Genomic DNA, 115,343 nt, shown 5'->3' with positions numbered 1-115,343 from the left:
CCAAACCATTGATCAAGTGTTTTTGTAATCTTTTGATTAAATACTTAATAGGGAGGATTTGACGTGGATGTAAAGTTTGCCCATACGAATATCGTTGCAAAAGATTGGCAAAAGCTAGCTCAGTTTTATATTAATGTTTTTGGGTGTGAACCCGTATATCCAGAACGGGATTTTGGCGGGGCATGGTTCGATCAGATTACAAACTTAAAAAGTGCCCGCGTAAGGGGTGTGCATTTACGCTTACCTGGATATGTGGATGGTCCGACTTTGGAAATATTTACCTATAACAAGCAAATTGAAAGAAATGAGGCAACTTCTATTAATAAACCAGGGTTTGCCCATATAGCTTTCCTGGTCGAGGATATCAGGTTGATCTGCGATAAACTATTAAAAAACGGTGGCAGCATGTTAGGTGAGATTGCTAAAATAAAAATATCGGGTGTCGGTGTTTTGACTATTGCTTATGCAAGGGATCCCGAAGGGAACATTGTAGAAGTGCAAAATTGGAATTAATTTAATAATTTTATTATTGGGTACAGCTACTCAGTGTGGAAATGCTGATGAATGCCATTAAATACCAAGGTCATCTAGGATGCGTTCTACTGGTCTGCAATCGTTGTTTTGTGTTTCGCTTGATGTTGCTGCAGCAATTGCATCTGGGGGACTTGTTTAATAAAAGATCTTTTTGAAATCAACAACCAGAGTACTCCGCAAGTCAGCCCGACAATGAGATTCAAGATACCCAGGGCTAAAATGATGTTGCTCCAGTCATAAGAAATCAGAAGCATCCCGACACTGCCCATCAAAAGGCTGACGCAGCTCATCAGGGCTGAAGCTGAACCGGTATCTTCCTGCTGCTGCTCCAGCATCAGGTTGGTGCCGGGAGGACGCACGCAATTGGAAGCTATGGTTGAAGGTATCAGGGTGACAGCAAATAGCCAGGGACCGAGATTACCCAGGCTGCCAATTAGTGCTCCGCTCATGGCTACCACTGCAAAACAGGTTATAATGATAGAACCGCGGTTGAATCGCCTGGACAAAATCAGGTATAGCATCGGACTAAGCAGTAAAAACACTGCATTCAGGGCAAAAAAGTAGCTGTATGTCTGTTCACTCAGACCAAATCCATCAATATAGATGTAGGATGATGAGGCCAAGTAAGCAAATGTGGGTATACCGGCCAAAGCAAACACACTGAGCAGGGAAGAAAAGCCAGGATTCTTGAGCACAACTCCCAGCCGGCCCATAGTCTGTCCTATCGTTCCGGTGTAACGCTTCCCTATAGTTTCCTCCAGAGCAAGGGCGCCCGCCAGGGCCAAAATGCCGATACCGGTAAGAGTCCAGAATATACCCCGCCATGAAATGAATTTCAATAGAATCGCTCCTAGAACCGGGGCGGTTATTGGACATATCATGGTCATTGACTGAACCAAGGCCAGAATGGATTCCCGCTTTTTACCATCATAAGTATCCTTAACCATAGCCATTGCAACAGAAGCGGCAGCTCCACCGCCAATTGCTTGAAATACCCGGAATATTATCAGTTGGTATACGTTTACAACACATGCGCTAAATAAGCTTGCCAATATATATACAGTCAAACCGGTGAGCAAAACAGGCTTACGCCCGTACTTATCACTTAACGGTCCCCAGAATAACATTCCGGCGCTGAAAAAGATAAAAAATAGTATTAAAGTGAGGTTGACCAGGTTTATAGGGGCTTTAAAATACACCGCCATACCAGGTAAGGCGGGAAGATAAAGGTCCGTAGACAGTGGTATAAAGGCGCTTAAGAATGTTATAAGCGCTATCAGGCCCTTTTGCCCGAGGTATTTTTGTCTTTTGTTCATATCAACTTCAGCGCTTGTTTTTTGCATTTTTATCTCCACCTTAGAATAGTTAGCAATTATATATATTAGGCTACTCTAATATATAGTTGTTTTTATTTAATTTCAAGCACTCAGTCGGTAAATATTGCACATTAAGAAGAAAAGGCGTCCGTAAATTGCCGGGATGAATACCTTTAGGGAATAGGAACAAATTAATTTACACTTGTTATTGGATGGCACTTTAAAGCGAAAATGATGGGGGTCGCTTTATAATTAAGAAGGAGAACCGGCCCCTGCCTCAATTAACCGACAGGGCAAGTTTTTGCGTTTGTGTCGTGTCTGCGCTGGTAGCCGTATGGGGCGCCCTGTATCTGCCCGGCAAATGGTACATTATTCTTGCCTGCCTGGCGGCCGCTGTTGTAGGCGGAATGATGGGAGGAGAGAGTGAACATGCGCAGTGAGATTTTTTTGATTATTGCCGGCATGGCCATAGCCACCCTTTTCACCCGGTTTGCTTGTTTGGCCCTTTTTCGGCGGAACGGGGTGCCGGTGTGGCTGGAGAAATGGTTAAAGCATGTTCCCACGGCCATGTTGACGTCACTGATTATACCAGTCCTGTTGTTACCCGGAGGAAAGCTGGATTTGAGCTTGAACAACCATTACTTACTGGCTGGTTGTGCCGCTGCTCTGGCAGCCTATAAAACCCGCAACGTGCTGGCCACCATGAGTCTGGGCCTGGCTGTTATGTTATCCCTGCATTATGTGAGTCGATAACGGTTCATTCGAACGCATCTCATTTAAAACGCTTTCACCCTGTGGGTCAAGCAGAAGCTTTTGGCCGCTACAACCTATTCACTCCCACCCTCTGAAGCGGCTGTTTTGAATGGAGTATTTTCGGCAGCCAGGAGATGATAGATCAGGAAACACGACAGGCTTTTACCGAAACAGGAGATGCGCACAACCTTATCGTGTCTGTCCTGCAGGTGCAACTGTTGCTGGCGGTCTAATCGGATTTCATTGGTTGAGATTTTCCGGAATACTTTTTACTGCAAAGGTAATACAATTGTCAAAGAGGGGAGACGAAAGTCTATTTTTTTTGTCTGCTTTGAAAAACGACCTGCTATGCAGGTTGTGGTATATAAATAAACAATGCCTGACTGACTTAGATGGACGGCAGTTGTTGTTATTTGGACCAGGTGATGGAACTGTATTTCAAGAAGGCGTTATACATAGGAAGAAATAATATTAAGGCGAGTTCTTGCTTGCTCTTCACAGACAACGAGCATTATTGTAACATGGTCTTAGAAAAATTTATGGTTTGAGATTTGGGGAGTAGATTAACAAACGGAATGAGTCTCACCACATATCACAAGATGTAAGTGTAAAAGTTACAAGAAAAAAATATAAAGGAGTGATGAAATGATTTGGCAAGAATACTCCAGACAGCTTCAAGAGGTTTTAGCCTTGGATGGTAGTCCTGTAGGAGTATCGTTTAGTGATGTTCCTGCGAGTAACGGTAAAGAAAATCGGATCATGCCCTGTACTGCGATTTACCAAGCAGCCCGAAAAGGTTTCACGTTTAACATTTGTGCTGAAAATTGTACTTGCCCCGGGGGGCTTACATCATTGGGTTTATCTATTCCTACTCCTGAAAAGGCTGCGTTAACGAAAAAATTTCTTATTGAAGGAGAAAAATTTATTTCCTGCAATGCGTCGTTTTTTCGGATGCGGTCCCTGAGTCAAGGACAACCCCCGTTTGGTGTATCAAAATATGTTGTCATTGGTCCATTGGAGACATTCGAGTTGAAACCTGATTTAGTACTGTTTTTATGTAACCCTGGTCAGGCTAGCCGTCTTGTCTTATTATCAACTTATGAAACTGGGATTCCTTTGAAGGCACAATTATCCGGCTCTACTTGTTCAGGAGCAATTACCCAACCTCTTTCTAAAGGTCGCGTTAATGTTACTTTTATTGACCCTTCCAGCCGGCATCTGGTTAAAGGATTTAAAGACTCAGATCTTATTTTTAGTGTTCCATTTTTCAATGTGCGCAGTATTATTGAAAGCATTCCTTTAAGTACAGCAGGTACAGCCCAACCAGGAATGGGCTATAAGGAAATAATTAAAGATTAATAAATTCACCTCTCTTTAACGATAGGATTTCTCATAGATAGCGGCGCAGTCCTTGTTGCTTAACTCAGCAGGGTCGGCTGCAAACAACCCGCCCATCGTGGCACGTGCGTTTTTCGCCAAAGTCATGAATTCGTCCGGCTGGATACCGTATTCGGACATTTTTAGATCGGCAACGCCACAGTCCTCCTGCAATTTAGTAAGCGCCCTGATGAAATCCATTGGCTCTTTTGCCTCCTCGAGTCCTAACGCTTTCGCCATGCGGATGAATTATGTAAAGCTTTACATAATTCGTCAATTTGAGTCTAATTATTTAATAGTTAATATCTGATAATGTACATTTATATTCTTTGACCTCATCCGGCATCTTTTCAATAGGCATATTTTTCGGCACCGTTTCCGTACCGGCTTCCAAAGCAGTATCGTAATACCAGCATTTAAATTTGATCATGATCAGAGCCCTCTCTATTTCTGCCAACTGCTTTTCAGCAGCAGCTTTGCGTTCGTAAAACATATCTCTGCGCTGTTGCAAGGTTGTATCACCCTCTTTGCACCAATCCAGAAACTGTTTGACATCCTTAATCTGCATCCCGGTTGTTTTCAGACATTCAATGATTTTCAGCGTTTCGATTTCTGTATCAGTGAACACGCGAATGCCTCCGCTGCTGCGTCCAACATCGGGAAAAAGTCCTTCACGGTCATAGTAGCGCAGTGTCGATGCTGCGATTCCCATTTTATTGGCAACTTCACCAATAGAGTAGTACATCTATATTGTCCTCCACATTTTTTGAAAACTTCCATGATACCTCTTGACTTAAACCTAACTTTAAGTTTTATTATACAACTTAAAGTGGGGCTGCCAAAGAAAATTTTTCTGTAAGTCGAGGTGAGATTATGAAAAATGCAGCGGCTTTGGCTCTGGCGTTTTTGATGGTTCTTACTCTTTCAGTCTGTACAACAGAACCGTCCGGTTCGGAACAGGCATCCAATATAGAATCACAAAATGTACCATCTACGGGTGAATCCGTAAGGACGCAGGAACCTATCGTTTCTTCTACAGGAGAAACAAAGAATACCGAGATAGTATCGAAAGATACTAAAACAAATGAAACTATGGCTATACCTGATCAAGAGGCTATGTTGACAATTACAGTTAACAATAAGGATTTCACAGCAGCGATTGAGGACAACGATACTGCAAAAGCGTTTCTTGCCAAATTACCGTTAACGCTTGATATGTCGGAACTGAACGGAAACGAAAAATACTGTTACTTATCGGACAGCATCCGTAAGGATACATCGTCCTGCCCCGGTACAATTGAAGCCGGCGATATCATGCTGTACGGCGGTAACTGTGTCGTGGTGTTTTATGAATTCGTCAACACCACGTACAATTATGTGAAGATCGGACACATAAGCGATTCCGGCGAACTTGCCTCCGCACTGGGCAGCGGAGATGTCACAGTTACATTTTCATCAAGGTCTATTAATTAATCATTATCAGGGAGGAATTTCACATGAGTAACTTCAATATGTATGTACCCACAAGAATCGTTTTCGGCCGCGGCAGACTGAATGAACTGCACAAACAAAATATGCCGGGCAAAAAGGCCCTTCTTGTCATCACCAACGGCAAATCCGCAAAGGAGAGCGGTGCGCTTGCCAGAACGGAAGAGGAACTGCATATAGCCGGAGTGGAAACGATCCTGTTTGACCGGATTCAGGCAAATCCCACAAAAACAGTCGTTATGGACGGAGCGGCGGCTGCAAAAGAAAACTGCTGCGATTTTGTTGTGGCGCTCGGCGGCGGCAGCGTTATGGACGCAAGCAAGGCCATCGCTTTTATGGCAACCAACCCCGGCGACGTATGGGATTATATCAATGGCGGCACGGGCAAGAAAATGCCCATGCAGAACCAACCGCTGCCTGTTATCTGCATCACGACCACTGCAGGAACAGGAAGCGAAGTCGACCAGTGGGGAGTTATTACCAATGAGGAGACAAACGAGAAAATCGGATTCGGCGGATATGATTCCCTGTTTCCCGTATTGGCTGTTGTTGATCCAGAGCTGATGAAATCCGTTCCGCCGGCATTCACGGCATATCAGGGCTTTGACGCGCTGTTTCATTCCACCGAAAGCTACATTTCCACCTACGCAAGTCTGATGAGCGATATGTATGCGCTGACTGCTATTGAAAACGTGGGCAAATATCTTGTCCGTGCCTATAAGGATGGCAGCGATATGGAAGCAAGGGAGCACATGGCTTTTGCCAACACGCTGTCCGGTGCAGTTATGACGATCAGTGTAACGACAGCAGAGCATTCCATTGAACACGCTATGTCTGCCTACCACCCGAATCTGCCGCACGGCGCGGGGCTGATCATGATCTCCAAGGCATTCTACGAGTTCTTTATTGAACGTCATGCCTGTGATGATAAGTTTATTAATATGGCGAGAGCTATGGGCATGAAGGACGCTTCCAGGCCGGAGGATTTCATTACCATGCTGGTGCAGATGCAGAAAGACTGCGGCGTTGACAATCTGAAAATGTCCGATTATGGCATCAAACCGGATGAATTCAACAAGATTGCCCGCAACGCAAGAGAAACGATGGGCGGTCTGTTTACGGCCAATCCCTGTGAGATGAAGCACGAGGATGTTGTAGAAGTATTAAGAAAATCTTTTAAATAAGGAAAATTATATAAGCAACTTGTTTGGGGCAATAGCGTAGAATTGCTGTAGGAATTTCCTTTGGGGAAATGCTGTGCAAGAAAGTTAGCAAACAAAAGCACCTATAAGGGTGCTTTTGTGTTTTATGGAGGTCCTTAACATTGATTTTTTCTAGCTTCAGTGGGTACGGTGAGTCCCAGTTTTTTGGCCGCCTCGTCGATCGTATATGCTTGATTTCACTCCTCAAAAAAATATCAATAAGCTCTTGACTTAAAGTTAACTTTAAGGTGTACGATTATCTACCACAGGCATAAGTCAGCGTCAACATAAAAAATCGGAGGAGTAAACTTCGGAATATTCCTTCCGCTTTGAAAGAAGCCTACGAAATGGGCAATCAATTTGACAAACAGGGGTGTATATAAATGGAAAAAGCAAAAGTCTATTTTACAGATTTTCACACAGTAGCGTATGGCGACGGTTTACCCGCCAAGCTGAAAAAGTTGATCAAGGCGGCGGGCATCGGTCAAATCGACATGGACGGGAAATTTGTTGCCATTAAGATGCACTTTGGTGAGCTTGGCAACGTGGGTTATCTGCGTCCGAACTACGCCAAAGCAGTAGCCGATGTGGTGAAGGAGCTGGGCGGTCAGCCGTTCCTGACAGACTGTAATACCTTGTATCCTGGCAGCCGGAAAAATGCGCTGGAGCATCTTCGATGCGCCTGGGAAAATGGGTTTACTCCGCTGACTGTTGGGTGTCCCGTCCTGATCGGAGACGGGCTGAAAGGTACTGATGATATTGCGGTACCGGTGGTGGGCGGTGAGTATGTAAAAGAGGCCAGGATCGGACATGCCATCATGGATGCAGATGTCTTTATCAGCCTGACTCATTTCAAGGGACATGAAGTGGCAGGCTTCGGCGGCGCCATTAAAAATATCGGTATGGGGTGCGGCTCCCGCGCTGGCAAGTTAGAGCAGCACTGCAACGGCAAGCCGCATGTCGAGACGAAACTGTGCCGTGGCTGCAGAAGATGCCAGCGGGAGTGTGCCAACGGCGGATTGGAATTTGACAGTGAAAGTAAAAAGATGCATTTAAACCAGGATAATTGTGTAGGCTGCGGCCGCTGTCTGGGCGCATGCAATTTCGACGCGATCGTAGTTGATTATAGCGCTGCCAGTAAATTGCTGAACTGCCGTATGGCGGAGTATGCGAAAGCTGTTGTATTTGACCGCCCCAATTTTCATATTTCACTGGTGATGGATGTTTCACCGAACTGCGATTGCCATGGGGAAAATGATGTGCCTATCCTTCCGAATATCGGCATGTTTGCCTCGTTTGATCCGCTGGCTTTGGATCAGGCATGCGTGGATGCCTGCCTGTCGGCTACGCCCATATCGGGAAGCCAGTTGGCCAATAACATGGCAAAACCGGATTTTGTGGATCATCACGACCCCTTTACCAATTCTACTCCGGAATCGGAATGGCGGAGCTGTCTGGAACATGCCGAGAAGATTGGCTTAGGAACCAAGGAGTATGAGCTAATTGTTGTCAAGATGTTCTAACCGGTCCTGTGTAAATCTGACTGAAAAAGTTGTGCCGCCAGGTCCGGTTTCCACTTTCATGTATGCGTTATGACGGTTGGCGATGCTGTAACAAACCGCCAGTCCCAGGCCGGTACCACTATCTTTTGTGGAGAAGAAGGGTGTGCCCAACTTTTCAAGTACATCAGGTTTTATGCCATTGCCCTGGTCCTGTATAGACAGGACAACCTGATCGCCGTCCTGAAGCGTTTTAATTGTCAATTTCCCACCAGGGGACATCGCCTCAATTCCGTTACGTACAAGGTTTAGGATTAACTGGCGGATCTCTTTTTCATCAATTGCGAGGTCTGGAATATCCCCCAGTTCTATTTCAATGTACTTATCTGCAAGCATACTGTCAGCTGAAATTAATGGAAATAAAGCGTCAACGATACGGTTAAGGTTTTGTGGTTTCAATTCCACCTTCTTGTTTTTAGCCAGAGAGAGGAATTCCGTTATGATTGAATTGGCTCTGTCCAGTTCAGATATCATTAAATTATAGAAATCTTGATAATGACTGCAGTCCTGTTTTCTTGCAAGTATTTGTAAGAACCCGCGTACGGTGGTCATCGGATTCCTGATTTCATGGCCGATACCTGCGGCCATTTTCCCCACAAGCTCCATCCGGTCCAGGCGGGCCATTTCTTTTTCAAACTGTTTCCGTTCGGTAATGTCACGAATGATCATGCTTGATTTATCAAGACCGTCTTTGTCTTTAAATACAGCACTGGATAATTCGCCGGTAAATTTAGAACCGTCTTTACGTATAAAAGTAAGTTCTCCTCTAAATTTCCCGGTTCGGATCCGCTCTTGTAAAGCAGCGGTATGTCTGGGATCAGCTGTATCAATAATGGCGTCTATACCGGCTTGGCAAAGTTCATCTTCTGTTCTCCTAAAAATACGGCAGGCTTCGGGGTTGGTTGCATAGATCACTCCATCAGGATCGGCAAGAAGGACTGCATCGATACTGTTGTTAAATAACAAACAATAGCGTTCTTCGCTTTCCCGCAATGCTGCCTCTGACTGCTTTCGTTCAGTTATATCGGTGTGTGTACCGACCATACGTAGTGGCCTGCCGTGTTTGTCCCTCGCTACAACCTCACCGCGAGCCAGTATCCATTTCCACTCGCCAGAACTGGCCAACAGGCGTTGTTCGACTTCATATCGCGTCGTTTGTCTTTCTAAATGCTCGTTGAGCACCTTCATTACATTAGGCTTATCATCGGGGTGAAGCAATTCTTCCCATGTACGTCTGTGCGGTTCAATTTCTTCCGGCGAATAACCAAGCATCTTAATCCAGCCCGGGCTGTAGTAAACCTCCCCAGTCTCAACGTTATAGTCCCAAAAGCCGTCGTTACTCTCCTCTAAAACCAGCCTCAAACGTTCTTCCCGTTCTTTTAAGACCTTATCCGCCGCTTCCAATTGATGTTTACGCTCCAGCCCTATCACACCCAGAAGCTGGGCAAGCTGTGAGTAAAATATCATAACGAATTCTACCCGTTCTTTAGAGATGATTGGAACCCGGCGAAGTGCCTCAATGTAGGCTGTTTCGTCAAAGCCGTACTCTTTCGCCTGACGGCGGAAAAACTCTTCATCGGGATGTTCGTGCAACAACTGCCCGGTAAAGAGTGTAGCCATATGCCGGCCTTCCACGATAATAGGAGTGCTATAATCCATGAGTCCGTTCAAGCACCTATACCCAATGAAAGGTCCCTCGTGCAAATGGTCAGATATGAAGCTGTCGCTTTGCTTACATTTGTACTCGCTCTGCGGGCAGATGCGATGAAACTTGGTGCAGATATCCTGCCAACCTTCTGCGCTTAAGATATTGCCATCGATATCAACGATGGCAGAGAGAATCCCGGTCGCTTCATAAAATGAACTCATCAATTTATGGAGATGATGCATGTCTATAAGATCTGAAAATCGGTAATCCATAATTAAAATATCTTCTCCCATTTGACTTAATTTTTGGGTTTCCTAATATTTGAGTTTTTAATAGTGGCTTTTCTGTTGTAAGAAGTGGAGGTTGTATATTTAGTTGCCGCTCGACATATATCCTTTAGATATGTTGTCGAGTAATGTCATTTTGTAAAAAATTTCCCTTCCAAATGGGGGTACCCGATGAGGTTAACCTGAAAAAAGAAATAGCGTCTCTGGAAAAAATCCATAGCCGAGTGCCAGGACCTGGGTGAAAAAGAGGTTCTTACAAGGAAATTAAGGGACACCAGTATCCAATACCATATTATTATGGGAAAAAGGGCAAGAAGGTAACGGAAATAAGGGCAAGATAAAAGGCAAGGAGCCTGCGCCAACGCGATAACTCTTTGCCTTTTATTTATTTGCAGTGTTATCTAATTCTGAAAATGTAGGTGCGAATTCATTCGCACAAATGCAGCATTGGCTGCCACAAGTCCGGCGCTGGCGCGCCGTGTGCGATTGAAATCGCGCCTACATCGCCGGTGTTTTCATGACGCGTGGCCCCGCGATAGCGGCGTGGGCAACTACTCGCGAGAACACAAAGTTCTCAACCACATTGCTTAGTTTTGTCCTCTACCGGCCAGTGATAAGCGTGAGAAACTAATTTGTATGTTTTGCGCCTGTATCTACTTTATGAGGTCACCTGGGCGTTTGCCTTCCTGCTGAGCCTCTGGCTTATTTTTTTGCCCCAATCATCAAAAATAGTATACACAACGGGCACAAAAACCAGGGTGATAAGCGTCGACAGGGTTAGACCAAAGGCCACCACCACGGCCATCGGCGCCTGTCCTTCGGAGCCTTCACCAGTACCGAAAGCCAGAGGCAGGAGCGCCAGGATGGTGGTAAGCGCGGTCATCAGGATGGGGCGCAGCCTGACCGGTCCGGCTTCCAGAATAGCCTCCCTGAGATCGTAACCCTTTTTGCGCAGGGTGTTAATGTAATCAACCAGCACAATGGAGTTGTTTAGAACAATGCCAACCAGCATAATAGCGCCGATCAAAGCCGGCACGCTCAGGTGGTGTCCGGTCAAGCCCAATCCCAGGACCACCCCGACAAAGGTGGGGGGTAGGGCAAACATAATGATAAAGGGTTGGAACAAAGATTCAAACTGGGCAACCATGAACATATATACCAGCACAATAGCCAGCAGCAAGGCCAGCCCCAGGGAGCCGAACGATTCCGCCATATCCTCGGCCTGGCCGCCAAACTCAACCAGGTAACCTTCAGGGACAGCAAGGTTGTCCAGCTTTGCCTGGATTTCCGCATTAATACTGCCCAGGTCCCGGCCGGCAATGTCAGCGGTAATACTGACCTCCCGGTTTTGGGTGTACCTGGAAATTTGCTGCGGGGCCTTGTCGGTTACGATCTGCGCCACTGAGGTTACCGGCACCCTGGCGCCGGTGGGAGATACAATGGTCAGGTTGGCCAGGGTATCTGATGTGGCGGTTAAACTGTCGGTGGTTTCCAGCCTGATATCCACCTCGTTATCGCCGGTGCGCATCCGGCTGACAACCTGTCCGTCAAAAGAATTGCGGACCGCGGACAGCACCTGGCTGGCGGAAAGGCCATAGCGGGCGGCTTGCTCCCGGTCTACAACCACCTGCAGTTCATAACTGGCATCGGCCAGGGAGTTTACGGCATTTCTAGTCCCGGCGGTTTCTTTAACGATATTGAGCACCTGGTCGCCCAGCTCTTCTAATACCTCCAGGTCATCGCCGCGTATGGAAATATCAATCGCGCTGCCGGTTGACATTGCCGACCCGGTAGTTACATTTATCTCAGCTCCCGGCACCTTGGCCAGAATCCGGCGTAATTGTTCCGCGGCCTCAGTGGTTGTAATCCGGCGTTCGTCCAAGGGCTTCAGTTTTACCTGCAAAGAAGCCTCCCGGGAGCCTCCGCTGCTCATGGAATAGGCGCCGCCGCCGCCGACTGTGGCAAAGATATGGTCGACATCACTGATTTCATGCCTGATCAGGTCTTCAATGTTTTCAGCGAATTGTTTTGTTTCTTCCAGCTTGGTCCCGGCCGGCAGTTTGACGTCTACGGTCAGTTCGCCCTGGTCCATATTGGGTATGAACTCGGTCCCGATTAATGGCGTGGCGGCCAGGCTCAAGGCCAGTGCCAAAACAACTAACCCGACGACTCTCTTTCTGTGGTCCAAAGCCCACCGCAGAAGTTTTCCGTAACGTTCGTTCAGCCTGTGCAAGAGACGTCCAAAATGGACGGCAGGGTTTTTGCTTTTTCCTTCAAAAACCGCTTCAGGCGGGGGGACACTTTGCAATAGCTTTGAAGAAAGCATTGGCACCAGCGTTAAAGCGGCAAATAAAGCGGCGATATGGGAAAAACTCACGGTTAAAGCCAGGGGTTTAAACAATATGCCGGCCAGCCCTTCCACAAAGACGATGGGCATAAAGACAAGTACCTGGCACATGGCTGACGCCGTCACGGCGCTTCCCACTTCAGCCGAGCCCAGCTTGGCTGCTTCAATAATCCCGAAACCGTTTTGCCGGTAGCGATAGATACTTTCCAGCACTACCACGGAAAAGTCCACCAGGGAGCCCAGTCCCAGCATCAGACCGCCCAGGGACATCATATTGATGGTCTGCTTGCCGAAATACAACATGGCAAACGTGGCTATGATGGAAATGGGTATTACGATCATCACGACCAGAGTGCTGCGAATATTACGCAAGAAGAAGTAAAGTACGATCATCGCAAATATGCCGCCCAAAAGACCGTGATGGGTGACACCGTCGATGGAACTTTGGATGAATGTGGACTGGTCCATTACGGTTTCTATCTTCATGCCTGCCGGCAGCACCTTGTTGAGTTCGTTAACTTCCTCGTGTACTTTCCTGGCCACCTGCACGGTGTTGCCGTCCGACGCTTTCATGACGTCAATACCCAGGGACGGTTCGCCGTTGGTGGAAGTGTAGGTGGTCTCGTCCTTAAACGAGTCCTCAATAGTGGCAATATCACCCAGGGCAATGGTGTTTCCTGTACCTGAAAGACTAATCCTGATATTTTTTAAGGATTCGGGAGTATTGTACTCACCTAAAACTCTAATGGTCATCTCGCTGGAACCGCTGTCAACAGTTCCCGCTGAACCTGCAATATTATCCCCGGCAATATTTTGTACCACTTGAGAGACACTCAAGCCATAGGACTCCATTTTGGCCCGGTCCAGTTGGATCTTTATTTCCCGCTCCTTGCCCCCGTTAATTGTAGCCGAGGCGACCCCGCTGATTCTTTCCAGGCGGGGTTTAATAGTATCTTCAGCAACTGTCTTAAGGCGCACCAAATCTTTCCCCTCAACGGAGAGCATGATAATCGGCATATTATTGGGGTCCATTTTCAGGGTCATGGGTGAGCCGGCATCTGATGGCAGCGAGCCTTTAATCATTTCGACCTTATCACGCAAATCATTAACGGAGTTGTCCACACTGGTGCCCCAGTCGAATATTACGATTACCATCGAACGCCCGAACTGGGATATTGACCTGAGTTCCGTAACGTTGCTGACAGTCGCCACCGACGACTCAATTGGTTTGGTGATCAGTTTCTCTACTTCAGCCGGGGCGGCGCCTTCGTAGGAGGTAACAATTGCCGCCACCGGCAGCTCCATATTGGGGAAAAGGTCGACAGCCAGGCGGGGCAGAGAAAACAGCCCCAAAACAACCAGGGCCAAAATCAACATGGTTATGGCAAGAGGGCGTTCGACAGATACATCAGTTATTTTCAATTCGTGTTTACCCCCTTTCAGAATTGACCACTTCAACTGCCTGGCCGTCAGTCACCAGGTGATTGCCCTTGACAATGATCTCCTGTCCTTCCTGAATACCTTCGGTTATTTCAACCAGATCCCCGGTCGAGACCCCCTTCTTGACCGTTATTTCTTTGGCTTTACCGTCTTCTACCGCATAGACATAAAATTGCCCGTTGCGTTCCAACACGGCGTCTACCGGCAGTGTTATCGCTCCCTTGGATATGCCGGTTTCAAGGTCTAATTGGGCCACCATGCCGGCTTTAAGATCACCTTGATCATTGTTTACTTGAATTTCCACGGGGAAAGCCCGGGTGGAAGAGTCAGCTTGAGGCGCTACCGAGACTACGGTACCGGTCACGGTTTTATTCAAAGAGTTAATGATTACTGGAACCTCGACCCCCGGTTTAATGGAAACGACAACATTTTCTGATAGTGGTACTTTAACTTTAACTGTATCCAACTGCACTATTGTTAGCGCGGTAGCCTGAGGGCCGGCCATTTCACCATTTTCTATACTTACCGATGCTATCAATCCTGTTAATGGCGAAGCCACTGTGAAGTTGTTGCAATTTTCCAGTGCGTTTTGATAGGTAGCCTGTGATTGTATAAGTTGCTCCTCCGCCAGTTGCTTGCCGATGAGGGCATTATTGAGCTTGCTTTCCGCCTGCTCAAATTGTGTTTTAGACACTGTTTGCGCCTCATAAAGCGCTTTGATGCGGTCATAGTTCAACTGGGCGTCAGTGACTTCCTGTTCAGCTTTATGTAGACCGGCTCTTGCTACACCCACCCCGGCCTCTGACAGGGTTTTTGCATTGAGGGCTTCTGTGGCGTCTAGCTCGAATAAAACTTGCCCCTTGCTAACTCTATCTCCCACCTTAACATGCACTGCCGTTACCCGGCCGGAAACCTTCGGGGCTACAGCCGCCTCGGCGCCGGGCATAATTTCCCCGCTGGTATTTAATGTGTGGGCCAGATCTGCAACTTGAGCTTTGGTGATCTCAACCGGGAGCAGTACTTCTTCTTCAGGCGTGGTTTTCTTGCCGCAGCCCCCTAGTACCAGCGCAATTAACAATAATATGGCCAGGACTGTTAAACGTTTCAATTTGATATCTTCTCCTTTATAAGCTATTCAATCAATACTAAAAAGCATATTAACTAATTATTTATTTGAAATACCTTCCAAAAAGATATCTAAAGCGGTTTTAGCGGTGTGCTCCAAGACTTTTTTATCATTGTGCTGCTTGAGCCACTGAACGCCGATACCTTCGAAAGTGCCGATAAAGATATTTGCAGCTGTTTCAGGGCCTAATGCTTTAAACTCTCCTTTAGTTATACCGTCCCGTATAACATTCTTGATGATATTGTTTCTATTTGAGTTATTGATATGGGACAAAGCTCTGTTCAATATTTCTTTATCCTTGATATGCAGTAAAAATTCATGGGTTAATGCCAAAAAAGGCGCCGCTATTACTTCAAGGTAGAGATCTACAAATTTGCCAAGAGCCTCCTTCGCTGAATCGTCACTTTTTAACCGGGCCGTGAATTCCCTGTTCCATTCACTCAGGCGTTTTTCAATTATATACAAAAAAATTTCATCTTTGCTTTTGAAATGCCAGTAAATTCCCCCCTTACTGATTCCCGATGCCTTTACAATCTCATCCATAGTAGTACAATTATAACCGGAGGACAAAAAACAAGCTAAGGCAGCATCTGCGATTAAGTCCTTTTTTAATGCTTTATCCACAATTATCAGCCCCCCTAACAAACCGACTGGTCGGTCTGGAACAATTTTACGGCGAATTTTTACTTTAGTCAAGAGCTGGTTACTTTACCTTGACATTAAAAACAATGTCAAACTTCCTATGTGAACGCCCAATAAGGGTGAGGCGGGGGACGGTTCTCTGTCTCACCCTTTTGGATAGTTTGAAATTTTTATTAGTTGGCTTTTTGAGTGGCTCTTAATTGAAATCGATGTTAAGCTAATGCAGGGAGGTATGGGTTGCATGATCAGGCAGGCAGTTGAAAAGGATTTGTGTGAGATTATGGAAATTTATAATGACGCTATATTAAATACTACGGCAGTATACACCTATAAGGTCCAGACAATAGAGGAAAGAAAGCTGTGGTTTCAAAAGAAGAATGAGGACAATTTTCCGGTCATCGTTTTCGAAGAAGACAATACGGTCATGGGTTTTGCCACTTTTGGACCTTTTAGAGCCTGGCCGGCTTATAAATACACGATAGAACATTCGGTTTATGTACATAGGGACTATCGGAAACGCGGCATTGGAACTGCGCTGGTAAAACAAATAATCAAGCTTGCTAATGAAAGAGAGTATGCGACATTGGTTGCCGGCATTGATGCTTTCAATGAAAAAAGTATTGTAATGCATGAAAAAATGGGTTTTCAATATTCCGGCGCAATAAAGAGGGCCGGCTTTAAGTTCGGCAAGTGGCTTGACCTGGTATTTTATCAATTGGATCTGACCGGTCCGGAAGATCCAATTGATGGGTAAGTGTAAATGATTCGGATACCTGGCCGGTGATAAGCAGTTGCGATGAATCAGGTAGTATCGGGATAATTGTTTGTTGACAAAATTATATCTTAACGGGTAATATTAATAAATCTAATTGGTGTACTATATATTAATATCATAGCGAAATACTTGTAGTATTAATAGGCTGGTTAATGAGAATATTTGGAGCCCGGTCTTTTTTTTCAGAAAAGCAGGAATAAGTCAACAAAAAGAAAATTATACCTCAGTGGAGGTATTAGAAATGATCGAGATCAAGAACCTCAGCAAAATCTATGCAACAACGGGTCAACAAGTCCTGGCGCTGGATGATGTCAGTCTCACTGTGAAAAAGGGTGAGATATTCGGAATTATCGGCTTGAGCGGAGCAGGCAAAAGCACTCTGATCCGGTGTATAAACATGCTGGAAAAGCCCACCCGGGGGTCTATTGCGGTCGATGGACGCGAGATTACCTCGCTCGGCATGGGGGAGCTGCGTTTAGCCCGGCAAAAGATCGGCATGATCTTTCAGCAATTCAACCTGCTGTCTTCCAGAACCGTCTTTGACAACGTCATGTTCCCGCTGGAGATAGCAAAAGTGCCGCGCGCGGAAGCAACAAAGCGGGTACAAGAACTCCTGGAACTGGTGGGCCTTACCGACAAGGCCGGGATGCACCCGGGCCAGTTGAGCGGAGGCCAAAAGCAGAGGGTGGGTATCGCCCGGGCACTGGCCAACGGCCCCAAGCTGCTTTTATCCGACGAGGCCACTTCAGCTTTAGACCCGCAGACGACCCGTTCGATCTTAAAACTATTAAAAGATATCAACCGGCAGCTCAATTTGACGATTTTGTTGATCACCCACGATATGAACGTGATTAAAGAGGTTTGCGACCGGGTTGCGGTCATCAGCAATTCCCGGATTGTAGAGACCGGTGATGTTCTGGATGTTTTCTCAAGCCCGCAGACACCTACCTCACACAGTTTTGTCAATGCGGTTATCAGCCATGAGGTACCCGCTGAGTTGCTGCACAGTTCCACGGAGCGAAACGGCGAAACCGCTACCAGGCTTATCAGAGTGTCATTTATCGGCGCTTCAGCGGGCAAGCCCCTGATCTCCTCAATGGTCCGGCGCTATAACGTTGATGTCAACATCATCTACGGTAACATCGACCGGATTAAAGATACCCCGTTTGGCAACCTGACCCTGGAAATAATCGGGCATCCCGGGTTATTGCAAGAGGCGCTTGATTATCTGCGCGGACAGGGCCTGGAAATAGAGGTGTTAACAAATGCTTGAGCTTTTAGGGGATAATTCCTGGATTGTCGGCAAAGTACTGGTGGCTACCTGGGAAACCATCTATATGGTCCTGATATCCACTGTTTTGAGCTACCTGTTTGGCCTGCCGCTGGGCATCATACTGGTAACCACCGCTAAAAACCATATCATGGAAAACAAGGGCTTAAACCGGGTCCTCGGGTCGATAGTCAATACCACGCGTTCCGTCCCATTCATTATTTTCCTGATTTTGCTCATACCGCTTACCCGCTTTGTGGTCGGCACACCTATCGGCACTGTGGCGTCAATAGTGCCGCTTACTCTTGCGGCCATACCCTTTGTTGCCCGGATGGTGGAGACTTCATTAAAAGAAATTGAGTGGGGGCTTGTTGAGGCTGCTGTTTCGATGGGAGCCAGCAATTCTCAGGTTGTATCCAAAGTTTTGGTGCCCGAGGCAATGCCTTCTTTATTGCTGGGGTTTGCCATAACTGCCATTAACCTGGTTGGTTATTCAGCTATGGCGGGAATCGTGGGAGGAGGTGGACTGGGTACCCTGGCCTATTATTACGGCTACCAGCGTTATGAGGACACTGTGATGTGGATTACTGTAATAGTCCTCATCATACTTGTCCAGGGGGTCCAAATGTTAGGCGACAATCTCGCCGGCAAGATAGCGAACAAAAGGAGGTAAAAAGCGTGAAAAGGTTTTTGGTACTCGTAGGTTGTCTAATATTTGCTGCAGGTGTTTTAGCGGGCTGCGGCAGCAAGCCGGCCCAGGAAAACGCCGGGAGTTCAAATACTCCCGCCAAGTTGGTGGTTGGCGCTACCGCCAAACCGCACGCCGAAATATTGGAGATAGTAAAGCCCATCCTGCAAAAGGAAAATGTGGACTTAGAAATCACGGTGTTTACCGATTATGTGCTCTTAAACCCTGCCTTGAAGGACAAGCAGATTGACGCCAACTTCTTCCAGCACACGCCATATCTGGAGGATTACAACGCCAAGAATAACGCTGACCTGACCTATACAGTCAAGGTACATACCGAACCTATGGGCGTGTACTCCAAAAAGGTTGAAAAGCTTGACGCGCTGTCCGACGGCGCCAGTGTAGGCATCCCCAATGATGCGACCAACGGTGGGCGGGCCTTAGCGGTCCTCCAGGAGGCCGGACTGCTCAAACTCAAGGATGGCGCCGGCGTAACCGCCACTGATAGGGATATCGTTGAGAACCCGAAAAAATTAAAGATCCAGATGATGGACGCCGCAATGCTGCCAAGAGCGCTGGAGGATCTGGATCTCTGCGTCATTAACAGCAATTACGCGCTGGAAGCGAACCTCAATCCTGTAAAGGACTCCATCTTCATGGAAGCAAAGGATTCTCCTTTCGCCAACATCCTGGCGGTCAGGCCCGAGGATAAAGACAAGGACAGCATCAAAAAGCTGGGCCAGGCCCTGCAGTCGCCCGAAGTCAAGAAATTCATTGAAGACAATTACAAGGGCAGTGTAGTTCCTGCCTTTTAGATGAGTATGGTTGTTCTGTCAAAAACCGTTGCCGGACATAAAGTCCTGCAACGGTTTTTACAAAGGACAGAGCTCTTTCAATATTCGTACATGCTCTATAAAGCCAAAAGTCTTGGAAGCCCTGACTGTCCTTACCCAGCCGTTTATTTGAATTTTTTTATTTAGGTAGTTTTCCTTCTGTGCGTAGAGTTCTTTTACCGTGGCTATTTCCACTTTGTATCCCCTCCCTTTCCCCTTGATTTGCTACTATTCTTTCACCAACCCGGCATAATCAAACAGAAATGGTCAACTGTAGGAGGCAGGTTTTATAATATATTTTTTAGAGGTCATAAAAAAGATATCAATTTATTATCTTATTCTTGTAACAGTTGAAGTATTCCTGGTGGAAGGTTGGAAAATATAAATTCTGGCACAAAAAGTTTATCTGGTGATGAACTGGTTGAAATTATGCCGGGTATCAATACGGACGATCTTGTGGCGCTTCCTTCAATGACAGGGATGAATGAAATATTTATCAATAAATTATGATATGCAGACGGGAATTGTTTGTAGATTTATTGTGTCAACATCCTGACATCTGTCAGTTAATTAGAATGCGTAAAATTAAACCGTTTTCTTTTTCCTAACAGAGAATGTTACTAATTCCTTTAAACAATAAGAAACCTTCATGTGTCAGTTATCTGACACTTGAAGGTTTCTTATGACAAAATTCGCAAGTCATAAATTTACTTTATGACTTCGTTAAGCCGTATTCAGGTTTGATTAAACGTAAAAGTGGTGTAATTGTTTGTGATGTTTGGCACAAAGTTTGCACTAATAATATTAAAGAAATGCCGGCTTTGTCAAGTTTACTGAAAAACTATAGTAATCTCTTTTGATATAATAAGCATAATAGGCGGCAGTTAGCCAAAATTATTTAATTGAATGTTTTCACAAGAGGAATCATAGCCGCAAATGCTCAAGTATTTCAACAAGCGGCCGGAATATATTCAAGCGAAGCGCTAGGCATCCCTCTGCTTACTGAACCGGAGTACCGGGATATGCGACAAGTGAGGAAGGGTGTTATATGATGAAAGCGGATGAGGCCACTAAAAAAATTGCTGCAGAAAACTTGATTCAGATACGGATGGGGATATCTTTTGAGAAAATCCTGGAAAATGTTAACGAGGCTATCTGCGTAGTAGACGAACATGGCGTCGTTACTTATTGGAATAACCGCTCAGAGAAGCTTTACGGCGTTGACCGTATGGAGATTGTCGGCACCGATGTTGCACAATTTTTCCCCAACGCCTTGTGTCTGGAAGTTTTGCGTAATGGCGATCCCGTTGAATATGTCGAACACAGGCCCCGGGAAGGAAATATGGTTATAATAAGTTCTATCCCGATTTGCGATGGCGACCATGTCATCGGGGCAGTTTCTATTGACCAGGATATTACGGAAATCCAACGAATGAGTTTTGAACTGCAGGAAGCCAAAAACCGGATAAAATATTTGGAGCGTGCCGAAGAGGTCATAAAACAAATTCATGGCAATTGCGGTTTTGAGAGGATTGTATATAAAAGCAAGCAGATGTATGACCTGATTATGATTGCAAAAAAAGTGGCTGAGAGTGACGTGTCGGTTATGATTGTCGGGGAAAGCGGTACCGGCAAAGATCTGTTTGCTTACGCCATTCATGAAGAAAGCATGCGCCGCGACCAACCTTTTGTGGTAGTCGACTGTAGTGCAATTCCATCAAGCCTGATCGAAAGCGAACTATTCGGCTATGAGTCTGGCGCGTTTACCGGCGCGCAAAAGAAGGGAAAGCCCGGCAAGTTTGAAATTGCCGACGGCGGGACTGTTTTCCTGGATGAGATTGGCGAATTACCGCTGGAGATGCAGTCCAAACTGCTCAGAGTTTTGGAAAGCCATGAATTTTACCGGGTGGGCGGAGTCAAGCCTATTAAAGTGGATATTCGAGTTATTGCGGCAACCAATCGTGAGATGGCAACAATGTTAAAAAACGGTACTTTCCGCCAGGATTTATTTTATCGTTTAAATGTATTTTCGCTAAAGCTGCCTGCTCTCAGAGAGCGGCCTGAAGATATACCTATTTTGATTGATTATTACTTAAAAAAACATTCTGTGGTCAATCACAAATTGATTGACAAAATTGCTCCTGAAGTCATGGCTATGCTGCTGCATTATCATTGGCCGGGAAATGTCCGGGAACTTAAAAACGTGGTGGAACGGTTGGTGGTTTTGGCAGATGACAATATGATTACGGCGCAGTATTTGCCATTAGTGATTAAGAATTCTAATCAAAAGCAAGGTGATAATAAAATCACGGCTAATTTTGAAACCTTGACACGGCTGGAAGAAGCCGTCATTGAAGCTGAACGGCGGACAATTATCAATGTTCTGACGCTTACCGGAAACAATAAGGCCAAAGCCGCCAAAATGCTCAGAATACCGCGCAGCACTCTTTATTATAAATTGCAGAAACTAAACATTGCCTATGATGGGCAAATTCATATTGATGATTTAACTACTTAATTAAATAAAAGGAAGGTGAAAATGACTATGTTCGCAGAACAGAAGATTAGAATTGAAGTTCTACAATCACAGTGTAAATTATACCAACCGGGAGATTGCATCACCATTGATGGTCCCATGATCGATTTTGACCGGACCGACCGTGTTTGTGTCACTGCCCTGCATGCGATATATCCTTTTATTTTTGCCATGCGCAAAGGAGTCAGCCCTGAAGCCATGGGGTTTGACGGAAAGGTTACAGTTCAGTGCCCGGATTATTGCGCACCGGTGATTTTCACTGTAAGTCCTTTTACGGAGTAGTGCTCTTAAGAGGGTTAGCATAGCTAAAAAGGTGTTACGATAATACCTCCTAGCGCGATTTGGGGGATGCATATAAGTATAAGGAGGGAAAGTCAATGTCGCATAGTTTTGGCATTATTGCTGCTTCCATATTATACTTAACCGGGATGTTATGGATTGGGGTGAACTTTTCTAACAGAACTGAAAATGTTTCTGATTATATACTTGGCAGTCGTGGTCTGAATAAGTGGGTTACATCTCTTAGCGCTGAGGCATCTGATATGAGTGGCTGGTTGCTGCTTGGATTGCCGGGTTATGCGTATCTGTCAGGGATGGAGGCATCGTGGATTGCCTTGGGTCTTGCTCTCGGTACTTATGCAAACTGGAAATTTGTTGCCAAACGCCTGCGGAACTACACCCAAATTGCCAATGACTCCCTGACTTTGCCTGATTACCTGGAGAACCGGTTCAGGGATAGCTTAAAAATATTACGTAGTGTTGCTGCAGTTTTTATATTAATCTTCTTTCTGATTTATACATCTTCCGGGTTTGTTGCCGGAGGCAAATTGTTTAACACTGTTTTTGGTTTGCCTTATATCTGGTCAATGTTAATTGGAGCTGCAGTGGTTGTCACCTATACATTTTTGGGGGGCTTTATGGCTGTTTGCTGGACTGATTTTGTTCAGGGAATACTCATGTTTTTTGCTATCCTGATTGTTCCTATTACCGGTATGTTTCTGAGTGGTGGGCCGGCTGATACACTGGCTGCTTTGAAGAATATTAATCCTGAGCTTCTTAACCCTTTTACAAGCGTTGACGGAACCGCTCTTTCTCTCATCGCTGTTGTGTCCCTGATGGCCTGGGGCCTTGGTTACTTTGGTCAACCCCACATCCTGGTTCGTTTTATGGCCATTCATTCGGCAGATGAGATCAAGCCGGCACGCCATATAGCAATGGTTTGGGTTATTCTGTCCCTAGCTGCCGCTGTTCTGGTTGGGATGGTTGGACGAGTCTATCTTCCTCAGACACTCGAGGGAGCAGCCAGTGAAACCGTGTTTATGGTTATGACGAATGATATTTTTGCATCTTTTATCGCCGGGATTATCTTATCAGCAATTCTGGCTGCTATTATGAGTACGGCATCTTCTCAATTGTTGGTTACTGCTTCAGCTATCGGTCAGGATTTTTATAAATCCTTGATTCGTAAAGAGGCAGGGGAGAAAGAGTTGGTCTCGATCAGTCGTTGGACGGTGATTGGCGTTGCGATTGTTGCTGGGCTCTTAGCCATTAAACCTGATAATCTGGTGCTGGATCTTGTAGCCTATGCCTGGGCTGGATTTGGGGCAACCTTTGGTCCAACCCTGGTGATGTCTTTGTTCTGGAAGAGAATGACTAAATCCGGAGCTCTTGCTGGAATTATTGCAGGGGGTATTACGGTATTGGTTTGGAAACAATTAGCCCATTTTGGCGGCATCTTTGCATTATATGAAATAGTTCCCGGTTTTATAATGTCCGTTTTTGCCATTATTGTTGTTAGCATGATGAGTAAACAACCGTCTAAGGAAATTATGGATGAATTTGAGCGGGTTAATCGGGCAGAGCTTCGGTAGTCGAGAGAAATTCCTGGAAGAACAAATAAATCAAGGGGGAGACAAGGTGAGACTTTCCAAGATGTTTTTGCCTACATTACGTGAAATACCGACGGAAGCTGAAACCATCAGTCACAAACTAATGTTGCGTGCCGGTTTAGTCAGAAGGACAGCTGCCGGGGTTTACTCCTATTTGCCCATGGGTTACCGTGTTATCAGAAAGATTGAGCAGATCATGCGGGAAGAAATGAACCGTCAGGGTGGTCAAGAATTCCTGCTGCCGGTCTTGAATCCGGCGGAATTATGGCAGCAGACCGGCCGCTGGGATGTCTACGGTGACGAACTTTTTAGGTTGTGTGACCGGCAGGGAAGGAATTATTGCCTTGGTCCGACGCATGAAGAAATTATCACCACGATTGCCCATAACGAGATTAACTCATACCGCCAACTACCGCAACTTTGGTATCAGATTCAAACGAAGTTTCGGGATGAAATTCGTCCACGTTTCGGCTTGATGCGGGCCCGTGAATTTATCATGAAAGACCTGTATTCCTTTGACCGGGATGAGGCCGGCTTACATGAAAGTTATATGAAAATGCATGAGGGATATACGAGAGCTTTCACGCGAGCCGGCTTGACCTTTCGTGTGGTTGAGGCTGACCCCGGTGCAATTGGCGGCAAGGGTGGTTCCCACGAATTCATGGTTATGGCGGATAACGGCGAAGCGGAAATTCTCTACTGTGATGGATGTGAATACGGCGCCAATGTCGAAAAAGCGGTGATTTTACCGACAAAGCATGAGGATATTGATTTCAGGCAATTGGCGGAAAGAGAACTGGTCTATACACCGAATTGCCGGACGATTGAAGATGTTGGACTGTATCTCCATCATACCGCGGATAAGGCTGTAAAATCGGTTATTTATGAAACGGAAAAAGAGGAATATCCTGTAGTCCTCGTTTTGGTGCGCGGTGACCATCAGGTTAACGAAATTAAAGTCAAGAACCTGCTTGACTGCCTCTACCTTAGTTTAGCCAGAGAGGAAGTTGTCAACCAGGTAACCGGAGCCGATGTGGGTTATGCCGGCCCAATCGGCCTCAAGGAAAAAATCAAGATTATCGCCGACCCTTGGGTGTATGAAATCATAGACGGTGAATGCGGAGGCAATAAAACTGACCATCACTGGATACATATTACCCCACTTCGTGATTTTAAGAATCTTGATATTGAGGTGGCTGACGTCCGAATGGCGGCAAAGGGCGAACCGTGTCCGCGCTGTGGGAAAACACTGAATTCGGCGCGCGGCATTGAAGTCGGCCACATCTTTAAGCTGGGGACCAAATACAGTGAATCGCTGCATGCGATCTACACAGACGAGGACGGTAAGGAAAAGACGATTGCCATGGGTTGTTACGGGATTGGAATCGGCCGTACGATGGCAGCTGCCATTGAGCAAAATTATGATCAAAATGGGATTATCTGGCCGGCGCCGATCGCGCCCTATCACGTCATTATTACTCCGATCAGTATTAAAGAGCCCGAACAAAAGCAAATAGCCGGGGAAATCTATACCCGCTTAGGGAAAGCCGGCGTAGAAGTCATACTTGATGACCGTGATGAGCGACCGGGAGTCAAGTTCAAAGACGCAGATTTAATTGGAATTCCGCTCCGGATTACGGTTAGTCCGAAGTATCTGGTGGTAAACAAGGTGGAATTCAAAGTACGCAAGACCGGGGAAGCTTGCCTGGTCGATATTGACCGGGTGGTTGATGAAATTAATGCTTTCATTGAAGCCAACATGATTAAAATCTAAGTTAGAATCCTATAAATATTGGAAAAGCCCTTACAGGAGGGCTTTTCCAATATTGCAGAAATTGATGGGGTCTTCTTTTTGAAATAATGCGTAACAACAGTCAGCCAGAATTATCTGGTTAATTGTCGCTATAATTAGGAGGGAATCATGCATAATTGTCGAATATTGTCGATAGATTGTGAACGTACAATAGCCGCAAGTGCTCAAGCATTTCAACAAGCGGCCGGAATATATTCAAGCGAAGCGCTAGGCATCCCTCTGCTTACTGAACCGGAGTACCGGGATATGCGACAAGTGAGGAAGGGTGTTATATGATGAAAGCGGATGAGGCCACTAAAAAAATTGCTGCAGAAAACTTGATTCAGATACGGATGGGGATATCTTTTGAGAAAATCCTGGAAAATGTTAACGAGGCTATCTGCGTAATAGACGAACATGGCGTCGTTACTTATTGGAATAACCGCTCAGAGAAGCTTTACGGCGTTGACCGTATGGAGATTGTCGGCGCCGATATTGCACAATTTTTCCCCAACGCCTTGTGTCTGGACGTTTTGCGTAATGGCAATCCCGTTGAATATGTTGAACACCGGCCTCGGGAGGGCAATGTGGTTATAATAAGTTGTATCCCGATTCGTGATGGCGATCATGTCATCGGGGTAGTTTCTATTGACCATGATGTTACGGAAATCCAACGAATGAGTTTTGAACTGCAGGAAGCCAAAAACCGGATAAAATATTTGGAGCGTGCCGAAGAGGTCATAAAACAAATTCATGGCAATTGCGGTTTTGAGAGGATTGTATATAAAAGCAAGCAGATGTATGACCTGATTATGATTGCAAAAAAAGTGGCTGAGAGTGACGTGTCGGTTATGATTGTCGGGGAAAGCGGTACCGGCAAAGATCTGTTTGCTTACGCCATTCATGAAGAAAGCATGCGCCGCGACCAACCTTTTGTGGTAGTCGACTGTAGTGCAATTCCATCAAGCCTGATCGAAAGCGAACTATTCGGCTATGAGTCTGGCGCGTTTACCGGCGCGCAAAAGAAGGGAAAGCCCGGCAAGTTTGAAATTGCCGACGGCGGGACTGTTTTCCTGGATGAGATTGGCGAATTACCGCTGGAGATGCAGTCCAAACTGCTCAGAGTTTTGGAAAGCCATGAATTTTACCGGGTGGGCGGAGTCAAGCCTATTAAAGTGGATATTCGAGTTATTGCGGCAACCAATCGTGAGATGGCAACAATGTTAAAAAACGGTACTTTCCGCCAGGATTTATTTTATCGTTTAAATGTATTTTCGCTAAAGCTGCCTGCTCTCAGAGAGCGGCCTGAAGATATACCTATTTTGATTGATTATTACTTAAAAAAACATTCTGTGGTCAATCACAAATTGATTGACAAAATTGCTCCTGAAGTCATGGCTATGCTGCTGCATTATCATTGGCCGGGAAATGTCCGGGAACTTAAAAACGTGGTGGAACGGTTGGTGGTTTTGGCAGATGACAATATGATTACGGCGCAGTATTTGCCATTAGTGATTAAGAATTCTAATCAAAAGCAAGGTGATAATAAAATCACGGCTAATTTTGAAACCTTGATACGGCTGGAAGAAGCCATCATTGAAGCTGAACGGCGGACAATTATCAATGTTCTGACGCTTACCGGAAACAATAAGGCCAAAGCCGCCAAAATGCTCAGAATACCGCGCAGCACTCTTTATTATAAATTGCAGAAACTAAACATTGTCTATGATGCAAATTCATATTGATGATATAGCTGCTTGATAAAATAATTTGTACGACCATATAAGATAGAACCATCATATATAGTTATTTGTATAGTTATTTGCAAATCATTGTGTCCAACATCTTGACCTATGTCAGTTTGTTGGACATGTCATTAGTACCAATAAAAACTATTAAATATGCTTTCCCTCAAATATTATAAAACCTCCATGTGTCAGTAGTTTTGACACATGGAGGTTTTTTGTAATAAAAAGGCCGTAAATCCTCAAATCTAATTCGGAGACAGCATTAGTGTTGTTATTGCTGTATTTGTTTGGTTTTAAGACGGTTAAATGCTAGATAATAGAACGTAATATTAATTGTTAGAAAGAGTTTGTATTCTTTGGCACAATGTTTGCACTAATTATGTTAAGAAAATCGCAAAGGGGGTGAAGGCATGAAAAAGCTTTATAAAATTTTGCTTCAGCAACACTTGGGCGCGCCGGACAGTCCGTTGGTCAAAATTGGTGACAGAGTGGAAAGAGGGGCACTTATCGCCGAACCGGTACGATTGGGAGCTAATATTCACGCCAGTGTATCCGGTACGGTTATTGATGTGAATGAAAAAGAAATCGTGGTTGAGGCTGATGAGGTTCAACCGGATACCTTCCAGCCAATACCCGCAAGTGACAGCATTGTGGAGATGATTAAAGCGGCAGGGATTGTCGGAATGGGCGGCGCCGGTTTCCCAACCCACGTCAAAATGGATATTGACATTAAAGGGGGTGTGGTTATCGCCAACGGCGCTGAGTGCGAGCCGTTGTTGGCACACAACATCAAACAAATACAAGAAAACCCGGCGGTAGTCTATAGGGGGCTGATTTACGCCATGCGGGCCACTAATGCCGCCAGGGGAATTATTGCCATAAAAAGTAAAAACACAAAAGCCATTGCCAGTATGAAGTCAGTAATAGACGACGCACGGATTGAGGTCGCGACTCTGCCTGACCTCTATCCGATGGGTGAGGAACGCGCGATTATTCGTGAGGTGCTGGGACAGCTGTTAAAGCCTGAGCAACTGCCATCGGCGGCCAATGCCGTAGTCTGTAATGTGGAAACCCTCGCGGCTGTTTGTGAGGCGGTTGAATTAAAGAAACCGGTAATGACCAAGAATCTGACCGTAATCGGCAGGTTGAAAAGCGGGCGTGAGGCCAACATTTTTATGAATGTTCCCATCGGCACGCCAATTAAGGATCTCATTGCAGAAGCCGGAGGTATCGAAGGCGACTACGGCGAGATCATAATGGGCGGTCCCTTTACCGGTAAAAGCGTTGATATTGACAGTGTGGTTGAAAAGACGACGGGTGGCGTTTTAGTGACTTTGCCGCTGCCTAAAGAAAAACGCAAAATGGGGCTCTTGGTTTGCGCATGCGGCGCCGGCGAGGTCCGCTTACGGGAACTGGCGCAAAAAATGGGCGCCGAAGTTGTGAGTGTTGAAAGATGCAAACAAGTCGTGGATGTAAAAAACAGCATTAAATGCGAAAATCCCGGTAACTGCCCCGGTCAGGCTGAGAAGGTATTAAAACTGAAAAAAAATGGCGCTGAAGTGCTGCTTATAAGTAACTGCAGCGACTGTTCCAATACTGTTATGGGTGTCGCTCCCAAATTGAAGTTGCCGGTTTATCACCATACCGACCATATCATGCGGGCCGTGGGACATCGTCTGGTGCGCCGGCTGAAGATTGAATAATGTTAAATCTCAAATTTAAGGTTGATAAATGTCATAAGGAGGGTAAGCAAACATGTCTATAACTCCGGAAACAGCAGCTCGCCATAAAGACGATCCGGCGGTGGTATGCTGTCTGGCCAAGGTGGGAATGGTGATTGCGCCGGCCGATCTGGAAGATCCTGATTTATTGCCTGATCTAGAGGACTCGGGCCTTCTGACGGTACCTGGCAATGTGGTTAAAATCGGTCAGGCATTAGGCGCAAAACTAATTAAAACGGTGGACGCGCTGACCCCGCTGACCCCTGATATGTTGGAAGGGATGCAGACAGTGGAAAGTGAGGTTGTCGCACCGGAAACCGCGACAGAGGAGATGGCTCCGCCAGATACTGTACCGGCAGGCGGCGAACAACCGGCCGTTACAGGCGGTGTGGTACGTATTCGCATCGAAGAGTCAAAAGGCATCAATCTGGAATTTCCGACGGTTGTCGTGTATGGTGGCGCTCCGTCCGTGGCCCAAGCGCCTGTCCCGGTGGTTCCGCCGGCAGCGGTTCCGGATGCGCCGGCGATAGCGGCTGAGGATAAAATCCGCCGCACCCTGAAAAGGCGCGCATACGCAGTGACAAAGGTAGCACTGGGCGAGCAAACAAGTTTTGAAAACGGTGTGCTGACCATTCGCAAAGCGCTGTGTGAAGAAGCTCTGAAAGCCGACCCGCTGGTCAAGAAAATTGAAATGGACATCGTTACGCCGGACAACAAACATGTTTACACCAACACCATTATGGACGTTATTCCTGTGGCTGCAAAAGTTGAAGGCCGGCTGGGCGAAGGGGTAACCAACGTCCTTAGGGGTATGGTCGTAATGCTGACCGGTATGGACGAAAGCGGCCTGCAAGTACATGAATTCGGCTCTTGCGAAGGATATCTTGATGAAAAAATCCGTTACGGACGTCCCGGCTGCCCGGATGAAAACGATATTCTGCTTCGCATCATGACTACCATCGAAGCAGGTAAGGGTATGGAGCGCCGCGGACCCTACGCTTCCCATACAGTGTGCGACGTTATTATCCAGGAAATCCGCGAGGTTCTGAAAAAAGCGCCTGCTGAGGCGGCAGTTTCAGAAGTGGAGTATCAGGATATCAGCCGTATTGGACGGCCTCGCGTAGTCCTGGTGAAAGAAATCATGGGTCAGGGGGCAATGCACGACAACGTCATCCTGCCCAATGAGCCTGCCGGCGTATTCGGCGGCCGTCCTAACGTTGACCTGGGCAATGTGCCGGTTGTCCTTTCAGCGAACGAAGTGCGTGACGGCGGTATCCATGCGTTGACCTGCATCGGGCCTGCTTCCAAAGAAAACACCCGCCACTATTTCCGGGAGCCGTTGGTGAACCTGATGGCAAGCGATGAGGAGGTTGACCTGGTGGGTGTGGTGTTCGTCGGAAGCCCGCAAATCAATAATGAGAAAAACTATGTTTCGGGCCGCGTCGGGGCAATGGTAGAAGCTCTCGGCGTGGAAGGCGCTATTGTCACTACCGAAGGTTTCGGCAACAACCACATCGATTTTGCCAGCCACATCGAGCAAATTGGTAAACGCGGCGTGCCTGTTGTCGGGGTGACTTACTCCGCATACCAGGGCGCATTGGTAGTGGGCAACAAGTACATGGACGCGATGATCGAACTGAACAAGGATGCCAATGGCTTTGAATCTGAGATTTTAGGCGATAACACACTGTGCGAATGGGATGCCAGACGGGCTTTGACTATGCTGAAAAACAAGATGGCCGGCGTGGAACTCAAAGCGCCCGGCCGCAAGTGGGATCAATCGGTCATTCAACACAACCAAAAAGTGCTTGATGACCAGATCGGGTAGGTTGTTCAGCCATGAATATTGATATGACACCCCGGTTGATAAGGGGGAAAATTCTTGAGGTAACAGATGTCGGCGTCAAGATTGCCTTTTCCGGCCGGCTTGGAATTTTGAGTGTTCCCCTTAGAATGGTTTTTACCGATAAGCCTCTGGCTGTTGACGACGAAGTTGAATTGTATTTCAGCTATATTCAAGTTGTGTCCCCCAGTGATAAATAACCCGATTGAAGGAGGTAATTTTATGAAACTCACGGTTGTAGAGGGCCTGCAATCAGAGATTTATGTTCCGATTACACCGCCTGCGGTATTTACCCCGGTTACCAAACCGGTTAAGGACAGTGTGATTGCATTTTTGACTGCCGGCGGCGTGCATTTAAAGACACAAACACCCTTCAACCTGGCCGGCGACTTTAGCTTTCGGGAAATACCCAGCGATACCGCTGCCGAGCAGTTGATGGTTACCCATGGCGGCTACGATAACAGCGATGTGAATAAAGACATTAATTCCATGTTTCCCATTGACCGTCTGCGTGAACTCGCCCAGGAAGGATTTATTGGTCAAATTGCGCCAAGGTTTATCGGTTTTATGGGCGGTGGCGGGAATGTTAAAAAATTTGAAGAGGAAACTGGTCCGAACATCACCAGGATTCTGAAAGAGGACGGCGTCGACATGGCTATTTTAACCGCCGGGTGAGGCACCTGCCACCGCTCTGCCGTGATTGTGCAGAGAGCGATTGAGGCTGCAGGAATTCCAACCATCATCATTGCTGCACTCCCTCCGGTTGCCAAACAGCAAGGATCGCCCCGGGTTGCCGCTCCGCTGGTGCCGATGGGCGCCAATGTCGGCGAACCCCACAATATTGCTATGCAAACGGGCGTGTTGAAAGACGCCTTGAAAGCATTGGAAGAAATCGATTCATTTGGTAAAGTCGTACCGCTGCCTTATGAATACAGGGCAAAAGTGTAATCTGTAACGCGAAGGTGCTGCCCGCAGCCTTAGGCTTTGAAGCAGTGATAATTTCAAATATTAATGGAAAGGGGGGTGAACTTTTTGTTTAAACTGGCCGTGTCCCAGGCCAAAGGGGTCGTGATAGAGGCCCCGGAAAAATTTCTGAAAGCCACACAAGTTCGGGCTATTAAGCAAGCGGCGCCGTCAATTACGGAGGAGCAGGAGCTTCGAACGTTGGAAATCCGGGAGTTTTGCATTAACAAAATTATCCTTGGAGAACGGACGGAAATTAATGGTACTACATTGACCGTTGATATGGCGCTGGCCGAAAAAGCTTTGTCGGTTAGTCCGCTGGTCAAAAAAGTTGCCATGGATCTGATTGAGCCACACCAGCGAAATGTTCCAACACACTCCATGATGGACATACTGCCGGTTGCGGCCAAGGTCAAAGGTACGCTCGGTGAAGGAATAACCAACTGTTTAAGCGGAGTCGTAGTCGTTTTAACCGGTACGGACGAACAGGGCAAACAGATATCTGAATTCGGGTCGTCCCACGGGATACTGGCTGAAAAGGTAAAGTTTGGTATGCCGGGCACACCAGGTGCCCGGGATATCATTCTTCGTATTGATGTTGTTCTTGAAGCGGGTACTGGGATGGAGCGCAGGGGTCCGCTTGCTGCACACCAAGTTTGTGATTTTATTCTCGAAGATATTCGCAGATTGTTGTCTAAACTATCAGCACGGCAGGCTGCGCGGGTTGACACTTTCCGGGACGTTAGAAGGCCTGGTAAACCACGTATTCTGATCGTAAAAGAAGTGGGCGGCCAGGGCGCCATGCATGAAAAATTGCTGCTGCCGGCTGAACCGGGCGGAGTACGAGGGGCTAAATCGATTATCGACTTGGGCAATATGCCGGTTGTTTTGTCGCCAAATGAGGTGAAAGACGGCGCAATTCATTCCATGACCTAGGAGTTGAAAGCATGGGTGTAGGTCCATCAACCAAGGAAACAACCCTGCATCATTTCCGTGATCCGCTGGTGGAAATGATACGGGACGATCCTGAGTTTGATCTCGTGGGTGTGGCGGTAGTAGGAAGCCCCCAGGATAACAGCCAAAAATTTTATGTTGCCGGCCGGCTTGGCATGCTGGCTGAGGCGCTCGGTGTGGATGGGGTATTGATTTATGCCGAGGGATTTGGCAATCAGCATATCGATTTTGCCGCACACATGGAAGAGCTTGGGGAAAGAAGGATTCCGGCAGTTGGTCTTACTTTTACCGCGAACGGTATGGTACTGGAAAATGAATATATGAAAGATGTAATCGATTTGGATAAATCCGGTCAGGGGATGGAAACTGAAATTGTTGAACAGAACGCAGTCAATGCTGCCGACGTGATAAAAGCATTAAAGACACTTAAAAAACGGATTTCTCTAAAACGGAGGGGGTCGTCATGAGATTTACGCGTTCAATTCTGGCCGTTGATTCACATACCATGGGTGAACCTACACGGGTTGTTGTTGGTGGCTTTCCTAATATTCCAGGTAAGAATATGGCTGCAAAAAAGGCTTATCTGGAAGAGAATTTTGACTATGTCCGTACCGCGCTGATGCATGAGCCGCGCGGGCACAGGGATATGTTCGGGTCGATTATGACCAGCCCCGTTAAAGAGGATGCGGATTTTGGCATCGTGTTTATGGATGGCGGCGGATATCTAAACATGTGCGGGCATGGTTCAATTGGAGCTGTTACCGTAGCAATAGAGACCGGTATGGTTACGGCGGTTGAACCTGTAACCCACGTGAAATTTGAGGCTCCGGCCGGTTTGATTGAGGCGTGGGCGAATGTCAAGGAAAAAACGGTTCAGTCGGTAACAATCCGTAATGTCCCGGCATTTCTGTATAAATCCGATATCAAATTAGATGTCCCTGGAATTGGTAGGGTTATGCTGGATATAGCCTTTGGCGGCAGTTTCTTCGCCATCGTGAATGCCAAAGACTTATCCCTGAAAGTTGCAACCTCCAATACTAACCAACTTATAAAAGTTGGGATGGCAATTAAAAAGGCGGCGAACGAACAGATTAAAGTACAGCATCCGGAATTGGAGCATATCAGGACCATTGATCTGGTCGAAATTTTTGATGAGCCAACCCATCCTGAGGCAAACTTCAAAAACACCGTTGTCTTCGGTGACGGCCAGTTGGACCGTTCACCTTGCGGTACCGGCACCAGCGCTAAGATGGCTACGCTTTATGCCAAAGGGAAATTATCTCTTAACCAGGAGTTTGTCTATGAGAGCATTATTGGCACCATTTTCAGAGGCAGACTGGTCGAAGCAACCAGGGTAGGCGAATTTTCAGCAGTTATACCGGAGATTACAGGCAGCGCGTACATTACCGGGTTTAATGAATATGTAATTGACCCCAATGATCCGGTGAAATATGGGTTTATGGTTGGTTAATTAAAACATTAGCTGCCATTATACAAGGAGGAATAAAGATGAGTATAATTAACGCTGTTCAGGGCGCTCTCGGGCTTGTAGCCGTATGGTTTTCATATGTTTTTTTCTCAAATGCCGTCAAGAACAAAGACAAATTTTCAGAAGCCAGCCTGGCAAAGTTATCCGGAACAGGTTTTATCTGCAATTTTTTTGATACCCTCGGCATCGGCAGTTTTGCGACTTCTACAGCGTTATTTAGATTTTTTAAATTGGTTCCTGATCGTCTCATCCCCGGCACCTTGAATGTCAGCATGACGATTTGCGTAATTGTGGAAGCATTAATCTTTATTACCGTTATTAAAGTAGGTATCGTAACTTTGATTGCTATGGTGGCCGCCTCCGTTATCGGTGCTGTCGTTGGCGCCGGTATAGTAGCACATTTACCTGAGAAAAAAATTCAGATGGGTATGGGCATTGCTTTGCTGGTTGTTGATTTTGTGTTTATAGCAGGTCTTTTGAAGTGGATGCCGGTTGGCGGCGAGGCGATCGCTCTTGAAGGTACAAAGCTGATTATCGGCGTAGTCGCCAACCTTATTTTAGGCGCGCTGATGACCATCGGTATCGGCCTGTACGCTCCTTGCATGGCGCTTGTTTACGCTTTAGGCATGAGCCCGAAAGTTGCCTTCCCAATTATGATGGCGTCCTGCGCGTTTTTGATGCCGGCAGCCGGCGTCAAGTTTATCAAGGAAGCTGCTTATGACATCAAGGCCTCTATAACCATCACTATTGCCGGTACGGTTGGTGTTTTGATTGCAGCGTATATCGTTAAAGAGATGCCGCTTGAAATTTTAAAATGGCTTGTAGTGTGTGTAATTCTTTACACCGCTGTCAGCATGCTGCGTTCGGCATTTAAAAATAAGGAATCTGAAGAGAAAACAGTAGAAATAGCTGGTGCTGGAACTTTAAATCCCAGGTAAACCCCATTGGTCAAGACAGGTAATAAAAAATTCGAGGCGATAGAATAGCATGGCCGATTTCTGAAGTAATCAGTAAATAACAAGGAAAATTTTGTTGCTGGATATTATGATCCGGGACAACCAGAATAAGAGGTTGTCCCGGACTCGCGTTTATATCTTCATTTTGCCCAACCACTTAACCCTCTTGCTGATAGGGGGGTTTTGATTCGCCGGACCCCATGCCGAAAATAGCCCCCCACTGGATAATGTTTGCAAGCATGGTTATCGCTCCGGCGAAAGCGGCGGCAATGGTTCCGAACAGCACATTCGGTTTCTTATATGAGCCAGTACTCCTTCCACAACTTTGCTTCTTCCATTATTCGCTTTTTGTCTTTTTATATTTTAGTTTGTGCATAGCGCTTGAGAGGCTTTTTTTATATAATCAAGACAAAAATGGGGTGGTATAGTTACATGGGGGAAAATAAGTATACCTGTCCGGGTTGTGGTTCAAAAAATGTCCGGCAAATGAGTAAATTTAACGTAATATGCACACTGCTGATCATTGCAGGACTGTTTTTCTTGGTGGGTTATCTGTACCTGAAATTTCTATGGATAGGTACGGCGCTATTTCTTTTGTTTGCTTTCGTAAGCCTTTTTAATAGAGGGATGCTGCGATGTACGGATTGTGATCGTGCGTGGAAAATGGAATAACTCCATTGACACCAAACAGGTGTTCTGGTTAGAATATCAGTAAACTAATCCGCCTAATAGAATGGTCCTGAAGAATTTTAACGTTTGTTTTTTCATCTTTTCTAAAACTCCCTTCGATAATTTTTTGTTGGTCTATGGTTAGAATTATAGGCGGCTATTGTGAACATGGTGTGAACAGATAGTGAAGTCTTCACGAAAAATAAATATGATTTCGGGTGTCTCGTTAAGTTCCACCAACATTTTCCAGAAACATTTCGGTGTGCATTTGTCATATCTCTTGATTACATAAATCCACTAAACCGTTGACAATAATTTGTTTCAAATTTATCCTAAAGTTACTACCGTTTCAAACAATGTTATAAACATGGCTTGGATTAGGAGGGAACGGGGTGAAGGATATACTGCGTATGGGCTTGGACGTGGGATCAACTACGGTCAAGTTAGTCATTCTGGATGACAAAGGAACCATAATTTACAAAAACTACCGGCGGCATTATGCGGAAACAAAAAGGTTCACTGCTGAACTCATAATCAATGCATTTGAGCAGGTAGGCAGCAGGCCGCTTACGGTTATGGTAACCGGTTCAGCAGGGCTCGCGCTCTCCTCCTGGTTGGGAATCAAACATATCCAGGAAGTAATTGCCTGTAACAACACCGTGGATAAATTAATTCCCCAAACCGACGTAGCTATCGAACTGGGAGGAGAAGACGCCAAGATAACTTTTTTCCAGGGCGGACTGGACCAAAGGATGAACGGGATCTGCGCCGGCGGAACCGGGGCCTTTATAGATCAAATGGCTGCCCTGCTGGGGACAGACGCCCACGGCTTAAACGAACTGGCCAAACAGTATTCCACCATATATCCCGTGGCAGCTCGCTGTGGGGTTTTTGCTAAAACCGATATCCAGGTACTTTTAAATGAGGGCGCGCGGAAGGAAGATATCGCGGCTTCTGTGTTTCAAGCGGTTGTCAACCAGACTATCAGCGGCTTGGCCTGCGGAAAATCGATTCAGGGCAATGTCGCCTTTCTGGGTGGACCACTATCGTTCCTGTCTGAACTAAGGCAAAGGTTTAAAGCTACCCTGAAACTTAATGATAATCAGGCAATATTTCCTGAACAGGGTCAGTTCTTTGTCGCTATAGGCGCCGCTTTAGCATCCGGCTCCGAAAATGCAATTGATTTACCCGGCTTAATTAACCGGTTAAAAGATTTGGATATAACCGGCTTTCACGAGGTTTCCCGGCTGCAGCCGCTATTTAAGGATGCAGGTGATCTTAATAATTTCCGGAAGAGACATGACGCTCATCAAACAAATAAAAGAGCTTTGGAGTCTTTTGCCGGAGAATGCTATTTGGGCATTGACGCCGGTTCAACCACTACCAAGGCAGCTCTGATAGATGAAAACGGATGCCTCCTGTATTCTTCCTATCATAATAATACCGGCAGTTCCTTGAATTCGGCCGTAAATATATTGAAAGAGCTATACAGCCGTATGCCTGCCGCAGCAAAAATCGCCAATGTGGCTGTAACAGGGTATGGTGAAGGGCTCTTAAAAGCCGCCCTGCATGTTGATGTGGGGGAAGTGGAAACAGTGGCGCACTATACGGCCGCGCAGTTTTTTGATCCCGCAGTAGATTTAATATTGGATATCGGCGGCCAGGACATGAAGTGCCTCAAGATTAAGGATGGAAGCATTGAGAATATAATGCTGAATGAGGCCTGCTCTTCCGGGTGTGGTTCCTTTATTGAGAGTTTTGCTCATTCATTGAATATTCCGGTACAGGATTTTGCCGGGCTGGCCTTGACCGCGGCTGCTCCGGTAGATTTAGGTTCCCGGTGTACCGTCTTCATGAACTCTATGGTGAAACAGGCACAGAAGGAAGGCGCCACAATAGGAGATATCTCAGCCGGGCTTTCTTACTCGGTGATCAAAAATGCCTTGTTCAAGGTTATCAAGATGAGAAACCCGGGGGAACTGGGTGAAAGAATTGTGGTTCAGGGCGGGACCTTCCAAAACGATGCCGTGCTGAGAAGCTTGGAGATCATCACTGGAAAAGATGTGGTTAGACCGGATATCGCTCCCCTGATGGGGGCTTTCGGAGCAGCACTCATAGCCCGTAATCGCAGGCAAAAAGGGCGACATAGTTCCCTTCTGTCAAAAGACCAGTTAAACCAGTTTTCCATTGCGACCAAATTAAACCGCTGTGGCGGGTGCGGCAACAATTGTTTGCTCACCATCAATAAGTTTCAGGACGGCAGCAGATTTGTATCCGGCAACCGCTGTGAAAAAACCACAGGGAAAGACAATAACCATGATTCTCTCCCTAATCTGTATGAGTATAAATATAAACGCCTCCTCAGCTATGAACCTTTGCCGGAAAAAGAGGCCGGGAGGGGTACCATCGGCATCCCTATGGTCCTTAACATGTATGAAAATTATCCTTTTTGGTTTACCTTTTTCACCGGTTTGGGTTTCAGGGTGGCGCTTTCCCCTCGTTCATCAAGGGCTGTTTATGAACTGGGCAGTGAGACCATCCCTTCCGATACGGCCTGTTTCCCCGCCAAACTGGTGCACGGGCATATTGCTTCCCTGATCAAACAAGGAGTCAAGTATATTTTTTATCCCTCAATTATTCATGAGCGTCTGGAACAAAAAGAGGCTAACCACCATTTTAATTGTCCCATGGTCATTTCCTATCCCGACGTAATTAAAAACAACATGGATATGCTCCGGGAGCATGATGTGCAATTGATTAACCCATTCCTCCCCTACGACAATAAGAAGCAGCTTGCCGTGCGGCTGTATCAGGAGTTCAGCGCTTGGGGAATTCCCAAAAAGGAAATTGTTAGCGCCGTCGACAGCGCCTGGCGGGAAGACCGGCGCTTCAAAGAAGATATTAGACAAAAAGGAGAGGAAGTACTGGCTTATCTTGCGGAAACGGGGAAAAAAGGAATTGTGCTGGCCGGCCGGCCTTATCACCTGGACCCGGAAATTAACCACGGGCTGCCCGAGATTATTAATTCCCTTGGAATGGCCGTCCTTACGGAAGACTCGGTTGCCCACCTGGGAAAAGTCGAAAGGCCGATCAGGGTAGTTGACCAGTGGATGTATCATTCGCGGCTGTACGCGGCGGCCAGCTTCGTAACCACCCAAGCCCATCTGGAACTGGTGCAGCTTAATTCCTTTGGCTGTGGCCTGGACGCCATCACCAGCGACCAGGTACAGGAGATCCTTAGCTCCAAGGGCAAGATTTATACCATCCTGAAAATAGATGAGGGTACCAATCTCGGAGCTGCAAAAATCAGACTCCGCTCCCTTATGGCAGTAATGGGTGATAATGGAAAAAATGGGGTGGCAAAAGAGGAGCCTCCTTGCTCTCCGAAGAGAATTGTGTTTACTAAAGAAATGAAGAACAACCATACAATACTGTGCCCTCAGATGTCTCCTATGCATTTTGAATTTCTGCAAGAAGTATTTAAAACAGATGGCTATAATATCGAATTACTGCCCACAGTAGAAAAGCACGCGGTGGATGAAGGGGTCAAATATGTTAACAACGACGCGTGCTATCCCGCCATCATCGTAATTGGACAACTGCTGGAGGCCCTGCAGTCAGGCAAATATGACCTTAACCATACCTCGGTAGTTATCAGTCAGACCGGTGGCGGGTGTCGCGCAACCAACTACATTGGTCTCTTAAGAAAAGCCTTAAATGAGGCCGGGTTTGAAAACATACCGGTGTTATCGGCCAACCTTTATGGCACAGAAAAAAATCCCGGCTTTAAAATTACTGTCGGCCTCATCAAAAAAGCGATTAAAGCGGTTGTTTATGGTGATTTACTGATGCGGGTATTGCACCGGGTCAGGCCGTATGAAAGAGTTTCAGGTGCGGCCGACTTGCTCTATGAAAAATGGGTTAAGCGCTGTAAAGCGCAAATTATCACTGGCAACAAACAGGATTATAAAGACAACTTGCGTGGAATTGTTGAAGAGTTTGACCAGCTCGAAATAACACCGGCGCGAAAACCACGGGTGGGTGTGGTGGGGGAAATACTGGTCAAATATCATCCTGCCGCCAATAACAATATTGTGAGGATCTTAGAAAATGAAGGGGCAGAAGTGCTTTTGCCGGACTTGCTCGATTTCTTCCTTTATTGCGCTTATGATTTAATTTACAAATATCAGTATCTAACCGGGAAAACCAGCCATTTGTTCCTCGGGAAGTTCTTTATTCATTATCTGGAAAACAGTCGCAAGGTAATGAATTCGCTGTTGGCTAAAAGTCACAGGTTTAATACTCCGAGTTCCATCTACCATAAGGCCTCCCTGGCGAGCAAAATCATGTCGCTGGGACACCATTGCGGTGAGGGATGGTTTTTGACAGCGGAGATGATTGATCTGATTAAAAGCGGGGTTTCCAACATCGTGTGTGTGCAGCCTTTTGGCTGTCTTCCCAACCATGTTACCGGCAAAGGGATGATTAAGGAACTAAAGAGGAATTTCCCGCAAGCTAATATAACCGCCTTGGACTATGATCCCGGCGCCAGCGAAGTGAATCAATTAAATCGCCTTAAACTGATGCTGTCAGTTGCATTTAAAAATATGAAGGCCGCAGGCGAGTCTTACCCTGCCCTTAGCCTGCCCAGGACATCTGTATACCAATTACCTGGTGATAACTTGCTTATGCAAGATTAATAAGGTTACATAATCCATTGCGGGATTTTTCAATATAGGTGAAGCACTGAGGACTCCTTAACAGGAACCTTCTCCGGTTGGAAGCATATGCTAATCATATAATTTGCTGTTACGGAGGGGTCTATATGGCTGAGGCATTCACTGCAGAACAGGTTAGGGCTTTTGGTACCTTTTTTTCAACTATAGTTTTCCTTATCACCTTGCTGATCAGAATTAAAAGATTTCTTGGTCCAATAATTTAACTAAAATCATGCGGTTAGCGATCTTGCTGCTGCCCGCTCACTGCCTGATACGTTCTTCTAGTTTTTCCCATAAGTCAGGACGCCTCTTTTTCAGGTCGAAAGGCTTACCCTGATTGTCCACGAAGGCGTGCATTGTTCTTCCCTCGACCGCGACCGCATGGGTTTCCGGTTTGGTAATAACATATTCAAAATTCATGCGGGTACGCCCCAGATGGGTTAGTTTCGTAGTGAGTATGTACTTATCTTCGGGTTTGAGACTGCTCCGGTAGCGGCAGGTTGCTTCTACAGCGACGACCACGATACCTTGTTCGTGAAAGGTTTGTTGATAGGGCAGTCCAATTTGTCTAAGCAATGCCACCCGGCCGTCTGTAAACAAATCAAAATACCTGGCATGATACACAATTCCCGCGGCATCGCAATCTCCCCAGCGGACCTCCATTTCCTGCTCATTGGAGATGCTTTTTCCGGTCTCAACCATTTCATTCTTCATTTATTTTCCTGCCTCCTATATATTAAAAACACCAGTATTTGATAATTCAGGTACTATTTAAGTATATATGACAAGTCAAGAAGTGAAAAGATTACCAGACGGCATTGACACTTTAATTTACAGAAGGACCCTCTAACGAAGAGGGTTTCTTTCTTTTTCAGATGCTGTGTATCTATGAGGTCATAGCGCGTATGAAAGGTATCATTTGTATTACTATTAATATTTTTGTTATAATCGTTTCATAGCGTTGTTTGGGGGAAACTGTCGAATGGCAACAGTTCAAAGCATCTGATGACAGCCAGGCGAAAAGAGAGAATTGACGAGCTTGATGTTTTGAGGGGTATGGCCATCCTGTCGGTAATACTCCAGCATGCCCTTGGTGTTTTTATTCGCAGGCCGGAAATACAATTTGCCGATGCCGCCATGATCGGCATGCTCTTTAATATCACCAAGTTTGCCGTGCCGGCTTTTGTATTCGTGACAGGCGCAGCTCTCGTCTATAACTATTATGATAACCTGGATTATCCAAAATTCTTATGGAAAAGAGTTAAGGATATCCTGCTTCCATACTTAATCTGGTCGATCGCCTACGAAATCTATTCTAATGGTCTTCCAGCAACTAATTATTTATGGTTGAGGGGTTTAGCCAAAGATCTTTTATATGGGAACGCCTTTTACCACCTCTGGTTTGTGGTGATGATATTTCAGTTTTACCTCGTTTATCCTGTCTTTAGATCGTTGTTTAGAAAAGCCCCGGCTATACTTGACAGTAAGCTCCGCTTTGCTGCAGCGGTGGGCCTTCTCGCAGCCATCTATACGTTCATAATGTGGTTTTCCAGCAGCTATATTCCGTCAGCTGATTTACATGCAGGCTCAAAAGCGGTGCAAGTCATTTTTATCGAACTGCGCGACCGGAATTTTATCTACTTTTTCTTTTATTTTATGCTTGGCGGGATAGCCGGTTTGATATTGCCACGCTGGCGCGAATTCGTAGCAAGGTCCTGTATCTGGAACACCTATGTACTGGCGGCGCTTTTCATATGGATAGGTTTCGAGTTGATGCAGGGAGTATCCGGCGGGCTGGTTAACTTAAACTATTCTACATCATTAAAGCCGTCGATGTTCTTTTATACAGTGTCTGAAATCATATTTCTCTACGGAGTTTCAATGGTCATTGCAAATAGCGGTTCGGTTATATTCAAGTTTTTTAACCTGGCCGGGAAATACTCCTATGGGATTTATCTTGTTCATGCGTTCCTGTTGATATATGCTGTGGGAATGGTAGACAGGTTCTCACTAACCTCTCACCACCTTTTGGCCGGCGTTTACTCCTTCATTCTGTGCGCGCTGGGCACAATTGCAGTTGTTATGCTGATAAGCAAGATCCCCGGGGGTAAGTTCTTGATAGGTCCCATACCGGGCAAATAAAGAAAAGTGACTTTTGAATCTTAAACTCAAATAAAAAGGAAGATGCAAACATTGATTAATGCTAAAGAAGTTCATTTTGCCGTTGTCCGCGGCGTATCCGGTAATTATGACCAGTGTATCAAGCCAAAGGGCAATAATGGCAGGATCGATATTCAACTAACCAGGGAACAGCACCGGCGGTACTGTCAAACCTTGCAGCAATTGGGGTTGACATTGCTGCAAGTGGATGCCGACGATAGATTGCCTGACTGTTGCTTTGTTGAAGATACAACCATCGTAGCGGGCGAAACTGCGATTATCACCCGTATGCAAGCCCCATCAAGGGTTTTGGAAACGGCTGCAGTCAAGAAGCTGCTTGCAAGTTATAAAACTACAAGAGAAATTACATCTCCCGGTTTTATCGACGGGGGGGATGTACTGAGAATTAACAACAAACTATACATCGGACTGTCCGAACGCACCAACCAGCATGCGGTTGCACAGGTTAAAGCCCTGGTTGCGGACAATGGCTACGAGGTCATACCGGTTGAAATCAAGGGAACCCTGCATCTTAAAACAGTCTGCACTTACCTTGGGGATGGCTGTGTTATAATGGCCCCCGGCCACTTTGACCATAATATCTTTTCCGGATACAGAAAAGTTATTGTCTCCGGGGAAGAAGCCTATAGCGCCAATTGTCTGGCAGTCAACGGCAAGGTTGTGGTCCCCGGCGGTTACCCCCGTACCAGGGAGTGTATTGAAAAAGAAGGGTTTGCCACGGTCGAGGTGGACATTTCAGAATTCAGGAAAGGAAACGGGGGCCTGACGTGCCTGTCAATCATATTTTAACCAATAGGGCTTGGGAGAGAGAACCTCTGAATGGGAGGTTCTTTTTTGGCCGGCTTCCAGCCTGCCAACTCTAATTGCCATGAATTAAACATGAACCGCCTCACTTCATCAATCGTCTAATTGGTGAGGAAAGGTGGCATACCTCTTTCCCATTAATAAGGAGGTCTTTGAATTGTTCAAAAAACTGACTCCCATCATACTTTGCTTATTAGTTGTTGTTGCCGCCGGATGTACTGCGAAAAAACAGACTGAACCCAAACCACCGGCAGAACCGAAAGCTAATACGGTAATGAATGACTTCCAAATACTCACGCAAGAGGATGCCGGCGTGGAAGAAGTCGCCAATTTCATAAACAACAACATTGCAAGCGTCTCAAAAGAAGATGCTTCAAAGCTGGTAGATGAGTTCGAAAAAATACAGCAGAAAAAACTTCCGCAGTTTGAAAGCATGTTTGCTGAAGACGCCATACAAAGCAAAATAAATACTGAGTATAAATCTATTACTGCGCAAGCGGATGTTAAAGACAATGAGCTGAAAGAACTATTAGCCAGCACAAAAAACAGCGGCTACAAGGTGGAAACTGCCGAAGGTATGTTCTTCCCAATTATTGATTACAGTTTCTATAAAAAGTTTAGCGCCTTTGTAACTCCCGATATGAAAGACTATATTGATATCATGGCTGAAGAATCTGATCAAGTTCCGGCTAAAGACGCAGCTCTTGTTATTGGTTGGGATGAGGTCCTCAGGAGGGCGTTAAACCAGGAGGAGTTCATTAACGCATACAAGGATTCCATGAAAGTTGATGAAGTCAGGGAACTATATAAAAAATACCTTACTTTCACCCTGTATGGCTTAAACAATACTCCGCTTTTCAGCTATGAATCAAAGGCTTTGGATCCCAAGGCCAGGGAGGTTTATGAAAATGCGGCCGCCAATGCGGGCAACAGCGAGTTTCTCAAGACTTTAGGTGGATATTTGGATTTGCTAAAAGATAACAACTATAAGCTAACCAATGAAGTAGAGAAATACCGTGATAACGTTATCAAAGAATTACAATAATTCCAACATTGCTTACCATGTGAAAGGAGCTTTTATCGCCCTTGGGCGTGTGTTCTCAATAGTCACGAGCCTAATGTCGCAAGCCATAGCACTTGGCTTGTTTGTGGCTCCCATCGGGAAATTGTGGCTATAGCGTCATGGGTTTTTTCTGGAGTTTTGATAGTTCTTATCGCTGTGTTTGGGTATTTAATGACACGACAGGGATCATATAGCTTTTAACCATATAATCCGAGGAATTTGTTTATTAAAGGGACGGTGTTCGGCTTGCTTTTGCCGAATGCCGTCCCTTTCTTTGTTTTTCATTAGTTGAAGATAAATAATTATTCTCCAAAAGGGAAATATTTAAACTGTTTCCGGTTTCATCTCCAATGGCAATGATCCTGGATTCCCTTGCAATTTTTGATTCTCTTCGGGGGGACCTTCTGATTTTAAATACTGAACAACTCCAACAAAAAGCTCATGAAATTGCTTTGACCCATGATCCATACCTGAGACGCAGGCCATCCAATCGCCTCTGGCGTGATTTTTATGCAGATGTAAAAGAATTGCGCGCCTTGATACGCTCTTTGCAGGACGGCTCCGCAAGCTGCTCCCAGCCCGCTGAAGAATGGCTGCTTGACCATGCTGAGTTTATCGAAGAACAGGTATTGGTCATCCGGCGCCAGCTCTCCGGTAAATTTTTACGGGATTTGCCGCACCTGCGCAAATCCGGCAAGGCTAGGATGCTGTCTATCTGTGCCGATTATCTTGAACATGTGGACGGGCTGCTGGACGAGGACGCACTGGTTTCATATACCAATTCGTACCAGGAAGTATCTATTTTAACCATTGCCGAGGTATGGGCGATCCCGCTAATCTTACGCATTGCCTTAATCCGGCGCCTGGCCGAAGTCATGGAGCTGGTTCGCGAAAGACGAGAGGTGTGCGTGTTAGTCGAACGGTTATTGTCGCGCATAGAGCCGTCGAAGTTGAGTCCGGATCTGCTTAATGAAGCGCTTGAAGCAGCGGGGCAAGAGATGCCGCTCTCCGGCCCGCTGGTCGTCAATCTGATCAGGAGCCTGCGCGAGTGGGCGGAGGATTCGGCCACCGTGCGGGAATGGCTGATGTGCAAACTGGAAAATGGCCCCGAGAGCCTTGATCAAATCGTCTCTTACGAGTTTCAGCTACAGGCTGCCTATCAAGTTACAACAGGCAACCTGATCGGCAGCCTGCGAAAAATATCGCGCCTTAACTGGCAAGACCGGTTCGAGCAGATTTGCATGGTTGAGAGGACGCTTTGCGAAGAAAGCGCAGGTGTCTACCTCCTGCTTGATTTTTCAAGCCGTGACGTATTGCGAAGGAAGGTTGAAAAATTGGCCCGCCGCTTGCGTGTGCCGGAAAACCTGGTCGCGCAGCACGCTGTCGAGCTTGCGGCCAAGGGGTGCGGGCCGGTCTCTGCGGATCGAGCGCAGGCGGGTGGGGCTGGCGGCTGTCCGGCGCATTTAGAAGAATTGCCCCGCCATGCCTTTGTCTCATACTACCTGCTCGAACCTGACGGGATCAAAGAACTGCAGCGTTCGCTGAAAGTGTGCGGCAGCGCCACCCGTTATTTGCCGGAAATAGGAGTTTTGCGTCGCGCCACCGGCACGTATTTTACCATCCTTGCTGGATTGTTCTCGATAGCCCTGTTCGGTTTTGCAGTGTGGATAGGAGAGGGCGCGAGCTTTTCGACAGCTCAGTGGGGGTTGATAGTGATTGCGCTGTCGTTGCCTGCGAGTGAGTGGGCAATAACCGCGGTCCACTGGCTTATCGGGTGCGTCAGGCAGCCACAGCCGCTGTTGAGATACGATTTCTCGCGCGGGGTTCCATCTGAGGCTGCCACTATGGTCGTCATACCTGTCATCTGGTCCTCAGTCAGAGAAGTGCAGGAAATGGTGGCCCGGCTGGAACTGCATTACCTGGCCAACCGCGACGCAAATATTCACTTCGCCCTCCTGGGGGATCTGGTTGACGCGGCATCGGAGAAACTGCCGGAGGATGCCGCCGTCCTTGACGCCGCCCGGGCCGGCATAGAGGAGTTAAACTGCAGGTACGCCCTCCCTGGCGGGAGTACCTTTCACCTCTTTCAGCGCCGCAGGTTATGGAACCCGTCCGAGGGAGTATGGATGGGTTGGGAGCGCAAGCGCGGTAAATTGGTGGAATTTGTAGATCTGCTTAAAGGACGGGCCGGTACGACTTATGACCTGATAGCAGGGGACAGCTCCGTCCTGCCGGGCATTCGCTACATCATCACCCTTGACGCGGATACGCAACTGCCGCTGGGCAGCGCGCAGCGGATGATTGGTACCATGCATTTGCCCTACAACCGGCCACGGTTAAACCGCACGCAGACCCGGGTGGTGGAGGGCTACGGCGTGCTGCAGCCGCACATCGGCATTAGCCACGGGGCTTCTTTACGCTCGCGATTTGCAAGCCTTTGGTCGGCCGATCCGGGCATCGACCCGTATGCCTTTGCCGTCTCCGATCCATACCAGGACGGGTTGGGGCAGGGTATTTTTACAGGTAAGGGAATCTTCGATGTTGAGGCCTTTGCGAAGGTTCTGTGTGAACGTATCCCGGAAAACCGTGTGCTCAGCCACGATTTGCTGGAAGGTGGATTTTTACGCGCGGGCCTCTTGTCGGATATCGAATTAATCGATGAGCACCCGGCAACGTTCAGCGCTTATCAAAAGAGGATGCACCGCTGGGTGCGCGGTGACTGGCAATTGCTTCCATGGCTGTGGCGCCGTGTTCGCGACCGGAAGGGCATGCTTAGGGCGGTTGACTTATCTCCTTTCACCCGCTGGCAGATGATTGACAACCTGCGGCGCAGCTTGCTTCCGCCGGTCCTGTTGGCGCTGCTGCTGTTTGGTGTAAGCGTGTTGCCGGGTTCTCCCGGGCGCTGGCTTGCTGTTGTGTTGGCTACCTTGTTTTTGCCGCTATTCCGCCAATTGGTGGCGATTAGAAAGACGTTCTGGCGTCCCAAGAGCCTTTTGGCGACAGCCGGTCAAGTTTTAGTAACCATTATTACTCTGCCGTTTCAAAGCGTTCTGTTGCTGGACGCCATCGGCAGGACCCTGTACCGCTTGTTTGTAACAAAACGCCATTTGCTCGAATGGGTCAGCGCCGCGGAAGTTGAACGGCGCAGCCGTGTTGGGCGCTATCCGGCGCTGCTGGGCATGTCTGGAGGTTACGCGCTGATAATCCTCCAGGCGCTGGCAGCGGCCACCGCTGCCGTTCCGGCGCTGCGGTGGGCGCTTTGGACGCTTTGCGCCGGCTGGGCAGCGGCGCCGCTTTTAGTACGCTGGATGGACCGGCCGGCGCAGCGGCCGGAGCGCCCGCCGGCGGCGGCTGAGGAGGCGGAACTGCGCAAATTGGCGGAACAGATTTGGGCTTTCTTCGAGGACTACGTTACTGAAACAGATCACTGGCTGCCGCCTGATAACGTGCAATTTGAGCCGCCTAACGGGATCGCCCACCGCACTTCGCCCACCAACATCGGGCTTTATCTTGCCTGCGCGCTGGCTGCCCGGGATTTCGGCTTTATTGATACACCCGGCCTGGTGGAGCGCTTGGAGCGGACAATCAGTACGGTAGAGCGAATGGAGCAGTGGAAGGGCCATCTTTACAACTGGTACGACACGGCAACTCTCGAACCGCTGCCTCCAAAGTATGTGTCAACGGTGGATTCCGGCAACTTTGTCGGCTGTTTGATGACAGTCAAAGAGGGGCTGGCGGAATGGCTCCGGTCGGACCCTGCCGGGTCCGGTCAGCGGGGTTCCGAACGGGCGAGCATCAAGCATTTGGAAGCATTGGATGTCGCCTTCGCCGTGGAACTGGCGCCTGATCTGAAGGATTCGTCAGAATGTGCCGGAAAGGATTGGCACAGGCGCGGACAAAGGCTGATCGACCGGATCGAGGCGCTGGTTAGCGGGACAGATTTCCGCCCGCTCTACAATCATCAAGCCAAATTGTTCTCTCTGGGCTACCATACCGGGCTGCGTGAAACTGACCAGATCCTGTATGACCTCGCGGCGTCAGAAGCGAGACTCTCAAGCTTTATTGCTATCGCCCTCGGTCAAGTGTCCGTATCTCACTGGCATGCGCTTGGGCGGACCATGACCAGGGTAGGGCGGCGAGTCACGCTGCTCTCGTGGTCCGGCACCATGTTTGAATATTTAATGCCCTGGCTATTCTTGCGTACCTACCGGAACACCGTCTGGGACAGCACCTACCGTGCCGTTGTCCGGCGGCAAATCGCATACGCGCACCAAAGAGGGGTCCCGTTTGGAATCTCCGAATCCGGCTACTACGCTTTTGATTACCGGATGAACTACCAGTACAGGGCGTTTGGCGTCCCCGGCCTCGGCTTCAAGCGCGGACTCGAACAGGATTTGGTTGTGGCGCCGTACGCGACCATCCTGGCCTTACCATTTAATATGCGTCAAGGGCTGGAGGATCTGCGCAAACTGGAGGAGCTAGGCGCCCGTGGCGCATACGGCTACTTTGAAGCCATAGATTTCACCTCCGAGCGGCTGCCCAGGGAGCAGGGTAGCGTAGTCATCCGGAGTTTCATGGCCCATCACCAGGGCATGAGCCTGCTGGCCCTCGCCAACCTGCTGACGCCGCAAAAAATATACGAACGCTTTCACCGTGACAGGCGCGTGCAGGCGGCGGAACTGCTGCTGCAGGAACGTATTCCGCCACGGCCAACAATCATGAAACATCCCGCCATGAGCTGCGCGCATGCTCCTGAGCCGGGGCCGGCGGTGACAGGTGGTGTCCGCGAATTCCTCAGCGTGGACACGCCTGCGCCGGAGGTTTGTATCCTGTCCAACGGGACCTTGACGACCATTTTGACCAACAGCGGCAGCGGGCTTATCCGGTACGAAGGCCTGGCTGTCTCGCGCTGGCAGGAAGATCCGGTGCGGGACAACTGGGGGAGCTACTTGTATATCCGTGACGTTACGCTTGACAAGGTATGGTCGCCGTCGTTTCAGCCGTGCCGGGTGCGTTCTGCACAACAGCGGGCGCAATTCTCTCTTGACCGGGCCACCTTCATGCGTGTGGACGGGGATGTGCAGACGAGCCTTGAAATCTGCGTGTCCCCGGAATGGAATGCGGAAGTACGCAGGCTGACACTAACCAACACCGGGCTTGAAGCGCGGATTATCGAAGTTACCACGTTTCAGGAACTGGCCCTGGCGCCTCCCGGCGCCGACGACGCGCACCCGGCCTTCAGCAAATTGTTCATCAAAACGGCCTATGTGGAGGAGCCCCAGTGTCTCTTAGCCCGGCGCAGGCCACGCCGGGAAGACGAGAAGCCGTTATGGGCGGCGCATTCGCTAATGGTTACAGGCCGGAGTATTGGTCCGGTGGAATACGAGACCAACCGGGCGTGCTTTATCGGCCGGGGCCATACGCTGGCACAGCCGCAGGGAATCCGTTCCCGCCTGCATGGCACGGTGGGCTCTGTGGCTGATCCCGCTTTTGTGATGCGGCGGCGGTTAAGCATCGAACCTGGCGCACAAGCGCAGCTGTTCGCTGTCACAGCCCTGGCAGGCACAAGGGAAGAAGCGCTCGACATTGTCAGCCGTTTTTCTGGAGAGCTGGTGGTTGAACGGACCTTTCAACTGGCCTGGAATCGCAGTCAAATCGAGCTCAGGCACCTGCGCCTGACAGCCGCCGAAGCTACGGTTTTCCAAACGCTGGCGGGCCGGATATTATATACCCCGCCGCTGAGTCAGGAGCGAAAGCTAGGTATCACCGTCAACGTAAAAGGGCAGTCCGGCCTCTGGGCGCATGGAATTTCCGGAGATATTCCGGTGCTCCTGGTAAGGATTAAGGACCGGGCCAATATGCAGTTTTTAGTCAAACTCTTGACCGGTCACGAGTATTTACGCCGCCTTGGGTTGTTTTTCGACCTGGTCATTTTAAACGAATCGGCGGGTGGTTACCAACAGGATTTGCAGGAAACCCTGCGGCGGGCGGTGGAGCATGGCGTTGACCGTCATTGCGCCGGAGCCGGCGGTGTCTTTATCATCAATGCCGGCCAGCTTCCGGAGGAGGACAGAACGCTTCTCATGGCAACAGCCCGTGTTGTTTTGCGGGCAGACGGCCCCAGCCTCAGGGCGCAGTCCAGACTGCCCCGGCGGGCTGACGTCTTACCGTCCCCCTTCACTCCGGCAGCGCCGTTAAACAGGTTTGCCGCGCCTATCCCGGAAGAGGAGCGCCGGCTGCTGTTCTTTAACGGTTGGGGTGGATTTACGGCGGACGGCCGGGAGTATCAGATCTTGCTCAAAAACGGCAATTACCTGCCTGCGCCATGGAGCAACGTCATCGCCAATCCGCGTTTTGGCTGTCTGGTTTCAGAACTCGGTATGGGTTACACCTGGTGGCGAAACAGCCGTGAGTTTAAGCTGACTCCCTGGTCAAACGATCCTGTACTAGACCCGCCGGGTGAGGCGTGTTATCTGAGGGACGAAGAGAGCGGTGAACTATGGTCCGCCACGCCGTCTACCGCAGCCAAAGACCAGCCTTACACCGTTACCCACGGCCGCGGCTTCACCTGCTTTGGTCACGAGAGACACGGTGTATGGGAGGAAATGACCGTTTTTGTGCCCCTTGACGACCCGGTCAAGGTGGTCAAATTGCAATTGCAAAACAGAAGCGCCGGGCGAAGGAGCCTTTCCATCACTTATTATGCGGAGTGGGTGTTGGGTGTGCGTCGCCAGGGAGGCGCATCTTTCATCATCACCGAGTGGGATGAAGAGGCCCAAACCATGCTGGCGCGCAACGCATATCAGGAAACATTTCGAGGAGCGCATGCCTTTTTAGGCGCTTATCCGCAAGAGGATCAGAATTCCACCGGGGTATACGATCTGTCCTGGACGGCAGACCGAAACGAATTTCTCGGCCGCAACGGAACCCTGGAAAGTCCCGCGGCTTTGAGCCGGGAGCGCCTGTCAGGCCAAACCGGAGCTCTTTATGACGCCTGCGGCGCGGTGCAGTCCAAGCTCATCCTGGAGCCCGGCGGCGAACGGACATTATACATCCTGCTCGGTTGCGAACATTCCCGGGAGGCAGCCGTGCAGCTGGCGCAAAAATACCGCCAACCTCGTGTTTGCGACCAGGCCTTTGAACACGTGCGGGCATTCTGGGAGGATGTTTTGGACCAGGTTAAGGTTGTCACACCCAGCCCGGAGCTGGATGTACTGTTAAACGGCTGGCTTTTATACCAGACCCTGGTCTGCAGAATGTGGGCGCGAGCGGCTTTTTACCAGGCGGGAGGCGCGTACGGCTTTCGCGATCAATTGCAGGATGCTCTGGCGCTCCTGCACACCCGCCCCGACCTGGTGAGAAAGCAAATTTTACTGCACTGCGCCCATCAATATCAGGAAGGAGACGTGCAGCACTGGTGGCATGAAGAGACGCAGCGCGGCATCCGCACGCGTTTCTCCGATGATTTGCTGTGGCTGCCGTATACCGTTGGACGTTATGTTGAGCATACGGGGGACGGCAGTATACTGGACGAGGAGGCGCAGTATCTATATAGTGAACCATTGCCGGAGGGTGAAGCCGAACGCTATGAGCCGACGCAAGGCTCTACCCAGAGCGGCTCTGTTTTTGAGCACTGCCTGCGCGCAATGGACAGGGCGCTGCAACGCTTCGGTGAACACGGGCTGCCGCTGATCGGAACCGGCGATTGGAACGACGGTTTGAGCCGTGTAGGCGCTAAGGGTCGCGGCGAAAGTGTGTGGCTCGGCTGGTTCCTCTATGACGTGCTGAACCGGTTTGCAGGTTTGTGCCGGCAGCGCGGCGATTTGGAGCGGGCGGAACGTTACCGGGGTGTATGCGCCCAGCTGGTCTCCTCACTGGAAAAACACGCCTGGGACGGGCAATGGTACCGGCGCGCCTTCACCGACGAAGGCCTTTGGCTGGGTTCTATTTACAATGAGGAATGCCGCATCGACGCCATTGCCCAGTCCTGGTCGGTCATCTCCGGAGCGGCGCCGCAAGAGAAGGCGCTGCAGGCGATGCGATCCTTCGACCGCGAACTGGTGGACCGGGAACTATCCGTCGCGCGCCTCTTGACGCCGCCTTTTGATCATACGGAGCCGGCTCCGGGCTATATTCAGGGTTATCCGCCCGGCATCCGGGAGAACGGCGCCCAGTATACACACGGCGCCATCTGGAGCATTATCGCCTGGTGCCGGCTTGGCAGGGGAGAAGAGGCTTTTGAATTGTTTGAGCTGTTAAACCCGCTCAATCATACGCGCACGATTCATGAAGCGCGGCAGTACGGCGGCGAACCCTACGTCATAGCGGCAGATGTTTACACAGTGGAGCCGCACCGGGGACGCGCCGGCTGGACGTGGTATACCGGCGCGGCAGGGTGGATGTATCAGGCGGGAGTGGAGTGGATCCTCGGCCTGCGCCGCCGCGGCCAACGGCTGTACATTTGCCCCTGTATTCCCGGCGCATGGAGGGAGTTTTCCGTAAGCTACCGTTATGGCAGCGCACGTTACCAGATTACTGTCAAAAACCCGTCGCGCCGGTCCGGCGGAGCGTCCGCACTGCAAATTGACGGGCGGGAAGCTGCGTTTCAGGAACAAGAGTTGAAGGAGGGCTGTTACGTTGAATTGCGAGACGACGGGCAGGTCCATCAGGTCGTGCTGGTGTTGTAATCAACTCCCTTCGTTATATTTTCGCTCGCGAGCATGCCCATAGCGCAATACACACAGATACGAGTCCCGGGGCTTTGAGGTCGCGGTGTGGTTTCTGTGAACCGTTATTGCGTTTTATTTCGTTTTGTAATGGTGGGTGGCTTCTAATCATTTTACTTCTTGACACTGGATCGCCTCGTAACTATACTATAATATATATAACATGATATTCAAATCAAAAGGGTGCTTTGTTTTGCCTCGTTTTGTTTATTTGAGTCTCGAATGCATAACGAAAACAAAGAGAAAAAATGTAGAAAAAATAAGGGGTAGTACTCAAACGAATTGAGTTCGTTTAGCTGCGCTCTCTTAGTGCAGCTTTTTATATTTGTATTTGGAGCCGCTCAACATATCAGAGAAACTTATCGACAGAATACATCCCATTAGAGCTTGGTCTTGGAGGCAAAAGGACGGCCGGGATCGCCTTGGCTGTGGCGGCCGCAATTCAGGCTGTAAAATATCAACGGACTGGTGCTTTTATGAGTAAAAGAAAGCTATAAAAATTTTTAGAGCTAATAAATTCAAGATGAAGTATTACCATATGGTGGACAGAAAATATGCATTCATCGCTGAAGAAATTAATCCTGATTTTACTGCCGGTCACAGCCTTTTTATTTTCCTTTGCAATTGGACGTTATGCCATTTCAATCCCGCAGCTCATGTTAACCTTATACGGCCATTATTTTGGCAGCGTAATGGAAACGAATCTGGAAACTGTCGTCTTTAATATCAGGTTGCCGCGTATTTTTGCCGGTATGCTGGTAGGGGCAGCCTTGTCTACAGCAGGGGCGGCCTATCAAGGGATGTTCAAAAATCCTTTGGTCTCCCCGGATATTTTAGGCGCTTCAGCGGGTGCCGGATTTGGAGCTTGCCTGGCGATTTATCTTTCACAATCCGGGTTGATCATTCAGGTTTCGGCCTTTCTTTTCGGACTTGCCGCTGTGTTTTTGGCCTATTTGATCAATGTCAAACTGGATTATGACCCCATACTGGGTCTGGTACTTGGCGGAATCCTCATTAGTACTCTTTTTTCCTCAGGTACAGGGGTATTGAAGTATTTTGCCGATGCCAACGATAAACTCCCGGCCATTACCTTCTGGCTGATGGGGAGTCTATCTTCTGTGAATAAAAGGGATCTCATAATGGTTTTAATCCCTATGTTGATAGGCTTCACCTCCCTTTTTCTTGTCCGGTGGAGATTAAATGTGCTTGCGTTCGGCGAAGAAGAGGCCCGGGCGCTTGGGATTAATACCAAAAAACTCAGGTTAATTGTCATTATCAGTTCGACTTTGGTGACAGCCGCATCAGTCTCCATCTGTGGCATGGTCGGATGGATCGGCCTGGTTATTCCCCACCTGGCCCGTGCCATCGTCGGTCCCAACTATAGAGTTCTCATGCCGGTGACGTTTATCGTCGGCGCAACTTATTTATTGCTGATTGATGATGTGGCCCGCTGCCTTGGTTCAGTCGAGGTCCCCCTGGGTATTCTCACCTCCTTAATCGGTGTGCCCTTCTTTATCTTTATTTTTAAAAAAAATGTAAGGGGATGGAAGTAGTGCTGGAAGTTGAGAGTGTTTCTTATTGCTATGACCAAAGCAGAATACTTCATGAGATCTCTTTCATGGTTGAAGCAGGTGAACTGGTGTGTGTGTTGGGTCCAAACGGCTGTGGCAAGACGACCCTGCTTAAAAATATCCTCGGACTGTTGACCCCTTCTGCCGGTTCCGTCCGGATCGATGGTGAAGACGTGCAAAAATTATCTCCTAAGAAACTGGCTCAAGTGATGGGCTATATTCCGCAAGCGCATACCCCGCCTTTCCCCTATAAGGTTTTCGACGTTGTCCTTATGGGAAGGACGGCTCATTTATCCAGCCTCGCCCTGCCAAATAAAAAAGACGAAGAAATTGCCTATGAGTCTTTAGCCAAACTAAACATTACTCACTTAAAAGATAAAATTTATACCAAGCTCAGCGGTGGGGAAAGACAGCTGGTCCTGATTGCGCGGGCTTTGGCGCAGCAACCAAAAATACTGATTATGGATGAACCCACAATAAGCCTGGATTTTGGTAAGCAGAATGTCGTGCTTGAACATGTGCGACTGCTTTCCCGGAAAGGAATAAGCATCCTGATGGTCACTCATGATCCGGGGCATGCGCTTTTCTGTGCCGATAAAGTGGTAACTCTAAAAAAAGGCAGATTATTAAAGATTGGTCTCCCCCAAGATGTGATTTCTGAAGACTCGATGAGAGATATGTATGATACGGAGGTGAGAATTGGTAAGTTCAAGCTGCCGGATGAGAGAACAATCTGTGTTTGCGTTCCTGTCCCTAAGCCTTCAGAGATTTGTATGAGCGCGTAGCCAAAGTGCTTGCTTGCCATGCATTCAGGGCAACAGCTTAGCTTAACTTTGTTAGAAAATTCTAAAGGGGTGATGTGCGAAATGATAAAGACCAGGAATTTTGCAATTGCTTTTCTGTTCATCCTTTCAGTCATGATCTGTAGCCTTTTTACGGGTTGTGGCGACAAGAGCGTATCCCAGCAATCGACGACACAAACCATTACCGATCATGCCGGAAGGTCGGTAACCATTCCTACCCAAATCAATAAGTGCTATTATACAAGCCCTCTGGGTATGATCATGATCTATTCCCTTGCTCCGGATAAGATGGTTGGATGGTCTATGCAGTTAACGGATAAAGAAAAGAAATACATACCTGACAAATATCACTCTCTTCCCTTCCTGGGTGGATTGCAAATGAACGGTAAGATTAACACCGAAGAACTGCTTAAGGCCAAACCGGATGTCATATTCGCAGTTGGACCCGATGCCCTTACCGATACCACAAAAAGTGACGCGGACAAACTCCAGGAACAGCTTAACATTCCGGTGATTGTTGTGGACGGGGATATCAAGAGTACGGAAAAGGCTTATACTTTTATTGGACAGCTCCTCGGAGTTGGAGACAAGGCTAAAGAACTTGCGTCTTATTGCAATAAGACTATGAATGAGGTTACGGAAGCAACTCAAGCAATACCTGAAGAAAAGAGAGCAAAAGTATATTATGCCGAAGGGCCCAAAGGACTTGCCACAGAGCCTAAGGGCGGAAGCCATGCCCTTGTTCTTGATCTGGTCAATGGAAATAACGTTGCTCAAGTTGAGGCCAAAGGCGGCAGCGGCATGAGCAGTGTATCCATGGAACAAGTCTTAAAATGGAATCCTGATGTCATTTTGGCCTGGGGCGCGGATGCCGGAGGCGCTTATGATCTTATCCGGACAAGCCAGGATTGGGCAAATATCAATGCCGTTAAAAACAATAAAGTATATGAGATACCGAATTACCCGTTCAACTGGTTTGATCGTCCGCCTTCGGTCAACCGGTTCCTGGGCTTGAAATGGCTGGCGGCAACCCTATACCCGGATATTTATAAGGTGGATATGGTCAGCGAAGTAAAGAATTTTTATTCGTTGTTCTATCATGTTGATCTATCGGATGCTGACGCCAGGGAATTGCTGAAGAATTCAGGGCTAACAGTAAATTAACTAGTAATCCATCTTCAAACTTCGATTATTGTCCGACGCTCGGCGCAAGCATGAACCTTGCATGAAAAGAGAGCAGTATTTGGGGGTGTAGATTAATGGAAATGAACGTGCCGGAGTTCGATAAAATCGCCCGGGAGGTGTTTGCTCCGGTTTATCCGGTCCTTGCATCTCAAATTAAAGAAAAATCAGGCAAGGCCAGGGGGACATGCCTGGATATTGGCTGTGGCGGTGGCTATCTGGGCATCGCAATGGCCGGGATTACGGATTTTAAGGTTTATTTGTTTGACCAGTCGCAGGAAATGCTGCAAATAGCCTCCCAAAACATTGTCAGCCGGGGTGTGCAAGACAAGGTGCAGACCCTTTGGGGGGATGTCCAGGAGATCCCCCTGGAAGATGGGTCGATTGACCTGGCCATGAGCCGGGGGTCGGTGTTTTTTTGGAAAGACCACTGCAAGGCTTTCCAGGAAATATACCGGGTGCTCAAGCCGGGTGGTATAGCTTTTATTGGCGGCGGCTTTGGCTCAAATGAACTCAAAGAGCAGGTGGCTGCCGAGATGCGGAGAAGAGACCTGGAATGGCGGGGCAGGACGAAAAATCATAATAGTGATGATAACCTGGCGCGTTATAGAAGCGCATTGCAGCAGTCGGGCATACCCTCCTATGATGCGGCCAGAAATGAAACAGGTTTATGGGTAACCATAAGGAGAGAGGCTAATGCGTTGTAATATTTGTGAAAGGGGCTGCCTGCTGCCGGAAGCGGGTACGGGCGCATGCGGGCTATACAGCAGAATAGGGCGGGAAATCGTAGAGCTGTATCCGGACAGGTACCTGATTATCTGTCCTATTTCCATAGAAACAATGCCTTTATTGCACTTTTATCCGGGAGGAAAATTCCTCCAGATTAGTACGGCTGGCTGTAATTTTAATTGCGATGGCTGTATTTCAGCAGCCATTGTCAAGGAAATGGATCCGGCCAGCCGGGCGTTTCATCATCTGTCCCCGGAGCAGGTCGTGGACGAGGCCGTCAGAAACGATTGTATCGGAATTACCTTTTTAATGAACGACCCCTTGGCGTCCTTTCTAACCTTTATCAATGTTGCTGAAGCTGCCAAAGCGCGCGGCCTTCTGGTTGGCTGTTCCTCCAACGGTTATTTTACCGAAGCATCCTTGGACAAAATCATTAAGCTCCTTGATTTTGTCAATATAGGTGTGAAGGGGATGTCCGGAGAGGCTTATAGCAGATGTGGAGGGGACACGCCGGCGCCGGTTTTGAGGAACATCGAAAGGTTTTACCAGAGCGGTGTGCATGTGGAAGTATCCTGTATTTGCAGCAAGGGGCATAATCAAGAGATCCTTATTCTGGCTGATTACCTGGCAAATATTTCAGCAGATATACCATTGCAGGTGATGAGGTTTATACCTGTGGAGGGAGCCGAACTGGCTTTAGAGGAATCAATACGCAAGGCCGAAGGCCTGCGGGACATGCTCAGAGAAAAACTAAATTATGTGTATTTATTTAATTCCCCCGGGGCCGAATATCTTAACACATTATGTCCCGGCTGCGGTGAGTTGATATTAAAACGGGATTTCTACGGGCCGATGGGGGCAAAACTTAAGCCTGCAGGACTTGGGTTGGGTGAAAAAAATTGCTGCCCGCGATGCGGGCGTGAGTTAAATATTAAGGGATTTGTGGCAAAAAAAGTTTACCAGGAAGGAGATTTTCAGGGGGGATACCCTTTTACCAGGGCTTTGGAAATGATGGAAGCTATACTAATTGCTATGGGGGTAAGGGAGCAACAAAAGGTTGTGCGAATTTGGGAGGATGTGCTTTGCAACAACAACCTGGGTAAATTTCACGATGACATCCGGACTCCCCGGGCATATATCAAAACCATCCGGCATTTTGGCGGCCTTATTGGGTTAGAGGATAAAGCTGAAGCGCTGGCTAAGTATTTGGAAGAAAAATTGTTGCTCATTGAGAGCGGCCTGCGTACAGTAGACAGGAAACCACGGGTGTATTACGCCATGGGAAAACCCAATTTTTGCATCAAGGGAGGCCGCCTGGAAAACCAGCTGGTAGAAACGGCAGGCGGTACCAGTGTCAACAGGGAAATAGACTGCGAAGGGCGACCGGGCATGTCGATTACCCTTGAGCAGCTGGAAGCGCTCAATCCTGAAATTATTTTCATCTCGTCTTTTATGTCTTCACCGGTTGATGATTTTTACGAAGAATGCCTCAAAGCCTGCTTAGATGTGGAGGCAGTAAAGAATAAAAGGATATATAATTTACCGGCGCCCTGCTGGGACTTCGGCAGCCCCCGGTGGGTGCTGGGCCTGATGTTTATAGCCAACATCATCCATCCCGGCATATTTCATTTTGATGTGCTTGCTGAAGCGAAGGTGTTCTATGATAAGTTTTACGGAATGGAGTTTTCATTGTCTGATACCAACCTCTCCTTTGGCAAGCCCAGCTGCAGCTTTAAGTGGGACACACAACCGGAGATGTTAAAAAAGGGGGGCGAGACTTGCCGGCAAACATTGTCCTTAAGCCCATCGGCATTGTGATATCCCGTTATTCTGATCCCAAGCGGCCTTCTGATACGCATGAAAAAGCTGCAATAGAGATCTACCCGGAATATGAGGAAGCGCTCCTGAGGATTAGAGAACACTCGCACTTTTGGATCTTGAGCTGGTTTCACCTAATGGATCGCCGCGCTCTGACCGCCGCCCCCTGCAGGTTAAATCATCACCTGCCGGAGTACGGTGTTTTCGGGCTCCGCTCGCCGGCGCGCCCCAACCCTATTGGCCTGAGCCTGGTAACACTGGACCGGGTGGAGGGAAGGCGACTATATGTCACTGGATTAGACGCGGTGGACGGGACACCGGTGCTGGATATCAAGCCGTACTTCGAAGATGACATTATCTTTTCACCGCGCACGCCCCATATTTATCCGTTAAATAGGGAGATGCACAGGAGCATATTATTGAAACAGGCCCTGGCGCACCACCAGGAGGAATGTATTGATCTCCTGCTGGCAGTGCGCATGTCCCTGATTGCAACAGAGCGGCTGGGGCAACTGAATTCTCCTGACCTCTATGTTACGGTGGAAGGATCGCCTTGCCTGGCCGACACCATCCAGGGGCTGTCCAGAGCCAGACTGGCTAACCCGCCCCGCTTTACATACCGCCCGGACGCATCACTAGGACGCACGACCTGGCGCCGCGGGGGAAAAGTTCTGATTATTACAGCGCGGCAGCTGCTGGAGAAGGGAGATTTCTTGGCGCTTTCCGATGCGGATATCCTGGAAGTAAAAGAAAGGAAGGATTGAGTAGCATGCGCACTTTGGCAGAGGATATACAAGTGGCAGTTGATTACCATGGACATGTCTGTTCAGGAATCGTACTGGGCGTAAGGATGGCCCACCTGGCCCTTGACAGGCTGAAAATTGACAACCCGTTGGAATATAGGGACTTAATTGTTTATGTCGAGGTTGACCGCTGTGTCAGTGATGCTGTTTACGCGGTAACAGGCTGTACTCTGGGAAGGAGGCGCATGAAATGGGTTGACTACGGCAAGATGGCGGCCACTTTTTATGATTTGGCCACAAAACAGGGCGTAAGGGTGGTTGTTACCGGCAGTAATTTTCCGCCGCCCGGAGAAGATCCTTTGTTGTTTTGGAGGGACATACCGGATTCGGATGTTTTTACTGTGCAGGATGTATCTATGGATATACCGAAGGAAGATTTGCCCGGTAAGCCCCTCCTGAAGATCGAGTGCGAGAACTGTCGTGAGCGTATTATGGACGGAAGAGAAAAAAAGGTTAAGGGCAGGGTGCTGTGTCGCGCTTGTGCCGGGGAGGCCTATTATAAGCGGATATAAAGTGTCAGATTGGAGAATTTGCAATGTGGGAAATCTATGACGAGTTAATTGCGGCAGTGCCGGAAGATCTGGTGGCAACTGAATGTATGATCGGCCTGTATTGGACCTTGGTCCGCTCCGGAGGGGTGGGAGTGTCGCTGACCATGCGCAAGGAGCCCGGTCGCCTGAACCTTGGTAAAATTACCGGTGTTTCCCTCCGTGAGCTGGCGTCAAATATAAAATCCTGGAACAACTTGAGGGCGATGGTTGGCTTAGCGGCAATCAATGCGGCGTTCAATACGCCCGAGCAACTCGCCAAGCTGCTTGGTCATCCTTTGACCTTTCAAGAACATGCTAACGCTTTTTCCCACTACATAGAGCAGGTGCGGGGCAAAAAAGTGGCCGTGGTCGGACACTTCCCCGGCTTGGAAGAGCTGGCCAAGGTGTCTCAGTTTTCTATTTTGGAACGCAACCCAAACCCCGGTGACTTTCCGGATCCAGCCTGTGAATATCTGTTGGGTGAACAGGACTTTGTCTTTATTACCGCCACATCTCTTATCAACAAGACCCTGCCCCGCCTGCTGGAGTTAAGCCGCGGGGCCGTGACCGTGTTGGTGGGTCCCAGTACGCCATTGTCGCCGATCTTCTTCAAGTACGGTGTTGAAACGCTAGCCGGGTTGGTTGTAGTTGAGCCTTCCGGGTTTTGGCGCACCGTGCAGGAAGGCGGTAGGATGGAGATATTTAATAACGGCGGTCAAATGGTCAGGATCAGTAGAAACGACGTGCTGTAGCAGTCCGCTTGCGAGTTAAATAACGGGCAATCATAATCATAAGTAATGTCATATTCTTCCGGGAAGCATGAAATTCCAGTACATATAAGGCAATACATACCGGTCAAGTAAAAACATGCTGTATCTCTCTTTTGCCTGGTTAAAAGGAAAGGTCTCCAGCGGCTTTTTATCATAGTCATACTCCAGGAGCACAACTTTGCCATAGCCGGTTGTAATGGGGCAGGAAGTATAGCCGTTGTAGCTTGCGCCGGGTTGCCCGGAAGAGAGTAAGCGGATTAAGTTTTCGGCAACCACCTTGGCTTGTCGCCGGGCCGCCGCCCCCGTCTTTGGGGTGGGCAAATCCGCAGCGTCACCCAGGGCAAAAATGTTTTTGTAGCGTTGATGTTGCAGCGTGTACGGGTTAACGTCAACCAACCCGTTTTTTTGTGTCAGCCGGCTTTTTTTCAAGAATACCGGGGCCTGAAAGCAGGGTGTTACATGTAACAAGTCATATTTGATTGTTTCTTTACTTCCCGTAACCAGGGATTTGAAAACTGCCTCTTTTTTGTCAGGACGAACTTCCTCCAAGTCATGCTTAAAGAAAATCTTGATATTTTTTCTTTCTATGACTTTTTTGAGAGTACTTTCATACTTTTTTATTTCACAGAGCTTATCCTTGGCAGTAAAAAAAATGACGTTGGTATCCTTGCGTACACCGGTTTTGTGAAAATATTCCTCCGCCAGGTACATTATTTTTTGCGGAGCCGAGGGGCATTTTAGCGGGGTGGCGGGCAGAGTAAAAACAGCGGCGCCGCCCGGAAAATTTTTTATTGATTGCCAGGTTTGATCCAGCTGTTCATAGGAATATATGCTTACAACGCCATCTTTGCCGATAGAACCCTCCAACCCCTTAACCCCGGCCCAATCGACTGTTATACCCGGGGCAAGCGCCAGGTAATCATAAAAGATTCTCTTGCCCTGGCTGGTAATTACATAATTTTCATCGGGATTACACAATTCTGCCGCTTCCTGCAGGAAAAGAACCCCGTTGGGGATCAGTGATTTTTCGCTCCTGGCCGACTTTTCTTTTGCCATAATTCCGGAACTGGCAAACAGCCATGCTGGTTGGTAATAGTGTTTGTCGGCGGAGTCGAGCAGGACAATACTGGCCGCAGGCAGCTTTTTGATTAATTTTGAGGCTACTATGAGGCCGGCTGTACCGCCGCCTATCATTAGAATTTGGCAGTGTTGATGTGGCAGCATATAACACCCTCGTTTAGACAAATTTTTAATACAGTGACAATAAGTGTTATTGCTTCTAATAATTAATATGATAATCCTGCTGCCTGAATAAAAACATTTAGATACTCAATTCGACAATTATTGCACGTCGTGACAAAGCTTAATTGAAGGATGAAAACATAAGTAAAAAGGCAGGCTTGAAGCCTGCCCTTTGATCTATCTTTGTTAATACGAAAAATGTCGGTGCGAATACATTCGCACAAGACCCCAAGGGAATGCAACGAATCCCTTGTGATTAATAATCATGGTTCATATGATACCGGTCAAATGGTTTTTTGCATTAAATGAACGCTGAAGTCCCGGTTGAATTTTCTACCTATGTTATACAGTGTGCCGGAATGCTGGAAACCATTCCGGTGATGAAAGTTTAAACTATTTTCATTCAGTGAGGATATGCATGCCAGGATCGAATCAATACCAATCTTTTGGGCCTCTACAGATAAGTATTCCAGCATTGAACGGCCGATCCCTTTCCCGGTATGTTCGGGTTTAATAAAATAAGTTACTTCAGCAACCCTTTTAAAGACCGGCATTGGATGATAGGGACGCAGCAAGGCAAAACCAATAACCTCCCCATCCTCAGTTTCAGCAACAATTGCTGGATAACCGGCAGTAGCATTGAGGAGCATGTCAAAGTAATTATAACTTAGTTTTTGTTCGGGAAAAGCTGCAAAACTGTTTTCAATGTAGTAATTAAAAATATCGATAACAGGCTTCCTATATTCATCATTGAGCGGAGCAAAAGAATATGACATTTATAATCCCCCAATCCTCGTTATTTTTCCTGTGAAACTTTTATAGCGCAGGCCGCGTCAAACCCCAGTTGAAAGGCCCGCTCATTCATTTCCAAAGCTCTTTCAGGCACTACGGTGTTAATGACGGAGGTAAAGGTCGCCGGTGACAGCGGCAGGTAGCCGGAACCGGCCAGGGCGCCGACCATCACAATATTCTGGACCACGGGATCTCCGGCTAAAGCTGCCAGCTCACTGCTCTCAATGAGTAAAACCTGCGCGGACATATCTTTTAAGGTCTTAATCAACTCATCAGGGTCAGGATAAGCATGCCCGCCGGTCAGGACACCCACCGGGTAAACCGGGCGCGGGTTTAAAATGATCTTTGTACCCGGGTGGCCCAGCGCGGCCGCGGACCGGGCCGCTTCCACCGGTTCAAAACCCACGATGATATCAGCGTGGCCGGCCGGTATTACCGCGCCGTATTGGAATTCCTGCGAGAGACGGATGTGGCTGGATACCGCTCCGCCGCGCTGGGACAGCCCGTAAGATTCACCCACTGTAACTTTGAAGCCTTCAGCCGCAGCGGCCTTGGCCAGAATTTCCGAAACCAGGATGTTCCCCTGACCGCCCACGCCTGTGATCACAATATTTAACGGGTCTTTCACCTAATCCACCTCCTCGACGGCAATTGCTCCGGCAGGGCAGAGTTTAGCGCACACGCCGCACCCCGCGCACACCGCTTCATCTATTTTGGCCTTGCCGGCCGCGGTGTCCCAGATGTTCCCCGGGCAGCCCCAGACGCTAGTGCAGAAGCGGCCGCAGCCGCAGGACTCGCCCCGGCACCGCTCCGGGTCCACGGTAACACGCCGTTTTTTCCGTTCCCTGCGGTACGCCACCAGGGCACAAAGCTGCCGTAAAATCAGCACCTTTACACCGGGCAGGCGGTTCATGGCAAAAATCTTCCCTGCCGTTTCTTCTATATTAAAAGGATCGCTTACATCCACCGCGATGCCGAGACCCCGTACCACTTCCTCAATGGACAGGGCTTCCGCGGCATCGCCGGCGGCGTTGAAGCCCGTGCCCGGGTGGGGCTGGTGTCCGGTCATGGCGGTCGCTCCGTTGTCCAGAACGATGCAAAGGAATTCGGAGCCGTTGTAGCGGGCGTTGATCAGGCCGGGGATGACGGCGTGGTAGAAGGTGGAGTCACCTACCACCGCGATCGCGGGCCTGTTGAAACCGAACTTCTTCAGCTTGCCCAAACCGCAGGCGATACCGGGTCCTGCGCCCATGCAGTGGAGGGTGTCGAACAGCTCAAACCCGGTGGTGAAAGCGCCCAGACTGTAGCAGCCGATATCTCCATTGATAATGCCGTCCCGTCCGTCCACAGCCACCGCGGTCTTGATTGCCCAGAAGGACGCCCGGTGCGGGCAGCCGGGACACATGGCGAAGTCTCTGGGCGGGATCTTTTCTACCAGTTGGTCCAGCAGTTTAGCCGGGTAGCCTGGTTTGGGGTACTCGACCCCTGTTATTTTGGCCAGCGCTTCAAGGAGAATGTCCGTATTCATCTCGCCGCAGGCAGGGCCGCGCACACCGGCCACCTCACCGGACAGCTTGCCGTGAAAGGTGATGTTCCCCAGGTCAGCCGCTTTTCTTGCATATAAAAGCAGGACGCTTTCTTCCAGTACCGGGCGTACTTCTTCAGCAAAGATGACCTGCCCGGCGCCCCGTAAATGGGACAGGATGAAGTTTTCAGGCAAGGGGTAGGTGGTACCCACCCTGACCAATTTCACTTCCCCGGTTAAGTTCAGCAGTTTGAGCGTTTCCCGCGCGTAAAGATAACTGGAGCCGCAGCAAAATAGCACAGTCTTCGCTTCTTGCGGCCCTTCAAAAAAGTTGAAGGGGCTTGTTTCGTATATATCGGCGGCGAACTGCAGCCTGTCCCTGGCCTTCATATGAAATATGGAGAAGGTCTGAAATCGCTGCCCCGGTGGAATTTCTGCCGTTTTTTGAGTTCCTTCGATTTCTTTGAGTTCCACGATGCCGCGGGAATGGGACACCCTGGTAACCGAGCGCAAGATAACCGGCCCGCCAGTCTCTTCGGAAAGAGCAAAAGCCCAAGCGGCCATAACCCTGGCCTCATCCGGGGTGGAGGGTTCAAGCACCGGTATCTGGGCGGCCCTGGCGAGGTTGCGGGAATCGTGTTCTTTAAGGCTGGAGTGCGCCGCGGGATCGTCGGCCACCACCAGGACCAGGCCGCCCTTGCAGCCGGCGAGGTTCATGCTGGTGAGAAAATCCAGGGCCACGTTCAGGCCGTCCGACTTCATGGTGCAGACTGCCCTTAAGCCCGTAAAAGAAGCTGCCGCCGCCCCTTCCAGGGCTACGATTTCGTTGGTCGACCACTCCGCGTAAAGGTCAAAGGCGGCTATCGCCTTGCCCAGTGTTTCCGTGATCTCTGAGGAAGGAGAGCCGGGGTAAGAAGAAGCATAGCGAACCCCCGCTTCCAGGCACCCCCGGGCGATGGCGTCGTTGCCGTTGATGAGGACCTTATCACCCGGATTTCCGTAAACAACGTCTTTCCAGCTCATTCTTCCCCGCCTCCCTTGATAAAGCTCTCTTTTTCCCAGTCTGGAATACCAATATAGGTTGAGTCGGGGCGCTCCAGCACCCTTTTCTTCTTTTGAAAAACCGCCCGGCGGAGTACCGGCAGGCGATCATGCGGGTAAGGCTGCAGCTCGATGATGCCGGCTTTGTTTGCATCTGCCACCAGCTGCCGTCCCCTATTGGAACGAACTACCAAAGTGTTCCAACCGGGGTATTGCTCAGTGGAACCTACCGATACGTCAGCCAGTTCAGATAGAGGGTCGTAGCAGGCCAGGCAGGTGTCCTTGATCAAGGGACGGATTTCTTCCAGCGGCAGGGTAATTTGGCTGCCGTCCTCCTGCAGGAAATTAACACCGTCCCTGGGTATGTCCATGCGGCTGCAGTTAGACAGTCCTTTTTCTTGCAGAAAAGAATAAAGCTCTGCAGACAGGGACCAGAAGCAAAACAGCCCGATAACCAGGGCGATATTCTGCCCGCTTATTTCCTTTACCTGCTGCATTTTGCGGCTGGCGGTGACCTGACAGGGCCGCCCGACTATCCCGACGCGCTGGAAACCGTTTTTGACAGCTTCCTGAAAAAGGCTTAAGGTAGGTACGGCGGTATATTTTGATCCTGCCATCTCAAAAATATCCTGCGAGGTTGAACAAAGAAAAGGCCGCGCGCCGGAGGGGCCACCGCCTGCCATCAGGGCGCTGTCGATAAGTCCCTGCTGCATAGCGAAAAGGGAAAGGGCTGTTACAACACCGCCATACTGGCCTTGAGCCCGGATTTTTTCGCTTTCAGCCCTGGCAAAGTAAAGGGAGGTGTGGGTACCCAAAACCGGGTCAAAGTCCTCAGCGCCAAAAACGCTTTGCCTTAAACCCTCATAATCTGTAAAACTGCGCGGGCACAACCGGTAACAAACCCCGTCGCAGATATTGCAGTCATGGATGACTGCCACCTGTTCCCCGAAAGTCTTGATGTACGGGCAGTAGCCTACGCACGCGCCGCAAACGGTGCAAAGCCTCCGCTCAAGCACTTTCTTTTGCAGCCCGGCCGCCCCGTTGTATTCCACTTTAGAAATCTCCATTTTTAACCCCCGGACAGAAAAAAGAGTTTTGTCAATATATGATGTGATATGTAAATAATTTTCTGTAAACCCGGGTAAAGTCCTTTAATCAAAAAATAAAGAAAAATCTGAAACATCTGCCGGGTTAAGGAATATTACGTGGATATTCAGGAGGTTTTCAGGATATTTTCAACTTATTAATCTAAGATAATTACAAGAGCTCAAATAATGCTTTGTAATTTAATAATAGAAGGGGTGTCTGGTTTTGGGTCAAAGAGTTTGATAATTAACGATAAATCATTAAAACGAAGATTGATCAGGTATGCCTTATCCAAACACGGCTACGAGATCGTTGGGGAAATCCGCAAAGGTTATGAAGCTGTTTCGCTATATAATGAGTGCCGGCCTGATTTGGTCGCCATAGATATCAGCATGCATCAATATTACCAGGGGGCAATGGTAATTTTCCTGATTGATTCCAAAGCCAGAAATATTATTTTGGAAGACACTAAAAATCAGGATTTAAATATCAAAGTTTTAGAACCTGGGGAAATGGACTATGAAGTTAAACCGCCTGATGATAATCAATTTCTTGAGGCAATATAAACACCACCTTATTAATAAAGATAAAACAAATCTTTAATAATGATTTAACACCGATTAATTAAAATGTGACTCATAGGGGGTGCTCGTATTGCGAATTGCCGTGATCTCTGACATCCATGGGAATATAGCAGCGTTGCAGGCAGTTTTGAAACATATAAGCAGAAAAGAGGTGGAAATGATCTACTGCGCCGGGGACCTGGTCGGCTATGCGCCTTTCCCGAACGAAGTGATCGACTTGCTTAAAGAAAACAAAATACCGGTGGTGATGGGAAACTATGACGATGCTATAGGAAACCGGCGCTTTATCTGCGGCTGTGATTATAAGGATGAGCAGGCCCGGGCTCTTGGTGAAGAATCCATCGTCTGGACCAGGGAAAATGTGACGGAAGAAAACGAGGAATATCTCCGCAATCTACCGGCTGAGATTTGTTTCCGGGCGGGGGAGTTTGAAGTAATGATAGTACACGGCAGCCCGCTGCAGTTAAATGAGTACCTTGACGAAGGAACCAAACCTGATTACCTGATGGAACTGTTGAATATATTTCACCGTGACGTGCTTATCTGCGGGCACACCCACGTCCCGTATCACAAGGTTCTCAACCCCGGTAAACACGTGATCAACGCGGGAAGCGTAGGGAAGCCGAAACACGGCGATCCCCATGCTTCTTACGTTATCATTGAATTTGGAAATAATGTGGAAGTGTGCATCCAAAAAGTGGCTTACGATGTGGAAAGCATGGCGATGGCTGTGGAGATATCCGGTTTGCCAAAAGAATTTGCTGAGATGCTTCGCTCTGGGGCGGTTTGATTTTGCGAAAAACAAGAAATTAAGCATAGGCGGCGCTTAACCTTGACAAACATGCCTCAATAAAATAATATGTGCATATACATATATTTTTTTGGAGTGTTAACAATGTCTCGTTCGAATCTATCTGGTATGCGGCGCTGCGCTTGCGGCAATTTAAGAAGGACGACGAGGGCGATCACCCAGTTTTATGATCAACTTCTTCAGCCATGTGGTTTACGCAGCACCCAAATTTCGTTGCTCCTCAATATTTCATTGCATGGCAATATTTCGGTCGGCGAGCTTGGATCTATATTGCTCATGGACCAAACCACGGTGACGCGAAATATCGAAATATTGAGGAAGCTGGGATACGTTAATGTTACAAAAGAAGATAATGACGCGAGGAAAAAGTCCATCTCAATAACAGAGAGCGGCGCAAGAAAGCTTGTAGAGGCTGAGCCATTGTGGGAACAAGCCCAATCGCGAATTGAGCAGGGATTGGGTTCCGAACGATACCGTGATTTCTTAAAAATGCTAAAAGATGTTGCACAATTATTGCAATAACTTTTTTAACTAAATATATGTATATGCATATGCATATAGAATAGAGCTGCTTTGTAAGCGGCTCGTACGCTGACGAGTTTGAGTTCTTGCCCCGTTGGGCTGCGTTCAGATATAGTATACCAATAAGAAGAACCGGAGTGACAACGTTGCTTTTACAAACCATAAAAGAGAAGCTTGACGATTATGTCTTGAACAGTCCCCAGAATATCGTCAATGAGCTTGAAACGATGCGCATATATGATCAGCCTTTGGTTGGCGTGGCCGGCGTTGAGGATGCGCTTTGGAAAAAGCTCAAGGATACGGATGTGGTTGGGCCCCAGCACTTGTCTCCACAAGAATGGCTGGTTGGAGCCAAATCGGTTGTCTCTTACTTTCTGCCGTACACGCAACGTATTCGCCGGTCGAATTGCTCCGAGGGTTTCCCTTCTACCGAGTGGCTTTACGGGCGATACGAAGGTGAAATGTTTAACAATGCTCTATGCAGTTTTGTTGTGGATTTGATTAAAAAAGCGGGCGGCCGCGCAATAGCTCCGTCGATTGATAAACGCTTGACGGTGGTCAATCGGCGGAGTAACTGGTCAGAACGGCACGTCGCCTTCATTGCCGGCCTCGGTACGTTCAGTCTGAACCGTTCGATGATTACGAGCTTGGGATCTGCCGGACGCTTTGGCAGTGTGATCGTAGACTTTGAATTGGAACCAACACAGCGTTTGTACAAAGAGTTTGATGAATATTGTACCAAATGCGGCGTTTGTATTGACCGCTGTCCGCCTCAGGCCATAAGTGAAAAAGGTAAGGATAATGGAATCTGTTCGCATTTTCTTGATGAAGTGCGTGAGCGGTATAAACCCAGATATGGATGCGGCAAATGTCAGACCTCAGTGCCTTGTGAAGATAAGAATCCGAAGGAGAAAGTCTATGAAAGTATGATGGCAGTCAAATAAACGAAGTACATATTGTCAAAAGCAATGATTTATGGGGGTAAGGAGGGGAAAAATGAGTAAAGTATTTGACCGTTCAGAAATAAACGGCATGGTATTGGAGAATCGTTTCGTTCGCTCAGCGACGTGGGAAGGGATGGCTGACAACGACGGAGCCGTTACCCCGCAGCTGATGGCCACAATGGTTGATCTCGCCAAAGGTGGCATTGGATTAATTATCACCGGTCACGCCTATGTCTGCCCGGAGGGCAAGGCAGGTCCCCGGCAGCTTGGTATTTATAAAGATGAACTTATCCCCGGGCTTAAGGAAATGACAGCAGCCATCCATCGCTGTGGCGGAAAGGTCGTAGCGCAGCTTTCCCATGCCGGAAGATTTGCGCCTGAAAAATTGACCGGTCAGGCGCCGCTGGTCGTTTCGGCAGAGGAGGAAGCAGGCAAAACGCTGTACCACGAAATAACAGGGCAGGATATACAGGAGATAGTTACTGCTTTTGCTGATGCAGCACGGAGGGCTAAAGCCGCTAGTTTTGACGGGGTCCAAATTCACGCCGCGCACGGATATCTGCTCAGCCAGTTCCTCTCCCCGGTATTTAACCGGCGTCAGGATACATACGGAGGAGAAATCCATAATCGCTCCCGGATTCATATTGAGGTGTTCCAGGCTGTCAGGGAGGCGGTAGGGAAAGACTATCCGGTATTAATCAAACTAAACTGTCGGGATTTCGTAGAGAACGGGCTGAGTCTGGACAACTCCCTTAAGGTCGGACGCGCGCTTTCTGATGCAGGTCTTGACGCAATTGAATTGAGTGGCGGCCTGCTCACAGGAGGCCAACTGTCTCCGATCCGGCCCGGGATTAAACCTGAGGAAGAAGTCTATTACAGGGATGAGGCCCGTTATTTCAAAAATGCTATTAGTATTCCCCTGATCCTGGTCGGCGGTATCAGGTCTTTTCAAACAGCGGAGCGTTTGGTTGAAGATGTGGCAGCAGATTATATTTCCCTGTGCCGCCCATTAATCAGGGAACCTAATTTAATTAACCGCTGGAAATCCGGGGATCGCTGCAAATCGGAATGCAGGTCTGATAACAGGTGCTTTGTTAAAGGACTGAAGGGAAACGGGATATACTGTGAAATGAGAAACAAGTAAAAGATATGTTATAGCATGTAATAGAATTGTCTGCCGGATAAAGTCACTTTAGAGTGGCTTTTTTGTTTGCAATGCAGGATTTATGTTGGTGGCTGCAATGGTGTTTTTATCAGCGCCAAAAAATGAGTAATAATCAGAAATGATTAATACAATTATAAACAAATATTTAAATTTATTTGCTTTCAGATGTAGAATATGATTGGAAAAACCAATTAATATGATTGGTGTGAATTGAGAATTGAAAAATACTATAATTGACTTTCATGTTCACCTCTCAGAATACGAGTCTTTTGGTGAAGATGCCTTTAATTTCTTTGCAAGTGCCTTCCCTTCCAGAGAAGAATATGTTAATTTTTGCAAAATACATAGCGACCCCCATGCTTTTCTGCAGTTGATGGATCAAAATGGAGTAGATTATTCCGTTATATTAGCAGAAATATCGCCTTTGTCAACCGGTATTTGCACAAACGAAATGGTAGAAGCTTTTTGCAAGGTGAGTCCGAGATTAATACCTTTTTGCACATTAAATCCTTATCTGCACCCGAATATGGGTCAAATGTTAGAGGATTTATGTTTAAATCATGGCTTTAAAGGGCTCAAGCTTCTTCCCCCATACAATTATTTTTATCCCAATGACAATTTTATTTACCCATTGTATGCTGTTGCCGAAAGACTTGGCATACCTGTGCTTTTCCATACGGGATCTTCAATTTTTTCAGGCGTCCGTATAAAGTATGCGAATCCCATTTTTTTTGATGATGTGGCTGTAGACTTTCCTAACCTGAAAATCATTATGGCACACGGTGGGCGGGGCCTGTGGTATAATGAAGCATTAACCGTGGCTCGCCTTCATAAGAATGTTTATATCGAAGTTTCAGGTTTGCCACCTAAAAAGCTTATAGGATTCTTTCCTGATATCGAAAGGTTTGCCCATAAGTTTATTTTTGGTACTGACTGGCCCAGTGTAGATGTAAAAAAGAACATCGAAATAATCAGGAACTTAAATATTTCACAAGAGGCAATTCGAAAAATACTCGGAGAAAACGCTAAACAGCTCTTGGGATTGGTTTGATAGGACAGTCTTATTTTGCACGGTTTTAGTAGCAATGGTAGCAAGTCAAGGAACCCCCTTAACTCATTGCCTTTTTTTATTTTGATAACCAGGTTTTTAGCATGACATTGGAAAAGCGCCGGGATCCGGCGCTTTTGCTGTGAAAGCATATATTCATGGAGTGGTGGGCTGTTGTGTCGCCGAAAGGCTTCGGGTTACCGGGTGGGAGCTTGTGCCCGTCCAGGTCCCCCTGGACCATTCATTCCGCCCATGCCTCCCATACCGCCGCTGACCGCAGAACCGTCATCAGCGATGCGGGTGACCGTGCCGGAGATGGTAATGCGGGTCAATTCGGCGCTCCCGGAACAGTGGCCGCCGGTATACAGCCCGTCGGTGAGTGTGCCGCTGCAAGTGCCGCCGGAGATCAGGGTGTAGGTTTTTCCCTGCTCCAACTCCGGAGTGCTGATCACGATAGACTGATATGCTTTGGCGGGCGCAAAGGCCAGGATAGTTTTTCCGCTTTCATCTGTCAGGGCGGCGAGAGTTCCGGCTTCCTGCGTCTTGGTATAATAGACAGTTATGGAATTCTGTGAAGAGGGCTCTCCGGGGGCCTGCGCCATGCCGGAACTGCCGGCTATGGCCAAAGTACCGCCTGTGACCTCACAGTCGCCGTCGTAGTCCATGGGCCCATTGCCGTTGTTGGTGGGTCCGCTTACCAGCACGGTACCGCCGTTGAAATAAAGAGATCCGTTGGCGTCGATGCCGTCACCGCCTGCGTCGATAGATATATAACCCCCGGTGATGCGGATGAAATAAGATCCACCGGTACGGAAGCTGTTTTCTCCAGGCCTGCCGCCCAGGGAGGAGCCGTCGGCGCCGCCGGCGGCGTTCAGCCCGTCGTCTTTAGCAGTCAAGCGAACCGTCCCGCCATTGATGGTGATGGCCGCGCTCTCTAGACCTTCATAGCTTTGGGAGATGCGGATATTGCCGCCGTCGACCGCCAACGCGGAGTCGGCATGGATCCCGTCGTCCCCGGAGGATATCACAAGTTCGCCCGCCTTGATCACGATCTCACCGTTGGAGTGGATCGCATCATCAGAGGAGTCGATGGCAATTATGCCGCCGCTGATGAGGATGCCGGCGCCTGCCTTGAGGCCTTTGGCGGAACCCGTGTCCTCTTCGGCGGTAGTATCAGCAGCGGCAGTTTCGCGCTTACCCCACTCGGGACGGGGATTGCCATTGCCGTTGGCGCCGGAGCTTGCATTGACGCTGTCGCCACCGGTGGTCAGGGTGACCTTCCCGTCTGTGACCTGCAGCAGAGTGTCTGCCTGGATGCCGTCACTACCCGCGGTGATGTTGAAAACCCCGCCGTCCAGAGATATCCAGCCTTTATCCGCATCTTCGTCATTATTCGCCTGGAACCCGTCACTGCCGGCCTCGACGGTAAAGGCGCCGCCGTTGACGGCAATGGAATCCCTGCCCCGCAGTCCGTCGCCGGCTGCGGTAACGTTGATACTGCCGCCGGTAATAACCAGGTCATCCTTCGTGGCGATCCCGTGCTTGAATTGACCGTTGACGGTCAGGGACCCCGAGCCGTTGATAGTCAGGTCGTCCTGGCTGAAAATGGCCGCGTCCGGCTCGTCTTCCCCCTCGGCCAGGGTGTAGGCGGTTCCGTCCTGCACCGTGTTGCTGGAGCCTTCAGCCAGGGTCAAGATGGTCTTTTTCGCCTGTTTGGCGTAAATGGCTGCGTTGTCTGAGCAGCTAATGGATGTGCCGTTCAGTACCAGCCGTACCAAATCGTCCTTTTTGGCATCCACGACGATCTGTCCATCAGTCAGGGCACCGCTGAGCACGTATGTACCGGCAGCAGTGATGGTGAGCTTGCTTCCTTCAGAGGCAGCGCCGGAGCCTTCTACTTCAATAGAACTCCCTTGCAGGGTGATGTTGGTGGCAGTGGCAGGATCCCAGGCGCTGTCCAGGTCCTCGCTGCTGTATTCCACCGCGATGGCGGCGATTTCCGTTGAAGTACCGGCTGTGCTGGCGGTATTGGTTGCCGCGCCGGTGCTGGAACTGCAGCCGGTTAATCCTGCCAGGGCCACCAGGGCTGCCACCAGCAGGGCTGTGAATTTCGGGGGGGTGTAGGGCATGATGCAATTCTCCTCTCGTCCTTTTATAATTCATCGCTTCTGGTTGTTACCCGACCGATAGCGATGTTCAGGTTTCCGTTGCGGCAGCGGAGCTCGTCCAGGAAGCTTTTTTCAATCTCGGTACCTTTCAGGGCAATATGGTAGCGCAGCTCGTACAGGCTGCCCATATTGGTGGTCTTCACCCGGACCAGCTCTGCTTTTTGCGTGTACTTGCTGAAGAGGTCATCAAAGAGCCCCGCATAGTCCAGGTTTTCCGGGATAGTAATTCTCAGTTCCTTTGCGGTTGTTTTCTGCTCTCCAAAGCTGACGGTGTTTAAAAGCATCGTCATGAGGCCGACGATGAGCAGGAACAGGGCCGCGATTACCAGGTATCCCATGCCGGTGGCGAGGCCGACGGCCATCGCGAAAAAGATGCTGCCGATCTCCCTGGAACTGCCGGGAATGGAGCGGAAACGGACCAGGCTGAAAGCGCCCATCACGGCCACGCCGACTCCCAGGTTGCCGTTTACAATCATGATGACCAGCTGGACCATGGCCGGCATCAGGGCCAGGGTCACCACAAAATTCTTAGTATAATTATTCCGGTACATATAGATACCGGCAACGCCGAGTCCCAACACCAGGGAAGCCAGGGTGCAGAGCAGCAGGTTCCCCATGGAAATGGAAGCGGACGATGTAAGAGCCAAAAGACTGTCAAGCACAGAAGATTCCTCCCTTGGGGCACACCTGGTGGAGCAGGTGATACTTATAAATGTTGCCGTATTTGGAAAATGAGGTCGGGTAGATCTCCAGCTCGGTCAGGAGCCGGCTCAGCCACAGGGGCATGGCTCCGGGGATTTTGATCTCCATCAGGACATTACCCGGCTTCAGCAGGGGTTTCCCCCAATTGCCCTTTGACAGATCCAGGAGAGACTCCCGAAACAGTATGTTCTGGTCGAAGGTGATGCGTAAGCTGGCATCCTCATTGCCGAAGAGGGCCAGTCGGTCATAGGCGATATATATCTTTGGAACAGGCTGGTATCGCTTCAGAAACCAGTCGATTTCGCAAAGGATCTGGCTGGACCTACGGGGCTTTTCATGGCGCAGCAGATACCGCCGGGCTTCCTCCAGTGCGAGAGGTATCCGCCGCTTATAGACGACGCCCTCGAATTTCTTTTTAAGCTCCAGGAACACGGTGTCACCGGGCTTGGGAACACCGTAGCTGCGCAATCGAAGCTTTTCCTTGTAAATAGGCTTTTCAATGGAGTGGCGGATCAGTTCATAGCTTTTGGTGTCAAAATACAGATTGCAGATGGTATGCAGGCCGTGCCGGTCCTGTGTCATATATCCCTGCAGCTGCGGCATCAGAGCCTGATGCTGCTGTGCGCTCAATAGGTATTTTTTTTCAATCCGCTTGAATACATCCTGGTACTGTGCCATATTGGACATCTCCTTCCGTTTGGGCTTTCTGATGCCCTGATCATACAGCCCTGCACTGAAATTACTCTGAAATCCCGGCTTCAGACTAATTTCAGACTTTCTTGATAAAGTAAGATATAAGTTACGGTTTGTTTGGCACGGTATTCGATTTCAAACGGTTCCCGGCTGTGGTATGATACGTTAGGATGAACACATCATGGAAAGGAAGGACTCTCGTGCGTATTCTGGTTGTGGAAGATGAGATCCGTCTGGCGGAAGCGTTGGGCCAGATCATGGCTGAACAGAAGTATACCGTAGACATCGTGCACGACGGCGCGGCCGGGCTGGACTATGCCATGAGCGGCCTGTATGATGTGATCGTGCTGGATGTCATGTTGCCGAAAAAAAGCGGTTTTGAGGTAGTCCGAACGCTTCGGGCAAATAAAAACACCACCCCTGTGCTGCTTCTCACGGCCAAGGACGATATCACGGACAAGGTCACCGGACTGGACTGCGGGGCGGACGATTACATGACCAAGCCCTTTTCGGGCGAGGAGCTTCTGGCGCGTATCCGGGCCCTTTCCAGGAGGCAGGGGGATGTGGTGCTGGAAGAGCTGTCCTTTGCCGATCTGACACTCAATCTGTCCACTTACACCCTGAGCCGCGGTTCCAAGTCGGTGCGCCTGGGCTTTAAGGAGTACCAGGTGCTGAAGCTCTTGATGTCCAATCCGAAGCTGGTGTTTCCCAAGGAAGACATTATCATCAAGGTGTGGGGCATGGAGTCCGGCGCAGAGGACAATAATGTGGAGGCCTATATTTCTTTTCTTCGTAAAAAGTTCTTTTTTCTGGGCTCCAAGGTCAATATCAGTACGGTCCGCAAGGTGGGTTACAGATTGGAGGCAGAGGCGCCATGATCCGGAAGCTGCGGAGGAAATTCATATTCATCAACATGACATTGATCAGTCTGGTGCTGATCATTGTTTTTGCATCCATCTGTTTTTTCAGCTATCAGCGGACGAAGGCAGAAAGCTACGACGTCATGCAGCGTGTCATCAACAGCGATATCGGCATGCCCCCGCCCCCGGTAGAAATCGGCAACAGGCACCCGAAGAAAGCGATGCCGATGCTGCCGGTTTTCAGCGCGCTGTTGGATGATCAGGGTAAGATCATTTCTGCCGCCCGGGAAAATGTGGCCGTATCCGATGAGATGATCGCTGAAGTATCAGAACGGGTCCTGGCTTCAGGGCGCCAGGAGGGAATTCTGTATGATCAGCGGCTTCGATTTCTCCTGAAACACACTCCGGAAGGCGTCCGGATTACTTTTGCCGATATGACACGGGAACTGGAAGCCATGACCAACCTGATGATCACGTTGCTGCTGGTTGGAGCGGGGGGACTGGCTGCGTTCTTCCTGATCAGCCTGTTCCTGTCCGGCTGGGCTCTGAACCCGGTGGAAAAGGCATGGGAACAGCAGCGGCGATTTGTGGCCGACGCGTCCCATGAGCTGAAAACGCCCCTGACAGTGATCCTGGCAAATACCGGAATTCTGTTGGCTCACCGGCAGGACACCATTGACCGGCAGTCCAAATGGGTGGAGTACACGCAGGCGGAAGCCAACCGGATGAAAAAGCTGGTGGACGACCTTCTCTTCCTGGCCAAATCCGATGCCGCCGAGGCGCCGGCGCTGCAAACCAGCATGAATTTCAGCGATGTAGTCTGGAGCTGCTTCCTTCACTTCGAGTCGGTTGCCTATGAACAGGGAATCATCATCAAAAGCGAAATAGCCCCTGACATCACCCTGACCGGGGATGAGGGGCAACTTAACCAACTGGCGGTAATCCTGCTGGACAATGCCTGCAAGTATGCCGGGAAAAGTGGGACAGTCACACTGACCCTAAAACGCCTACAGGAATCTGTCCTTCTTACGGTCTCAAATACCGGCGCCCCCATCCCGGTAGAGCATCTGAACCACATTTTTGAGCGGTTCTATCGCTCTGACAGCTCCAGGTCCCGTGAACAGGGGGGCTATGGACTGGGCCTGGCCATAGCCAAGGCTATTGTGGAGAACCACCGGGGGAGGATCTCGGTGGAGAGCAGTGAAAAAGCGGGGACCACTTTCTCGGTCAACTTCCCTCTCAAGTAGGGGTTGCATTTGAAGCTTTCAGGCTCAATATATATGACGAATTGAATAAATTATTGAAACGGAAAAAGAAAAATATGATCAAGAGATTTGAAGATTCACATGTTAAAGAAGTTATGAGTATTTGGTTGAATACCAATATTACTGCTCATAGTTTCATACCCAAAAAATATTGGGTGGATAATTATAATATTGTTAAAGATGAATATTTGCCTGTTGCTACAAGCTTTATTTATGAAGAAAACAATACTATAAAAGGATTCATAAGTATTATCGACAATTCCTTTATTGGTGCATTATTCGTTTCAGAAGAATACCAGGGGCAGGGAATTGGTAACAAGCTTATTGACTATAGCAAGGAGCTGTATTCACATTTAGAGTTAGGGGTATATGTGGAAAACTATCGAGCAATAAACTTTTATAAAAAATGTAATTTTAAGATAAAAACAGAACAGCCTAATGAAGACTCTGGGTTTATGGAATATATAATGGAATGGAGAAGATGACAAACATCATATAACTCTCTACCAAAGCATTTTAATGAGATAATCTGCATCTCCATGCCGGAGAAATTAGTAAAACAATGTTTATAGTATTTCTATAAAACCCTGGTGTCCGTCTATGCGAATGCGCTGTCCGTCTTTGATAACACTGGTTGCGCTGTCGACGCCGACCACCGCCGGAATGCCGTACTCCCGTGCCACCACCGCCCCGTGGGTCATCAGACCGCCCACTTCGGTGACTAAACCGGCAGCCAGCGGGAAAAGCGGGGTCCAACCGGGATCGGTAAACGGTGTGACTAAAATCTCTCCTTTGCGCATATTGGCCTCTTCCAGCTTCAGGATCACCCTGGCGCGGCCCTCCACCACTCCGGCGGAAACGGGGGTGCCGGTTAATGCACCCGGCGGCACATTTTCCCTGAACAGCCTTCCGGTAATGATCTCCCCGTCACTGGTCATCACCTGCGGGGGTACGAGTTTTTGGTTATGCAGGAACTCCTCCCTGCGTCTTTCAATCAAGGCCAGGTCCGGCTGTCTGGTTTCGATCAGGTTAATGATCTCTTCCAGTGAAAGCCAAAAGACGTCTTCCGGCTGCTCAAGAATACCATCGGCGGCTAGGACCGCGGCTTCGGCCAAAATTGCCTGTTTGACTATGTCAAGATGCTGGACGATAAAATATTTCGGATGCTCCCGTACGACAATGAGCCAGCGGTGCACCTTAATCAGGCGCGCTATGATCCTGGCCTTGAAAAAACCCCACCTGGTTCTTCTGAGGCGGGCGATCAGGCTGGCCGCCGCACGCTCCGCCTCCTTTTTACCTGTGCTGAAGCTGGTACGGTGCTGCTGCGGCGCAGCGCTTTGAATGTGACTTAAGATGGCCGGAACCAGCTGGGTAGGGGTCTCCCGCCACCGGAGGCGGGTTACATCGATCTCACCTGTACCCCGCATGCCGTATAACTCCAAGAACTCCTGCAGGGCCTGCTGTACTTCTTCCCCACCGGTGACGCCCTTTAGCCTGCTGAAGAAGTGTTCATCGCCGGCGCCTTTCAAGTACTCAAGCACTTCCGGATAAAGTCTTACCACGTCCGCAACATCCCCCAGCGCCAATCCCATTTCACTGGTGACGTTACCGACCGGGGATTTACCGATACTCCGCAGTTCGTCTGCGTTACCCAGCCATTGGCGGGACAGCCGCTCAATCAGCTTAATACTGATCACCCCTACCGACAGATACTGGGCTATTAAAGAAAAAGCAGCCGGCAGCAGGGTGGACAGGAGGTCCTGAATCAGCCTGAGCCTGTCTGCGCCGGACACACTGTTAAGCCTGGCTTTGTTTTCTCTCACCTGCTCGGCGATTTGCCCGTTGATGACTGCCACTACGTGGGAATGATTACGGTATAAGATGTTCTTAAAGATATTGATGGCCGTGGGAAAAGCTTTTTTGAGCAGCGAAAATATAAATCCCCGCTGCGCGGGCATATTTTTGAATTCTTCCCTGGTCAGGAAATCTGCCACAGCACGGCTGGTGGACTGGTCAAAAACATTTGACAGCAGGACCGGGAGCAGCCTCCGCCCCAGGTGATGTTCCAGCAGCGAAGTCAAATCCACATATAGCCTTGCGCCGGCCTCTGCCAGCAGGGGGCTTTCAGCCCGCCGGGAACCGCCCTTGCCAAAAGGCGCCAAAGTGCGCAGTACGGATATTCCCAGCGGTTTCATGGCATCGGTCATCATTTGGGCATGCCCCAAGGAAAAAAACAAATGCAGTTTCCCGTCCGTAATCGCGGGCAGCGGATAAAGCGTAGTGATCGGCCTGCTCTGCAGAATATACATGTCGCCGCCGGCAAAACACCATTCAATGTCCTGCGGCCCGCCAAAGTGCTGTTCTATTCTCTTACCCAGCCCGGCCAGCTTGACCGCCGAATCCTCTGACAGCGCCGGCCTGGTTTGATATTCAGCCGGAATATCCTGCTGTACAGTTCCCCCCGCAGGCCGCGCATAAATCGCCACCAGTTTCCGGGCAATCTGTTTTTTGACCAGCCTGCCGCCGCTCACCTGGTATAAGTCAGCCGAAACCAGGCCGGACACCAGAGCCTCACCCAGTCCAAAACTCGCGTCTATGGATACGATGCGCCGGCTGCCGCTCACCGGGTCCGCCGTGAACATAATCCCGGAAACTTCCGGAAAAACCATGCGCTGCACTACAACGGCCAAATACACTTTGCCATGGCTGAACTGGTTCCGCCGGCGGTAAATGATGGCCCGGTCCGTGAACAAAGAAGTCCAGCACCGGCGAACGCAGTCCAGCAGTTGCTCCTGTCCCTGGACATTCAAGAAAGTCTCCTGCTGCCCGGCAAAGGACGCTCCCGGCAGATCCTCAGCGGTGGCGCTGGACCGGACGGCATAGGAATATTCCGCCCCGGTGCGCCGCCAGGCTGCTGTGACCTCCTCCCGAATGGGGGCGGGAACAGGAAGGCTCTCCAGGTGCAGCCTGATTTCCTCTCCTGCCCTGTGAACCTCCTCAACGCTGCCGGTATCCAGCCGGTCCAGGGCAGCTAAAAGCTTTGGAAATTCCGGACTTTTACCCACAAAGTCCATATAGGCCGCTGTGGTGATACAGAACCCCGCAGGGACCTGAATGCCCGGCACATGAAACAATTCACCGAGATTCGCGCCTTTGCCGCCTGCGCTGGCCAGGCTGGACTTATTAAGCTCATCGAAATACATCACATAATTGTGCTCCACCATACGCACCCCCTATCGAAAACCATGCCGGTCTGATATATTATATCCAATGTAAAGAACAGGATGCCGATTCTCCCGTTTGCCATTAAATATTAAGGGGTTGCAAATGTTATTCAACACCAGAAATATTATCGGACAATAGAATAAGATTACTTGAAGAATGGGAATGGACAAATGGTGATAAAAGAAAAGGTAATTCAATAATTGAAGAAATATTAGTTTGATTATTTAAATTAACTTATAAGACACCTGCTGCAAGCTTTATAAAGGCATATAGGGCCAACAAACCGGTTGCGATAATTATCACAGTAATGGTCTTTAATACATAACCCACGCGGTGACGATCAAACCAGCCCCACTTGACAAAGATTCTGTAGAGGCCAAAACCGGCATGATATTCGCCCGCAAAGAGTAATAAAACGTAAAACACGATCATAAAGGGAAAATAAAAGCCGCCAAATGACTGGTCGGCAGGCCCTAAGGCAGCGACACGCGAGGCGCTTGTAAATGATCTGATCGGCCAGGTAGTCATGACGAGCCAAATGTGGATACCGGCCATAATGCCAATAATCAGAGCGGTAATGATTTGACCGATCCAAACCCAGGTATCAAAGTGGTTAATCATGTGCGCAACCCGCCAGGTAATCCTCATATCGCGCAGACGGGTCGGGATCCTGCGCCCAGCCAGCAAAATATGCATAATAATTAACAGAACGGTTCCGGGTATACCAACCTGAGCCAAGTAATACTTGTCAAGCCCTATGGACAGCTTATCGTAGAGTTCGGGGCTGATGATAATCGTACCGACAAACAGCATGTGCATCCATAAGAAGCCAACCAGCAGTATGCCGCTGATAGATTGCGCGATGTCAACATACATCTCTATTTTTGGATTTGTCTTTTTGTTTAATGTTGTCTGTAATGTATTTGAAAATGCCATCTGACTACTCCTTTTCAATCAGGACTGTGTCTACAAGCTGGAGCTGATAAAGGCGGCGGAGGAAACATCATAAAATACCCCCACCCTAAATATTGTTACAATTTTAGTAATGTTATATCACCAGGATTTTAATATTAAAAGAGCTATTTTGTTAATATGTTCTGGTATGATCCATTTTCTCTGTTACTGCTAACACATAATTTTAAAATATTATTGTTTTTCCATAGCAAGCTTCACACCGAACGAAATAAGCATTAGCCCGGTGATTCGCTGGAAAGCGCTTCTAAACATTGGTTTGCTAAACCAGACACGTATGTAGTCAAGAGCGCCAGCCAAAAACAAAAACCAGATCAAAACAATGATTACCGCGGTCAACCCCAATATCGTCAGTTGCAGCAAGGAATCTTTTGCAGGATCGACAAACTGCGGTAGCAGTGTCATATAAAAAATTGCTGCCTTCGGGTTTAATGTGTTTGTAAGCGCTCCCTGGGCAAAGCAGGTCTTAAAGGAGTGTTCCGAAGAAGGGGCTTTTGTTTCAGTATCTGATATTGCGGGTGATATGTCGCCTTGAACACGGGAAAGCAATGTGGTTATACCGATATAGAACAAATAAGCAGCCCCGATATATTTGACAAGTCCAAACAAAAATGCTGATTTGGCGATAATAACAGACAGTCCGAGGACTGCAGCCGTGGTATGGACCATAAGTCCCGACGCAATACCCAAAGCCGTAGCCTGTCCGCCCTTTCGCCCCAGCGCCAGTGTGTTTTTGGTAACCATGGCAAAGTCGGCGCCCGGCAGGATAGCGGCTGCCAATGCCGTAAGGATAAACAAATAGTAGCTGTTCATTATCGGATCCTCCTGCATCAACTTGTATGTAGTAAGTAACTTTCTTCAAGTTTTATGCTAATACCTTTTCCATTCACAGGATTTGTTAACTAGTTATCGAAAGAATAAATATTCCAATTGAAACACGGACGTGCATGTATTATTGAAAAGCATCAATCCAAGAGTTTTTTTTAGTAATAGCAATGGGGTGGATTCATGAAGGCTGATAAGTATTTACTTTTGACGTTTAAAAGATTGCTCTGGATTATTGGAGCCTGGATAGCTGCAGTATTCCTACATAATGCGATATATGCATTATTCTACTCATTCTTTAGTGAGACAAACGGCGACGAACCTGTCTTCTTTATTATTGCAGTGGTTGTTATTCCACTATATTTTGTGATATCACTTATTTATACGGTTTTTCGGAAGTTTAGTAAACACTGAAAATGGGGGTGTGGCTTAATGAGAAAGATAGGCATGATCGGCGGATTTGGTCCTGAGTCTACATTGGATTATTACCGATTAATGATTGACCAGTATCGCGAGCTTCAAGGGGAGGGGAGTCTTCCCGAAATTTTTGTCTATAGTATGGATATGTACACACTCTTGCACATGGTTGGGCAGCAGAGATGGGATGACCTGACAGAATGGCTTGTAAAGGGAATCAATACCTTGAAAAGTGCCGGCGCTGATTTTGGCATCATTTCAGCCAATACACCACACATCGTGTTTGACAGATTAGAAAGCTTGTCTCCTATCCCCCTATTAAGTATCGTTCAAGAGACAAGTAAGAAAGCAAAAGAGATGGGATTTCAAAAGGTCGGGTTGCTTGGAACAAGTTTTACCATGCGGTCAGGTTTTTTTCAGGAGGTATTTGCCGGCGATAATATCTCAGTTGTTGTGCCTCGGGAACAGGAACAAGACTATATTCAACACAAATTGATGACAGAGATTGAATTGGGTAAGTTTTACGAAGGAACCCGTAAAGGTTTGCTCGAGATTGTTAAAAGGATGGTCGATGAGGAGTCTATCCAGGGATTGATTCTCGGGTGCACAGAATTACCGCTTATTCTAACCAGGGACGAGTTTGGCATAACGTTCCTGAATACTACGAAGATCCATGTGGAGAGTGCAATCAGGTATTGTTTAACGGATAGCACAAAACTGCCGGCGCAATGTTGATAAACCACTGCGCCAGCAGTTTTGTGCTATCCATATGACATCAGGTTATCAGCTTGGCAGTTAGTATGAATGCGGAGACGGAGTAACGGTGATACTTTGAAACAGAATGAGGAGAAGCAAATGTATATCGTAAGCGCGTGCCTTTTGGGTGATAATTGCAATTACTGGGGTGGAAATTATAACAATGATAAGGTGAAAGATTTTCTTAAGGATAAGCAATACATTTCCGTATGTCCGGAAGTGATGGCAGGATTTTCTACGCCGCGCGAGGTTACCGAGATCCTTAATGGCAGGGTGATAACTAAGTTGGGGGAAGACGTTACCGAAGGCTATATTAGGGGTGCGCAATTGATGTGGCAGGCGGCAATGGAAAAATCCGCCGAATGCGGTGAAGAAATAGAGGGCGCCGTCTTGAAAACGAAGAGCCCGTCCTGCGCCGCCGGCAAGAATTATGACGGAACTTTTTCGGGGAAAATCATAGACGGATATGGTTTCTCCGCCGAATTTCTGAAAAAAAAGGGTATAAGACTGATGACGGAAGAGGATTTTCAGGATGACTGATTATAAAAAACAGATTGCTTGACTGCTGGATGCTTAGATAGAGGCTGAAACAAAAATAAGTAAAGAATACTATTAAGTGGTGACAATGTGAAAACATATCCAGAATGGCAGTATGATGAAATGAAACAAGTTGGTGTGGATTACACCGATACTAAAGAAGTTCAAGACTATGATTCACGAATGCAAAAATTACGAAATATAAAGAAAGAAACTGAAGACATTATCAATATTGTTGGTCTTACTGCTAAGCAGGTGGTTCTTGAATTTGGCGCCGGGACTGGAGATTTATCGATAGAAATTGCTAAGCATTGCAAAATGGTTTATGCAGTTGATATTTCTCCGGTAATGCTGGAGGTTGCCAATAAAAAGGCTAAAAGTCACGATATAAACAATATAAAATATTACCACGCCGGATTTTTAACTTACGAACACCAGGGGGAGCCAGTCGATGTTATCGTTTCTCAATTAGCTTTGCATCATCTCCCGGATTTTTGGAAGCTAGTCGCTCTTAAACGAATAAATGCTATGCTAAAAAAAGGCGGTAAATTTTTTTTAAGGGATACAGTATATTCATTTGAAGTTGAAAATTATAAAGAGTTTTTTGATAACTGGCTTAATGGTATTAAGCCAGTTGCCGGAGAAGAGCTTGCTTCAGACACGAAGATTGCAATAAGAGATGAATTTTCTACATGCGACTGGATAATGGAAGGGTTAATGAATCGAGCCGGATTTACAATAGATACCCTAAGTTATCATGATGGTTTTTTAGCAGTTTATGTTTGTACAAAGAAGTAAATTAACCACCTGGTTGCATATAATGATATGAATATTAACTAATATTATAATTTAAATAAATTTTTGGGGATGCACATTTTTATGACAAAGGGAAAGGCAATTTAGTATAATTGATAGCTTTCCATGATCCATATTAAAATAAGGGGAACCAGATATTGTCCTGGAATAACAAATATTCAATACCTTTTGCTGATAAGAGTCGCCGCAATTTGCGCGCTGACTGCGAAAGCTGTTTCGGTTTGTGCTGTGTCGCATTGTACTTTTCAGCTTCGGAAGGCTTCCCAATCCACAAAGACGCAGGTCAGCCCTGCCCCAACCTGCAGCCGGACTTTCGCTGTTGTGTTCACAAAAGTCTTAGTGAGCGGGGCCTTAAAGGCTGCACTGCTTTTGACTGCTTTGGCGCGGGGCAAAAGGTTTCCCAAGTTACCTATGGCGGACATGACTGGCGGAAAATTCCAGAATCCGCGAAGCAAATGTATGAGGTTTTTCATATTATGCGGCAAATCCATGAAATGGTCTGGTATCTGACAGAAGCGCTGACGTTACAACCAGCCCGTCCTATTCATGCTGCGCTCAGCTCCATGCTCGACGAGACTAAACGCCTTACTCGCCTCAGCCCCGACGCTCTCCTGGAACTGGATGTAGCGGTGCATCGGGCAGATGTTAATACTCTGCTCCTTAAGACCAGTGAACTTGTGCGAGCCGAAGCTCGTCGCGGGCAGAAGAAGGCGCATTCGGGGCATCGGAAGACCTTCGGTCGAGGAGCCTACCTTATTGCTGCTGACCTTAGAGGAACCGACCTGAGCGGGACAGATTTCATCGGGGCTGATTTCCGGGATGCTGACCTCAGAGGCGCCGACCTTACCAGGAGTATCTTTCTCACCCAAGCCCAAATCAACGCAGCGAACGGGGATAACAGCACAAAGTTACCCTCGTCACTTACTCGCCCTACTCACTGGGGCAATTCCAAACTTTAATGCCACAAATAACGGATAATTTCACTCGCCTTTTATGTTTTGTACTGTCAGGGTGGTAAAATATTGGGATGATAAAGAACTTATTCGGGTGGTGATGACGGTGTCCGGCGATATTCTTCTTTGTGACCTGGACGCCTTTTTTGCCTCTGTGGAACAGCTTGACCATCCGGAATACCGGGGCAAACCAGTCATTATAGGTGGGCGGCCGGGTGAGCGTGGAGTAGTGGCCACGTGCTCATATGAAGCCAGAAAATATGGTGTGCGTTCAGCCATGCCTATGGTCCAGGCGGTAAAACTCTGTCCGGACGCTGTTTTTCTTCCAGTGAATATGGACCGCTATCGTCAGGTATCGGCCCGGGTGTTTGCTGTATACGATCGTTTTGCAGCACAAATAGAGAAGGTTTCAATAGATGAAGCGTATCTTGCTGTACCTTCAGGGGTAGGGTTGGAAACAGCCCGAAAAATACGTGAGGCAGTAAGGCGGGAACTGGGCCTTCCCGTTTCCGTTGGTATATCCGTTAACAAACTGCTGGCTAAAATGGCCTGTGAGCTGGCCAAGCCGGATGGACTTTACCGGGTGGCAAAAGAGGATATGCCAAAAATTATTTGGCCGATGCCGGTAAGTAAACTTCACGGGATTGGGCCCCAAACAAAAGAAAAGCTCAATCGAATTGGGGTTAAGACAATCTGCCAATTAGCGAAGTTTCCTGAACGTGAATTGATTAAAATGTTTGGCGCTGCTGTTGGGGTAATGCTGCACCAGCGTGCCAATGGAAATGACATCCGGGAGATTCAGGCCGAACGGGAAATCAAGTCAATTGGCGAAGAGACTACTTTCCCAAAAGATGTCTACGACCAAGACGCAGTATTAACAACGCTTATGGATTTAGCCGGACAAGTTGGCTACAGGCTTCGCCATAAAGGGCTAAAGGCACGGACGGTCACAGTAAAGATCCGTTCTGCTGATTTCAGTACTATTACCAGATCACAGTCGTTATCTGCTGCTGTAGAAGGTGATGGAGCCATTTACAAGGTAGCGCGGGAACTTTTTGTGACCAACTGCGGCCAGCCACCCTGGAGGTTGGTCGGTGTACAAGTATCAAACCTGGATTCTTATGAACAGCTGTCTTTGTTTCAAGAAAAGGATGAAAAGGTCAGCAGGGTGGTTGATAAGTTGAAAGACAAGTACGGTATGGGAGTAATAAAGAGAGGGAGCCTGCTCCTTTCGGAGGAAAGAAAGAAAAAGCAATAAGTCAGGATGTAGTGTTGCGGCTGAGCACATTTTTTAAAGAAGGTTTTTGGGATGAAGTGCCCGTATTGTGAAAATGAGATGGAAAAGGGAGCAATACAAAGTGCAAGAGAGATTTTTTGGTCTAATTACAAAAGAAGGCTTTTCTTTAAGCCCAATATAGACAAAGGTGATGTCTCAATAGCTCCGTTTGGTTTAAATGGTACGGGAAAGGAAGCATATCTATGCAAAAATTGCAAAAAGGTGGTGATTGATTTGTATGAAGGCTGATAAATACTTGCTTTTGACCTTTAAAAGATTGCTCTGGATTATTGGGGCCTGGATAGCTCGGTATTTCTGCATAATGCGATATATGCCTTATTCTACTCATTCTTTACTAAGAATAACGGCGACGAAGCTTTCTTCTTTATTGTTGCAACGATTATTATTCCATTATATTTTGTGGTATCACTTGTTTATACGGTTTACCGGAAGCTCAGTAAACATTGAACATTTCTGGGGTTTTTATTTGCATCACCAAAGGAAAACATACAGAATGCTATGCCTTTAATTTTGGAAAAAGGTAGACATATTGTTTTAAACACGCTATACTAGTATTAGTATAGCGATGTGCCGATTTTTTGGGAGATGAAAACTAAGTGCGCCTTGCTTATAAGATTTGGTTAGATAATAACGGGAAGGTTTTTGGCGATGGGCCATATGACTTGCTATTGCGAGTTGAACAGACAGGTTCTTTGAGCAAAGCGGCAGCCGAGATTGGCATGTCTTATAATAAAGCGTGGCGGTTGATACGTTCCATGGAAGACAGATTAGGTTTTCCCCTGCTGAAATGTAAAGCGGGCGGTTCTTCCGGCGGAGGTTCGGAAGTGACTTCCCAAGCCCTTCGACTGATGCAACAGTACAGGGCTCTACGGGAGGAAGTAGAAAATACTTTAGAAATGCTATATACCAAGCATTTTAATAATAAAGAAAATAATGGATAGTATTTTTTTGGGTGCGTAATACTCGGATAAGTATAACGCATGAACTGAACAGATCGGACAAAATGATGTTAAAGAAAGGAAGATTGTTTTGAAAAAACGCTACTTTAAAATCCTGCTTGACTATGGACACTTGGGGAATAAGAATTCACTTGAAGTAGCCCGCTATGTAGAAGCAGAGAATTGTGTAGACGCTTTCACCGCGGGCAACAGAATGCCGGGAGTGAAAAGAAAGGGTGAAAAAACAGGGACAATAAGAGTAGTGGAAATTTCATACAATGAATATTGCATGGGTCAAAAAACCGAAGCAGTTATCTTATACAATACATATAGGTCCAGGAGATGTGGATAAAATACTATAATTTTTTGTAGACATATTCCAATTTTATTGTTTTGCCGGCTATTAGACGTCATCAAATTTACAACCCACGTCATCTTTGTTAAAAATTTTTACATAGATGAGGTGGGTTTTTTACGCTGGAGGCCGTCTTATCGTTTGTCTTGGTTTATTCCGAAACTCGTTAAATAGCATAGACGGGAGAATGTTTTTATATCTGTGGATTATTTTAGACTAATATGCAGGATCTACTAAATTACTGTCGAAAATTAAGAATATTGAGCAATATTTCACTTCATCCGGATTGATTGAAATGAAAACAAGATATGTCAAGCGAAAACCTAACAAAAAATAGCTTCCAACTTGTCGATCAGCTTATGAGCATAATCGCATATTTAATAAGGGATTGTGATGTGTGATGGTAGAAAAGGTCGCCAGTGTAAATAAGGCAATTATAGTAAATATACTGGCTATTATACTTGCAGCATGCATTACGATAATAGTTCATGCTGTTTTGCCCGCTGGGGTAAATCCAGAGAATTTTGATAGCGTATTTGTCAAGCTTTTTGGATTTCCTGTAGTTGCGGCTTCCTACTTTGTTTTGCTATTTACACACTGTGTCGTTGTAATGCGATATTTTGGAAAGCAGTCAAATGTTCCCAAACTGCAAGTTGGAACTCGTTTTGGGTTAGCCTTTGCAATCCTTTATTTCTTTGGAATGCAGGAAGTAGTTGTTGAGGTCTCTCCTTTTAGAGAATGGGGGTTTGCATTCGTTAGCTATCAATTTTTCATGGGCGTGGGCGATGCAATACCCGCACTACTACTATGTGTGACAGTCGCTTATTTTACATTAGGCAATGCGAAAGCTTGTTTACCTGTTCAAACCTTAAGCATAACAGAAAAAATCAAAGCGGTTGCCTTAATTACGGTTGCTTTTTTGACTGAGCGGTTAATTGGCTATGAAACAGGTATAATAACGAGCAATTGCAATACATATCCTATTCCGTGTTATATATGGACAATATTATTTGGCATTGTGCTGGGATGTTGTTATGTGCTTTTATATCCAGTATTAGCCAAAGAACAGAACAAATTATTACTGTCAATCAAACTTGCTGTACTAACTATAGGAGTAAACTGGATAATGTTTAATAGCTTTATGGGGTTGATTCTTAGTGGTATCATGTCACAGATGCTTTTGCGAAGCGGTATAGATGTGGCGATATTCTTTTTGGCTTGCATTGTAATTAGCAAGTACTTTGTAAAACCTGATATGCGCGCATATGAACATAACCTTAAATAAACTATTATGCAACATTTATATTTAGCGACAAACCAAGCAAGGGGAAAACTACCCTGCCCACGGCACAGCACAAGGATGATGTGATAAATATTTAATAAGTAAGGTAATTAATTTACCTATTTCAATACTACAATCCGGAGACACAATAAAAATAAATAGTGTTTATGCATGATGATTGTTGAAAGTGATAGATCTGACTACCTATTATTCATAATTGGCGAATAAAACAATAGCGTGTTTAATATATTTGGTGGTTGGTGATGAATAAATGTCTAATGCAGAAAAATATCTTAAAAGGCTGGAGTTATCTAATATATTGCGGGAATCTGTTATAAGAGCTATAGTAGATACACTGCAGATTCCTCCTGAGAGCAAGGGGCTGGATGCAGGATGCGGAACTGGTTTCTATACTTTGATGCTAGCAGAAGCAGCAGGGGTTCGTGGTCATGTTACCGGTCTTGATATTGAAGAAAAATTTTTAGCAAAAGGACGCTCTTTGGCATCAAAGACAGGCCTGACGGAAAGAGTTTCTTTTATAAGGGGTGATATAAGAAAACTTCCATTTAATGAAAATTTATTTGACTGGGCTTTTAGCATGGATCTCGTTGGCTATCTAAAAATAGATCCTGTTTTACTACTGAAAGAGCTTGCCAGGACTGTGAAGCCAGGGGGTATCATATACATCCTAAACTGGTCTTCGCAAATGCTACTTCCCGGATACCCGGTTTTAGAGGCTCGGTTGAATGCAACTTCTTTAGGGATAGCTCCTTTTGATGAGAAAATGAAACCGGAGTTACATAGTATGCGTGCACTGGAATGGTTTAAACAGGCAGGTTTGAGTGAAACTAGGGCACAAACTTTTGTGAGTGATATTAACCCTCCTTTAAGTCAGGAAATGCGAAAAGCCTTGGTAGATCTTTTTGAAATGCGTTGGGGGGAAGATAATCCGGAATTGTTGGAGGAAGATCAATTAGAATATCAGCGTCTTTGCAGGGATAATTCACCGGACTTAATCCTGAATATGCCCGGGTACTATGGATTCTTTACATATTCGTTGTTTTGGGGCAGAGTGTTATGAAAAAAATGTCTATTAGGAGTACTTATGACAAGGGATAATTCACCCAAAAAAGGGGCCCTTTTCTACCCGCAATGGCAGGGGGCTGGATATTCACCTGAACTTTATGAAGGTACAGTTGCACTTTGGAGTTACTTTTCACCTCAAATGCCTTCTATTGAGGTTCCGGTTGACAGACCAGGAGAGGTAACAAAACACAACGGGATTATTGGATTAAAGCAGATTGATAAACAACTATCAAACTCGTATAAAATACTGCAGGATTTAAATCCCTCTCACATAGCAACAATAGGAGGCGGCTGCGATGTGGAAGTAGCTGTAATCAGTTACCTCCGTGCAACGCATGGGCCACTGGGGATATTTTGGTTTGATGCTCATGGGGATTTAAATACGCCGGATAGTTCCCCAAGTAAGTTATTCCATGGTATGGCATTACGTTGTCTGCTTGAAGGCGGAAGAGGATTTGGCTTACAATTGCCGGTTCCATCCATCTCCTTGCAAGATATTGCGCTCCTGGGGGTTAGGGATTTGGACCCCCCAGAGAGAGAATACATTAAAGAAACAGGTATTCCGGTAATAGCTGTCAGTGAATTAATGGAAAGTATGCCTGAAAAGTTGGTATCGCAGTTTAAGCAATTTGAAAAAGTGTATATACATATTGATCTTGATGTGCTTGATCCTGTTGAGTTTGCCGGTGTAAAATGTCCAACTGAAAATGGCGTACGAATAAAACAGCTTAGGTCGGTTTTACAAGATATTATGGAACGATGGGATGCAATCGGATTGAGTTTAGTGGAAAGCATCGAAACTGATAAGAAGAAGTTAAGTGCTTTAGAACCTATTATTCAGCTGGTAAGAGAACTTTAATTCCATATGATTACGACAAGGCCTATGGCAAATAGAAAATTATTTCGAGAATAAATAAAATGAAAATCATGAAACCCAACATATCAACAGAACCTGATATTCTTGAGGATTTATTGCCTTTAATTAGATCTAAAGCAGAAGAAAATGATATTTCCGGAAAACATATTAAAGGAGTTTCACTCAGTGATACTGATTTATCCAGAGTATGTTTTAAGGAAGTCGTTTTTGAGAACTGCAAATTTTATGATTGTTTATTTTCGAAATCAGATTTTGTAGATGTAATATTTAAGTCTTGTGACATATCAAATAGTAAATTTAGCGATGGATATTTTAACAGATGTCAATATGTTTCGTGCAAAGCAGTGGGCGTAAACTGGCTAAACAGTAAATTGCAACATATATCAATTTTTAATAGCAATTTTGGATATGCAAACTTTGATACCTCAATATTAAGTAATGTAAGTATTTTAGAAAGTGAAATGGGAAATGGCAACTTTTCAGAATGCAAGTTAACAAATTTAGAATTGGCTGATGTAAGTTTTATAAATACAAGCTTTTTCAGAACCCCTCTTAAAGGTATAGACTTTACCCGAAGCCACATAGATGGAATGGTTGTATCTGGTGGGGAATTGAAAGGAGCTATTGTGAGTGCCTATCAAGCATCAGAGTTAGCCAAGTTATTAGGATTAATCGTAAAATAATGTGTATCTAAATATAACTAAAATCCTGGAGGTGTATGTTGGTGAAAAAAGTCTTTCCATTATTATTAGGTGTTCTAATTGGTGCGCTGTTATTTGGAACAATCGGTTTTGCGTCCGGCTATCAAAGGCAAATCACAGTAGATTTCTTACCCCTTAAGTTTTTCTTTAACGGAGTAGAAAAGCATCAGGAGCAAAATCAACCAGCCTTTATATACAACGATGTCACATATGTCCCTGTACGCTTTGTCGCTGAAACACTGGGCCAGCCGGTGGAATGGGATGGAGAGAATTTAAGTATTTATATCGGTGGAAAAAGTTCGGGGAAGCAAAAAATCATTGTTGGCTCAGATGCAACGTACCCGCCGTTTGAATACCAGGATGAGGCAGGAAGATATGTAGGTTTTGATTTAGAGCTGATGTCGGCGATAGCCAAGGTATCAGACCTGGAGATAGACTTTAGGGACATGCCTTTCGACCAATTAATCACAGCTTTAGTAAGCGGTCAATTAGATGCTGTCGTTTCAGGATTATCCATTACTGAACAGAGAAAAACGGCAATGTATTTTACAGAGCCTTACTTTCAATCGGGATTGGTTATTGCAGTCCGCCCGGACAACAGTAGCATCAACAGTTTACAGGACCTGAAAGGTAAATCTGTCGGCGTCATGCCGGGTACTATAGCACAGGAATACGCAAATACGGTGCCGGGAGCCAAGGTGATAACATTTAGTAGTAGTGATAATACTTATGAACAAGACCTAATAGAGTTGGAGAAAGGTAGCGTTGAAGCTGTAATTAGCAGTTATCCAGTAGTCGCTAATTTTATCAATCAAGGAAACAACTTAATGATAGTAGGCGAAAAATTTGCCGTTGAGGATTATGGTATTGCAGTGAACAAAAACAATCCGGAACTCCTTGAAAAAATAAATTCAGGGTTGCAAGCAATTAAGGCAAACGGGCAATATGACCTAATCTATAAGAAGTGGTTTGAAGATCAATAACACCGTTGAATAATTGTGCGGGAGATCCTTCAAGCGACGGTGGAAGCGGCCTTTGTGATAGCCGGTGCTTTTTCAAGTAATGAGGGTGTGAGATCCCTGTTACGGCCTTATCTTAATTGGCGGGTACCTTTGATATGGTTAATAATTGCCATCGGATTATGGCCGGCAATTACACTTGCCGGTAATTTCATCGGAGGAGCAATGGGTCTAGCCTTGCCGGCAATGCCGTTTAAACCGGAGGCGCCTTTGTATCTGACCATACCCGTTTCCTTTATATGGGCAATGTTCTTCAATGGCTCATTAGGGGAAGAAGCCGGTTGGCGCGGTTTCGCCCTGCCCCGTTTGCAACAACGATTCAGTCCCCTTGTTGCCAGTCTCATATTGGGTTTTTTTTGGGGGGCCTTTCACTGGATTTTCTTTTTCGCATACTTAATGTCTATGGGAATATACCGGAGGGACAACCGAATTTCATGGCACAGACTTTTGTCAGTGATATTAACCCTCCTTTTAGTCAGGAAATGAGAAAAGCCCTGGTAGATCTTTTTGAAATGCGTTGGGGGGAAGATAATCCGGAATTGTTGGGGGAAGATCAATTAGAATATAAGCGCCTTTGCAGGGATGATTCGCCGGACTTCATACTGAATATGCCCGGGTACTATGGATTCTTTACATATTCGTTGTTTTGGGGCAGAGTGAGTTCATATTCTACTTGCAGCTAAAGAATGGGAAAAAGAAAAACGTGCCGGTAGGTTATCTATGTTCTTACTAAAGTTGAGGTGTATATGAAAAATAAAAAAATTGTCATTGCGGTATCTTGCCTAGTTGCAATATTTATAATCGGATCCGGATTATTTATCTATCGAACTATCACCTCGGTATCAGAAATGTTCAGGTTAAACGGCCAGCTTCAAGCAGAAGGTTACTTTATGGGCGAATTTGAGTTTAAAATACTTGGTTGTGCCTATTTTCTTGACAAAGGAAAATACATTACCGCCTTTACCAAGTTAAACGAACTGCACAGGCAGTTAAAGACCAGGGAAGGCTTGATCAGGGTACCGGATTTTGCCGACAAAAATGAGGAAATGGATTTTTATTTAAGTCTGCAGAATCCTAAAACCGGCGCATTTATGGATGAAACATACCCCTCCTTTTATTATTTTGAGCCGACATTAAATATAGTGGAACATCTTGAACTCCTGGCAGAAGAGACCGGCCGGCCACTTCGCTTGAAGTACCCGCTGAGATTTTTGGATGAAATCAATAACCCGGAAAGATTAAAAAATATTCTGGATGATTTATCTACGGTAGGATGGATTGGCTCAAAACTACCCAAAACAAATTACATAATGGCATCTTTCTACCATAACTACGATTTGTTGGAACGAAATAAGCTCTATTCCTTTTCGCCGGAGTGGAAAGCAACATTATTACAATGGTTTTACTTGAACCAGGACAGTAAAACAGGGTTTTGGGGGCCAAGACTGCGTAATAGCGGCGAAATGTTGCATGGGGGAGACTTAGGACCAACATATAAGATTGCTGGTTTGTTTGTGGATGAAAAAGGCAACAACCTTCACCAGGAATTCCCTTTACGTTATAAAGATGAGATGCTGAAAACAACACTGGAGAAGATTTCCGAACCAATGCCCGAAGATGCCAGCTTAGCTGAACTGCATGATTGGGAATTGACAAGGACTCAAGGTATTAAACTATTGACCAATTATTTATGGAACGGGATATTTTTAGAAAATAAAAACGCAGCCAGGACGTTTATGGAGAATATTGTAAAGAATAAATATGAGGCTTGCTATCTTGAGGAACAAGGCGCATTTAGTTATTATCCCGGTGCAAAAGATGCGACCTTAGACGGCACAGGCAGCGCAATGTCTCTATTAGATGTTGTTGGAGCGTTATCACAGGAGCAACAAAGGTTATTATGGGGAACTCCAGAGCAAAACATCACTGATTTGGGTTCGCATGAAGTGAAAGAATTTAAGGAAAGCGACTTGGCTGCGCTGAAGAGTTTTCCTAATCTCAACTCCCTTCGTTATTATCTGTCAGATCCGGATTACAACGATTTCACAAAGGGTGTTGTATGTATTGATTACCCCCAGGAAACATGGGTTATTGACGTTATGGAACTGCTGCCCAGAGTAAGACAGTGGGTAAATACAACCCCTCAAAGCATGGGAAACTGGGTTTCGAAACAAGCCATTATCCAAAAAGCAGAATCAGTGCAGATAAATTCTATTCCAGTTAACGGGAAAGCTCTGCCGGTTAACCTCTTTTTAAATGAGGTGTTAAGGAATAATAATGAATTTGTAGTAGTCGGTTTTGACGTACTGCAAGTGCCTATATGTAAAATAAAATTTATAAAGTGCCCAAATTGATGGCTTCGGCATCAATCCAGTACAAGTATTTTAGGAGGGCTGGGTATGGAATATAAAGAAGCGGTTAGGCGGCTTGCTCCGTGCGGGCTGGGCTGCTCCCGCTGCGCCGACTACGCTGGTGGGGAGATCCGGAAACTGAGTGTCCGGTTGGTTGAACTTTTAAACGGTTACCTCCGTGTGGCCAGAGTCAAGGAGGCCATAAAGCCGGTGTTCACTGGCTACCCCCAGTTCGAAGAAGTGCTGAAGTCATTAACCCAGGCTGCTTGCAGTGGATGCCGGGGGGATAACGTGCTCTGCCCCATCGAGTGTGTTGCCGGCGTATGCAGCAAAGAAAAAGGTGTGGATTTCTGCTTCCAGTGTGAGGAATCCCCATGCTCCAAGAAGATAGACACTCAGATACAGGAGCGGTGGCTGAGATTCAACCTGCGGATGAAGGAGATAGGGGTGGAAGATTTCTACCAGGAGCAAAGCAGGCTACCGAGGTATTGAGTTTTGCAAGTGGCGTTGGAGTTTAATTAGTATAGCTTGCGGGTCAGAAGTAATTATACGAGGGGGTTGGGAAATGAAAAATGTAATTATAATCGGCTCGGGCATCGGCGGGTTGATTGCCAGCAACCTCTTGGCAAAGAAGGGGCATAAAGTAACCATATTTGAAGCCTACAGCATGCCTGGCGGCTATACCGCCGGATTTTACAGGAAGGGTTATTATTTTGAGAGCGGCACTCTAACCTTTGAGACTTCAGCATCGGTATTCAAGGCAATGAAGGACATCGGAGTGTTTGAAAAGATAGACTTCGTAAAATCACGGGTGCGGTTTGTTTCGGAGGATTTCGACGGGACTCCTGAGAGTTACAATGATGATAAAAAAATGATTTACGCTGCTTTCCCGTCCGATAAAGAAAGGCTGGATGCGGCTTTTTCAGATCTGGACCAAATATGCGCCCTGATGGGGGACATGGATGAACCCATGCCCTTTCTTTACAGTGGGCTTGCAATGTTAAAATCAATGCTTCCCTACATCCCGAGCGCTCCAAAGCATATGAAACTGTCTAAGCATTTATGAAATAAAAGATAATTGCAGAAAAAACTTAAATAAATACACGATCAAAGCATTTTCTTTCATTCCAAAGATCGATCAGCCGTTAATATTGGACATGGGCTGTGGCACTGGTGTGCCAACACTGGCTTTGCTTGAGATTTGCAATGGTAAAATTTATGCCGTTGATTTAGATAATTCTTGCTTGTTATGGTTAAAAGAAAAAGTAAACTTATTGAACTACTCGGATAGAATTAAAGTAATTCATGCTTCTGTTTTTGATCAAGATTTATTTCATGAAAAATTTGATATAGTATTGGCAGAAAGGTGATTTTTTAGGGTGCCAGTCTGGCTTACTTTTTCAATAGCAAATCCATATGATATCATTTAGTCCAGTGTCCGGTCTTTTTTTCGGAAGAAAATAAGGTAGACAATTTCAAGAATCCCAATGGTATTTACTATTAAAAGCGCAATATACCAGGCCAATTGCCTGTTGCGGGCAGCATGCCAAAGGGCTATGCCTTTCCAGATAACTGCCCAGGCAATTACTAAATAGAATAGAGGATTGTTCGGCTGTAAAATTTGTAATACGTTATTCACGTGAATTCCTCCTTGAATTTGTTTTTAATGTTTCAATTATGCTTTTATACCGTGGCTCTTTTGCTAGAGCTGCAAACGCCGGATTTGACAGGACAGCCTGTAGCATGCTTTCTTTGATTACTTTTTCATTCCGTGGAGCATCGGCGCCTAAATCAAAGTCTGCAAACCAGACATCAATTGCATCAAAGAAAGAATCTCCGTGTAATGAATAAGGGAAGAAGCCCATAGTGCAGATATCTGCATATTTCCGTAGCATGTCAAGGGCTTTCTCAGCATTGCCTTGTAAACTGTACACCTGTGCTGCAGTAAAATAGATCTGTGCCATAGTGTTTGGATGTAATCGATCCAGATGATAGATTGTTGCGACAGATAATGACCGATGCAAAATCTCCTCGGTTTTCTCGCTGTTATCCGCGTTTAGCAGTAAATAGGCCGGCGTAGCTCCAATTAGTGCAAGCAGATGCTGATACATACTGATTTGCGTTACTTCTTTTGCCTTTGAACCATTTCCCAGTATCTGATATGCTCGTGCCACAACCTCATGATCTGTCGGGATCGGTCGTAATGATTCTCCAAGTAAATCCAAAACCTGTTGCGGCTGGTTTAACATCAGATAACAAACTGCTTCTAAAGAAGTTGCATCCTTAGAGAGCCACACGTCGTCACTTTCAGTTTTAATTCTTATACATAACTCGACCGCTTCATTCAGTATAGCTTCTTGCCTTTTCTTTTCTTCTGCGAGCATATGATGATTGGCCAGCAGCACTGCCATCTGAAACAGCAACGGAAAACAGGAATAGTATTTTTTAATTATTCTCCGGCATTCTTCCAAAACATCATCAAATGGACGGGTAGCAAAGGTAGATGACAAACGATGATACAGCTTTTTGATATCTTCTTTTGTCATCTGCGGCGCATAACCTATCAAATCGTCAATGCTGATATTGAAATATGCCGCAAGCTGCGGAAGGAAGGTTATGTCGGGATAACTCTGCGCTGTTTCCCATTTTGAAACAGATGCTTTAGAGACCCCGATATATGCGGCAAGTTCATCCTGCGTAATACCTTTTTCTTTGCGCTTTGTAACAAGCGTTTTTGCAATATTGATTTCTTTCATATTGACCGCCTCCTACATATAATTGTATGGATTATCTCCTCATATAACAATGGATTGGTGGTTGACTATGGTTGAAAAAATCAACCACAAGGAAACTTTCTAATAAGAAACAACCCTCCAGATTTACAAAAATAAAACCCAGGTTATGCTAAAAATGAGGACTCAGGTTATTTCAAATACATCATGTCGTGGTCTATGATGCAAAACAAATGAGACAGAGAACCGTCCCGGCCCCCTGTCTCATATCCGTGCCATTCAAGAGTTGAACCAACTCTAGCAGCTGCTTCAGCCAAAGCCGCCCGCCGCCAGGAACTGTCCCAGGCCCAAAAACACAACTACAGTGGACCAGTTGGACGGTAGTTCTGTAAAAATGCCTGTTAAAATCCCTGCCAGGATAAAAATGAAGCCGGAGATCCTCAAAAGTGTACGCCACTTGTTTGTCATAACGAAAACCCCCCTTCAGGGTCAGTTTAGCATACTATGGCCAAACATGCCACATTATGTGTCAACAACCCCGTCCCCTTGTCAATCCCTCTTATCAACCCAAGATGCTAAAATATCCTCAGTCATGATGCGGATCATAGTTCGACGCCTTGCAGGATCCCCTTCCAGGTTTGCGAGAGGATGCGCTGCATGATAGGCCAATTCACCTGCCTCTTTAACCAATGCATAGTTAAGCTGCTTTCCTTCTATCATTTCTCCAGGGATGGCTACTAAAACCGGGGAGGAGGCGACCCCAGTAAGGCAAACCTGGAGATCCTCTGCCAACTCATGGTTACTTTTTAGAACAACAGCTACCCCGGCTAGAGGAAAATCTATCCCGTTTCGCAGGCGATATTTCTTGTAATCAGACTGACTGCCTAATGAACTTTCAGGTATGGTGAAATGTACGATAAGCTTCCCGGCGATATCTGCAAAAGGCTCCACTCCATTATTAGAGAACAAGGAAGCTAAGGGGAGCTCTTTGGCTTGGTCCTGAGAAACCATCATGGCCGTTGCTTTAAGAGCTATCAATAAAGGCGCCAAATCCCCCTGGTATACTGCAAAGCACCGCTTGCCCCGGGGAATAATGTGGCAGAGTGTGCCGCCCCGCTTGAAACAAGGGGCCACCGCCTTACCCCACTCACTTGAACGGTTATAATATTGGCACCGTGTGTTCTGTAATACATTTCCACCCAGAGTGGCCACATTTCTAATCTGTGTTGTTGCTACAAGCTTCGCTGCGTTGGCAATAGCAGGACATTTTTCTCTTACGACGGGACTTGCAGCAAGACCGGCCAGGGTAACACCTGCCCCTATGGTTAGGCCAGTTGTGATTGTCGGTGCAGACTGTCAAAGAAGGCTACGTTTTCAGTATTTGAAAACATAGCCTTCTAAGTTTTAGTTATTCAGTTAAATTCTTGTAAAGCTCGGGGTATTTTTCTTCTAAAACAAATGGTTTTGAATTTTCATCGCATGTTACCTGCTTGGTAAAACCTGTAGCAATAAGCTTAGCTGTTTCTTTATTTATAATTTCGTAAGTAATTGTAATAACTTTGCCTTTTACTTCTTCCACAGCTGCAGTTATTTCCAAAAGATCGTCAAATGCAGTAGAAGCTTTGTACTCGCAATGACACACAACTAAAGGCAGAAGAGTATCTGAAGCTTCCCACCTCTGCATCTCAAACCCTGCCTCGCGGAGGAGCTTTGTCCGCACAAGATCAAACCACTTAATATGATTTGTGTGGTAAACAGCTCTCATTCCGTCAAGGTCGGCAAAACTTACTCTCAATTCTATTGTCGCTTTTTTCAATTCTTTCAATACCTCACTAAATAATAGATTAACTATATATTCATTTCATTGTCATTATATATTACCATTAATTTTAAGGTCAATTTAGAAAAGTAAGAATCAGATGACGGATTCCAACCTTATGTGCTCTGCCCAAAAATCTGCACAGCTCAACTGCTGCACAATGCGGGGCATCGCGGTAGTAATAACGGTAGTATCAATGGCTACCAGTAAATCGATATGCCTGCTTGCCGAGTGAAAATAACTGCGTTGTAAAGGACGATCTTGGATTCTTACTAGAAAAAATAAAGGCAGCTGATGCTGTGGTCATCTCTACTGCCTGTTATACCCTGGGCCCGCATACCAGTATCAAGACTGTCAATGACCGGCTTCTCTCAGTTCAGGCGAACGGTGATGATTTTGCCGGTAAACCGTGTGTGACAGCAGTAAGCTACGGTGTGCTGGGTTGGGAAGGCTATGCTCGGGAAGCGGTAAACAATTTTGCCCGCTTTCTGCATCTTAAGGTTGTCGGCAACATGCTTGTGCAAGCCGCGATGCCTGGAGAGGTAATACGGGCAGACGTGTTGGCTGAGGCAAGAGAAATGGCAGGCCGGCTCATCTGTTCGTCTCCGGAGGACAGCACCCTGCCGGGAGTGATCAATTGCCGAAACTGCGGTAGCGGTCTATTGCAAATTTCGCCGGCTGGGCAGGTACGATGCGTGATGTGCGGTGCTAAGGGGAGTCTTGAAGCTGTGCCCGGCGGGTTTGCCGTGGACTTTTCAAACGCAGGGCAAACCCGTTATTCCCCTGAGGGAGTAGCAGAGCACAACCGGACTCTGGCGGAGATAAAACAACGTTTTATCGCAACCAGAAATGAAATTGCCCGACTGCGTAAACCATATGACGATTATAACTGGTGGGTAGAACCCAATAGCTGTAAATTAAAGTGAAAGATGCTTCCCATATAAGTTCAATCCCATTCTACGAACTGTGGCATTATGAGGTTAGCATGTAATGTTTTTATTGCCGCCTAAGACAGTTTAGCCGTTTATTTTAACGGGTATATGTGACAACTACCCCGTCCCCTTGTCATCCCCTGTCATAAATTTGCAGTTCCCTTAAAGTATATCATCAACCCCGTCCCTTTGTCCGTCCCTTTGTCATACTAAGGCGGTCGAAACGGTGGAACAAATATGATACCACGGCAGCCAGGGGTTGCTGATAGAGCATGGCCAGGGTTACCGGAATTGCAACGGCGGGCGGGAAATATGTTACCGCCAGCACCGAACCGAAACTGATGTTGCGCATACCCACGTTGTAGACCATGGTGGCCACCGTGTCCCTGCGACGCTCCTTTAAGGCGTATGAGCCCGCGTAACCAAGGTAGTAGCCGCTTACCGATATGAACAGGATGGTCAGGAGCATTTTTAGCAGCGATGAATTCCAGTTGATTTCGGGAGCTATGGCGCTGGCGTTAATTAAGATCACCCCGAAGAGAGCCAGTTTGGAAGTGAAACCCCCGGCAGAACGGGTAAATCCGGCCAGACTGCCGTGAGTCCAAGCATTTACCGCCATACCCAGAAAACTGGGGATAGTCACCATCAATAACAGCTCCATCATCATCTGGCCGTAATAAACGTGCACCGTTTGCCCGGCCACCAGTAAGATAAACACAGGCAGCAATAAGGGGCTGATCAGTGTATCCGCAGTAACTGCTACCAGGGCTTGGGACACATCCCCCCTTGTTATCGAGGTCCAGATGACGGAAGTAACTCCTATCGGGACGGACGCTCCGATTAAAAAGCCCAGGCGCGTTAATTCGCTTTGCGGGTAGAACAACAGCCCGATCAGCCATGCCACCAGGGGCATTACACCGTGAATCAGCAACAGCATCCAGAGGGTGACCCAGGGTCTGGTAAGCACGTGGAAAAAGCTTTTGTAGTTGGTTTCCAGGGCAGTGACGAAAGTCATATAGGCAAACAGGACCACTGCTATTGTGTTCAAAAGCGGCGCCTGCGGTAAGGGTGAAGTGAAGCCGAACAGCAGGGCGGACAGCACCACAAAAAACATGTGCTGTGACAGCCAGCTGTTACAACGGGCAAATATTTCCAGCATGTATGGCGACCTCTTTTGCATATATTGTCGGTTGGTTTTATGCCAAGCTAAATAACTTCTACAGTAGGTTACTTAATCCTTTGGGATTTGTCGTAAAAAAGCATGAAATATTTTCAAGGACGGCAGTCATGTAAAATGAAAGTCGACCAAAACCACATCTGTACGACAATGCTTGACAAGGAAGTCATTTTAGCCATATAATCAGTAAAAAGCATATATATGGACTTGAAGGGCAAACTTGCTGAAAAGCAGGGACGCAAAGCCAAGGATCTAAGTCGCTGCAGAGCGATACGATAGCCTGGTTGCTAAAGATCATACCTTAAAATTCCTCCAAGGTATGGTTTGCAAAACATACTTAAGGGGGTCTTATTATGCTTAGATTAAATCGTCTGGTATATGTATTAACTTTTTTCATTTTGAATTTGCCTAGTTTTTCTGGAACCCAAAATATTGTACAAAATGCTAATTTAAGAAGTCCAATTATATCGAATCCATTGAATAAAGGAGAGTATGAACTTAAAACCAGTTTTCTGAATTGGCCTTTAAAAAAGCAATTTCTTAGGCTAATAGTGCTTCTGCTCATCTATTCTTTGGTTTTGTGGAAATATGACTATTTATTTGGCGTTTAGTATGCCGAATATGATTGGAAGAAATTGTTAGGAACGCAGCATGTCAAAATAACCGTCCCCTGACATTTGAAAAGCAAAAAGCCACTCTGATGCAAAGAGAGTGGCTTTTCTCTTTAAAATAGAGAATTCTCTTGAATAACAGGTTGTCAAACACTTTTTCTTTTTAATAGAACGCTCCCGAAACGCCACTTTAATATGAAGGGTATGACAAATAGGATAAATAAGAGGCGGAACATTTGATACGCGGTCACCAGGGAGACATTGGCACGGACCAGGACCGCCGTTAATCCCATTTCCCCCATACCGCCGGGAGACGTGCCCAGGAAAGCGCTTATTAAATCTAAAGAGTGCAGGCGCGTCAACAGGTAACCAACTCCCAGGGAGAAGAATACCACCGAGATACTCCCTCCAATGGCGTATGGCACCAGCTTTTTCCAATTTTCAAGACTGGTCGGGTTGATGGTTAGCCCCAGATACGTACCGATACATAGCTGTGAGATAAAAACAAGGAACGACGGTGTGTCCGGCGCCTGGAAACCGGTGAGGACCAATGCGGCGGCGCCAATCAGAGGCCCCAGCAGGAAAGGGGTGGGCAGGTTGAGCCTTACCGCAGCCCACGCGGCAAGGAGGACCACGCCGGCAAATAATAAGGCATTCCAGGGTGTATGGATTACGCTGTTGTAAACTGCTGGAACATTGGCGGCAACGGTCTGATGGCCGTCCCCGGCCAACCCGTGGATGACAACGAAGGGTACAATAAAAACCGTCGACAGCAAGCGCAGGGTCTGCATAAAAGTGACAACCGTTAGATCCGTATCCGCAATCTCTTCACTTAAGACCACCATCTGTGTCAGTCCGCCGGGAACACTCCCAATTATGGCGGTTGCAAGGCTTATCCCCGTACGGCGGTAGGTAATATATCCGACTAAGAGACTAAACAGGATTATTGACGAGGTCGCAAACGTCATGGCGGGAAGTTGTTTGATGATTTGCAGGCCTGCCTCAACGGTGAACGAACTACCCAGCATATAACCAAGGATGATCAGCCCGGAGTTGCGAAGTTCTATTGGCCAAAATAAGTTTCTTTTGGCAATCAGGTTCCAAATCATGGAGGCTGTTAAAGGCCCTAACAACCACGGTAAGGGCAAGTGCAACAGGCGGAATAGCAGCCCGCCGGTTAGAGAAAGCAACAATGTTTCCACAAATCGCAACAACATTAGGATACCTCTTTACTGTCTGCGCTAAAATATTTGGATTGGCACAGGTCTACGTTGCCTTTTCGATGCAGTGATAATGATATAAAGCCCATAAGACAGCCGTTATTGCTGGTAAAGGAGCCTTATTGTTTGTATAATTAATTATACAATATTGGGCGGCGAATTATATGGATAAAATGATGTCATACTGCGGACTGATGTGATTGCGCTGCATATAAGGCCACGGTCAGGGGGTTGGGCAAGAATGCGGAAGCCTTTTAAAATCTTTCATCGTGTCTACATGGTTGGGGGGCCGGAGATAACCGATGAGCGAGATTGCTGTGTATACCTGGTGGATGGAGGGGACGAGCTTGCTCTGGTGGACGCCGGGGTTGGCGACTCATGCGGAGCAATTTTAGAAAATATCCGGAGCCTTGGCCTTGACCCTGCATTATTAAAGTATGTGGTGGCTACCCACGGGCATATTGACCACATCGGGGGGCTTCGTTACTTTCAGTCTAAGGGAGCAAAAGTGGTGTGCCATGAGCTGGAAAGAGGGGCTGTTGCCGAAGGCAGGTCCGAACTGACGGGGGCAAGGTACTACGGTGTAAAATATCAGCCGGTAACGGTTGATGTAGTACTGAGTGGTGAATGTCCGGACCTGTTCGTGGGGGATGTGGCGCTCTATTGTCCCTTCACTCCCGGGCATACCCCCGGTGGAATCAGCCCGTATCTGGATTTAAAAGGAACCAGGATTTTATTTGGCCAGGACATTCACGGCCCCTTTGACCCGTCCTGGGGGTCGGATATGGATCAGTGGAGAAAATCAATGCAGAGGCTTCTTGAACTGAAAGCCGACATCCTTTGCGAAGGGCATTTCGGTGTATACAAACCGGCTTCCCAGGTAAAAAGCAACATCGAATATTATCTCAAGCAGTATTAACTTGGTGCAAAAACATGCGAGTTAGTTTATGTTATTTTCAAGGGATTCTATATCAGGGCATTCCACTTACTATAAAGCCGTTCGACTTCATTCAATAATTCACCATATTCATTATACTTTTCCCTGGGGGTTGATATATCAAATAGGGCTTCCATCTCTTTGATCTTATCCTCAAGATCCATAATTTGATCCTCAATTTCCTGCCTTTGCTTTTCCAGGCTTTCGCTTTTAGTGACGGCAGGTTTTTTGTTGATAGTATTTTTGCTTGAGCGTTCAGCCGGTTTAGACTCTTTCTTTTCGGTATTCTCCTCATCAATGCCGTATTTGACCTTTTTGTAGAAATCATAGTTGCCTTCGTAGGTAGTTATCTTTCCATTTTCGATTTCAAATATTTTTCCGACACAATGCGTCAGGTAGTATCTGTCGTGGGTAACTGCTATAATGGTGCCCTTAAATTCCTTTAACGCGGCTTCAACCGCATCCCTGGCCGGCATGTCAAGATGGTTTGTAGGTTCATCAAGGATCAGGCAGTCTGCATCCTCAAGCATTACACATGCAAGATAAAGCCTTACACGTTCTCCACCGCTTAAAACCTGTATGCTTTTATCAACCTCATCACCATAAAATTGAAACCGCGCCAGGTAGTCCCTGGCTTCCCTCTCTTGAATTTCCCTTTTGGATAATATAAGCTGAAGCATTGTCAGCTGATCATTTTCAAATAATACTTCCTGTCCCATGTAGGAGTATTTGACCCATCCGCCAAGCCTCAGTAAGCCTTCATAGTTCTGGTCATTGCCAAGCAGCAAATTGACAAGTGTTGTCTTACCGCATCCATTGGGGCCGATTATACCTACCCTTTCCCCGCCTCTGATGTGAAAGCTGGCGCCTGAGAACAGGGTTACGTCTCCAAAGGATTTCCTCAAGTTGTCGGCCCACGCGATTTCCTTGCTGACATGCCTTATTTTTTTAAATCTAATTTTTGGGCCGTCTGCCTTGCGCAGATGCTCCTGTTTTTTCAGCGCTCCAAGGCTTTTGCGCAGCTCGTCATTAAGCTTTTTGATCTCCTTTTCCCTGCTCTTTGATGCCTTTGACTTGCCCTTGCTCTTAAGCCCCTGCACTATTTCATTCGTGTTTCTTATCGTCCATCTTAAGCGTCTTTGCTCATTTGCTACAAACTGGCTCAACTGTTTTTTATGCGCAAGATAGTTCGAATAGTTGCCGCTTCTCACGGAAATGCTGCCTTTTTCAAGCTCAGCGACTCTTGTTGCTACCCGATCAAGAAAATAACGATCATGGGATACGAAGAGTATGCCGCCTTTAAAATTTTTAAGAAAGCTTTCAAACCATTCAGTTGATTGGATATCAAGATGATTGGTAGGCTCGTCAAGTATCAAAAGGTCCGGTTCCTCTAAAAGAATCCGGGCAATCGCGACACGCATTCTTTCTCCTCCGCTCATCCTGTTGAGCGGAGTACTGAGAGTCTCCTGGCGCAGGCCAAGGCCAAGCAGTATTTTCCTTATTTTCGTTTCAACTGTATACCCATCCATGGCCTCGTACCTGGTAATCAGTTTTGCATACTCATCCAATAAACTCTTATACAAAGACGAGCCTGAGTTTTTGCTCTGTTCGTCCATTTGTTTTTCCAGTTCCCTGAGCTTTCTCTCCAGTCTATAAACTTTTTCATAATGAAGAGCGGTATCTGTTTTATTATCAGTGGTTTCAATATCCTTTAAATCCTGACTGAGATGTCCCACCTTGATATTACGTGCTGTGACGGCGCTTCCTCTATCACTATGCTCAAGCCCCATGGCAATATTAAGCAGCGTGGTTTTACCGGCCCCGTTAGGACCTACCAGCGCCACCCGCTCTCCTCTTTCAACCCTTAAGCTCACACCATTTAATACGCATTGATTTCTATATTCTTTGACGATATTCTCAAGCACTAACAGACTCATTTTTATTCCTCTTTCAATGGATTAAACCTTTACATTTTTCAAATTAGCTGGTATGATAATTATAAGAACTACGTGACTAAAAGTCAACAACTATTCACCAATTCAATTAAAAGGAGATTGGGAATGTCTAAATTCAATGAAAATGAAAAGGAACAAATAAGGCAGTGCCTCTTGACCAAAGGTAAAGAGCTTTTTATTCAGTATGGCCTCTCTAAGACGAGTATCGACGACCTGGTGCAGGCCTGTGGGATTAGCAAGGGTTCTTTTTATAAATTTTTCACCTCAAAAGAAGAACTCTTTTATGTGATCCTGCAAAACCAGGAAGAGATTTCAAACCGGTTAATAGGGGAGCACCTGCGGAAAAATCTGCCCCCCAAGGAATTGATCTCTTCCTTCTTTCATATGGCTTTTCAAATGGCCGATGAAAACCCTTTGCTGCAGCAGTGGTTTGAAGATGGCGAACATGAACGCATTATCCGTAAATTACCCAAGCATCTTGTTGATGACTTTGCGCAGGATAATGATAAAAAGGGGATTGTTTTCGTTCAGGCTTTAATCGAGCGGGGTGTACTGAAAGAACAAGATCCGGAAGTGATTAACGGGGTCATGCGTGCCATTATGATGCTTCGCTTGTACAAGGAGAAGTTTGGCAGTGATTTGTTCCCTAAAATTATGGACGTAATTATCGATTATATTTCGGAGGGATTAACGAAGCCTGTTTAGCTTCCAGCAACCAAGTCGAATCCAGATTTCCACTAGTGGAAATCTGGATTTGTTATATTCTGCTTGCCCTTACTTAGCTTGAAAGCGGTAAACATAATGCTGATTTGTTTGCATTTAGACTAACATGAATGCTTGGTGTTTTGCAAATGAAAATTTCATTTGCATAAAAGTTAAATTCTAATTAAATGTTCACAGGCAGAATGGTTGAATCCTTTCGTCAAAAAGATTTTACTCTGCATTCCCACATATGATCTTTCTTCGGCAGGGATTTCTTCCCATTAAGGATAATACTACATAATAAGTGGCTGTTCGAGCCATCATCAGTTTTCATTTGAGAGGATGGGAGCAAGCTTGACGCCTGAAGAGCAAACTACCGTTGAATACCTGCTTCCTGAGTCCGGGCGGTGGATTAGCCCCGGGCTTGGCCTGCGCGCCATGTTGGGACCTCAAACTATCTTCGTTGACGCCGGGGCGCCTTGGGTCAGTATCAGTTCCGCGGTAGTCGGTGGCGGCCTGGGGCCAAAACGGTATTTTGTCAACCGGCAGGTTGAGCCCGGTTACCACACTGCCCACCCGGCGGATGAGGCGGCGTCTTTTTTGGCTGACACGTTTCCAGAATACCATGCCTCGGATAGCGGGCAGTGGTTGGCGCTTATGACTGCGGCTCGGGTCAGTGACGCTTGTTGGGTACGGCTTTCAAAACAGGGATGTCAAGCGCTGGTGATAGTTTCTGCCGGTGTCAGTAATGCCTGCGCCGCAGGCATTACGCCGGATTGCCTGCTGGACACTGTGACCCCAAACCCGGGAACGATTAACATCATGGCTTTTTTGTCCCATGCCCTGTCGCCCGGCGCCCTGGTCAACGCCGTGCAGACAGCAACGGAAGCGAAGACCCAAACGCTGCGCGAACTCGGGATTAAATGCCCGGACACCGGCGCCTACGCCAGCGGGACGACCACTGACGCGCTGGTGATTGCCGGGGCCGCTCAAACACCGGCCGCACCTTATGCCGGACCAGGGACCCTGGCGGGTTACCTGCTCGCGCGCGGGGTCCGCCAGGGGTTGTCGCAGGCATTGCGCCGCTACCTGACGAGGGCGGCCGAAGAATCTGACAGGACATAACTCAGTAAGTTAATAAGTTAGGTACCCGGTACCACAGGAGGGTGAAATGGTGATAGAAAAAAAGAGCAGGTTGACTTTTAAAGCTGCCTGTTGTGTTTTGGTGGCGCTGGTTGTGGCGGTTTTGCTGCAGGGCTGCGGGAAGGCTGAACCTATTGCAAGCGGTTCTGGTTTCCCCATGACCGTAACTGATGACCTGGGCAGGCAGGTGACTATCAACAAGGCGCCGCAACGGATCGTCTCACTTGTTCCCGCCACTACTGAGACCCTTTTTGCCCTGGGTTTGGGGGATAAGCTGGTAGGGGTTACTGAATATTGTGATTACCCGGCCGAAGCCCTGGCCAAGCCCAAAATCGGTGGCTTCAGTACTCCCAACTCGGAGTTGATCGTAGCCGCGCAGCCGGACCTGGTCCTGGCGACGAATATTCATAAAGAATATATCCCCCTGTTGGAAAAGGCCGGCCTGACCGTGGTTGCCACCAATCCTTTGAACCTTGCGCAGGTGGTGGAAACAATCAAGCTTATCGGGCGGATCACCGGCGCGGCCACTGAGGCGGACAACCTGGCCTCAGACATGGAGCAGCGGATTAATATGGTCCACGCCAAGGTAAGGGACCTGCCTGATGATAAGAAACCTGATGTCTTTTTTGAAATATGGCCCGATCCACTCACTACGGGCGGCGCCAAAAGTTTTATCAACAGTCTGATCGTCACGGCGGGCGGTAAGAATATCGCCGGCGACGTAGATCAGGACTGGGTGACCTTTAGTCCTGAGATGGTTCTGTCACACAATCCGCAAGTAATCATCTTTTGTTACCACGGCGCCTCACTACTGACGGCAGAGCAAATAAAAGGACGGATTGGCTGGGAAAAGGTCGAAGCGATCAAAAATAACCGGGTGGAATTCCTGCCAGATCAAGACATTGTTACGCGCACTGGACCGCGCGTGGTGGAAAGCCTTGAACTTGTGGCCAAGTCCATTCATCCGGAGCTTTTTGACAAACAGTTATAAGGGGGCTTTGCTCTTGGATCCTCAGGGTCGGGTTTGGCGTTGGAGGGCTATCAACAGCGCCTTGCTGCTGGTATTGGGCGTAACCGTCATCCTGTGCACGACCATCGGCCCGGCGCCGATCAGCCCCGGTGATGTTTTGTTGATGCTTCTGCGCAAGGCCCCCGTGTTGGGCAGCTGCATTCCCCGTGGGGATTGGCCGGATAGCTTTGAAACGATTGTCCTTCAGATGAGACTGGCGCGGGTGTGTCTTGCAGTGCTGGTTGGCGCCGGGCTTGCCGCTTCCGGGGTGGTGCTCCAGGGACTCCTGCAAAACCCCATGGGAGACCCTTATATCCTCGGCATTTCCTCCGGCGCCGCCCTGGGCGCCACGGCAGCGATGCTTTTTGGCCTGGGAGCCAGTGCCCTGGGGATCTATACAATTCCTGTTTTCGCTTTTCTGGGAGCGGCGGTGACAGCTATATTAGTATACGGATTGGCCAGGGTGGGGAACCGGGCGCCGATGTCAACCCTGCTCCTGGCCGGCATCGCGGTGGGCTCGTTTCTTTCGGCTTTGACCTCATACGCAATGATCACGAGCGGCGAGAATATTCACCAGGTCATCTTTTGGCTGATGGGGGGCCTTGCCGGCCGCGGCTGGGACTACGTTCTGGTTTTGTTGCCCTACTCTGTGGTCAGTTTTACCCTGATGTACGTCTTTGCCCGGCACTTGAACGTGATGCTCCTGGGAGAGGAACCCGCGCAACACCTGGGGATAGATGTGGAGCGCCTGAAACAAATCATGCTGGGAGCCGCGACTTTGGCGGCGGCGTCCGCTGTGGCCGTCAGCGGCGTGATCGGTTTTGTGGGCCTGATCATCCCCCATGCCGTTCGTCTTCTGGTAGGACCCGACCACCGTGTACTCCTCCCCGCGTCTATTCTCACCGGCGCTATATTTTTGGTCGCCGCAGACGCTCTGGCCCGCGTGGCTGCGGCTCCTGAAGAAATACCGGTAGGCGTTATTACGGCATTGTGCGGGGGGCCCTTTTTTATTTACCTGTTGCGTAAAAAAGGATCTGCCGGGTTTTGACAGCGGGTGGCCAGGCGGCGCATGACACTGGAGGTAAGAAAGTGGCGGTAACCCTAAGAATAATCGATCTCGCATGTTCCTACGGCGCAACCAGGGTTCTGGACGGTTTGACCTTTTCATTTGCCAGAGGAAGTTTTACCGGGATCATTGGTCCCAACGGCTCCGGCAAGTCGACCCTTTTACGCTCCATCAGCCGTGTGCTTAAACCTACCGGTGGCGCCGTGTTGCTGGATGATCGGGACCTTTACGAGCTTCATGCCCGTGAAGTGGCCAAAAAAATGGCCGTGGTGCCCCAGGAAACGGCAGTTAATTTTTCTTTTACCGTCGAAGAAATAATCATGATGGGCCGGTCACCTCACCTGGGCCGCTTTCAGGGGGAAAGTGAAAAAGATTTTGCGCTGGTCAACCGTGTGATGGAACTGACCAACACGCGTCACCTGGCCCGCCGGCCGATCACCGCCATCAGCGGCGGCGAGCGGCAAAGGGTAATTGTAGCCAAGGCTTTGGCCCAGGAACCGGAAATAATTTTGCTGGACGAACCCACTTCCCACCTGGACATCAACCACCAGGTCGAAATCTTGAATCTGCTAAAGCGGTTGAACCGGGAGGAACATGCAACCGTTGTGGTGGTCTTCCACGACTTAAACCTGGCCGGCCAGTACTGCGACAGCTTGCTCCTGATGCAAAAAGGCCGGATTTATATTATGGGGAAACCGGAAAAAGTATTAACAGTTGATCACATCAAAGAAGTCTACGGGACAAGCGTTATAATCAGAAAGCACCCTGTCACCGGCCGGCCTGCCGTTATGCTTCTGGCCCGGGGCCTGCAGGGCGCCGCAGCGGAGGGTAAGCGGGTTCACGTGGTTTGCGGCGGCGGGGCTGGCGCGTCTCTGCTTGAGCAGTTGGCAAACTGTGGTTACGATGTGACAGCCGGCGTGCTCAACACCGGCGATATTGATTGGGAAACGGCCAGGTCTTTAGAGCTGAAGACGGTGGAAGAAGCTCCTTTCAGTTCGATCACAGAACGAAGCCATAAAGAGAACCTGGAGCTTATTAAAAATGCAGATGTCTGTGTCATGGCCAGCATTCCCTTTGGCCGTGGCAATATCAAGAACCTGGAAGCGGTTATACTTGCCCTTGACTGGGGTAAACCGGTGCTTTTGATGGAGGAACAAAAAATTGAGGAGCGGGATTACACCGGAGGCCAGGCCGTGCTGCTCTACAACGAGCTGAAGAACAAAGGCGCGGTTGTTAACCAGGATGCGACGGCTATTCTTGAAACGCTTTCCTTGTTAAAGTAACGTTCCGGGCTTTCTTTAAAATGGTGCGAATTTATTCGCACAAAAGTTACATTAGTGCCTACAAGTGTGGCGCTGGCGCGCCGTTGTGCGATTGAAACGGCGCCTGCATCGGCCGGTATTTTCATGATACGTGGCGCCGCGATAGCGGTACTAAAATCCAGCACTCCACTAATCGGAATCTGGATTTTTTTATTTTACAGATACCTCTTGCAGTAGTTGACAAACAACAAACAATACATTAAAATGTTTGCAATTAAACAATCATAATAAGGTTGTGTTTGTAAATGAAAATATCAGATCGGTTTTGGAGTGCTTCACCGGAGGAGCTCAAAAAGGGATATATAGAAGAAGAGGCTCAATATATATGCCTTATCTGTGGTAAAAAGATTGAGAAGGGGATGATCTACCCCGGGGAAGGCATACTGTATGAAGCAGGGAGGTACATCCGTGTTCATATAGAGGAGGCCCATGGCTCGGTGTTTGAGTATCTGGTTCAGCTGGACAAACGAATCACCGGTCTTACCGATCACCAGAAAAGCCTTCTGCAGCTTTTTTATCAAGGGAAAAGCGATGGAGAAGTTCAAAAGGAAATGGGCATCGGCAGCGCTTCCACCATCCGCAATCACCGTTTTGTATTAAAGGAGAAAGAACGCCAGGCAAAAGTATTTCTGGCTTTGATGGAACTCTTGAAGGATAAGAATAAGCGTTCACCGGGCTATTTACCTCCACATAAAACGGCCGGGATGATCGATGACCGTTACAATATTACGCAGGAAGAACGCGAGAAAGTCCTTAAGACGTACTTTCCGGAAGGTACGGATGGTCTATTGAAGACTTTGGACATGAAAGAAAAAAACAAACTGATTGTCCTCAGGGAAATGACCAAGAGATTCGAAGATGAAAAATTTTACAATGAGAAAGAGGTTAACGAAATACTCAAAACTGCCCATGAGGATTTTGTAACTTTACGCAGGTATTTAATCGAGTATGGATTTATCGACAGAAAACCGGACGGGAGCCGGTATTGGTTAAAAGAGGGTTTACCTGAGATGGAGGAAGAGAATATGGATCGTAAAAAAGAATTGAAGCAACAATATAAGGAAATGAAAACCCAGGGCGGGGTTTTTCAGATCAGAAACCTAAAGAATCAGAAGGTGTTTGTGGATTCCATACCCAACCTGAAAATGAAGACTGGAAAGCTCATGTTGCTGCGTAGTGGAGGATATAAAAACAGACAGCTTCAAGAGGATTGGAATCAATTTGGAGAAGATGCCTTTGTGTTTGAAGTGCTTGAGGTGTTGGAAGAAAAGTCGGACGGCTTCTTCGATAAAGCGGATGAGTTGAAAAAGCTGAAGACAAAGTGGATTGAAAAGCTGCAGCCATTTGGCGAGCGCGGCTATAACCAACCAGATAAAAGAAAATAAGCCAGGCATTAAATTGCCTAATGCGCTTGGGACAGATTCTTAAAAGTCCGCAACCCAGGTATAGCAAGTGGTTGTGGACTTTTTGCGATCCACTGCCACAATTAAGAAAAATCAGAATAAGAATTTAGGGGAAAAATAAATGTTGGAATTCAAAGGGGAGCAAACAACTATGGAGGAAACTCTCAAAAATACTTCTTCAATGCTGAAATCGCCGCCAGAAATAAGCAAGGCGGTCATTAATTCTCAGCAACATTTAGGCAGTCAACAGGTCTGGCGTTCAGCGTCTGATCCATTAATGGGGAAAATGATATCACGGGGTGCCTTAAAATCTTTCAGCTTCTGTTGGTGCAGCTCGTGTCATACGGAACTACCGCATAGTAATTTTGTGTAGTAATTTGGTAGTGAACGGGCAAATGAAAAGTTGTATAATTATGGCGTGCTGTATTCGGCAAAGCGCGCCATAATTTTAAACTTGACCCATAAGGAGATGACAGAAGTGGAGAGACCCTGGTATGCCTTTTATGACAAAGAGGTACCCAAAACATTAATTTATCCAATACCATTACCAAATGAACTATTCAACCGTAATGCCAAGAGCCATCCGGACAAACCATTTCTGATATATCAAGACGAAAAACTCTCCTACCAGGAGTGCAACTCTTTGGCCCGCAGGTTGGCCAACGGACTGCTGCGGCTGGGGGTAAAAAAGGGTGACCGGGTGACCCTGATGATGCCCAACATCCCCCAATACCCGCTTATACTACTGGCCTGCTACAAAATAGGAGCGATCGCCGTACCGACCAACCCCCAGTTTACCGTTCACGAGCTTACCGGCCAGTTCAAGGACAGTGGTACTGAGACCGTGGCGGTAAGGGCTTCTTTTGCCGATAAGGTGATTAAAATCCGGAATGCGGGAAGCACCCGGGTTAAGAGAA

104 protein-coding genes, 2 pseudogenes and 1 riboswitch (1 of these 107 cut by a window edge) are annotated in these 115,343 nt (G+C 47.4%); of the genes and pseudogenes, 76 read left to right on the top strand and 30 right to left on the bottom strand.

Annotated elements, in window-relative coordinates:
- Positions 1-63: 63 nt before the first annotated feature.
- A complete protein-coding gene (locus Psch_RS15480) occupies positions 64-513 on the top strand; it encodes a VOC family protein (protein ID WP_190258715.1) in 450 nt (149 codons plus the stop codon).
- A gap of 86 nt (positions 514-599) precedes the next feature.
- On the opposite strand, the gene Psch_RS15475 is transcribed toward Psch_RS15480, so the two are convergent.
- Positions 600-1,877 (bottom strand): Bcr/CflA family efflux MFS transporter, encoded by a 1,278-nt coding sequence (locus tag Psch_RS15475; RefSeq protein WP_190258714.1) that lies wholly within the window; start codon positions 1,875-1,877, stop codon positions 600-602.
- Between the two features lie 287 nt (positions 1,878-2,164).
- Here Psch_RS15475 and Psch_RS21460 point away from each other — a divergent pair, with 287 nt between their 5' ends.
- The 3 genes from Psch_RS21460 to Psch_RS15465 all read left to right on the top strand — a co-directional run bounded on the left by Psch_RS21460 (position 2,165) and on the right by Psch_RS15465 (position 3,962).
- The gene (locus Psch_RS21460; protein ID WP_282432472.1) at positions 2,165-2,290 is read left to right on the top strand and encodes a hypothetical protein; all 126 of its coding nucleotides are present in this window, start codon (positions 2,165-2,167) and stop codon (positions 2,288-2,290) included.
- Complete coding sequence (locus Psch_RS15470) at positions 2,280-2,603, top strand: AzlD domain-containing protein (protein WP_190258713.1); 324 nt, start codon at positions 2,280-2,282, stop codon at positions 2,601-2,603. The genes Psch_RS21460 and Psch_RS15470 overlap by 11 nt, the downstream gene beginning before the upstream one ends.
- Before the next feature lie 645 nt (positions 2,604-3,248).
- On the top strand, positions 3,249-3,962 hold the full coding sequence (locus tag Psch_RS15465; protein ID WP_190258712.1) for a DUF169 domain-containing protein: 714 nt from the start codon (positions 3,249-3,251) through the stop codon (positions 3,960-3,962).
- Between the two features lie 15 nt (positions 3,963-3,977).
- Here Psch_RS15465 and Psch_RS15460 read toward each other — a convergent pair.
- Together Psch_RS15460 and Psch_RS15455 are read right to left on the bottom strand one after the other, a co-directional pair.
- Positions 3,978-4,229, bottom strand: a pseudogene (locus tag Psch_RS15460) (iron-containing alcohol dehydrogenase); the annotation flags it as partial.
- A gap of 43 nt (positions 4,230-4,272) precedes the next feature.
- Entirely contained in the window at positions 4,273-4,725 is a 453-nt protein-coding gene (locus tag Psch_RS15455) for a MerR family transcriptional regulator (protein ID WP_190258711.1), read from the bottom strand.
- A gap of 128 nt (positions 4,726-4,853) precedes the next feature.
- Between Psch_RS15455 and Psch_RS21255 the strand changes: the two genes are divergently transcribed.
- The 3 genes from Psch_RS21255 (at position 4,854) to Psch_RS15440 (ending at position 8,193) form a co-directional block, all read left to right on the top strand.
- Positions 4,854-5,453 (top strand): cyclophilin-like fold protein, encoded by a 600-nt coding sequence (locus Psch_RS21255; protein WP_243124148.1) that lies wholly within the window; start codon positions 4,854-4,856, stop codon positions 5,451-5,453.
- A gap of 23 nt (positions 5,454-5,476) precedes the next feature.
- On the top strand, positions 5,477-6,652 hold the full coding sequence (locus Psch_RS15445; RefSeq protein ID WP_190258710.1) for an iron-containing alcohol dehydrogenase: 1,176 nt from the start codon (positions 5,477-5,479) through the stop codon (positions 6,650-6,652).
- 401 nt (positions 6,653-7,053) lie between these two features.
- A complete protein-coding gene (locus Psch_RS15440) occupies positions 7,054-8,193 on the top strand; it encodes a DUF362 domain-containing protein (protein WP_190258709.1) in 1,140 nt (379 codons plus the stop codon).
- Here the strand turns inward: Psch_RS15440 and Psch_RS15435 are convergent.
- The 4 genes from Psch_RS15435 to Psch_RS15420 form a co-directional block, all read right to left on the bottom strand.
- Positions 8,170-10,149, bottom strand: coding sequence for a PocR ligand-binding domain-containing protein (locus tag Psch_RS15435; RefSeq protein WP_190258708.1), 1,980 nt, complete (start codon positions 10,147-10,149; stop codon positions 8,170-8,172). The genes Psch_RS15440 and Psch_RS15435 overlap by 24 nt on opposite strands.
- 673 nt (positions 10,150-10,822) lie before the next feature.
- Entirely contained in the window at positions 10,823-13,933 is a 3,111-nt protein-coding gene (locus Psch_RS15430) for an efflux RND transporter permease subunit (protein ID WP_190258707.1), read from the bottom strand.
- A 7-nt stretch (positions 13,934-13,940) separates the two neighbouring features.
- Complete coding sequence (locus Psch_RS15425; RefSeq protein ID WP_190258706.1) at positions 13,941-15,059, bottom strand: efflux RND transporter periplasmic adaptor subunit; 1,119 nt, start codon at positions 15,057-15,059, stop codon at positions 13,941-13,943.
- A 57-nt stretch (positions 15,060-15,116) separates the two neighbouring features.
- Entirely contained in the window at positions 15,117-15,701 is a 585-nt protein-coding gene (locus Psch_RS15420; RefSeq protein ID WP_190258705.1) for a TetR/AcrR family transcriptional regulator, read from the bottom strand.
- A 259-nt stretch (positions 15,702-15,960) separates the two neighbouring features.
- Between Psch_RS15420 and Psch_RS15415 the strand changes: the two genes are divergently transcribed.
- The 4 genes from Psch_RS15415 (at position 15,961) to Psch_RS15400 (ending at position 19,267) form a co-directional block, all read left to right on the top strand.
- Positions 15,961-16,473 (top strand): GNAT family N-acetyltransferase, encoded by a 513-nt coding sequence (locus tag Psch_RS15415; RefSeq protein ID WP_190258704.1) that lies wholly within the window; start codon positions 15,961-15,963, stop codon positions 16,471-16,473.
- Between the two features lie 262 nt (positions 16,474-16,735).
- Complete coding sequence (locus tag Psch_RS15410; RefSeq protein WP_190258703.1) at positions 16,736-17,767, top strand: methionine ABC transporter ATP-binding protein; 1,032 nt, start codon at positions 16,736-16,738, stop codon at positions 17,765-17,767.
- A complete protein-coding gene (locus tag Psch_RS15405) occupies positions 17,760-18,437 on the top strand; it encodes a methionine ABC transporter permease (RefSeq protein ID WP_190258702.1) in 678 nt (225 codons plus the stop codon). Before Psch_RS15410 ends, Psch_RS15405 begins: the two co-directional genes overlap by 8 nt.
- 5 nt (positions 18,438-18,442) lie before the next feature.
- Positions 18,443-19,267: a MetQ/NlpA family ABC transporter substrate-binding protein gene (locus tag Psch_RS15400; RefSeq protein ID WP_190258701.1), complete on the top strand. Its 825-nt coding sequence runs from the start codon at positions 18,443-18,445 to the stop codon at positions 19,265-19,267.
- Between the two features lie 57 nt (positions 19,268-19,324).
- Here Psch_RS15400 and Psch_RS15395 read toward each other — a convergent pair whose 3' ends face one another.
- Complete coding sequence (locus Psch_RS15395; RefSeq protein WP_190258700.1) at positions 19,325-19,480, bottom strand: hypothetical protein; 156 nt, start codon at positions 19,478-19,480, stop codon at positions 19,325-19,327.
- Between the two features lie 177 nt (positions 19,481-19,657).
- On the opposite strand from Psch_RS15395, the gene Psch_RS15390 reads away from it, so the two are divergent.
- The 14 genes from Psch_RS15390 (at position 19,658) to Psch_RS15325 (ending at position 35,158) form a co-directional block, all read left to right on the top strand.
- Entirely contained in the window at positions 19,658-19,795 is a 138-nt protein-coding gene (locus Psch_RS15390; protein ID WP_190258699.1) for a hypothetical protein, read from the top strand.
- A 538-nt stretch (positions 19,796-20,333) separates the two neighbouring features.
- Positions 20,334-21,803 (top strand): sigma-54 interaction domain-containing protein, encoded by a 1,470-nt coding sequence (locus Psch_RS15385; protein WP_206663784.1) that lies wholly within the window; start codon positions 20,334-20,336, stop codon positions 21,801-21,803.
- A gap of 21 nt (positions 21,804-21,824) precedes the next feature.
- Complete coding sequence (locus Psch_RS15380) at positions 21,825-22,103, top strand: TIGR04076 family protein (RefSeq protein ID WP_134220397.1); 279 nt, start codon at positions 21,825-21,827, stop codon at positions 22,101-22,103.
- 95 nt (positions 22,104-22,198) lie between these two features.
- Entirely contained in the window at positions 22,199-23,692 is a 1,494-nt protein-coding gene (gene putP, locus Psch_RS15375; RefSeq protein ID WP_190258698.1) for a sodium/proline symporter PutP, read from the top strand.
- Positions 23,693-23,738: 46 nt separating this feature from the next.
- Positions 23,739-25,484, top strand: coding sequence for a proline--tRNA ligase (locus Psch_RS15370; RefSeq protein WP_190258697.1), 1,746 nt, complete (start codon positions 23,739-23,741; stop codon positions 25,482-25,484).
- Positions 25,485-25,795: 311 nt separating this feature from the next.
- A complete protein-coding gene (locus Psch_RS15365) occupies positions 25,796-27,247 on the top strand; it encodes a sigma-54 interaction domain-containing protein (RefSeq protein WP_206663783.1) in 1,452 nt (483 codons plus the stop codon).
- 413 nt (positions 27,248-27,660) lie between these two features.
- Positions 27,661-28,953, top strand: coding sequence for a proline reductase-associated electron transfer protein PrdC (prdC, locus tag Psch_RS15360; RefSeq protein WP_190258696.1), 1,293 nt, complete (start codon positions 27,661-27,663; stop codon positions 28,951-28,953).
- A gap of 52 nt (positions 28,954-29,005) precedes the next feature.
- Positions 29,006-30,799 carry a D-proline reductase (dithiol) proprotein PrdA gene (gene prdA, locus Psch_RS15355; RefSeq protein WP_190258695.1) on the top strand — a complete coding sequence of 598 codons (1,794 nt, stop codon included), beginning with the start codon at positions 29,006-29,008 and terminating at the stop codon, positions 30,797-30,799.
- A gap of 11 nt (positions 30,800-30,810) precedes the next feature.
- Positions 30,811-31,014, top strand: coding sequence for a CBO2463/CBO2479 domain-containing protein (locus tag Psch_RS15350; RefSeq protein ID WP_190258694.1), 204 nt, complete (start codon positions 30,811-30,813; stop codon positions 31,012-31,014).
- A 22-nt stretch (positions 31,015-31,036) separates the two neighbouring features.
- A complete protein-coding gene (gene prdB, locus Psch_RS15345) occupies positions 31,037-31,762 on the top strand; it encodes a D-proline reductase (dithiol) protein PrdB (protein WP_190258693.1) in 726 nt (241 codons plus the stop codon).
- Between the two features lie 84 nt (positions 31,763-31,846).
- Positions 31,847-32,713 (top strand): proline reductase cluster protein PrdD, encoded by an 867-nt coding sequence (locus Psch_RS15340; RefSeq protein WP_190258692.1) that lies wholly within the window; start codon positions 31,847-31,849, stop codon positions 32,711-32,713.
- A gap of 11 nt (positions 32,714-32,724) precedes the next feature.
- Positions 32,725-33,198 (top strand): glycine/sarcosine/betaine reductase component B subunit, encoded by a 474-nt coding sequence (locus Psch_RS15335; RefSeq protein ID WP_190258691.1) that lies wholly within the window; start codon positions 32,725-32,727, stop codon positions 33,196-33,198.
- Positions 33,195-34,202: a proline racemase gene (locus tag Psch_RS15330; RefSeq protein WP_190258690.1), complete on the top strand. Its 1,008-nt coding sequence runs from the start codon at positions 33,195-33,197 to the stop codon at positions 34,200-34,202. The genes Psch_RS15335 and Psch_RS15330 overlap by 4 nt, the downstream gene beginning before the upstream one ends.
- 38 nt (positions 34,203-34,240) lie before the next feature.
- Positions 34,241-35,158, top strand: a complete 918-nt coding sequence (locus Psch_RS15325) for a sulfite exporter TauE/SafE family protein (RefSeq protein WP_190258689.1) — start codon at positions 34,241-34,243, stop codon at positions 35,156-35,158.
- 199 nt (positions 35,159-35,357) lie between these two features.
- Here Psch_RS15325 and Psch_RS21250 read toward each other — a convergent pair.
- Positions 35,358-35,497 (bottom strand): annotated as a pseudogene (locus Psch_RS21250) (protease HtpX); the annotation flags it as partial.
- Between the two features lie 740 nt (positions 35,498-36,237).
- Between Psch_RS21250 and Psch_RS15320 the strand changes: the two are divergent.
- Positions 36,238-40,545, top strand: a complete 4,308-nt coding sequence (locus Psch_RS15320; RefSeq protein ID WP_190258688.1) for a 2-hydroxyacyl-CoA dehydratase — start codon at positions 36,238-36,240, stop codon at positions 40,543-40,545.
- A gap of 279 nt (positions 40,546-40,824) precedes the next feature.
- On the opposite strand, the gene Psch_RS15315 is transcribed toward Psch_RS15320, so the two are convergent.
- On the bottom strand, positions 40,825-41,277 hold the full coding sequence (locus Psch_RS15315; RefSeq protein ID WP_190258687.1) for an acyl-CoA thioesterase: 453 nt from the start codon (positions 41,275-41,277) through the stop codon (positions 40,825-40,827).
- 291 nt (positions 41,278-41,568) lie between these two features.
- On the opposite strand from Psch_RS15315, the gene Psch_RS15310 reads away from it, so the two are divergent.
- From Psch_RS15310 to Psch_RS15255, 12 genes are all read left to right on the top strand, one after another.
- Positions 41,569-42,705, top strand: coding sequence for an acyltransferase (locus Psch_RS15310; protein WP_190258686.1), 1,137 nt, complete (start codon positions 41,569-41,571; stop codon positions 42,703-42,705).
- 51 nt (positions 42,706-42,756) lie between these two features.
- Positions 42,757-43,533 carry a dimethylarginine dimethylaminohydrolase family protein gene (locus Psch_RS15305; protein ID WP_190258685.1) on the top strand — a complete coding sequence of 259 codons (777 nt, stop codon included), beginning with the start codon at positions 42,757-42,759 and terminating at the stop codon, positions 43,531-43,533.
- A 172-nt stretch (positions 43,534-43,705) separates the two neighbouring features.
- Positions 43,706-44,593: a hypothetical protein gene (locus Psch_RS15300; protein WP_190258684.1), complete on the top strand. Its 888-nt coding sequence runs from the start codon at positions 43,706-43,708 to the stop codon at positions 44,591-44,593.
- A gap of 368 nt (positions 44,594-44,961) precedes the next feature.
- Positions 44,962-53,298, top strand: a complete 8,337-nt coding sequence (locus Psch_RS15295; RefSeq protein ID WP_243124146.1) for a glycoside hydrolase family 94 protein — start codon at positions 44,962-44,964, stop codon at positions 53,296-53,298.
- Between the two features lie 593 nt (positions 53,299-53,891).
- Positions 53,892-54,890, top strand: a complete 999-nt coding sequence (locus tag Psch_RS15290) for a FecCD family ABC transporter permease (protein ID WP_190258683.1) — start codon at positions 53,892-53,894, stop codon at positions 54,888-54,890.
- Positions 54,890-55,693, top strand: coding sequence for an ABC transporter ATP-binding protein (locus Psch_RS15285; protein WP_427910107.1), 804 nt, complete (start codon positions 54,890-54,892; stop codon positions 55,691-55,693). Before Psch_RS15290 ends, Psch_RS15285 begins: the two co-directional genes overlap by 1 nt.
- A gap of 81 nt (positions 55,694-55,774) precedes the next feature.
- Complete coding sequence (locus Psch_RS15280; RefSeq protein ID WP_206663782.1) at positions 55,775-56,875, top strand: ABC transporter substrate-binding protein; 1,101 nt, start codon at positions 55,775-55,777, stop codon at positions 56,873-56,875.
- A gap of 95 nt (positions 56,876-56,970) precedes the next feature.
- Positions 56,971-57,600, top strand: coding sequence for a class I SAM-dependent methyltransferase (locus Psch_RS15275; RefSeq protein WP_243124145.1), 630 nt, complete (start codon positions 56,971-56,973; stop codon positions 57,598-57,600).
- Entirely contained in the window at positions 57,590-59,440 is a 1,851-nt protein-coding gene (locus Psch_RS15270; RefSeq protein WP_190258680.1) for a radical SAM protein, read from the top strand. Before Psch_RS15275 ends, Psch_RS15270 begins: the two co-directional genes overlap by 11 nt.
- Entirely contained in the window at positions 59,401-60,204 is an 804-nt protein-coding gene (gene tsaA, locus Psch_RS15265) for a tRNA (N6-threonylcarbamoyladenosine(37)-N6)-methyltransferase TrmO (RefSeq protein ID WP_190258679.1), read from the top strand. Before Psch_RS15270 ends, tsaA begins: the two co-directional genes overlap by 40 nt.
- 5 nt (positions 60,205-60,209) lie before the next feature.
- A complete protein-coding gene (locus Psch_RS15260) occupies positions 60,210-60,755 on the top strand; it encodes an FmdE family protein (RefSeq protein WP_190258678.1) in 546 nt (181 codons plus the stop codon).
- Between the two features lie 23 nt (positions 60,756-60,778).
- On the top strand, positions 60,779-61,525 hold the full coding sequence (locus Psch_RS15255; protein ID WP_190258677.1) for a DUF364 domain-containing protein: 747 nt from the start codon (positions 60,779-60,781) through the stop codon (positions 61,523-61,525).
- A gap of 48 nt (positions 61,526-61,573) precedes the next feature.
- Here the strand turns inward: Psch_RS15255 and Psch_RS15250 are convergent, their stop codons facing one another.
- From Psch_RS15250 to Psch_RS15230, 5 genes are all read right to left on the bottom strand, one after another.
- Positions 61,574-62,767 carry an NAD(P)/FAD-dependent oxidoreductase gene (locus Psch_RS15250; RefSeq protein ID WP_190258676.1) on the bottom strand — a complete coding sequence of 398 codons (1,194 nt, stop codon included), beginning with the start codon at positions 62,765-62,767 and terminating at the stop codon, positions 61,574-61,576.
- A gap of 302 nt (positions 62,768-63,069) precedes the next feature.
- On the bottom strand, positions 63,070-63,561 hold the full coding sequence (locus Psch_RS15245) for a GNAT family N-acetyltransferase (protein WP_190258675.1): 492 nt from the start codon (positions 63,559-63,561) through the stop codon (positions 63,070-63,072).
- Positions 63,562-63,581: 20 nt separating this feature from the next.
- Entirely contained in the window at positions 63,582-64,205 is a 624-nt protein-coding gene (locus Psch_RS15240) for an indolepyruvate oxidoreductase subunit beta (RefSeq protein ID WP_190258674.1), read from the bottom strand.
- Complete coding sequence (locus Psch_RS15235) at positions 64,206-66,125, bottom strand: thiamine pyrophosphate-dependent enzyme (RefSeq protein ID WP_190258673.1); 1,920 nt, start codon at positions 66,123-66,125, stop codon at positions 64,206-64,208.
- A complete protein-coding gene (locus tag Psch_RS15230) occupies positions 66,122-67,210 on the bottom strand; it encodes a Coenzyme F420 hydrogenase/dehydrogenase, beta subunit C-terminal domain (protein WP_190258672.1) in 1,089 nt (362 codons plus the stop codon). The genes Psch_RS15235 and Psch_RS15230 overlap by 4 nt, the downstream gene beginning before the upstream one ends.
- Before the next feature lie 207 nt (positions 67,211-67,417).
- Here Psch_RS15230 and Psch_RS15225 point away from each other — a divergent pair, with 207 nt between their 5' ends.
- The 6 genes from Psch_RS15225 to Psch_RS15200 all read left to right on the top strand — a co-directional run bounded on the left by Psch_RS15225 (position 67,418) and on the right by Psch_RS15200 (position 72,306).
- The gene (locus tag Psch_RS15225; RefSeq protein WP_190258671.1) at positions 67,418-67,795 is read left to right on the top strand and encodes a response regulator; all 378 of its coding nucleotides are present in this window, start codon (positions 67,418-67,420) and stop codon (positions 67,793-67,795) included.
- An 88-nt stretch (positions 67,796-67,883) separates the two neighbouring features.
- Positions 67,884-68,603, top strand: coding sequence for a metallophosphoesterase family protein (locus tag Psch_RS15220; RefSeq protein WP_134218187.1), 720 nt, complete (start codon positions 67,884-67,886; stop codon positions 68,601-68,603).
- 105 nt (positions 68,604-68,708) lie between these two features.
- On the top strand, positions 68,709-69,146 hold the full coding sequence (locus Psch_RS15215) for a MarR family winged helix-turn-helix transcriptional regulator (protein WP_190258670.1): 438 nt from the start codon (positions 68,709-68,711) through the stop codon (positions 69,144-69,146).
- Positions 69,147-69,292: 146 nt separating this feature from the next.
- Complete coding sequence (locus Psch_RS15210; RefSeq protein ID WP_243124144.1) at positions 69,293-70,090, top strand: 4Fe-4S binding protein; 798 nt, start codon at positions 69,293-69,295, stop codon at positions 70,088-70,090.
- A gap of 52 nt (positions 70,091-70,142) precedes the next feature.
- Entirely contained in the window at positions 70,143-71,234 is a 1,092-nt protein-coding gene (locus tag Psch_RS15205; protein WP_190258669.1) for an NADH:flavin oxidoreductase, read from the top strand.
- A 238-nt stretch (positions 71,235-71,472) separates the two neighbouring features.
- On the top strand, positions 71,473-72,306 hold the full coding sequence (locus Psch_RS15200) for an amidohydrolase family protein (RefSeq protein WP_134218184.1): 834 nt from the start codon (positions 71,473-71,475) through the stop codon (positions 72,304-72,306).
- A gap of 194 nt (positions 72,307-72,500) precedes the next feature.
- Here Psch_RS15200 and Psch_RS15195 read toward each other — a convergent pair whose 3' ends face one another.
- From Psch_RS15195 to Psch_RS15185, 3 genes are read right to left on the bottom strand one after another with little or no spacing between them, the layout of a single operon-like run.
- Positions 72,501-74,432: a carbohydrate-binding domain-containing protein gene (locus Psch_RS15195; protein ID WP_190258668.1), complete on the bottom strand. Its 1,932-nt coding sequence runs from the start codon at positions 74,430-74,432 to the stop codon at positions 72,501-72,503.
- Positions 74,433-74,455: 23 nt separating this feature from the next.
- Entirely contained in the window at positions 74,456-75,088 is a 633-nt protein-coding gene (locus Psch_RS15190) for a DUF4956 domain-containing protein (RefSeq protein WP_427910113.1), read from the bottom strand.
- A 37-nt stretch (positions 75,089-75,125) separates the two neighbouring features.
- Complete coding sequence (locus Psch_RS15185) at positions 75,126-75,851, bottom strand: polyphosphate polymerase domain-containing protein (protein ID WP_134218181.1); 726 nt, start codon at positions 75,849-75,851, stop codon at positions 75,126-75,128.
- 215 nt (positions 75,852-76,066) lie between these two features.
- Here Psch_RS15185 and Psch_RS15180 point away from each other — a divergent pair, with 215 nt between their 5' ends.
- From Psch_RS15180 to Psch_RS15170, 3 genes are all read left to right on the top strand, one after another.
- The gene (locus Psch_RS15180; RefSeq protein ID WP_134218180.1) at positions 76,067-76,744 is read left to right on the top strand and encodes a response regulator transcription factor; all 678 of its coding nucleotides are present in this window, start codon (positions 76,067-76,069) and stop codon (positions 76,742-76,744) included.
- Positions 76,741-77,973, top strand: coding sequence for a sensor histidine kinase (locus Psch_RS15175; protein ID WP_134218179.1), 1,233 nt, complete (start codon positions 76,741-76,743; stop codon positions 77,971-77,973). Before Psch_RS15180 ends, Psch_RS15175 begins: the two co-directional genes overlap by 4 nt.
- Before the next feature lie 74 nt (positions 77,974-78,047).
- Positions 78,048-78,476 carry an N-acetyltransferase gene (locus Psch_RS15170; protein WP_134218178.1) on the top strand — a complete coding sequence of 143 codons (429 nt, stop codon included), beginning with the start codon at positions 78,048-78,050 and terminating at the stop codon, positions 78,474-78,476.
- A gap of 81 nt (positions 78,477-78,557) precedes the next feature.
- On the opposite strand, the gene Psch_RS15165 is transcribed toward Psch_RS15170, so the two are convergent.
- Positions 78,558-81,215, bottom strand: a complete 2,658-nt coding sequence (locus Psch_RS15165) for a phosphoenolpyruvate synthase (RefSeq protein ID WP_190258667.1) — start codon at positions 81,213-81,215, stop codon at positions 78,558-78,560.
- 86 nt (positions 81,216-81,301) lie between these two features.
- Here Psch_RS15165 and Psch_RS21795 point away from each other — a divergent pair, with 86 nt between their 5' ends.
- Positions 81,302-81,436, top strand: coding sequence for an avidin-fold protein (locus Psch_RS21795; RefSeq protein WP_486644312.1), 135 nt, complete (start codon positions 81,302-81,304; stop codon positions 81,434-81,436).
- A 14-nt stretch (positions 81,437-81,450) separates the two neighbouring features.
- On the opposite strand, the gene Psch_RS15160 is transcribed toward Psch_RS21795, so the two are convergent.
- Both Psch_RS15160 and Psch_RS15155 read right to left on the bottom strand, forming a co-directional pair.
- Entirely contained in the window at positions 81,451-82,152 is a 702-nt protein-coding gene (locus tag Psch_RS15160; RefSeq protein ID WP_190258666.1) for a succinate dehydrogenase/fumarate reductase transmembrane subunit, read from the bottom strand.
- A gap of 210 nt (positions 82,153-82,362) precedes the next feature.
- Complete coding sequence (locus Psch_RS15155; protein ID WP_190258665.1) at positions 82,363-83,001, bottom strand: LysE family translocator; 639 nt, start codon at positions 82,999-83,001, stop codon at positions 82,363-82,365.
- 444 nt (positions 83,002-83,445) lie between these two features.
- Here Psch_RS15155 and Psch_RS15150 point away from each other — a divergent pair, with 444 nt between their 5' ends.
- The 13 genes from Psch_RS15150 (at position 83,446) to Psch_RS15090 (ending at position 94,011) form a co-directional block, all read left to right on the top strand.
- The gene (locus Psch_RS15150; protein ID WP_190258664.1) at positions 83,446-84,165 is read left to right on the top strand and encodes an aspartate/glutamate racemase family protein; all 720 of its coding nucleotides are present in this window, start codon (positions 83,446-83,448) and stop codon (positions 84,163-84,165) included.
- Positions 84,166-84,234: 69 nt separating this feature from the next.
- Positions 84,235-84,726 (top strand): 2-thiouracil desulfurase family protein, encoded by a 492-nt coding sequence (locus Psch_RS15145; RefSeq protein ID WP_243120552.1) that lies wholly within the window; start codon positions 84,235-84,237, stop codon positions 84,724-84,726.
- An 87-nt stretch (positions 84,727-84,813) separates the two neighbouring features.
- Positions 84,814-85,521 carry a class I SAM-dependent methyltransferase gene (locus Psch_RS15140; RefSeq protein WP_205079519.1) on the top strand — a complete coding sequence of 236 codons (708 nt, stop codon included), beginning with the start codon at positions 84,814-84,816 and terminating at the stop codon, positions 85,519-85,521.
- A gap of 155 nt (positions 85,522-85,676) precedes the next feature.
- The gene (locus tag Psch_RS15135) at positions 85,677-86,498 is read left to right on the top strand and encodes a pentapeptide repeat-containing protein (RefSeq protein ID WP_134218172.1); all 822 of its coding nucleotides are present in this window, start codon (positions 85,677-85,679) and stop codon (positions 86,496-86,498) included.
- A 100-nt stretch (positions 86,499-86,598) separates the two neighbouring features.
- Positions 86,599-87,750: a DNA polymerase IV gene (gene dinB, locus Psch_RS15130; protein WP_190258663.1), complete on the top strand. Its 1,152-nt coding sequence runs from the start codon at positions 86,599-86,601 to the stop codon at positions 87,748-87,750.
- A gap of 51 nt (positions 87,751-87,801) precedes the next feature.
- Positions 87,802-88,017, top strand: a complete 216-nt coding sequence (locus tag Psch_RS15125; protein ID WP_134218170.1) for a PF20097 family protein — start codon at positions 87,802-87,804, stop codon at positions 88,015-88,017.
- A gap of 368 nt (positions 88,018-88,385) precedes the next feature.
- A complete protein-coding gene (locus Psch_RS15120; RefSeq protein WP_190258662.1) occupies positions 88,386-88,730 on the top strand; it encodes a winged helix-turn-helix domain-containing protein in 345 nt (114 codons plus the stop codon).
- A gap of 88 nt (positions 88,731-88,818) precedes the next feature.
- Positions 88,819-89,079 (top strand): hypothetical protein, encoded by a 261-nt coding sequence (locus Psch_RS15115; protein WP_134218168.1) that lies wholly within the window; start codon positions 88,819-88,821, stop codon positions 89,077-89,079.
- 400 nt (positions 89,080-89,479) lie between these two features.
- Positions 89,480-90,367: a hypothetical protein gene (locus Psch_RS15110; RefSeq protein WP_190258661.1), complete on the top strand. Its 888-nt coding sequence runs from the start codon at positions 89,480-89,482 to the stop codon at positions 90,365-90,367.
- A 268-nt stretch (positions 90,368-90,635) separates the two neighbouring features.
- Positions 90,636-91,445 carry a class I SAM-dependent methyltransferase gene (locus Psch_RS15105; RefSeq protein WP_134218166.1) on the top strand — a complete coding sequence of 270 codons (810 nt, stop codon included), beginning with the start codon at positions 90,636-90,638 and terminating at the stop codon, positions 91,443-91,445.
- A 24-nt stretch (positions 91,446-91,469) separates the two neighbouring features.
- Entirely contained in the window at positions 91,470-92,309 is an 840-nt protein-coding gene (locus Psch_RS15100; protein WP_190258660.1) for an arginase family protein, read from the top strand.
- A gap of 59 nt (positions 92,310-92,368) precedes the next feature.
- Positions 92,369-93,010: a pentapeptide repeat-containing protein gene (locus Psch_RS15095; protein ID WP_134218164.1), complete on the top strand. Its 642-nt coding sequence runs from the start codon at positions 92,369-92,371 to the stop codon at positions 93,008-93,010.
- A 41-nt stretch (positions 93,011-93,051) separates the two neighbouring features.
- Positions 93,052-94,011, top strand: coding sequence for a transporter substrate-binding domain-containing protein (locus Psch_RS15090; RefSeq protein WP_190258659.1), 960 nt, complete (start codon positions 93,052-93,054; stop codon positions 94,009-94,011).
- A 107-nt stretch (positions 94,012-94,118) separates the two neighbouring features.
- Here the strand turns inward: Psch_RS15090 and Psch_RS15085 are convergent, their stop codons facing one another.
- Positions 94,119-94,271 carry a hypothetical protein gene (locus Psch_RS15085; RefSeq protein WP_190258886.1) on the bottom strand — a complete coding sequence of 51 codons (153 nt, stop codon included), beginning with the start codon at positions 94,269-94,271 and terminating at the stop codon, positions 94,119-94,121.
- Between Psch_RS15085 and Psch_RS21730 the strand changes: the two genes are divergently transcribed.
- The 6 genes from Psch_RS21730 (at position 94,213) to Psch_RS15055 (ending at position 97,768) form a co-directional block, all read left to right on the top strand.
- Positions 94,213-94,533, top strand: coding sequence for a CPBP family intramembrane glutamic endopeptidase (locus tag Psch_RS21730; RefSeq protein WP_190258876.1), 321 nt, complete (start codon positions 94,213-94,215; stop codon positions 94,531-94,533). The genes Psch_RS15085 and Psch_RS21730 overlap by 59 nt on opposite strands.
- Complete coding sequence (locus Psch_RS15075) at positions 94,482-94,730, top strand: hypothetical protein (RefSeq protein WP_190258885.1); 249 nt, start codon at positions 94,482-94,484, stop codon at positions 94,728-94,730. Before Psch_RS21730 ends, Psch_RS15075 begins: the two co-directional genes overlap by 52 nt.
- 63 nt (positions 94,731-94,793) lie before the next feature.
- Positions 94,794-96,401 (top strand): hypothetical protein, encoded by a 1,608-nt coding sequence (locus Psch_RS15070; protein WP_190258658.1) that lies wholly within the window; start codon positions 94,794-94,796, stop codon positions 96,399-96,401.
- Positions 96,402-96,446: 45 nt separating this feature from the next.
- The gene (locus Psch_RS15065) at positions 96,447-96,890 is read left to right on the top strand and encodes a DUF3795 domain-containing protein (RefSeq protein WP_190258657.1); all 444 of its coding nucleotides are present in this window, start codon (positions 96,447-96,449) and stop codon (positions 96,888-96,890) included.
- Positions 96,891-96,963: 73 nt separating this feature from the next.
- The gene (locus tag Psch_RS15060; RefSeq protein ID WP_190258656.1) at positions 96,964-97,464 is read left to right on the top strand and encodes an NAD(P)-binding protein; all 501 of its coding nucleotides are present in this window, start codon (positions 96,964-96,966) and stop codon (positions 97,462-97,464) included.
- The gene (locus tag Psch_RS15055; RefSeq protein ID WP_345789097.1) at positions 97,457-97,768 is read left to right on the top strand and encodes a class I SAM-dependent methyltransferase; all 312 of its coding nucleotides are present in this window, start codon (positions 97,457-97,459) and stop codon (positions 97,766-97,768) included. The genes Psch_RS15060 and Psch_RS15055 overlap by 8 nt, the downstream gene beginning before the upstream one ends.
- 56 nt (positions 97,769-97,824) lie before the next feature.
- On the opposite strand, the gene Psch_RS15050 is transcribed toward Psch_RS15055, so the two are convergent.
- The 5 genes from Psch_RS15050 to Psch_RS15030 form a co-directional block, all read right to left on the bottom strand.
- On the bottom strand, positions 97,825-98,037 hold the full coding sequence (locus Psch_RS15050) for a DUF5652 family protein (protein ID WP_190258654.1): 213 nt from the start codon (positions 98,035-98,037) through the stop codon (positions 97,825-97,827).
- On the bottom strand, positions 98,030-99,154 hold the full coding sequence (locus Psch_RS15045; protein WP_134219584.1) for a helix-turn-helix transcriptional regulator: 1,125 nt from the start codon (positions 99,152-99,154) through the stop codon (positions 98,030-98,032). The genes Psch_RS15050 and Psch_RS15045 overlap by 8 nt, the downstream gene beginning before the upstream one ends.
- 285 nt (positions 99,155-99,439) lie before the next feature.
- Entirely contained in the window at positions 99,440-99,598 is a 159-nt protein-coding gene (locus Psch_RS15040) for a hypothetical protein (protein ID WP_190258653.1), read from the bottom strand.
- Positions 99,599-99,679: 81 nt separating this feature from the next.
- The gene (locus Psch_RS15035) at positions 99,680-100,453 is read right to left on the bottom strand and encodes an FAD binding domain-containing protein (RefSeq protein WP_282432476.1); all 774 of its coding nucleotides are present in this window, start codon (positions 100,451-100,453) and stop codon (positions 99,680-99,682) included.
- Positions 100,454-100,538: 85 nt separating this feature from the next.
- Entirely contained in the window at positions 100,539-100,955 is a 417-nt protein-coding gene (locus Psch_RS15030) for an acyl-CoA thioesterase (protein WP_134219582.1), read from the bottom strand.
- Positions 100,956-101,173: 218 nt separating this feature from the next.
- Here Psch_RS15030 and Psch_RS15025 point away from each other — a divergent pair, with 218 nt between their 5' ends.
- A complete protein-coding gene (locus Psch_RS15025) occupies positions 101,174-101,875 on the top strand; it encodes a flavodoxin family protein (protein ID WP_134219581.1) in 702 nt (233 codons plus the stop codon).
- A gap of 181 nt (positions 101,876-102,056) precedes the next feature.
- Here Psch_RS15025 and Psch_RS15020 read toward each other — a convergent pair whose 3' ends face one another.
- Positions 102,057-103,040 carry a bile acid:sodium symporter family protein gene (locus Psch_RS15020; protein WP_134219580.1) on the bottom strand — a complete coding sequence of 328 codons (984 nt, stop codon included), beginning with the start codon at positions 103,038-103,040 and terminating at the stop codon, positions 102,057-102,059.
- A gap of 221 nt (positions 103,041-103,261) precedes the next feature.
- A riboswitch (cyclic di-GMP riboswitch) is annotated at positions 103,262-103,350 on the top strand.
- Between the two features lie 465 nt (positions 103,351-103,815).
- Positions 103,816-104,886 carry an AbrB family transcriptional regulator gene (locus Psch_RS15015; protein ID WP_134219579.1) on the bottom strand — a complete coding sequence of 357 codons (1,071 nt, stop codon included), beginning with the start codon at positions 104,884-104,886 and terminating at the stop codon, positions 103,816-103,818.
- Between the two features lie 244 nt (positions 104,887-105,130).
- On the opposite strand from Psch_RS15015, the gene Psch_RS15010 reads away from it, so the two are divergent.
- Positions 105,131-105,808 carry an MBL fold metallo-hydrolase gene (locus tag Psch_RS15010; protein ID WP_134219578.1) on the top strand — a complete coding sequence of 226 codons (678 nt, stop codon included), beginning with the start codon at positions 105,131-105,133 and terminating at the stop codon, positions 105,806-105,808.
- A 47-nt stretch (positions 105,809-105,855) separates the two neighbouring features.
- On the opposite strand, the gene abc-f is transcribed toward Psch_RS15010, so the two are convergent.
- Positions 105,856-107,763 (bottom strand): ribosomal protection-like ABC-F family protein, encoded by a 1,908-nt coding sequence (gene abc-f / locus Psch_RS15005; protein ID WP_134219577.1) that lies wholly within the window; start codon positions 107,761-107,763, stop codon positions 105,856-105,858.
- 123 nt (positions 107,764-107,886) lie between these two features.
- On the opposite strand from abc-f, the gene Psch_RS15000 reads away from it, so the two are divergent.
- The 7 genes from Psch_RS15000 to Psch_RS14970 form a co-directional block, all read left to right on the top strand.
- Positions 107,887-108,486, top strand: coding sequence for a TetR/AcrR family transcriptional regulator (locus Psch_RS15000; RefSeq protein WP_134219576.1), 600 nt, complete (start codon positions 107,887-107,889; stop codon positions 108,484-108,486).
- 351 nt (positions 108,487-108,837) lie between these two features.
- Positions 108,838-109,608: an adenosylcobinamide amidohydrolase gene (locus Psch_RS14995; protein WP_190258652.1), complete on the top strand. Its 771-nt coding sequence runs from the start codon at positions 108,838-108,840 to the stop codon at positions 109,606-109,608.
- Positions 109,609-109,654: 46 nt separating this feature from the next.
- Positions 109,655-110,617 carry an ABC transporter substrate-binding protein gene (locus Psch_RS14990; RefSeq protein WP_190258651.1) on the top strand — a complete coding sequence of 321 codons (963 nt, stop codon included), beginning with the start codon at positions 109,655-109,657 and terminating at the stop codon, positions 110,615-110,617.
- 13 nt (positions 110,618-110,630) lie between these two features.
- A complete protein-coding gene (locus Psch_RS14985; protein ID WP_134219573.1) occupies positions 110,631-111,683 on the top strand; it encodes a FecCD family ABC transporter permease in 1,053 nt (350 codons plus the stop codon).
- 41 nt (positions 111,684-111,724) lie between these two features.
- Positions 111,725-112,984 (top strand): heme ABC transporter ATP-binding protein, encoded by a 1,260-nt coding sequence (locus Psch_RS14980; protein WP_134219572.1) that lies wholly within the window; start codon positions 111,725-111,727, stop codon positions 112,982-112,984.
- A gap of 284 nt (positions 112,985-113,268) precedes the next feature.
- Positions 113,269-114,408: a DUF2087 domain-containing protein gene (locus tag Psch_RS14975; RefSeq protein WP_190258650.1), complete on the top strand. Its 1,140-nt coding sequence runs from the start codon at positions 113,269-113,271 to the stop codon at positions 114,406-114,408.
- A gap of 496 nt (positions 114,409-114,904) precedes the next feature.
- A protein-coding gene (locus tag Psch_RS14970) for a long-chain-fatty-acid--CoA ligase (RefSeq protein ID WP_190258649.1) crosses the window boundary here: on the top strand, positions 114,905-115,343 show its 5' end (the start). It continues 1,193 nt past the right edge of the window; the window shows 439 of its 1,632 coding nt (coding positions 1-439); the start codon lies at positions 114,905-114,907; its stop codon lies beyond the right edge, outside the window.

The organism is Pelotomaculum schinkii (assembly GCF_004369205.1).
Lineage (GTDB): Bacteria > Bacillota > Desulfotomaculia > Desulfotomaculales > Pelotomaculaceae > Pelotomaculum_C > Pelotomaculum_C schinkii.
Note: the sequence above shows the minus strand (reverse complement) of the source record. Positions and strands in the feature narration are given on the sequence as shown.

What these genes read in the sequence shown, in the direction of transcription:
- Psch_RS15280 (WP_206663782.1), top strand. Translation starts at nt 55,775, where the DNA reads ATGATAAAGACCAGGAATTTTGCAATTGCTTTTCTGTTCATCCTTTCA.
- Psch_RS15010 (WP_134219578.1), top strand. Translation starts at nt 105,131, where the DNA reads ATGCGGAAGCCTTTTAAAATCTTTCATCGTGTCTACATGGTTGGGGGG.
- Psch_RS15385 (WP_206663784.1), top strand. Translation starts at nt 20,334, where the DNA reads ATGATGAAAGCGGATGAGGCCACTAAAAAAATTGCTGCAGAAAACTTG.
- Psch_RS15085 (WP_190258886.1), bottom strand. Translation starts at nt 94,271, where the DNA reads ATGGTCAGATACAAAGGCGCCTCCGGTTTAAACGGCATTGCCGGCAAG.
- Psch_RS15255 (WP_190258677.1), top strand. Translation starts at nt 60,779, where the DNA reads ATGTGGGAAATCTATGACGAGTTAATTGCGGCAGTGCCGGAAGATCTG.
- Psch_RS15170 (WP_134218178.1), top strand. Translation starts at nt 78,048, where the DNA reads ATGATCAAGAGATTTGAAGATTCACATGTTAAAGAAGTTATGAGTATT.
- Psch_RS15315 (WP_190258687.1), bottom strand. Translation starts at nt 41,277, where the DNA reads ATGAAGAATGAAATGGTTGAGACCGGAAAAAGCATCTCCAATGAGCAG.
- Psch_RS14975 (WP_190258650.1), top strand. Translation starts at nt 113,269, where the DNA reads ATGAAAATATCAGATCGGTTTTGGAGTGCTTCACCGGAGGAGCTCAAA.
- Psch_RS15310 (WP_190258686.1), top strand. Translation starts at nt 41,569, where the DNA reads ATGACAGCCAGGCGAAAAGAGAGAATTGACGAGCTTGATGTTTTGAGG.
- Psch_RS15465 (WP_190258712.1), top strand. Translation starts at nt 3,249, where the DNA reads ATGATTTGGCAAGAATACTCCAGACAGCTTCAAGAGGTTTTAGCCTTG.
- Psch_RS15225 (WP_190258671.1), top strand. Translation starts at nt 67,418, where the DNA reads ATGCTTTGTAATTTAATAATAGAAGGGGTGTCTGGTTTTGGGTCAAAG.
- Psch_RS15445 (WP_190258710.1), top strand. Translation starts at nt 5,477, where the DNA reads ATGAGTAACTTCAATATGTATGTACCCACAAGAATCGTTTTCGGCCGC.
- Psch_RS15365 (WP_206663783.1), top strand. Translation starts at nt 25,796, where the DNA reads ATGATGAAAGCGGATGAGGCCACTAAAAAAATTGCTGCAGAAAACTTG.
- prdC (WP_190258696.1), top strand. Translation starts at nt 27,661, where the DNA reads ATGAAAAAGCTTTATAAAATTTTGCTTCAGCAACACTTGGGCGCGCCG.
- Psch_RS15175 (WP_134218179.1), top strand. Translation starts at nt 76,741, where the DNA reads ATGATCCGGAAGCTGCGGAGGAAATTCATATTCATCAACATGACATTG.
- Psch_RS15190 (WP_427910113.1), bottom strand. Translation starts at nt 75,088, where the DNA reads ATGGGGAACCTGCTGCTCTGCACCCTGGCTTCCCTGGTGTTGGGACTC.
- prdA (WP_190258695.1), top strand. Translation starts at nt 29,006, where the DNA reads ATGTCTATAACTCCGGAAACAGCAGCTCGCCATAAAGACGATCCGGCG.
- Psch_RS15410 (WP_190258703.1), top strand. Translation starts at nt 16,736, where the DNA reads ATGATCGAGATCAAGAACCTCAGCAAAATCTATGCAACAACGGGTCAA.
- Psch_RS15070 (WP_190258658.1), top strand. Translation starts at nt 94,794, where the DNA reads ATGAAAAATAAAAAAATTGTCATTGCGGTATCTTGCCTAGTTGCAATA.
- Psch_RS15185 (WP_134218181.1), bottom strand. Translation starts at nt 75,851, where the DNA reads ATGGCACAGTACCAGGATGTATTCAAGCGGATTGAAAAAAAATACCTA.
- Psch_RS15435 (WP_190258708.1), bottom strand. Translation starts at nt 10,149, where the DNA reads ATGGATTACCGATTTTCAGATCTTATAGACATGCATCATCTCCATAAA.
- Psch_RS15195 (WP_190258668.1), bottom strand. Translation starts at nt 74,432, where the DNA reads ATGCCCTACACCCCCCCGAAATTCACAGCCCTGCTGGTGGCAGCCCTG.
- Psch_RS15405 (WP_190258702.1), top strand. Translation starts at nt 17,760, where the DNA reads ATGCTTGAGCTTTTAGGGGATAATTCCTGGATTGTCGGCAAAGTACTG.
- Psch_RS15470 (WP_190258713.1), top strand. Translation starts at nt 2,280, where the DNA reads ATGCGCAGTGAGATTTTTTTGATTATTGCCGGCATGGCCATAGCCACC.
- Psch_RS15415 (WP_190258704.1), top strand. Translation starts at nt 15,961, where the DNA reads ATGATCAGGCAGGCAGTTGAAAAGGATTTGTGTGAGATTATGGAAATT.
- Psch_RS15015 (WP_134219579.1), bottom strand. Translation starts at nt 104,886, where the DNA reads ATGTTGTTGCGATTTGTGGAAACATTGTTGCTTTCTCTAACCGGCGGG.
- Psch_RS15155 (WP_190258665.1), bottom strand. Translation starts at nt 83,001, where the DNA reads ATGAACAGCTACTATTTGTTTATCCTTACGGCATTGGCAGCCGCTATC.
- Psch_RS15145 (WP_243120552.1), top strand. Translation starts at nt 84,235, where the DNA reads ATGCGGAGACGGAGTAACGGTGATACTTTGAAACAGAATGAGGAGAAG.
- Psch_RS15105 (WP_134218166.1), top strand. Translation starts at nt 90,636, where the DNA reads ATGTCTAATGCAGAAAAATATCTTAAAAGGCTGGAGTTATCTAATATA.
- Psch_RS15270 (WP_190258680.1), top strand. Translation starts at nt 57,590, where the DNA reads ATGCGTTGTAATATTTGTGAAAGGGGCTGCCTGCTGCCGGAAGCGGGT.
- Psch_RS21730 (WP_190258876.1), top strand. Translation starts at nt 94,213, where the DNA reads ATGGGTCTAGCCTTGCCGGCAATGCCGTTTAAACCGGAGGCGCCTTTG.
- abc-f (WP_134219577.1), bottom strand. Translation starts at nt 107,763, where the DNA reads ATGAGTCTGTTAGTGCTTGAGAATATCGTCAAAGAATATAGAAATCAA.
- Psch_RS15100 (WP_190258660.1), top strand. Translation starts at nt 91,470, where the DNA reads ATGACAAGGGATAATTCACCCAAAAAAGGGGCCCTTTTCTACCCGCAA.
- Psch_RS15205 (WP_190258669.1), top strand. Translation starts at nt 70,143, where the DNA reads ATGAGTAAAGTATTTGACCGTTCAGAAATAAACGGCATGGTATTGGAG.
- Psch_RS15095 (WP_134218164.1), top strand. Translation starts at nt 92,369, where the DNA reads ATGAAAATCATGAAACCCAACATATCAACAGAACCTGATATTCTTGAG.
- Psch_RS15325 (WP_190258689.1), top strand. Translation starts at nt 34,241, where the DNA reads ATGAGTATAATTAACGCTGTTCAGGGCGCTCTCGGGCTTGTAGCCGTA.
- Psch_RS15000 (WP_134219576.1), top strand. Translation starts at nt 107,887, where the DNA reads ATGTCTAAATTCAATGAAAATGAAAAGGAACAAATAAGGCAGTGCCTC.
- Psch_RS15380 (WP_134220397.1), top strand. Translation starts at nt 21,825, where the DNA reads ATGACTATGTTCGCAGAACAGAAGATTAGAATTGAAGTTCTACAATCA.
- Psch_RS14990 (WP_190258651.1), top strand. Translation starts at nt 109,655, where the DNA reads ATGGTGATAGAAAAAAAGAGCAGGTTGACTTTTAAAGCTGCCTGTTGT.
- Psch_RS15065 (WP_190258657.1), top strand. Translation starts at nt 96,447, where the DNA reads ATGGAATATAAAGAAGCGGTTAGGCGGCTTGCTCCGTGCGGGCTGGGC.
- Psch_RS15350 (WP_190258694.1), top strand. Translation starts at nt 30,811, where the DNA reads ATGAATATTGATATGACACCCCGGTTGATAAGGGGGAAAATTCTTGAG.
- Psch_RS15165 (WP_190258667.1), bottom strand. Translation starts at nt 81,215, where the DNA reads ATGGTGGAGCACAATTATGTGATGTATTTCGATGAGCTTAATAAGTCC.
- Psch_RS15295 (WP_243124146.1), top strand. Translation starts at nt 44,962, where the DNA reads ATGGCAATGATCCTGGATTCCCTTGCAATTTTTGATTCTCTTCGGGGG.
- Psch_RS15335 (WP_190258691.1), top strand. Translation starts at nt 32,725, where the DNA reads ATGGGTGTAGGTCCATCAACCAAGGAAACAACCCTGCATCATTTCCGT.
- Psch_RS15040 (WP_190258653.1), bottom strand. Translation starts at nt 99,598, where the DNA reads ATGACAAACAAGTGGCGTACACTTTTGAGGATCTCCGGCTTCATTTTT.
- Psch_RS15230 (WP_190258672.1), bottom strand. Translation starts at nt 67,210, where the DNA reads ATGGAGATTTCTAAAGTGGAATACAACGGGGCGGCCGGGCTGCAAAAG.
- Psch_RS15060 (WP_190258656.1), top strand. Translation starts at nt 96,964, where the DNA reads ATGAAAAATGTAATTATAATCGGCTCGGGCATCGGCGGGTTGATTGCC.
- Psch_RS15075 (WP_190258885.1), top strand. Translation starts at nt 94,482, where the DNA reads ATGGCACAGACTTTTGTCAGTGATATTAACCCTCCTTTTAGTCAGGAA.
- Psch_RS15150 (WP_190258664.1), top strand. Translation starts at nt 83,446, where the DNA reads ATGAGAAAGATAGGCATGATCGGCGGATTTGGTCCTGAGTCTACATTG.
- Psch_RS21255 (WP_243124148.1), top strand. Translation starts at nt 4,854, where the DNA reads ATGAAAAATGCAGCGGCTTTGGCTCTGGCGTTTTTGATGGTTCTTACT.
- Psch_RS15125 (WP_134218170.1), top strand. Translation starts at nt 87,802, where the DNA reads ATGAAGTGCCCGTATTGTGAAAATGAGATGGAAAAGGGAGCAATACAA.
- Psch_RS15045 (WP_134219584.1), bottom strand. Translation starts at nt 99,154, where the DNA reads ATGAAAGAAATCAATATTGCAAAAACGCTTGTTACAAAGCGCAAAGAA.
- Psch_RS15160 (WP_190258666.1), bottom strand. Translation starts at nt 82,152, where the DNA reads ATGGCATTTTCAAATACATTACAGACAACATTAAACAAAAAGACAAAT.
- Psch_RS15260 (WP_190258678.1), top strand. Translation starts at nt 60,210, where the DNA reads ATGCGCACTTTGGCAGAGGATATACAAGTGGCAGTTGATTACCATGGA.
- Psch_RS15020 (WP_134219580.1), bottom strand. Translation starts at nt 103,040, where the DNA reads ATGCTGGAAATATTTGCCCGTTGTAACAGCTGGCTGTCACAGCACATG.
- Psch_RS15455 (WP_190258711.1), bottom strand. Translation starts at nt 4,725, where the DNA reads ATGTACTACTCTATTGGTGAAGTTGCCAATAAAATGGGAATCGCAGCA.
- Psch_RS15290 (WP_190258683.1), top strand. Translation starts at nt 53,892, where the DNA reads ATGCATTCATCGCTGAAGAAATTAATCCTGATTTTACTGCCGGTCACA.
- Psch_RS15215 (WP_190258670.1), top strand. Translation starts at nt 68,709, where the DNA reads ATGTCTCGTTCGAATCTATCTGGTATGCGGCGCTGCGCTTGCGGCAAT.
- Psch_RS15275 (WP_243124145.1), top strand. Translation starts at nt 56,971, where the DNA reads ATGGAAATGAACGTGCCGGAGTTCGATAAAATCGCCCGGGAGGTGTTT.
- Psch_RS15245 (WP_190258675.1), bottom strand. Translation starts at nt 63,561, where the DNA reads ATGTCATATTCTTTTGCTCCGCTCAATGATGAATATAGGAAGCCTGTT.
- Psch_RS15440 (WP_190258709.1), top strand. Translation starts at nt 7,054, where the DNA reads ATGGAAAAAGCAAAAGTCTATTTTACAGATTTTCACACAGTAGCGTAT.
- Psch_RS15330 (WP_190258690.1), top strand. Translation starts at nt 33,195, where the DNA reads ATGAGATTTACGCGTTCAATTCTGGCCGTTGATTCACATACCATGGGT.
- Psch_RS15235 (WP_190258673.1), bottom strand. Translation starts at nt 66,125, where the DNA reads ATGAGCTGGAAAGACGTTGTTTACGGAAATCCGGGTGATAAGGTCCTC.
- Psch_RS15250 (WP_190258676.1), bottom strand. Translation starts at nt 62,767, where the DNA reads ATGCTGCCACATCAACACTGCCAAATTCTAATGATAGGCGGCGGTACA.
- Psch_RS15475 (WP_190258714.1), bottom strand. Translation starts at nt 1,877, where the DNA reads ATGCAAAAAACAAGCGCTGAAGTTGATATGAACAAAAGACAAAAATAC.
- putP (WP_190258698.1), top strand. Translation starts at nt 22,199, where the DNA reads ATGTCGCATAGTTTTGGCATTATTGCTGCTTCCATATTATACTTAACC.